The organism is Glutamicibacter sp. NPDC087673, from assembly GCF_044743255.1.
GTDB lineage: Bacteria > Actinomycetota > Actinomycetes > Actinomycetales > Micrococcaceae > Glutamicibacter.
The window spans coordinates 341004-453881 of sequence record NZ_JBIUWB010000001.1; the positions used below are offsets into that span (position 1 = coordinate 341004).

Annotated in this window: 105 protein-coding genes and 1 pseudogene (1 of these 106 cut by a window edge); 61 read left to right on the plus strand and 45 right to left on the minus strand. The window is 61.1% G+C overall.

Annotated elements, in window-relative coordinates:
- A protein-coding gene (locus tag ACIOTL_RS01605) for a hypothetical protein (RefSeq protein WP_400341415.1) crosses the window boundary here: on the plus strand, window positions 1-153 show its end. The gene continues 384 nt to the left of window position 1, outside the view; 153 of the gene's 537 nt are visible here — the last part of the coding sequence; the start codon falls outside the window, past its left edge; its stop codon occupies window positions 151-153.
- The gene (locus tag ACIOTL_RS01610) at window positions 153-608 is read left to right on the plus strand and encodes a DUF421 domain-containing protein (RefSeq protein ID WP_133834812.1); all 456 of its coding nucleotides are present in this window, start codon (window positions 153-155) and stop codon (window positions 606-608) included. The genes ACIOTL_RS01605 and ACIOTL_RS01610 overlap by 1 nt, the downstream gene beginning before the upstream one ends.
- A gap of 74 nt (window positions 609-682) precedes the next feature.
- Here the strand turns inward: ACIOTL_RS01610 and ACIOTL_RS01615 are convergent, their stop codons facing one another.
- On the minus strand, window positions 683-1021 hold the full coding sequence (locus tag ACIOTL_RS01615; protein WP_105656083.1) for a hypothetical protein: 339 nt from the start codon (window positions 1019-1021) through the stop codon (window positions 683-685).
- Window positions 1012-1608, minus strand: a complete 597-nt coding sequence (locus ACIOTL_RS01620) for a cysteine hydrolase family protein (protein WP_400341418.1) — start codon at window positions 1606-1608, stop codon at window positions 1012-1014. The genes ACIOTL_RS01615 and ACIOTL_RS01620 overlap by 10 nt, the downstream gene beginning before the upstream one ends.
- On the opposite strand from ACIOTL_RS01620, the gene ACIOTL_RS01625 reads away from it, so the two are divergent.
- Together ACIOTL_RS01625 and ACIOTL_RS01630 are read left to right on the plus strand one after the other, a co-directional pair.
- Window positions 1596-1967, plus strand: coding sequence for a hypothetical protein (locus ACIOTL_RS01625; protein WP_400341420.1), 372 nt, complete (start codon window positions 1596-1598; stop codon window positions 1965-1967). The genes ACIOTL_RS01620 and ACIOTL_RS01625 overlap by 13 nt on opposite strands.
- A gap of 334 nt (window positions 1968-2301) precedes the next feature.
- Window positions 2302-2718, plus strand: coding sequence for a CBS domain-containing protein (locus ACIOTL_RS01630; protein WP_105656079.1), 417 nt, complete (start codon window positions 2302-2304; stop codon window positions 2716-2718).
- 105 nt (window positions 2719-2823) lie between these two features.
- Here ACIOTL_RS01630 and ACIOTL_RS01635 read toward each other — a convergent pair whose 3' ends face one another.
- From ACIOTL_RS01635 to ACIOTL_RS01645, 3 genes are read right to left on the minus strand one after another with little or no spacing between them, the layout of a single operon-like run.
- On the minus strand, window positions 2824-3072 hold the full coding sequence (locus tag ACIOTL_RS01635) for a hypothetical protein (RefSeq protein ID WP_105656078.1): 249 nt from the start codon (window positions 3070-3072) through the stop codon (window positions 2824-2826).
- A 27-nt stretch (window positions 3073-3099) separates the two neighbouring features.
- Window positions 3100-3255: a hypothetical protein gene (locus ACIOTL_RS01640; protein WP_166650857.1), complete on the minus strand. Its 156-nt coding sequence runs from the start codon at window positions 3253-3255 to the stop codon at window positions 3100-3102.
- Between the two features lie 24 nt (window positions 3256-3279).
- Window positions 3280-3540 (minus strand): Rho termination factor N-terminal domain-containing protein, encoded by a 261-nt coding sequence (locus tag ACIOTL_RS01645; protein ID WP_105656077.1) that lies wholly within the window; start codon window positions 3538-3540, stop codon window positions 3280-3282.
- Between the two features lie 312 nt (window positions 3541-3852).
- Between ACIOTL_RS01645 and ACIOTL_RS01650 the strand changes: the two genes are divergently transcribed.
- Window positions 3853-4773, plus strand: coding sequence for an SDR family oxidoreductase (locus ACIOTL_RS01650; RefSeq protein WP_400341422.1), 921 nt, complete (start codon window positions 3853-3855; stop codon window positions 4771-4773).
- 37 nt (window positions 4774-4810) lie between these two features.
- Here the strand turns inward: ACIOTL_RS01650 and ACIOTL_RS01655 are convergent, their stop codons facing one another.
- Window positions 4811-5905 (minus strand): hypothetical protein, encoded by a 1095-nt coding sequence (locus ACIOTL_RS01655; RefSeq protein WP_400341423.1) that lies wholly within the window; start codon window positions 5903-5905, stop codon window positions 4811-4813.
- Between the two features lie 245 nt (window positions 5906-6150).
- Here ACIOTL_RS01655 and ACIOTL_RS01660 point away from each other — a divergent pair, with 245 nt between their 5' ends.
- Both ACIOTL_RS01660 and ACIOTL_RS01665 read left to right on the plus strand, forming a co-directional pair.
- Window positions 6151-6321 carry a hypothetical protein gene (locus ACIOTL_RS01660; protein ID WP_400341425.1) on the plus strand — a complete coding sequence of 57 codons (171 nt, stop codon included), beginning with the start codon at window positions 6151-6153 and terminating at the stop codon, window positions 6319-6321.
- Window positions 6322-6368: 47 nt separating this feature from the next.
- Entirely contained in the window at window positions 6369-7541 is a 1173-nt protein-coding gene (locus tag ACIOTL_RS01665) for an alcohol dehydrogenase catalytic domain-containing protein (RefSeq protein ID WP_400341426.1), read from the plus strand.
- A 3-nt stretch (window positions 7542-7544) separates the two neighbouring features.
- Here ACIOTL_RS01665 and ACIOTL_RS01670 read toward each other — a convergent pair whose 3' ends face one another.
- On the minus strand, window positions 7545-8531 hold the full coding sequence (locus ACIOTL_RS01670) for a Ku protein (protein ID WP_332499155.1): 987 nt from the start codon (window positions 8529-8531) through the stop codon (window positions 7545-7547).
- Between the two features lie 158 nt (window positions 8532-8689).
- Here ACIOTL_RS01670 and ACIOTL_RS01675 point away from each other — a divergent pair, with 158 nt between their 5' ends.
- The 3 genes from ACIOTL_RS01675 (at window position 8690) to bcp (ending at window position 12341) form a co-directional block, all read left to right on the plus strand.
- The gene (locus ACIOTL_RS01675) at window positions 8690-11206 is read left to right on the plus strand and encodes an ATP-dependent DNA ligase (protein WP_400341427.1); all 2517 of its coding nucleotides are present in this window, start codon (window positions 8690-8692) and stop codon (window positions 11204-11206) included.
- Between the two features lie 14 nt (window positions 11207-11220).
- Window positions 11221-11478 carry a DUF4235 domain-containing protein gene (locus ACIOTL_RS01680; protein WP_105656071.1) on the plus strand — a complete coding sequence of 86 codons (258 nt, stop codon included), beginning with the start codon at window positions 11221-11223 and terminating at the stop codon, window positions 11476-11478.
- 386 nt (window positions 11479-11864) lie between these two features.
- On the plus strand, window positions 11865-12341 hold the full coding sequence (bcp, locus tag ACIOTL_RS01685; protein ID WP_388023603.1) for a thioredoxin-dependent thiol peroxidase: 477 nt from the start codon (window positions 11865-11867) through the stop codon (window positions 12339-12341).
- A gap of 114 nt (window positions 12342-12455) precedes the next feature.
- Here bcp and ACIOTL_RS01690 read toward each other — a convergent pair whose 3' ends face one another.
- From ACIOTL_RS01690 to ACIOTL_RS01705, 4 genes and pseudogenes are all read right to left on the minus strand, one after another.
- Window positions 12456-13535 (minus strand): YbdK family carboxylate-amine ligase, encoded by a 1080-nt coding sequence (locus ACIOTL_RS01690; protein WP_400341429.1) that lies wholly within the window; start codon window positions 13533-13535, stop codon window positions 12456-12458.
- A gap of 328 nt (window positions 13536-13863) precedes the next feature.
- Window positions 13864-14855: pseudogene (locus tag ACIOTL_RS01695) on the minus strand (IS481 family transposase).
- Window positions 14852-16030 (minus strand): Cmx/CmrA family chloramphenicol efflux MFS transporter, encoded by a 1179-nt coding sequence (locus ACIOTL_RS01700; protein ID WP_400341431.1) that lies wholly within the window; start codon window positions 16028-16030, stop codon window positions 14852-14854. The pseudogene ACIOTL_RS01695 and the gene ACIOTL_RS01700 overlap by 4 nt, the downstream one beginning before the upstream one ends.
- A gap of 21 nt (window positions 16031-16051) precedes the next feature.
- Window positions 16052-16105: a chloramphenicol resistance leader peptide gene (locus ACIOTL_RS01705; protein ID WP_124770126.1), complete on the minus strand. Its 54-nt coding sequence runs from the start codon at window positions 16103-16105 to the stop codon at window positions 16052-16054.
- A gap of 676 nt (window positions 16106-16781) precedes the next feature.
- Here ACIOTL_RS01705 and ACIOTL_RS01710 point away from each other — a divergent pair.
- Window positions 16782-17099, plus strand: coding sequence for a hypothetical protein (locus ACIOTL_RS01710; RefSeq protein WP_286134036.1), 318 nt, complete (start codon window positions 16782-16784; stop codon window positions 17097-17099).
- Between the two features lie 142 nt (window positions 17100-17241).
- On the opposite strand, the gene ACIOTL_RS01715 is transcribed toward ACIOTL_RS01710, so the two are convergent.
- On the minus strand, window positions 17242-18618 hold the full coding sequence (locus tag ACIOTL_RS01715; protein ID WP_105656067.1) for an NAD-dependent succinate-semialdehyde dehydrogenase: 1377 nt from the start codon (window positions 18616-18618) through the stop codon (window positions 17242-17244).
- A gap of 431 nt (window positions 18619-19049) precedes the next feature.
- Between ACIOTL_RS01715 and ACIOTL_RS01720 the strand changes: the two genes are divergently transcribed.
- The 6 genes from ACIOTL_RS01720 (at window position 19050) to ACIOTL_RS01745 (ending at window position 23868) form a co-directional block, all read left to right on the plus strand.
- Window positions 19050-19922, plus strand: coding sequence for a hypothetical protein (locus ACIOTL_RS01720; RefSeq protein ID WP_400341433.1), 873 nt, complete (start codon window positions 19050-19052; stop codon window positions 19920-19922).
- A 9-nt stretch (window positions 19923-19931) separates the two neighbouring features.
- Complete coding sequence (locus tag ACIOTL_RS01725; RefSeq protein ID WP_066142299.1) at window positions 19932-20351, plus strand: phage holin family protein; 420 nt, start codon at window positions 19932-19934, stop codon at window positions 20349-20351.
- Window positions 20348-20926 carry a DUF3618 domain-containing protein gene (locus ACIOTL_RS01730; RefSeq protein WP_400341435.1) on the plus strand — a complete coding sequence of 193 codons (579 nt, stop codon included), beginning with the start codon at window positions 20348-20350 and terminating at the stop codon, window positions 20924-20926. The genes ACIOTL_RS01725 and ACIOTL_RS01730 overlap by 4 nt, the downstream gene beginning before the upstream one ends.
- Window positions 20927-21081: 155 nt before the next feature.
- Window positions 21082-22464, plus strand: coding sequence for a cryptochrome/photolyase family protein (locus ACIOTL_RS01735; protein WP_400341437.1), 1383 nt, complete (start codon window positions 21082-21084; stop codon window positions 22462-22464).
- 322 nt (window positions 22465-22786) lie between these two features.
- Window positions 22787-23197, plus strand: a complete 411-nt coding sequence (locus tag ACIOTL_RS01740) for a DUF4383 domain-containing protein (RefSeq protein WP_041650329.1) — start codon at window positions 22787-22789, stop codon at window positions 23195-23197.
- The gene (locus tag ACIOTL_RS01745) at window positions 23194-23868 is read left to right on the plus strand and encodes a hypothetical protein (protein ID WP_400341440.1); all 675 of its coding nucleotides are present in this window, start codon (window positions 23194-23196) and stop codon (window positions 23866-23868) included. Before ACIOTL_RS01740 ends, ACIOTL_RS01745 begins: the two co-directional genes overlap by 4 nt.
- Window positions 23869-23920: 52 nt before the next feature.
- Here ACIOTL_RS01745 and ACIOTL_RS01750 read toward each other — a convergent pair whose 3' ends face one another.
- Window positions 23921-24982 (minus strand): 2,3-butanediol dehydrogenase, encoded by a 1062-nt coding sequence (locus tag ACIOTL_RS01750; RefSeq protein ID WP_400341442.1) that lies wholly within the window; start codon window positions 24980-24982, stop codon window positions 23921-23923.
- 186 nt (window positions 24983-25168) lie between these two features.
- Here ACIOTL_RS01750 and ACIOTL_RS01755 point away from each other — a divergent pair, with 186 nt between their 5' ends.
- The 7 genes from ACIOTL_RS01755 (at window position 25169) to ACIOTL_RS01785 (ending at window position 33037) form a co-directional block, all read left to right on the plus strand.
- Window positions 25169-25699, plus strand: a complete 531-nt coding sequence (locus tag ACIOTL_RS01755; RefSeq protein ID WP_219844105.1) for a very short patch repair endonuclease — start codon at window positions 25169-25171, stop codon at window positions 25697-25699.
- 55 nt (window positions 25700-25754) lie between these two features.
- Entirely contained in the window at window positions 25755-27038 is a 1284-nt protein-coding gene (locus ACIOTL_RS01760) for an MFS transporter (protein WP_400341444.1), read from the plus strand.
- Between the two features lie 216 nt (window positions 27039-27254).
- Window positions 27255-28799 (plus strand): ABC transporter substrate-binding protein, encoded by a 1545-nt coding sequence (locus ACIOTL_RS01765; protein WP_400341446.1) that lies wholly within the window; start codon window positions 27255-27257, stop codon window positions 28797-28799.
- A gap of 1 nt (window position 28800) precedes the next feature.
- Window positions 28801-29754 (plus strand): ABC transporter permease, encoded by a 954-nt coding sequence (locus ACIOTL_RS01770; protein ID WP_400341448.1) that lies wholly within the window; start codon window positions 28801-28803, stop codon window positions 29752-29754.
- A complete protein-coding gene (locus tag ACIOTL_RS01775) occupies window positions 29747-30598 on the plus strand; it encodes an ABC transporter permease (protein ID WP_286134034.1) in 852 nt (283 codons plus the stop codon). The genes ACIOTL_RS01770 and ACIOTL_RS01775 overlap by 8 nt, the downstream gene beginning before the upstream one ends.
- Complete coding sequence (locus ACIOTL_RS01780) at window positions 30591-32129, plus strand: ABC transporter ATP-binding protein (protein ID WP_400341451.1); 1539 nt, start codon at window positions 30591-30593, stop codon at window positions 32127-32129. Before ACIOTL_RS01775 ends, ACIOTL_RS01780 begins: the two co-directional genes overlap by 8 nt.
- A 68-nt stretch (window positions 32130-32197) precedes the next feature.
- Complete coding sequence (locus ACIOTL_RS01785) at window positions 32198-33037, plus strand: transporter substrate-binding domain-containing protein (RefSeq protein WP_400341453.1); 840 nt, start codon at window positions 32198-32200, stop codon at window positions 33035-33037.
- A 103-nt stretch (window positions 33038-33140) separates the two neighbouring features.
- On the opposite strand, the gene ACIOTL_RS01790 is transcribed toward ACIOTL_RS01785, so the two are convergent.
- A complete protein-coding gene (locus ACIOTL_RS01790; RefSeq protein WP_332489284.1) occupies window positions 33141-33914 on the minus strand; it encodes an SDR family NAD(P)-dependent oxidoreductase in 774 nt (257 codons plus the stop codon).
- Window positions 33915-34159: 245 nt separating this feature from the next.
- On the opposite strand from ACIOTL_RS01790, the gene ACIOTL_RS01795 reads away from it, so the two are divergent.
- From ACIOTL_RS01795 to ACIOTL_RS01820, 6 genes are all read left to right on the plus strand, one after another.
- Window positions 34160-35497, plus strand: coding sequence for an MFS transporter (locus ACIOTL_RS01795; protein ID WP_332489285.1), 1338 nt, complete (start codon window positions 34160-34162; stop codon window positions 35495-35497).
- Between the two features lie 52 nt (window positions 35498-35549).
- The gene (locus ACIOTL_RS01800) at window positions 35550-36434 is read left to right on the plus strand and encodes a transketolase (protein WP_400341456.1); all 885 of its coding nucleotides are present in this window, start codon (window positions 35550-35552) and stop codon (window positions 36432-36434) included.
- Window positions 36435-37427, plus strand: coding sequence for a transketolase C-terminal domain-containing protein (locus tag ACIOTL_RS01805; RefSeq protein ID WP_332489287.1), 993 nt, complete (start codon window positions 36435-36437; stop codon window positions 37425-37427).
- A 124-nt stretch (window positions 37428-37551) separates the two neighbouring features.
- A complete protein-coding gene (locus ACIOTL_RS01810) occupies window positions 37552-38214 on the plus strand; it encodes a GntR family transcriptional regulator (RefSeq protein ID WP_400341902.1) in 663 nt (220 codons plus the stop codon).
- 670 nt (window positions 38215-38884) lie between these two features.
- Window positions 38885-39538 (plus strand): helix-turn-helix domain-containing protein, encoded by a 654-nt coding sequence (locus tag ACIOTL_RS01815; protein WP_105656052.1) that lies wholly within the window; start codon window positions 38885-38887, stop codon window positions 39536-39538.
- Window positions 39535-40821 (plus strand): type II toxin-antitoxin system HipA family toxin, encoded by a 1287-nt coding sequence (locus ACIOTL_RS01820; protein ID WP_332489288.1) that lies wholly within the window; start codon window positions 39535-39537, stop codon window positions 40819-40821. Before ACIOTL_RS01815 ends, ACIOTL_RS01820 begins: the two co-directional genes overlap by 4 nt.
- Before the next feature lie 83 nt (window positions 40822-40904).
- Here ACIOTL_RS01820 and ACIOTL_RS01825 read toward each other — a convergent pair whose 3' ends face one another.
- The 4 genes from ACIOTL_RS01825 to ACIOTL_RS01840 form a co-directional block, all read right to left on the minus strand.
- Window positions 40905-41978: an alkene reductase gene (locus ACIOTL_RS01825; RefSeq protein ID WP_400341459.1), complete on the minus strand. Its 1074-nt coding sequence runs from the start codon at window positions 41976-41978 to the stop codon at window positions 40905-40907.
- A gap of 211 nt (window positions 41979-42189) precedes the next feature.
- Complete coding sequence (locus tag ACIOTL_RS01830; protein WP_105662100.1) at window positions 42190-42942, minus strand: SDR family NAD(P)-dependent oxidoreductase; 753 nt, start codon at window positions 42940-42942, stop codon at window positions 42190-42192.
- Window positions 42943-43121: 179 nt separating this feature from the next.
- Window positions 43122-43919, minus strand: coding sequence for an IclR family transcriptional regulator (locus ACIOTL_RS01835; protein ID WP_332489290.1), 798 nt, complete (start codon window positions 43917-43919; stop codon window positions 43122-43124).
- A gap of 93 nt (window positions 43920-44012) precedes the next feature.
- Entirely contained in the window at window positions 44013-45374 is a 1362-nt protein-coding gene (locus ACIOTL_RS01840) for a flavin monoamine oxidase family protein (protein WP_286172303.1), read from the minus strand.
- A gap of 73 nt (window positions 45375-45447) precedes the next feature.
- Between ACIOTL_RS01840 and ACIOTL_RS01845 the strand changes: the two genes are divergently transcribed.
- The gene (locus ACIOTL_RS01845; protein ID WP_400341462.1) at window positions 45448-46851 is read left to right on the plus strand and encodes a PucR family transcriptional regulator; all 1404 of its coding nucleotides are present in this window, start codon (window positions 45448-45450) and stop codon (window positions 46849-46851) included.
- Between the two features lie 81 nt (window positions 46852-46932).
- On the opposite strand, the gene ACIOTL_RS01850 is transcribed toward ACIOTL_RS01845, so the two are convergent.
- From ACIOTL_RS01850 to ACIOTL_RS01905, 12 genes are all read right to left on the minus strand, one after another.
- Window positions 46933-48444 carry an MFS transporter gene (locus ACIOTL_RS01850; protein WP_400341464.1) on the minus strand — a complete coding sequence of 504 codons (1512 nt, stop codon included), beginning with the start codon at window positions 48442-48444 and terminating at the stop codon, window positions 46933-46935.
- A gap of 528 nt (window positions 48445-48972) precedes the next feature.
- Window positions 48973-49158: a hypothetical protein gene (locus ACIOTL_RS01855; RefSeq protein WP_400341466.1), complete on the minus strand. Its 186-nt coding sequence runs from the start codon at window positions 49156-49158 to the stop codon at window positions 48973-48975.
- Window positions 49155-49544, minus strand: coding sequence for a riboflavin kinase (locus ACIOTL_RS01860; protein WP_400341469.1), 390 nt, complete (start codon window positions 49542-49544; stop codon window positions 49155-49157). Before ACIOTL_RS01860 ends, ACIOTL_RS01855 begins: the two co-directional genes overlap by 4 nt.
- A 36-nt stretch (window positions 49545-49580) precedes the next feature.
- A complete protein-coding gene (locus tag ACIOTL_RS01865; protein ID WP_400341471.1) occupies window positions 49581-51059 on the minus strand; it encodes an aldehyde dehydrogenase (NADP(+)) in 1479 nt (492 codons plus the stop codon).
- A gap of 33 nt (window positions 51060-51092) precedes the next feature.
- Window positions 51093-51899 carry a 2-keto-4-pentenoate hydratase gene (locus ACIOTL_RS01870; protein ID WP_400341473.1) on the minus strand — a complete coding sequence of 269 codons (807 nt, stop codon included), beginning with the start codon at window positions 51897-51899 and terminating at the stop codon, window positions 51093-51095.
- A gap of 95 nt (window positions 51900-51994) precedes the next feature.
- The gene (locus ACIOTL_RS01875) at window positions 51995-52420 is read right to left on the minus strand and encodes an ester cyclase (RefSeq protein ID WP_219844153.1); all 426 of its coding nucleotides are present in this window, start codon (window positions 52418-52420) and stop codon (window positions 51995-51997) included.
- A gap of 4 nt (window positions 52421-52424) precedes the next feature.
- Window positions 52425-52958, minus strand: a complete 534-nt coding sequence (locus ACIOTL_RS01880; RefSeq protein WP_208294291.1) for a flavin reductase family protein — start codon at window positions 52956-52958, stop codon at window positions 52425-52427.
- Between the two features lie 9 nt (window positions 52959-52967).
- A complete protein-coding gene (locus ACIOTL_RS01885; protein WP_400341476.1) occupies window positions 52968-54356 on the minus strand; it encodes an LLM class flavin-dependent oxidoreductase in 1389 nt (462 codons plus the stop codon).
- 530 nt (window positions 54357-54886) lie between these two features.
- On the minus strand, window positions 54887-56278 hold the full coding sequence (locus ACIOTL_RS01890) for an ATP-binding cassette domain-containing protein (protein ID WP_400341479.1): 1392 nt from the start codon (window positions 56276-56278) through the stop codon (window positions 54887-54889).
- The gene (locus ACIOTL_RS01895) at window positions 56275-57033 is read right to left on the minus strand and encodes an energy-coupling factor transporter transmembrane component T family protein (protein WP_400341481.1); all 759 of its coding nucleotides are present in this window, start codon (window positions 57031-57033) and stop codon (window positions 56275-56277) included. The genes ACIOTL_RS01890 and ACIOTL_RS01895 overlap by 4 nt, the downstream gene beginning before the upstream one ends.
- 7 nt (window positions 57034-57040) lie before the next feature.
- On the minus strand, window positions 57041-57847 hold the full coding sequence (locus ACIOTL_RS01900) for an ECF transporter S component (protein WP_400341483.1): 807 nt from the start codon (window positions 57845-57847) through the stop codon (window positions 57041-57043).
- 117 nt (window positions 57848-57964) lie between these two features.
- A complete protein-coding gene (locus tag ACIOTL_RS01905; RefSeq protein ID WP_400341485.1) occupies window positions 57965-59023 on the minus strand; it encodes a nucleoside hydrolase in 1059 nt (352 codons plus the stop codon).
- 1824 nt (window positions 59024-60847) lie between these two features.
- On the opposite strand from ACIOTL_RS01905, the gene ACIOTL_RS01910 reads away from it, so the two are divergent.
- Both ACIOTL_RS01910 and ACIOTL_RS01915 read left to right on the plus strand, forming a co-directional pair.
- Window positions 60848-62794: an ATP-dependent nuclease gene (locus ACIOTL_RS01910; protein ID WP_400341486.1), complete on the plus strand. Its 1947-nt coding sequence runs from the start codon at window positions 60848-60850 to the stop codon at window positions 62792-62794.
- A 10-nt stretch (window positions 62795-62804) separates the two neighbouring features.
- Window positions 62805-63860: a DNA cytosine methyltransferase gene (locus ACIOTL_RS01915; protein ID WP_400341488.1), complete on the plus strand. Its 1056-nt coding sequence runs from the start codon at window positions 62805-62807 to the stop codon at window positions 63858-63860.
- Between the two features lie 989 nt (window positions 63861-64849).
- Here ACIOTL_RS01915 and ACIOTL_RS01920 read toward each other — a convergent pair.
- From ACIOTL_RS01920 to ACIOTL_RS01930, 3 genes are all read right to left on the minus strand, one after another.
- Window positions 64850-66121, minus strand: a complete 1272-nt coding sequence (locus ACIOTL_RS01920) for a DNA cytosine methyltransferase (protein WP_400341490.1) — start codon at window positions 66119-66121, stop codon at window positions 64850-64852.
- A gap of 237 nt (window positions 66122-66358) precedes the next feature.
- The gene (locus ACIOTL_RS01925) at window positions 66359-67291 is read right to left on the minus strand and encodes a NaeI family type II restriction endonuclease (RefSeq protein ID WP_400341492.1); all 933 of its coding nucleotides are present in this window, start codon (window positions 67289-67291) and stop codon (window positions 66359-66361) included.
- Between the two features lie 43 nt (window positions 67292-67334).
- Window positions 67335-68060 (minus strand): FadR/GntR family transcriptional regulator, encoded by a 726-nt coding sequence (locus tag ACIOTL_RS01930; protein WP_400341494.1) that lies wholly within the window; start codon window positions 68058-68060, stop codon window positions 67335-67337.
- Between the two features lie 173 nt (window positions 68061-68233).
- Here ACIOTL_RS01930 and eat point away from each other — a divergent pair, with 173 nt between their 5' ends.
- From eat to ACIOTL_RS01980, 10 genes are all read left to right on the plus strand, one after another.
- Window positions 68234-69670, plus strand: a complete 1437-nt coding sequence (gene eat / locus ACIOTL_RS01935; protein ID WP_400341496.1) for an ethanolamine permease — start codon at window positions 68234-68236, stop codon at window positions 69668-69670.
- A 51-nt stretch (window positions 69671-69721) separates the two neighbouring features.
- Entirely contained in the window at window positions 69722-71113 is a 1392-nt protein-coding gene (locus ACIOTL_RS01940) for a glutamine synthetase family protein (protein WP_400341498.1), read from the plus strand.
- Window positions 71114-71132: 19 nt separating this feature from the next.
- Window positions 71133-71903 (plus strand): gamma-glutamyl-gamma-aminobutyrate hydrolase family protein, encoded by a 771-nt coding sequence (locus tag ACIOTL_RS01945; protein ID WP_286134644.1) that lies wholly within the window; start codon window positions 71133-71135, stop codon window positions 71901-71903.
- On the plus strand, window positions 71900-73300 hold the full coding sequence (locus tag ACIOTL_RS01950) for an aldehyde dehydrogenase (RefSeq protein WP_105662119.1): 1401 nt from the start codon (window positions 71900-71902) through the stop codon (window positions 73298-73300). The genes ACIOTL_RS01945 and ACIOTL_RS01950 overlap by 4 nt, the downstream gene beginning before the upstream one ends.
- 55 nt (window positions 73301-73355) lie before the next feature.
- Window positions 73356-74156 (plus strand): 3-oxoacyl-ACP reductase, encoded by an 801-nt coding sequence (locus tag ACIOTL_RS01955; RefSeq protein ID WP_073706995.1) that lies wholly within the window; start codon window positions 73356-73358, stop codon window positions 74154-74156.
- Between the two features lie 647 nt (window positions 74157-74803).
- On the plus strand, window positions 74804-75205 hold the full coding sequence (locus tag ACIOTL_RS01960; RefSeq protein ID WP_400341501.1) for a MerR family transcriptional regulator: 402 nt from the start codon (window positions 74804-74806) through the stop codon (window positions 75203-75205).
- Window positions 75206-75720: 515 nt separating this feature from the next.
- Window positions 75721-77055 carry an NtaA/DmoA family FMN-dependent monooxygenase gene (locus ACIOTL_RS01965; RefSeq protein WP_400341503.1) on the plus strand — a complete coding sequence of 445 codons (1335 nt, stop codon included), beginning with the start codon at window positions 75721-75723 and terminating at the stop codon, window positions 77053-77055.
- Window positions 77052-77561, plus strand: a complete 510-nt coding sequence (locus ACIOTL_RS01970; protein ID WP_400341505.1) for a flavin reductase family protein — start codon at window positions 77052-77054, stop codon at window positions 77559-77561. Before ACIOTL_RS01965 ends, ACIOTL_RS01970 begins: the two co-directional genes overlap by 4 nt.
- Window positions 77562-77657: 96 nt before the next feature.
- Window positions 77658-78401, plus strand: a complete 744-nt coding sequence (locus ACIOTL_RS01975) for an NADPH-dependent F420 reductase (protein ID WP_400341507.1) — start codon at window positions 77658-77660, stop codon at window positions 78399-78401.
- Between the two features lie 46 nt (window positions 78402-78447).
- Window positions 78448-79671, plus strand: coding sequence for an MFS transporter (locus ACIOTL_RS01980; RefSeq protein WP_400341509.1), 1224 nt, complete (start codon window positions 78448-78450; stop codon window positions 79669-79671).
- Between the two features lie 693 nt (window positions 79672-80364).
- Here the strand turns inward: ACIOTL_RS01980 and ACIOTL_RS01985 are convergent.
- Complete coding sequence (locus ACIOTL_RS01985; protein WP_400341511.1) at window positions 80365-81057, minus strand: GntR family transcriptional regulator; 693 nt, start codon at window positions 81055-81057, stop codon at window positions 80365-80367.
- 165 nt (window positions 81058-81222) lie between these two features.
- Between ACIOTL_RS01985 and ACIOTL_RS01990 the strand changes: the two genes are divergently transcribed.
- The 4 genes from ACIOTL_RS01990 to ACIOTL_RS02005 all read left to right on the plus strand — a co-directional run bounded on the left by ACIOTL_RS01990 (window position 81223) and on the right by ACIOTL_RS02005 (window position 86587).
- Complete coding sequence (locus tag ACIOTL_RS01990) at window positions 81223-82410, plus strand: mandelate racemase/muconate lactonizing enzyme family protein (RefSeq protein WP_400341513.1); 1188 nt, start codon at window positions 81223-81225, stop codon at window positions 82408-82410.
- 357 nt (window positions 82411-82767) lie between these two features.
- Window positions 82768-84348, plus strand: a complete 1581-nt coding sequence (locus ACIOTL_RS01995; protein WP_400341515.1) for an SLC13 family permease — start codon at window positions 82768-82770, stop codon at window positions 84346-84348.
- Between the two features lie 176 nt (window positions 84349-84524).
- A complete protein-coding gene (locus ACIOTL_RS02000) occupies window positions 84525-85463 on the plus strand; it encodes a phosphoglycerate dehydrogenase (RefSeq protein ID WP_400341517.1) in 939 nt (312 codons plus the stop codon).
- A 38-nt stretch (window positions 85464-85501) separates the two neighbouring features.
- Window positions 85502-86587: a tartrate dehydrogenase gene (locus ACIOTL_RS02005; protein ID WP_400341904.1), complete on the plus strand. Its 1086-nt coding sequence runs from the start codon at window positions 85502-85504 to the stop codon at window positions 86585-86587.
- Window positions 86588-87117: 530 nt separating this feature from the next.
- Here the strand turns inward: ACIOTL_RS02005 and ACIOTL_RS02010 are convergent.
- Window positions 87118-87837, minus strand: coding sequence for an ankyrin repeat domain-containing protein (locus ACIOTL_RS02010; RefSeq protein ID WP_400341519.1), 720 nt, complete (start codon window positions 87835-87837; stop codon window positions 87118-87120).
- Between the two features lie 210 nt (window positions 87838-88047).
- On the opposite strand from ACIOTL_RS02010, the gene ACIOTL_RS02015 reads away from it, so the two are divergent.
- From ACIOTL_RS02015 to ACIOTL_RS02025, 3 genes are all read left to right on the plus strand, one after another.
- Window positions 88048-89190, plus strand: coding sequence for a sensor histidine kinase (locus tag ACIOTL_RS02015; RefSeq protein WP_400341520.1), 1143 nt, complete (start codon window positions 88048-88050; stop codon window positions 89188-89190).
- Entirely contained in the window at window positions 89187-89813 is a 627-nt protein-coding gene (locus ACIOTL_RS02020; protein WP_400341522.1) for a response regulator, read from the plus strand. Before ACIOTL_RS02015 ends, ACIOTL_RS02020 begins: the two co-directional genes overlap by 4 nt.
- A gap of 152 nt (window positions 89814-89965) precedes the next feature.
- Entirely contained in the window at window positions 89966-90514 is a 549-nt protein-coding gene (locus ACIOTL_RS02025; RefSeq protein WP_400341524.1) for a DUF4822 domain-containing protein, read from the plus strand.
- A gap of 202 nt (window positions 90515-90716) precedes the next feature.
- Here ACIOTL_RS02025 and ACIOTL_RS02030 read toward each other — a convergent pair whose 3' ends face one another.
- From ACIOTL_RS02030 to ACIOTL_RS02040, 3 genes are all read right to left on the minus strand, one after another.
- Complete coding sequence (locus ACIOTL_RS02030; RefSeq protein ID WP_400341526.1) at window positions 90717-91187, minus strand: GNAT family N-acetyltransferase; 471 nt, start codon at window positions 91185-91187, stop codon at window positions 90717-90719.
- Between the two features lie 70 nt (window positions 91188-91257).
- Window positions 91258-92622 (minus strand): MFS transporter, encoded by a 1365-nt coding sequence (locus ACIOTL_RS02035; RefSeq protein ID WP_400341528.1) that lies wholly within the window; start codon window positions 92620-92622, stop codon window positions 91258-91260.
- 185 nt (window positions 92623-92807) lie between these two features.
- A complete protein-coding gene (locus ACIOTL_RS02040; protein WP_400341530.1) occupies window positions 92808-93893 on the minus strand; it encodes a YbdK family carboxylate-amine ligase in 1086 nt (361 codons plus the stop codon).
- Between the two features lie 420 nt (window positions 93894-94313).
- Here ACIOTL_RS02040 and ACIOTL_RS02045 point away from each other — a divergent pair, with 420 nt between their 5' ends.
- On the plus strand, window positions 94314-95108 hold the full coding sequence (locus ACIOTL_RS02045; RefSeq protein WP_400341532.1) for a YsnF/AvaK domain-containing protein: 795 nt from the start codon (window positions 94314-94316) through the stop codon (window positions 95106-95108).
- A 241-nt stretch (window positions 95109-95349) separates the two neighbouring features.
- A complete protein-coding gene (locus ACIOTL_RS02050) occupies window positions 95350-95817 on the plus strand; it encodes a DUF4383 domain-containing protein (protein ID WP_105658756.1) in 468 nt (155 codons plus the stop codon).
- 171 nt (window positions 95818-95988) lie between these two features.
- On the opposite strand, the gene ACIOTL_RS02055 is transcribed toward ACIOTL_RS02050, so the two are convergent.
- From ACIOTL_RS02055 to ACIOTL_RS02075, 5 genes are all read right to left on the minus strand, one after another.
- Window positions 95989-96297 carry a DUF4193 family protein gene (locus ACIOTL_RS02055; protein WP_400341534.1) on the minus strand — a complete coding sequence of 103 codons (309 nt, stop codon included), beginning with the start codon at window positions 96295-96297 and terminating at the stop codon, window positions 95989-95991.
- A gap of 160 nt (window positions 96298-96457) precedes the next feature.
- The gene (locus ACIOTL_RS02060) at window positions 96458-97012 is read right to left on the minus strand and encodes a type 1 glutamine amidotransferase domain-containing protein (protein WP_181149060.1); all 555 of its coding nucleotides are present in this window, start codon (window positions 97010-97012) and stop codon (window positions 96458-96460) included.
- Window positions 97013-97201: 189 nt separating this feature from the next.
- Window positions 97202-98731, minus strand: coding sequence for a tripartite tricarboxylate transporter permease (locus ACIOTL_RS02065; RefSeq protein ID WP_400341537.1), 1530 nt, complete (start codon window positions 98729-98731; stop codon window positions 97202-97204).
- Complete coding sequence (locus ACIOTL_RS02070; protein ID WP_400341539.1) at window positions 98732-99298, minus strand: tripartite tricarboxylate transporter TctB family protein; 567 nt, start codon at window positions 99296-99298, stop codon at window positions 98732-98734.
- Complete coding sequence (locus tag ACIOTL_RS02075) at window positions 99295-100281, minus strand: Bug family tripartite tricarboxylate transporter substrate binding protein (RefSeq protein ID WP_400341541.1); 987 nt, start codon at window positions 100279-100281, stop codon at window positions 99295-99297. Before ACIOTL_RS02075 ends, ACIOTL_RS02070 begins: the two co-directional genes overlap by 4 nt.
- 155 nt (window positions 100282-100436) lie before the next feature.
- Here ACIOTL_RS02075 and ACIOTL_RS02080 point away from each other — a divergent pair, with 155 nt between their 5' ends.
- From ACIOTL_RS02080 to ACIOTL_RS02095, 4 genes are all read left to right on the plus strand, one after another.
- Window positions 100437-102074, plus strand: a complete 1638-nt coding sequence (locus ACIOTL_RS02080; protein WP_400341543.1) for an ATP-binding protein — start codon at window positions 100437-100439, stop codon at window positions 102072-102074.
- Complete coding sequence (locus ACIOTL_RS02085) at window positions 102067-102831, plus strand: response regulator (protein WP_400341545.1); 765 nt, start codon at window positions 102067-102069, stop codon at window positions 102829-102831. Before ACIOTL_RS02080 ends, ACIOTL_RS02085 begins: the two co-directional genes overlap by 8 nt.
- A 95-nt stretch (window positions 102832-102926) precedes the next feature.
- Window positions 102927-104414, plus strand: a complete 1488-nt coding sequence (gene tcuA / locus ACIOTL_RS02090) for an FAD-dependent tricarballylate dehydrogenase TcuA (RefSeq protein WP_400341547.1) — start codon at window positions 102927-102929, stop codon at window positions 104412-104414.
- An 88-nt stretch (window positions 104415-104502) separates the two neighbouring features.
- Window positions 104503-105144: a GntR family transcriptional regulator gene (locus ACIOTL_RS02095; RefSeq protein WP_332499244.1), complete on the plus strand. Its 642-nt coding sequence runs from the start codon at window positions 104503-104505 to the stop codon at window positions 105142-105144.
- Between the two features lie 382 nt (window positions 105145-105526).
- On the opposite strand, the gene ACIOTL_RS02100 is transcribed toward ACIOTL_RS02095, so the two are convergent.
- Window positions 105527-106666 (minus strand): alpha-D-ribose 1-methylphosphonate 5-triphosphate diphosphatase, encoded by a 1140-nt coding sequence (locus ACIOTL_RS02100; RefSeq protein WP_332489319.1) that lies wholly within the window; start codon window positions 106664-106666, stop codon window positions 105527-105529.
- The gene (locus tag ACIOTL_RS02105; RefSeq protein ID WP_332489318.1) at window positions 106660-107376 is read right to left on the minus strand and encodes a GntR family transcriptional regulator; all 717 of its coding nucleotides are present in this window, start codon (window positions 107374-107376) and stop codon (window positions 106660-106662) included. Before ACIOTL_RS02105 ends, ACIOTL_RS02100 begins: the two co-directional genes overlap by 7 nt.
- Before the next feature lie 180 nt (window positions 107377-107556).
- Between ACIOTL_RS02105 and ACIOTL_RS02110 the strand changes: the two genes are divergently transcribed.
- The 5 genes from ACIOTL_RS02110 to ACIOTL_RS02130 are packed head-to-tail and all read left to right on the plus strand — an operon-like array spanning window position 107557 to window position 112759.
- Window positions 107557-108510 (plus strand): phosphate/phosphite/phosphonate ABC transporter substrate-binding protein, encoded by a 954-nt coding sequence (locus ACIOTL_RS02110; RefSeq protein WP_400341550.1) that lies wholly within the window; start codon window positions 107557-107559, stop codon window positions 108508-108510.
- 41 nt (window positions 108511-108551) lie between these two features.
- Window positions 108552-109331: a phosphonate ABC transporter ATP-binding protein gene (gene phnC, locus ACIOTL_RS02115; protein ID WP_400341552.1), complete on the plus strand. Its 780-nt coding sequence runs from the start codon at window positions 108552-108554 to the stop codon at window positions 109329-109331.
- On the plus strand, window positions 109328-110995 hold the full coding sequence (gene phnE, locus ACIOTL_RS02120; protein WP_400341554.1) for a phosphonate ABC transporter, permease protein PhnE: 1668 nt from the start codon (window positions 109328-109330) through the stop codon (window positions 110993-110995). The genes phnC and phnE overlap by 4 nt, the downstream gene beginning before the upstream one ends.
- Window positions 110971-112044: a zinc-binding dehydrogenase gene (locus ACIOTL_RS02125; RefSeq protein WP_400341556.1), complete on the plus strand. Its 1074-nt coding sequence runs from the start codon at window positions 110971-110973 to the stop codon at window positions 112042-112044. The genes phnE and ACIOTL_RS02125 overlap by 25 nt, the downstream gene beginning before the upstream one ends.
- A gap of 28 nt (window positions 112045-112072) precedes the next feature.
- Window positions 112073-112759 carry a phosphonatase-like hydrolase gene (locus ACIOTL_RS02130; protein WP_332489313.1) on the plus strand — a complete coding sequence of 229 codons (687 nt, stop codon included), beginning with the start codon at window positions 112073-112075 and terminating at the stop codon, window positions 112757-112759.
- Window positions 112760-112878: the final 119 nt, after the last annotated feature.

The following is a 112878-nucleotide window of genomic DNA, read 5'->3' on the forward strand; positions in this document are numbered from 1 at the left end:
GAGGTCGCCCCGGCACCGGGGTCGCGGCAGATGGTGGCCACCCTCACGGGCCGGGCTTCGGACGAATGGTCGCCGAGCGCCAAGGGCGTGCTCGGAATTGCGGTCAACGGCGAAAGCACCGACCTGAAGATCAGAACTTGGAGGATCCCCTGATGGAAATAGTCATCCGCGCAGCCACCGCCTTCATCATCCTGTGGCTGGTTACGCGCGCCGCCGGCAGATCGACCCTCGGCGAACTCAGTTCCTTCGAGCTGGTGCTGTTCGTCGTCCTGGGCGACCTGGTGCAGCAAGGCATCACCATGGAGGACCGTTCGCTCACCGGCAGCCTGCTGGCAGTATTCACCATGGTGGTCCTGGCCGCTGCACTGAACTTCGCCAACATGCGCTGGCCCAAGCTGGGCAAGCTGATGCAGGGCCGCCCGATTGTGCTGATCCGCGACGGGGTCCTGGACCGCAAGGCCCTGCACAACGAGCGCATTGGGCTGGACGAATTGAGCATGCTCGCCCGCCAGGCAGGCATCGAGAACTACAGCAGCATCCGGCTTGCGATTCTGGAAGCCAGCGGCAAGATTTCCTTCTTCACCCAGGAAGCCGAATCCCGCCCGTGACCATATAATGCAATTGGAAGAAGGGGCATCCCTGCACGGGATGCCCCTTCTGCGGTTCTCAGCCCGCCGGCGCGCTACTGCTGATCGGGTGTTTCCCGCTGGTCCGGCAGGTTGGCGGTCCGCTCGGCGTCCAGGCCTTGCTCGTCATCCTGGTCGGGGTAGTCCAGCAGCGTATCGTCGACCGGACGCTGCCCGTCAATCGGTTCGGGTAGCAGCGTTTCGGGATTGAGCGCCAAGGGATCGCCGTCGTTTTCCTCCAGCACCCGGTCTGCTCCGCGCAATGGATCCTCGGCGTCCTGGGCCTGGGGTGCATCCGATGACCCAGCCGCCGGCTGGCTATCGCGCCCATCCAACGGCTCGTCCGTGTCCGAGTCCTTGCGCACGTCGTCGAATTCAGAATTATTCAGTGACATTCCAGCTCCTTCTCGTGTTTCCAATCGGTAATGATTTCCAAGGTGGACTTCAGCTTCTGCCGATGCTGCTTGCGCATGAATTCCAAGATAGTCCCTTCGAAATCCGGGTCGGCCGATGCGGTGGCGTCGGTGGCCACCGCCACCGGCAAGTTCGCAGCGAAGGCATCGGCCGCGGTGGCGGAGATGCACGTCTCGGAGGAGACCCCGGCGATCACCAGCGAACTGGCGCGGTGCTGCAGCAGCAGGTCCTTGAGCGCCGTATTCCAGAAAGCGCTGTCCCTGCGCTTGACCACCTCGATGGCCCCGTCCAGTTCCAACTCCGCCAGATACGCGGCCTGCCCCGTTCCTTCGAACAGGTAGCCCTGGTCGTCTTCGAGCATCTTCAGCGTCCATGTGGATTTATCTTCCTTGTGCACGGTGCGCACGCTGATCACCGGGTATCCGGACGCTCTCGCCGCCACGGCCAGCTGGTTGCAGCGGGCTGCCAGATCCTGGCGGGCCAGTGCCAGAACCGGATCCTCGAAGAATCCTTCTTGCAGGTCAATGAGCAGCAGCGCAGGGTGGCTGAAGTCGCTTGTCGCGCTCATGGCTCAGCGTGTTCGGCGCAGTGCTGGCAGCAGTACGCCTTCTGGACGTCGTGGACAGCGTGGCCCAGAATGGCGCAACCGCAGTGCGCGCACCTTTCGGCCATGGCGTGGATGGCGCATTCGAAACTGTCGAAGCGGCCAGAGCGCCCGTTCCGGCTGAGCGTGAACACCGTTTCGCTTACATTGCCGCAGATATCGCAGGTCTGCATGGATTGCCTCCTGAACTCGGATTGGCCATGGAACAGCTAGCGGTCCCCTTCGCCTTCGGAATACTGGTCTTCCGGGGAATCGTCGAGGTCGGGGTCGGCTCCTTGGACAGGAGGCAGGTGATTCCCGGGCTGCTCCAGGTCCTCTTCTGACGGTTCCCCGGAGTCGGCTGGCAGGTGTTCGTCGTCGGGTTGCCCCAGCGGCCAGAGATTCTCAACCAGGTCCTTGTCGGGATCCTTGAATCTGTCGGCAGCATGCGAAATGGCATCTTTGGCTTTGTCGATGAATCCCATGGTCATTCTCCTCACGTTGCGTTTCCCGGTTCTCTACCAACTACCAGCTATTGGCGGCACAAGTACATGATTAATCGGCTGTTGCCAGAGTCGAGGGGGCGCATCTGCAAGCTCGCTGGCAATGGTTGAAGACGTGCTTGCTGTGCTGGAGCGTGGAGGGTGTCCCACAAAAATACGCGAAAGGAGCACGATCATGGTTGCAGCCAAGGAACTAATGACCTCGCCTGCCAAATGCGTCAAGGAGCAGGACTCGATTCAAGTGGCCGCCCAGATGATGAAGGACCTCGGGGTCGGCATGCTGCCGATCTGCGGCAAGGACAACCGCCTGGCCGGCACGATCACCGACCGCGACATTGTCATCAACTGCGTTGCCGACGGCGTCGTGACTTCCAGCACCAAGGTGGCCGATTACGCCCAGGGCAAGCCGGTCACCATCGGAGCAGACGACTCGGTCGAAGAAGCCATCCGCACCATGCAGGAACACCAGGTGCGCAGGCTTCCGGTCATCGACGGGCATTCGCTAGTCGGCATGCTCGCCCAAGCAGACGTCGCCCGCTACTACGACGAGCAGAGCACCGGCAACCTGGTCGAAGGGATTTCCCAGGACTAGGATCTCCCAGCCCAGCCGGACCACAACGCAGAGCTTCCGGGAAAACCATGGTTTTCCCGGAAGCTCTGCCCTTGTTCTCCTGCGATTCTCCTGGCGGGAACGCCGTCACCGTCCGTTGGCGTCTGTGCCTCCCCGCGGATCGTCCAAGGAGCTCGGTCCCCGGATCACGCGGTACAGGCCGTAGATGAAGACCAATGCGCCCCAGCCGGCCACGATCCATAGCGGCCCTGAGGTGCTGTCCGGCGCTGCGAGCAGCGCATAGATGGCGAATCCTACGGCCACGAGCCCGCCGACAATCGCCAGCCACAGGCCAGCGCGATGTTTGCGGGGGCTGTCCGCTGCTTTGCCAGTCACGGCTTCTCCTTTCGCTGGCAGGAAAGTTCAACCTGCGTCATAGCGTTCTTCCCTTTCCTCGGATTCATCTTCGGTGTTCTCGTTGATGCTGCCCCGGCGAACCACGCGCTCGTCGCCTGGCTGGGCATCGTCATCCGGTTGCGTGGTGCGAGCCGGATTCTCGGGCTTCTCGCGTTCACTCATTGCGTCTCCTTCCATGGCGGTCTGCTATGAATTGCGCAGGGCTTCGATGAGTTCGGCCTTGCGCATTTTAGAACGGCCATCAATGCCGATTTCCTTGGCCCGGTCCTGCAGCTCCCGGACCGTCCAGTCCTCGTAGTCCCCGGCCTTGCCTCCGCGCTTGCCCACTGCTGACCGGCCATCGCGGGCGGCGGCGTTGGCGATGCGCGCCGACTTCTGCTTGGAGTTCCCCTCCTCGCGCAGCTCCTCGTAGAGTTCTTCATCCTTGATCCGGCTCTTGCCTGCCATGGGTTTCCTCCCTCTCACGCTTCGCCAGCCGGCCCTTTTGCAGTGCCAGCACTGTGCGTTCCACGCTAGCCACTTCACTGATCAGGGGACAGTGCCCCTGCCGGACTTTGCGCTGAATCCCAGACTTCAGCGGTAGCACAATTCATGCAGCGGGGTGCGAAACTGGATCTTCGCAGAAAAAAGTCTGGCTGTTGCCGCCAAAGGTGGAGGTGATCCGCGCGCAGCGGAGGGTCCGGAGCACACTGGAACTGAACCCGGACGCCGCTGAGCGCACCGCACCGGCGTCCTGCCGCAACAGCAGGAGGAAATCCCATGCCCGAGAAGAATCCCCAGAACCGCACTGAGCCGCTCGGTAACGGCAGCGAAGACCGCGCCGGCAAGGAAAAGATCAGCCCGCCCGAACAGCGCCAGGAGGAACCCGGCCTGGACCGGGACCTGAAGCCCAAGGCGGATCATGGCGAGCGCAGCTACAAGGGCCGGGACCGGCTGGCCGGAAAACGCGCCCTGGTCACCGGCGGCGACTCCGGCATTGGCGCGGCGGTGGCTATCGCCTTTGCCCGCGAGGGAGCCAAGGTCGCCTTGGCCTATCTGCCCGCCGAACAGCCTGATGCCGATGCCATCGCCGGGGTTTTGGAAGATGCGGGAGTCGAAGTCCACCTGCTGCCCGGGGACCTGCGGGACCGCAATTACCGCGATTCATTGATCGATGAGGCGGTGACCGCGCTGGATGGCTTGGACATCCTGGTGAACAACGCGGGCAAGCAGATCAGCGTCGAGTCCCTGGAAGAGCTGAGCGACGAGCAGGTCGAAGCCACCTTCGATGTGAACATTTTCGCGATGTTCGCCTTGAGCCGCGCAGCCCTGCAGGTGCTTCCCGAAGGCGGCTCCATCATCAACACCACCTCCATCCAGGCCTTCGATCCGTCGGACCACCTCATGGACTATGCCGCCACCAAGGGCGCGATCAGCAACTTCACCAAGTCGCTGGCGTCCCAGGCAGCGAAGAAGGGCATCCGGGTTAATGCCGTGGCTCCGGGCCCCATCTGGACTCCATTGCAGCCTTCGGATGGCCAGCCGATCGAGGCGCTGCCTGAGTTCGGCCACGATACCTGGCTTGGCCGGGCCGGCCAGCCGGTGGAAGTGGCCCCGGCCTATGTGTTCCTGGCCAGCGATGAGGCTTCCTACGTGGTCGGTTCCACGGTGCACGTGAACGGCGGCAAGAACCAGCCGTAGGACGGTGAACAGGTCCCCGGGCGATAGGGCCCGGGGATCATTCCACGTCATCCTTGCTGATGGTGAATTCCATATTCCTCCGCTCGTATTCGCGCTGGCTGAAGGTGGCGCGCTGGACTTCCTTGACCTCGTCAAAGCTGGAGCCGATGGCTCCGCCCATGGTTCCCAGCGAGGATGCCAGCCAGGCAAGGTTGATGTATTCGGCCAGCGTGACATCGTGGCGCAGCTGGTAGGCAAGGTATTCCTGGTCAATGACAATCAGAGAGCCTGCCAGCAGGGCGAGGAACAAGAGCAGGTACATGACTGTCGCGGCAAACCCGACCGTCAGCACGGTGGCCGCGTTGTAGACGACCATCCGCTCGCGGCGGCGGTTGCCCTTGGGCCTCTCCCACAACCGGTTGTGCAGCAGCAGCCAGAGCGTGAGGATCAGGATGCTTGAGACCGTGATCAGCGAAAGCCGCCCGGCAGGCAGGTAGTCGGCCATGGACCAGATGCTCGTGTAGAACACGCCGAAAGCACCGGTGGCCACCGCACCTGCCATCGCGGAGGAAAGCCGCGGCACCAGTTTCCACGGCTGGTTGCTGCGCACCATCCCGGCGATCAGCAGCAGCCGCCCGCGCAAACCCTCGATGCTCGAGATGCGGTTCTGCTCGTTCTGCCCGTCCTGCCGGCTGGCGTGCACGCTCATCGCCCTTCCCAGCGGGGTCGGAGGCGGAGCCGGCTGCTTGCCGGTAGCCAATTCCCTGACCAGTTCGGCCAGTTCCCGTGCCACGGTGCGTGGTCGGGCCAACCCGAGGCTCGGCATGGAAAGCACGGCCGAGGCATCCTCGACGGAAATCACCGAACGCACCGGCCGGTTCTGCACATAGTGCGGTGCATCGGTGAGGTAGATGATGAAGTCCCAGCCATGCTTCTCCCGCAGCCTGGGCACCTTGTCGTTCAGCGCGACCCGTCCGCTCTCCCCCAAGGGCAGGGAAAAGGGAGCTACCTGCACGTCCCATTGCTGCTCGTGCTCCTGCAGCTTCTCCATGACCCCTTCCAGCCGGGCAGCGATCCGATTGGCCATCGCGTCGGCTATGCCAGGGTCGGCAATTAATCCCACCGTGCGCTTCTCGGGCTCTTGCACGCTCATCAGCACCTCGCAGCTCTCAGGGCAGCAGCTTGGCCCGCTCCCACAGCACACACTAGGAAGTCGCGCCCGGGCCTGCAGTGCCGTTCAGCAACCTTGCAGGAATCAGCACCGGCAGTGCACGCTTGATCCCCGGAATTCCGGGGATCCCCGACTCACAGGCAATGCCCATCAAACTTGCCTTGTTGCCTGCTGCCCGGTGTGGAATGGTCGGTGCCATCGCCCATCTGATGAAGAAAGGACAGTCCATGGAATCCACCCAGCCAGAAGAAGAGCGGCACCCGGGGATCACTCCAACGCCCGATGAGCCCGCGGAGGAAAAACAGAATTCTATCGGGGACCACGAAGACGCGTTCGAGCAGCCAGCCGAGGAGCAGGACCCGGACCAGGTGGACACCGACCAGTTCAATACCGACTGATCCGCGTTTGTGTCCCGCCGGCAACGATACGACTAGGAGATAACCTCTTGAAAGCATTGACATGGCAAGGCAAGCGAAAGATCGGTTTCAGCGATGTCCCGGATCCGGTGATCCAGGATCCCGGGGACATCATCATCAAGGTCACTTCCACCGCGATTTGCGGATCGGACCTGCATCTCTATGAGCTGCTGGGCCCCTACATGCATGCCGGCGACGTGCTGGGCCACGAAACCATGGGCATCGTCCAGGAAGTCGGCAGCGGCATAACCAAGCTGTCGGTAGGCGACCGGGTAGTCATCCCGTTCAACATCTCCTGCGGCCACTGCTGGATGTGCCAGCACGACCTGCAGTCGCAGTGCGAGACCACCCAGGTGCGCAAGCACGGCAAGGGCGCCCAATTCTTCGGGTACTCCGAACTCTACGGACAGGTGCCCGGCGGCCAAGCCGAATACCTGCGCGTGCCCCATGCCGATTACGGTGCGGTGAAAGTTGGCGACCAGCTGCCCGACCACCGCTACCTTTTCCTCTCCGATATCCTGCCCACCGCGTGGCAGGGCGTGCACTACGCCAATGTCCCCGACGGCGGAACCCTCGCGGTCTACGGGCTCGGGCCGGTGGGCCAGCTCGCCGCGCGCATCGGCCGGCACCTGGGCTATGAGGTGCTGGGCATCGACCCGGTGGCAGAACGCCGCGCCATGGCCGAGCGCCACGGCATCCAGACCCTGGACTTCACCAAGGACACCGTGGGCGAATTGCGCGGGCGCACCGGTCGAGGCCCCGATGCCGTGCTCGATGCGGTGGGCATGGAAGCCCATGGTTCCCCGGTCTCCTCGATGTTCCAGCAAGCCACCGGGTTGCTGCCGGACAGGGCCGCGCAGCTGGCCATGGAGAACGTCTCCGCGGACCGCACCAGCGTGCTGGATTCGGCCATCGATGCCGTGCGCCGCGGCGGCACCCTGTCGATCAGCGGTGTCTATGCCGGGGCCGCCACCCCGATGCCGATGGTGAAGCTGTTCGACAAGCAGGTCCAGATCCGCCAGGGCCAATGCAATGTGCGCTCATGGACCCAGAAGCTGCTGCCGCTGGCCGAGGATGCAGCCGATCCGCTGGGCCTGGACGACTTGGTCACGCACGAGCAGCCGCTCTCGAACGGTCCGCAGATGTACGAGACCTTCCAGAAGAAGCAGGATGCGTGCATCAAGGTGGTGCTCAAGCCCTAGCGGCTAGGCGCTTTTCTTCCCGGAACCGGAGGCCTTCTTCTTGTGTGGCGAGGAGGAGGCCTCCTTTGCCGTTGCCTTCTTCGTGGCTGGTTTCTTCGCGGCCGGCTTCTTGGCTGCGGTTTTCTTCGCAGGTTTCTTCGCCGCTGGTTTCTTCGCCGCCGCGGCCTTCCCATCCTTGGCTGCCTTGGCCGGGGCCTTGGCATTGCGCCCATCAATGCTGCGCTTGAGCGCCTCCATCAGATCGATGACCTCGCCGGACTCGCTGCTCTGGTCCGGGGATCCGAAGGTCGCCTCGGTATCCAGGTCCTCGCCCTGCTCGATTTTCGCTTCGATCAGCGCCTGCAGCTGGACCTGGTAGTCATCCTGGAACTCGTCCGGCGTGAAATCACTGCTGTACTGGTCCACCAGGGAGGCAGACATCTTCAGTTCCTGCTCGCTGATCCGCGGTGATTTCTCCGGTGCCACTGCCTCGGCATCGCGCAGCTCGTCCGCCCACATGACCGCTTGCAGCACCATCACCTTGGATCGGACACGCAAGATGCCCAGCCGGGTCTTCTGGCGCAGGGCGAAGCGCACCACTGCCAGCTTCTCGGTGTCCTGAAGCGTTCGGCGCAATAGCTCGTAGGCCTTGGGCGATTTGGAGTCCGCCTGGAGATAGTAGCTCTTCTCCAGCATCAGGGGATCTACTTGGCTGGCCGGGACGAACTGGACCACCTCGATTTCGCGGCTCTTCTCCGCAGGCAACGCGTCCATGTCCTCATCGGTGAGCACAATGGTCCGTTCTCCGTCCTCATAGGCCTTGTCCAGATCCTTGTAGGCGATTTTCTTCCCGCACACTTCGCATCGGCGCTCGTAGCGGATCCGTCCGCCGTCCTTGTCATGGACCTGGTGCAGGTCGATGTCGTGGTCCTCGGTGGCGCCGTAGGCCTTGACCGGCACGTTCACCAGGCCGAAGGCAATTGATCCAGTCCAGATAGCTCGCATGGGCATAGTGAAGCATCTTTCCAGCCAGTGTGTCACTGCCCTAGTGATTCTGGCAGGCGGCGCTGAGGTTCGGCAGCGCGAAACGCAAAGCTTGCTTGGAACGCTGGATTCCCCGGCGCCGCTCGGGAAGATTGGTCCTCATAAGGCAAAGCAAAGGACAGCGCATGGCACGCAGGGAGCAAACCGTCACCGTCGCGGGGCACACGCTGAAGGTCAGCAATCTGGATAAGGTCCTGTACCCGCAGACCGGGACCACCAAGGGCGAAGTCATGGACTACTTCCAGCAGGTGGCCCCGGTGCTGATTCCGCATGCCGCGTGGCGCCCGGCCACCCGCAAGCGCTGGGTGGACGGCGTGGGGACCCCCGAAGAACCGGGCAAGGTGTTTTTCCGCAAGGATCTCGAGGACTCTGCCCCAGGCTGGATTCCCTCGGCCAAGCTGCAGCACAAGACCCACTCCAATATCTATCCGCTAGTCAACAACGAGGCGGTGCTGGCCTGGATGGCCCAGGTGGCTGCGCTGGAAATCCATGTTCCTCAGTGGCGCTTCGATTCCTCGCTGGAACCTGCCAATCCGGACCGGCTGGTGCTGGACCTGGATCCCGGTCCGGGCGCCGGCTTGGAGCAGTGCGCTGAAGTCGCCTTGATCTGCCGGGAGATTCTCGACGGCATGGACCTGCCCAGCTTTCCAGTGACCTCCGGTTCCAAGGGCATCCACCTCTATGCCGGACTGGATGGCAAATACACCTCGGAGCAAGTCAACGAGGTGGCCAAGGAATTGGCCTCCACCTTGCAGAAGGAGCATCCGCAACTGGTTCTCGCCAGCATGAAGCGCTCGCTGCGCGAGAACAAGGTGTTCGTGGACTGGAGCCAGAACAACGCCTCGAAGACTACCGTGTGCCCGTATTCTCTGCGCGGCCGCGCACGGCCCACTGTCGCGGCCCCGCGGACCTGGGAGGAAATCGAAGCGCCGGGGTTGGAGCAGCTGGACTTCCACGAGGTGCTGGACCGCATTGCTGATGGAATCGATCCGCTGGCGCAGCTGGCCTCGGGACAACAGCAGGATCCCGATCGCCTGGCGGTCTACCGCTCCAAGCGCGATGCGGCGCTGACACCTGAACCGGTGCCGGAGCAATCCGGGAATTCCCAGTCCATGCAGCCGGGCGGAAAGGACGGCACCGGCCTCTCCTTTGTCATCCAGGAACATCATGCCCGCGCGCTGCATTGGGATTTTCGCCTGGAGCACGACGGAGTGCTGGTCTCCTGGGCGGTGCCCAAAGGTCCACCCCTGGAACCAGGAATCCAGCGCTTGGCGGTCATGACCGAAGACCATCCGCTCTCCTACGCAAGCTTCGAAGGCAGCATCCCCAAGGGCCAATACGGTGCCGGGGAAGTATCGATCTGGGATTCGGGAAGTTGCACCATCGAGAAGTGGCGCGAAGGCAAAGAAGTCATCGCAGTGCTCACCGGCTCCCGCGAGGGCGGGCTGGGTGGAGTGGACCGGCGGTTCGTGCTGATCCAGGCCGCAGGGATGGGCGGCAAGGACAATTGGCTGCTGCAGCTGGCCAAGGATCAGCCGGTAGGAGCCGGTGCGGGAACGTCCGCTGATTCCGGTGGCGAAGAACCGGAGGCTGCTCGCGAGCCTAGCGCCAAGCAGGCCGTGGCTGACCTGTCGGGCCAGGCGTTGCGCCCCATGCTGGCCACTGCCGGCACTGCTCGGGAGATCTCCGGCGAGCGGGGTTGGAGTTTTGAGATGAAATGGGACGGCTACCGCGCGTTGGCAGTAGTCGATGGCGCCAAAACCAAGCTGATTAGCCGCAACGGCCATGACCTGACCGGAGACTTCCCGGAACTCGAAATCCTCGGTTCGCTGCTGCCCGACCGCTGTGTGGTGGACGGGGAAATCGTCGCCCTGGATTCTTCGGGCCGCCCTGACTTCTCGCTGCTCCAGCAACGGGTGGCCCACCAGCGGAAGAAACGCACGAAGCAGGCCTCGGCCATCAGGATCCAGTACATGGTCTTCGACGTGCTGCAGCTGCCATATGACAAGGATGCAGGACTGGTGGATCTGACTTCCCTGCCCTACGCGCAACGCCGCCAACGGCTTGCGGGCCTGGATCTCGACCACCGGTACGTGCAGGTGCCACCGGCCCACACCGGGACCTTGGAGCAGGCCATCGAGACCAGCCGTGCGCTGGGCCTGGAAGGCGTGGTGGCCAAGGAACGCGACTCCGTCTACGAGTTGGGCCGGCGCAGCGGCAGCTGGGTGAAGCTCAAGCACCAGCGGCACCAGGAAGCTGTGGTGATTGGCTGGCGGTCTGGACAGGGGTCGCGCAGCGGCAGCCTGGCCTCGCTGCTGCTGGCCATTCCTGGAAATGGCGGCTTGGAATACGCCGGCCGGGTGGGCACCGGATTCAGCGACGCGCAACTGGCCGAAATCCGCGAGCGGCTTGAAAAGATCGAACGCAAGACTCCCCCGGCCAAGAACATCCCGGCAGCGCATCAAAGCGATGCCCACTGGGTGAGTCCGAAATACGTGGCAGAAGTCCGATACAGCGAACTGACCTCGGACCGCCTTCTGCGCCATCCGGTGTGGCGCGGCTGGCGCGAAGAGAAGCAACCGGATGAGGTCCGCTGGGAACCGGCAGATCCGGCCGGGAACCAAACTCCAACTAACCACTAACAGAGGAGCAGAACATGAAATTGCTGGTAAAGATCTTCGGAACCCTGATTTCGCTCGGCGCAGGCTGGCTCGGAGCCAAGCTCGTCTCCGGGGTCTGGCATAAAGCCATGGGTGAAGAACCGCCATCCCTGGCCAACCCCGAAAAGCAGCAGCAGGCCGCCGTAGGCAAGGTGCTGGCGTTCGCCGTGATCTCGGGGGCAAGCGCTTCTGCCATCCAGGCCATGGCCAAACGGTGGACGCGTTCCCTCGAAGCCAAGGCCGCCAACCGCTAGCAGGCCGCATTCTGGCCGGTAACCGGATGCACCGGGTCGCGCAGCTGCTGCCCAGTTGCACGGCTCGGTGTTTTCGTTGGTGCCGGGCAGCTTTCTGCCCGGTGTGCACTGCCCTGGTGCATCGCGGATGGCTGACGGCCTGCGGGAATCGCATGGTGACCAATTGGCCGGTCGACAGCTTCTCCAGCAGGCAGAACTGCCAACGGGATTGCAGGCTTTTGCAGCATTCAAGCCTTCCTTGATGCCTTGGAAGTGTGCGACACGGTCCATGGCGAGGTTATTGCCTTCCAGAAGTCCGTCGGAAATATATCCCAGAAGTCTCTGGCATTGAGTGCATCCACTGAATTAGAATGAAAACAAAATATCACTATATGAAAGTTGAATCGATGACTGCCCATTCTTCTCCGCTCACCGCCGGCCAGCCAGCGCCAGCCTTCTCCCTGCAAGATGCCAAGGGAGAGACCATCTCGCTTTCGGATTATTCAGGGCAGAAAGTGATCGTGTATTTCTACCCCAAGGCCGCGACTCCCGGCTGCACCACCGAGGCCTGCGATTTCCGCGACAACCTCAATTCGCTGCAGGCCGCAGGATTCTCCGTTCTGGGCATTTCTCCGGACGCTCCGGAAGAGCTGGCTGCCTTCGCTAGCGATGAATCGCTGAATTTCCCGCTGCTTTCCGACCCGGGCAACGAAGTTGCCAAAGCCTACGGCTCCTACGGTGAAAAGAACATCGGTGGAAAGACCGTCGTGGGCACGCTGCGCTCCACCGCAGTCATCGATGAAGACGGCAGCATCCGCCAAATTGAATATTCTGTGGACGCCCAAGGGCATGTGGCGCGACTTCGCGATTCCCTCGGAGTCTAGAGGATTCCGCACCCGGATCTTTCCGGTGCCAGCCCGGACGCTTCGAGCCGGGGCCAACTTTAACCGGCCCCGGCCACATCCTGCAGACTGCGTTGAGGATCTCTGGACGGCAAGCTACATCTGCATCTCGGAATGGGCATTGGCCAACAGATGCGTGAAAGCACCGCGCTCGAATGCAGCCCGCTGGCGGACCGCTCCATTGCCTGTCTCCAGCATGTTCCTGAGTGAAATCACAGCATAGTCGTAATCTCCATGTTCCTTCAGTGCGCCCTCAATGAGTCGGAGCATTCTGCGGGCCAGTTCCTCCACAGCGACCTGCTCTCCGGTTCGCGTGTCCACGTGCACTCCGGTGATTCCGTTCTTGGCCGCTTGCCACAATGAGAGGTCCAGGACTTCGGGCAGATACTCGATCGCATCGAATTCGCCGGCCACCGCAGTCTCGACCAGCCCTCGCATGAGCACGGCCAGCAATACCGAATCCTGCGCTCTCAACTGCGAGTCCGCGACCCGAATTTCGAGTGTCGGGTACTTTTCCGACAACCGGGCGGACCATCCGATGTGGCCTGGGTCGGGAACTGCATCGGTTCCATTGATTCGCGCAAGCCGAGTCCCATAGTCTTTCGAATCCTTGAAGTACGGCGGAATTCCCTGGACGGACCACTTTCGATAGTGAATGGTTCTCCACGATGAAAAGTTGCTGTCGCCCCCTTTCCAATACGGAGAATTGGCGCCCAGGGCGCAAAGAAATGGCAGCCATCCGCGCAAGAAGTTCAGCGCACGAATTCCCGCTTCGGAATCAGGGATGGACACATGGACGTGCAAACCGCACATGTAATGCTCTGACGCTATTCCGGAAACGAAGTTGCCGATTTCCCGATACCTTGCATTATCGGTCAGCTCCGGAGCCTGCTGGGCAATCATCGGCGCCGCGCCCAAACCCGCGACCAGCAGGCCGCGGGAGGCCGCTTCGCTTGCCAGAGCACTGCGGAAACTTCCCAGCTCATGCAGGGCCTGATCCCGGTCTTCGCAGATGGCGCTGGCATGTTCTATTTGGCAAGCAAGCAGTTCGTTCTGCACTTCGCCATTGCGTTGCGAATCCAGCGCTTGCCGTAACGCTTCTTTATCCGTGCTGGCCGGCAACCCTGTTTCTGCGTCGAACATGAAGAATTCTTCTTCAATGCCAAAGGTGCTCATTTCGTGCCTCCCGGAACATGGCTGCTAGGGCGTCGGACCAGCAACCGGCCTGTGTTGACTTACTGCTGGCTAACCTGGTCTGCCTGATGCGAACTAGCGGGGAACTGCTCATCTTTCTTCTTGCGCGGAACGGATTGCCGCATGATCAATCCCCTTTCAGCTAGGCTGCGAATATCCGGATGGCCGCAGCTTCATCCGCCTCGGCGGCTTGCGTTCTGCGTAAGCGGATTCTGAAACAGTAGATCCCGTAGCCTGGCTGCATCTGCTTGCCCGATGGATTCTCATGGTTTTCCCATCAACCCAGAATGAATCGGACATGAAATCTGAACTAGCTGTGAGGTCCAGGGACATTGTTTAGTCGGGCGAAGGGTGCGCAGCCAATCGCTGAGTGGTGTCGGTGGTGGTTGTAGAAGTGGAGCCAGCCGGGCAGAGCCAGGCATCGCTCGGCGTTTGAACCGTAAAACTTGGCATAAGCCCACCCGCCCCCGAGTGTGCGGTGGAACCGCTCGATCGTCCCGTTCGTCTGCGGCTGGTAGGGAGGTGCTCGCTTGTGTCTGATGCCAAGCCGAGCGCAGAAGTCCCTCCAAAGGTGGGATCTGTAGGCCGACCCGTTGCCGGATAGGACTCGCTCGACGGTCACGCCCCGTTCAGCGAACCAGGCCACAGCGCGTTCGAGAACTCCCACCGCTGTGCTTGCCCGCTCGTCCATGCAGATCTCTGCATAAGCGGCTCGGGGGTGGTCGTCGATCACTGTGTGAACGAACGCCGTTCCGGTCCGCGGCTTGTGGTCTTTGCCTCTGGGCAGTCCCGGAGTGGCGGTTCTGTTCCGTGCGCCTTGCTGCCGACCAACGTAACGATGTCCACCACCGACGGGGATATTCCCGAACTTCGTGACATCGACATGGATCAACGATCCCGGATAAGGGTGCCCATGTCGCCGCAAGGGCTCACCAGTGACACGATCGATACGGGAGAGGCGGTTCACGCGGCAACGGGCGAGGACCGCGTGAACCCTGGACGCCGGGAGACCAAGTCACGCAGCGATCTGGGCTGGACCAGCCGAAGTCGCAAGCGCAGATTGATGATCTGCTTCTTCTTGGCATGCTCGGGCGTCCTGCCTGGATTGCAATGCGGCCTGCTGGAGCGATGCTGCATCCCATGCCCACCCTCTTCCCGTCAACGACCGGCCCCCTTCCGGGCAGTGATCGGAGAGAGCATATACATCTTCGCTGCCATCGTGGCCGGATAGCCGTCTTCAACGATCAGACGGGCTATCCGGAGACGGGTACGAGGCGTGAGCAGCGCATTTGGATCAGTCATCGATTGGCCTCCGCAGTGGTTTCCAAAAGCGTGCGCCGGCTCAGCACCATGGTCAAGAGCGCGGCCGCCGCCAATGCCGCGGCCACCCAGACCGGCGCGAGCACCCCCAACCCTGCCGCGAGCCCGAACGCGCCAAGCACAGGACCCGCCGCGGCACCGAGGTTCAATGCCGCGGTTGCGTACGAACCGCCCATCGTTGGAGCAGCCGACGCTGCATACAGCACACGCGTGATCAAGGTGCTGCCAATGCCGAACGACAGGAAGCCCTGAACGAAGACGAGGACGATAAGCGCAACGGGATGCGACGCGACCAATGCCAATCCGATCCATCCTGTCAGCAGCAGCGGGCCGCCGACTGCAAGCACGACGCCGGGGCGTTGATCTGACAGTCGCCCAGCGATCGTGACGCCAAGGAATGATCCGACGCCGAACATCACCAGTGCGAAGGACACCCACCCATCAGCCATCCCCGCAGTCTCGGTCACTACGGGGGCGAGGAAGGTGAACGCCGCAAAGGTCCCTCCGTTGATCAGCGCTCCAAGTGCCATGGCCAGGATGAGCCGCGGCGTCGCCAACTGGCTGAGCTCGGCACGAAGCCTTGGCGAGGACCCGGCAGTTGCGGTCTGACCGGCATTGTTCGTGATCCCTCGAACGACTCCGAAGACCGCCGGAATACAGAGGATGGCGACTGCCCAGAACGTCGTTCGCCAGCCCAACGCTGTGCCGAGCAGAGACCCAGCGGGGACACCCGCGACGGTTGCGATCGTCGTGCCGGAGAGCAGGATCGACAGTGCACGCCCCTTCTGGTTCGCTGGCACGAGAGTAGCGGCCGTGCTCAGTGCTACCGCGAGGAATCCTGCGTTTGCAAGAGCGCTGAGCACCCGGGTGATGAGGAGGAGAGCGAACACGGGTGTCATCGCTCCGATGACGTGGCTTCCCGCGAACACGAGAAGGCAGACGATCAACGTGAGCCGCGGTGGCCAACGGCGAGCGAATGCCGCCATCACTGGCGCGCCGATGACCATACCGATCGCGAAGGCCGAAGTCAGCAGGCCCGCCGTGCCGACCGAGACGTCAAGCTCGGTCGCGATCGCGGGGAGCAATCCCGCGAGCATGAATTCTGAAGTGCCCATGACGAAAACCGCCAAGGCAAGCATGTAGAGAGCAAAAGGCATCGAGTACTCCGAGGTGAGAAATCAAGAAATGGTTCTTCTTGTCACCACGGCCAGCACCCCGGGTACGCCAGACATACGCCAACACAGATCGTGGGCGTCGTAACTACTGGTTGAAGGGGCTGGCGGTGTGACCGACAACCCCGGACTTGTCTGACTCGGGACTCGACATATCCCGAACTCTACAGCGCTCGACTGCGCGTGGCGTGGATAGAAACGTCCCTAATCGGCACGACGTCGTTGCGCGCGGGGGCAGAACACTGTCCCTGGACATCACAACTGGCTCTGGAAGCGGCAACGATCTGCCCGCAGCTGCGGCGAACAGCAAGCACGGCTGTGGACGTTGGAAATGCGGTCCGTTCCGGCGTACATACGAAGCCTAGCGACGGGCAGTCCGCGGCAGACCAAACAAACTACTGACTAGGCCGGAAGCTAAGTTCAAAAAGCTCTCCTCTGAGCCTGAAAATTAGCTGAGAACCCAGGGCCACCCCTCCCGGTCGCAGATCAAGTGGCCTAGGTTTGAAACACACTCCGCTTCTCAACGACGGCGAGCCTTGCCTGCCGGCAGGCTAATCCGCAATCTGCGAAGTGGCGTGACTTATGGGTGCACTCGAGAGTTACGAACAAAGTGGAGGTAGTACTAATGCCAGGACGTATAGTCAGGTCCAAGACTGCTGAACGTGTCGCCGAACTCCTGGGGTCGCGCGAAGGACGCTCCCATCTGAGCGAGTACGGGTGGATCCAAGGAATGCCCGTGATCATTGCACAACTCAACGAGCCGGTAGACGACGTCATGGGCCTCGCTTCCGTTCACAATTGCGCTGTTCTCGTGGCGATACTGGACGCCCAGGGCGAGCAGCTTCGTTTCATCCATGTCTCGCCTCCCAACGGTGCTCTCCGGATCGTCGATGAGACTCCTGCGAATACCCGGATCTGCACGCTCTTCGAGCAAGCGGAGGAAAGCGGCATGCTGGCCTTCCGAGTTCGGTATTGGACCCACACGGCAATTGCCAACGCCCTGCCAGTCTTCACCCCGGAAGAACAGTGGCCGCTGGCGATGACGCGCAGCTAGCTGCCGGGGCACTGGAGGCCCCGCCCAGGTGCCGCTGATTCAACGGCTCGCTGCTAACCGCATATAGGCCATTTTCGACTGACGGTCCTGGCTTACCCGGAATTCTCCGGGGAAGCCAGGACCGCTGCCGCAATCCCCTGTCTTAGCGCCCAGCGATCTTCACCAGCTTGTGGTTGATGAATTCGTCCATGCCGTACTTGCCCAGCTCGCGGCCGATGCCCGAGCGCTTCACGCCGCCAAATGGCAGCTCAGGGTAGGAAGCCGAAGGCTCGTTGACGGCCACCATGCCGCTTTGCAGCTGCACGGAAACGCGCTCTGCGCGTTCCATGTCCTGGGTGTGGATGGAAGCTCCCAGCCCGTAGTCGGTGTTGTTGGCCAGGGCCACGGCTTCTTCTTCGCCATCTACCTTGTAGAGCACGGCGACCGGGCCGAAGAGCTCCTCGGAGAAGGCACGCATCTCGGGGGTCACCCCGGCAAGGATGGTCGGCTCGTAGAATGCGCCCTCGCCCTGGATCGGCTTGCCTCCGGCCAGGACCTGGGCACCCTTGTCGATGGCGTCCTGCACCTGTGCGGCCAAGCCGTCGCGGGCCGCGGCCGAGGACAGCGGGCCGAGGAAGTTCTCCGGCTGGGCCGGGTCGCCCACCTTGATTCCGGCCACCTGCTCCACTAGCGCCTGGGAGAAGTCCTCGTAGACCGAGGAATCGATGATGAAGCGCTTGGCCGCGTTGCAGGCTTGGCCGGTGTTCCCGAAGCGGGCGCGCATGCCCAGCTTGGCAGTGCGCGCCACGTCCGCGTCGTCGAAGACCACGAATGGATCCGAGCCGCCCAGTTCCAGCACCACCTTCTTCAGGTTGCGCCCGGCAATCTCTGCCACGGCCGCTCCGGCGCGCTCGGAACCGGTCAGGGATACTCCCTGCACCCGGCGGTCGGCGATGATGTCCGCGACCTGGTCATTGGTGGCGAAGATGTTCACATACGCGCCCTGCGGGGCTCCTGCTTCCTTGAAGATCTCTTCCATGGCCAGCGCCGACTCCGGGCACTGCGGCGCGTGCTTGAGCAGGATGGTGTTGCCGTTCATCAGGTTCGGCCCGGCGAAGCGTGCCACTTGGTAGTACGGGAAATTCCACGGCATGATGCCCAGCAGCGCGCCGACCGCTTCCTTGCGCACCAGCGCCTTGCCGCCCGAAGCGATCTCCAGCTCCTCGTCGGCCAGGTACCCCGGACCGTTCTTGGCGTAGTAGCGGTAGATCGCCGCCACGATGCCGATTTCCCCCAGCGACTGCTTGATGGGCTTGCCCATCTCGCGGGTGATGATCGCGGCCAGCTGATCGGCGCGTGCCTCGTAGATGTCTGCCACCCGCTCCAGCAGGGCGACGCGTTCCTCCAGTGCGGAGACCGACCACTGGGTGTAGGCGTTGTGCGCCTCGGCGATGGCATCCTGGATCTGCGCATCGGTGGCAGTCGGGTAGGTTGCTTCGACTACGCCGGTGGCGGGATTGGTAACGGCATAAGTGGACATGGTGCTCCTTCGAAGATTCGCTTGTTGGACACTTAGCGCCCAGTCTTCCAGTTCCCGTCGCCAATGCCCCGGACTGTTCGGGTATTGGCGTGTTCGCCACGGAAACTGCCGCTGTTCCTCCAAAGCCGCGGACTGGGCCGCAGCAGGGATTGCAGGGGCTGCTGGACTCCTCGCAGCTGCGCCGGGTGGTGCGCTGGACGCTCGGGATCCGGCTCGATCCTACTCGCTTGCCTCCTGCTTTCCTGGAAGCTCCGAGCTGTCGCCATCGAACCTGAATGCTTCCTGCGCATTGGCCGCGATCCGTGACCTGCGGCGCGCTCTTGCCTAGCGTCGTAGGCAACCAGCAGCGCTCCGCACGGACTGCGGAGCCGGATGCGCGGCCACCTGCCGCGCCACCCGCAGCTGACGACAGCAGCAGAGGAAGGGAAGACATGAGCACCAACGATGACACCAGTTCGAATCCATTCCCCGATGACCCGCGCAGCACCCCGCAACCCGGAACCGTCCGCCACGGCTTGAACGATCCGGATCCGTTGACCGAGCCGCAAACCGACCTGTTCCCTTCGGGCACTGTCGAACCGGTACCGGCCGACGCGCATGATTCCGATGACCTGCAGTCCGCAGGAAGCGGCAATACCTCGGGTAAAGCGCAGGCAGCCCAGGATCTGGCGCGCGAGGGCCAGGAATCCGCCACCCACGTGCTTGACAGCGCCAAGCAGGAAGCCTCGATGCTCGCTGAGCAGGCCAAGGACCAGGCCACCCACCTATGGGATGAACTCGGCTCCGACCTGAAGGAGCAGACCTCCGCGCAGCAGCGCAAGGTCGCGGCCAACCTGCGCGACATCAGCGATGAGTTCCGCGCCATGCTCGACCAGTCCAGCGCGAGCGGGACCGCCTCCATGCTGGTCGACCAGGCTTCGCATCACAGCGGACAGGCCGCCGATTGGCTCGAACAGCGCGAGCCGCACGACTTGCTGGACGAGGTCAAGGGATTTGCACGCAAACGCCCTGCCGCCTTCTTGGGGCTGGCGCTGGGCGCTGGGCTGCTGGCAGGACGTATGACACGGAATGCCAGCGAGCCGAAAAACACCACAGGGCACCGCGACCAGGAACCACGCCCCGGCACCACCAGCGCACCGAACGCCTCGGGCGTTGACGGGCCAGGTCCGGTGCGGGTTGACCCGTCCTTCCACGGAACCACCCGCGTGGATTCGGCAGGCAACCCGCTGCATGACGATTCGGTGGATGTTGACCCGCTGCGCTCCTACCCTCCTGGGGATCCGCGCAGCACCGACTACCGCTAGGAGCATTCGATGACTCACACGACGCCAGATCCCGATTCCGCAGAACATGAACGCAGTTCCCTCGGCGCCCTGTTCAATGACCTGACCCAGAACGTATCGCTGCTGGTTCGCCAAGAGATCGAGCTGGCAAAGACGGAGTTGAAGGAGTCGGCCAGCTCCGCCGGCAAGGGTGCAGGCATGTATGCCGGTGCCGGTGTTGCCGGCCATTTCGTCTTGCTATTTCTTTCCGTTGCGGCTTTCTTCGGATTGTCGCTCTGGATTGGCTACGGCTTCTCGGCCTTGGTGGTCGCCGCCCTCTGGGCGGTGATCGGTCTGGTCTTGGCAAGCGCAGCCAAGAAGAAGATGCAAGAGATCAAGGGACTGCCTAATACGGCCGAGACAGTCAAGAGGATTCCATCAGCTTTTACTCCGAAGGATGATGCACCATGAGCAAGAATTCAGAAGAACTCCGCGCGGAAATCGCCCAGACACGAGGCGACATGCAACAGGATGTGGATGCGATTGCCGACAGGGTCAGTCCCAGCCACATTGCCCACCGACAATCCGAAAAGGTCAAGGACTCATTCAGGAAGGTGAAGGACTCCGTCATGGGAACCGGTGAATCAACAAGTGACCAGCTGCACCACTACAGTGAAGACGCCGCGGAAGCCGTCAGGGACGCACCGCACAGGGTGGTGGAGCAGACCAAGGGCAATCCGCTGGCCGCCGGAATCATCGCCTTCGGGGCGGGACTGCTGGCTTCGTCGCTGCTTCCGGGGACCCAGAAAGAAGCCGAGCTGGTCCAGCGGGTCAAGGACAAGGCAGAACCGCTGGCCGAAGAGGCCAAGGATGCGGCGAAGCGGATTGCCGAAGACCTGCGGGAGCCTGCGCGGCAGGCCGCCGAGGACCTGCGGGATTCCGCGCAGGAATCCGTGCAGGCCGTGAAATCCGAAGCCAACTCCGAAGCCGAGCATCTGCACGGCGAAGCGAAGGACACGGCCAAGGAGATGGGTAACGGCTCCTGATCCCTAGGCGCGGCAAGAGGCTGGTGCGTGCAATCACTGATTGGAACCACCAGCCTCTTGCTCTGCCCGGTAGGCGCTGAGCCAGTCGGGGAATCCACCGTGATTTAGCTAGCTAAGCTAAATAACCACTAGGATGAGTCCATGGAGAATCCCAAATGACTCAGTCTGCTTTGCCTACGCAACTGGTATGGTTCCGCGATGATCTGCGCACCAGCGATCACCCAGCGTTGGATGCCGCGCTTTCTTCCGGTCCGGTGATCGCGGTATATGTCCTGGACCAGGAATCTGCCGGCATCCGCCCGCTGGGCGGCGCGGCCAAATGGTGGCTGCATCAGGCGCTGGAAGACCTTCGCCGATCACTGGGACAACTGGAAATCCCGCTCATCCTGCGCCAAGGCCCGGCCGCCGGGATCATCAGCGAACTCGTGCACGAAGGCAACGTGCAGGCGGTGCACTGGAACCGCCGCTACGGACACGCCGAACGCGCCGTCGACATGCAGGTCAAGCAGGACCTCCACGTGCGAGGCATCCACGCCCGCAGCTACAGCGGGACGCTCTTGCATGAGCCTTGGGAGCTGCTGACCAAGAACAAGACCGGCTACAGGGTCTTCACGCACTTCTACAACGCGTTGCGCGACGGCGAGATCCGTCCTCCGTTGCCCGCGCCACAGGCACAAGAACCCCTCCCGGACACTAATCTTCCCGCCAGCGTCGAGTTGGAGAGCTTGGGATTGTTGCCGGCTTTGGACTGGATTGACGGACTCGCCGCGCAATGGGAACCCGGAGAAGCGCCTGCGCGCCAGCGCCTGGAGCAGGTGCTGGAATCAATCGCCGAAGACTACCCGGAGCACCATGACCGCCCCGATCTGGACGGAACGTCTGCCCTCTCCCCCGCCTTGCGCTGGGGGCATGTCAGCGCAAGCCAGATGTGGGAGGAGCTGGGCCGGCTGGCCGCCGTAAATCCCGAGGCTTCCGACGGTGCCACCGCGATGCGCCGCCAGCTCGCCTGGCGGGATTTCTGCTGGCACCTGTACTACCATCACCCGCAGCTTCCGGAGCGGAATCTGCGTGCAGAATTCGACCATTTCGACTGGGCCTGGCCTGAGGCAGACCCGCAGGCCGCGGAATACATGAGCTGTTGGCAACAAGGACGCACCGGCTTCGGTCTAGTGGACGCCGGCATGCACCAACTATGGAAAACCGGGTGGATGCACAACCGGGTGCGAATGGTCGCAGCCAGCCTGCTGGTAAAGAACCTGCAAGTGCATTGGAAAGCCGGCGAGCGCTGGTTCTGGGACACCCTGGTTGATGCGGATCTCGCCAGCAATACTGCCAATTGGCAATGGGTCGCCGGCAGCGGAGCCGACGTTTCCCCATATTTCCGGGTCTTCAACCCGGAATTGCAGGCCAAGAAATTCGACCCTCAGGGAAGCTACGTCGCAAAGTATGCCCCGCTGGCTACCGACCCCATTGTTGATCTGAAGCAATCGAGGCGGGCTGCATTGGATGCCTATGAGCAGATGAAGCTCAGCTCATAGTCGCGAAGCATCGGCCAGCGGGAAAATGAAGCCGCGGATCCACGAAGATCTTCACATGCTCTTCGCTGTTTCAGCCCGATGCCTCTTCGGCTCCCTGTCTCAGTGCATCAGCTTCCTTGCCGGAGGGTCCAGAGCATTCTCCACCGAGTGCCGGAGCTTATACGCCTACCCGCATCCTTGGGTGCGCCCGATAACCGCAAATAAGTCCAATCAAGACCAATCCGCCTTCCGCCCTTCTCCGAAGAACCTCTACAGGGTTCCTTCCGGAACCCGCAAAACTCGACACGGACCAGAATCCGTGTCCCAGGAAGGACTGATTGCCATGCGCACATCGCCTAACCGCTTGCTCGCAACGATTTTCGGGGCCGTGTACCTCCTCGTCGGCCTGCTCGGGTTCCTTGTCACTGCCGGCGTGGACTTCTTCGCAACAGAGGGCGGGAAGCTGATCATTTTCGAGGTCAATCCACTTCACAACGTCATCCACCTGGCCATCGGCGCAGCACTGCTCATCGCTGGGCTCGGATCCGTGCGTGCTTCCAAGCTCGCCAACACCACGGTGGGCGCCGTCTACCTCCTGGTTGGCATCCTCGGCCTCTTCTTGGCCTCTACAGCACTGAACATCATTGCCCTGAACGGTGCGGATAACGTCCTGCATCTAGCCAGCGCGATTGTCCTGCTGTCGGTAGGCCTGTCCCAGGACCGGACGCCAGCAGCCCATACTGCACGGTCATGATTTCCCATGAGGCCACGGAGCCTGCCACCGAACCTGCCATCCAAGGGCGAGATGCAGTTGCGAGCTCCGTTGCCTTCGGCGGCCTCTATGCCGGGATCGCCGGACTGGGAGTCGCGGCGCTGGCCGCGGCCTCCTCCGCCAGCCTGGCATCGGCATTCGGGGTCGGGTCCGCCCCGGCACCGTGGTGGGCGTGGCTCGGCGCGATAGCATCCGCGGCCTGGGCCGGGGTGGCGCTGGTGTACGCCGTTGCCAGCCTGCTGAAGGCAGCGGCCCCTGCCGTGAAGCTTGCGGTCCCCTGCCTGGCGCTCGTCTCCTCCGTGCATTTAGCCAGCATTGTTGCCGGCCTTTGGGGGTTCCCGGAGGGAGCGAAGAATCTGGATCTCACGATTGCTTCCTTGCTGCTGCTTGAGCTGTCGGTGCTGGCGGTCTTCGTGTGGCAGCGCAAGCGGCGGAAGAACTATCCGCACCGGGCAGTGCGTTCCAGCAGCCTAGTTGTCCTCGGGAGCATGTTTGCCGGTTCGGTTGCGGTTGCGGCGGTTGCCAGTTTGGGGTTGGCAGCTTCGTCCGCTGGAGAACTCGCGGTACCGCATTCCGAGCACGGCGCTCATCGTTCGGGAGACATCGACCCGGGAATCATTGGGAAAATGAAACAGGCAGAACACCACCACTAGCCGCAGCCAGGGGGCCAGTGCCAGTGATCCAACTGGCCCCGATAGCTGCAGGCTAGGCCCGCGGATCAACAATGATCTTCACGTGTTCCTCATTGTTGTTGATCAGCTGGTCGAACCCTTCGGAAACCAGCTCGTCGAGCCCGATGCGCCCGGTGATGAACGGGGCCAGGTCCAGTTTGCCGCTTTGCACCAGGGCAATGGTGTCCGGATGGTCATTGGCGTAGCCGATGGTGCCGCGCAGGTCGATTTCCTTCAAGACCAGCTTGGGCATGTCCACTTGCGGCTTATGCCCCCAAATCGAAACGTTGACGATCACCCCGCCGAGATCCACCGCGTCCAGGAGCATATCCAGCACCACCGGGACCGAGGAGCACTCGAATCCGGCATCGGCCCCGCGTCCTCCGGTCACCTCGCGCACCTTGTCCGCCACGTCCCCGTCCCTCGGATCAAAGACCTCGTCGGCAACCCCGGTTTCCCGCGCCTTGGCCTTGCGGGCCTCGGAGAGTTCCGAGATGTAGACCGTCAGCCCTTTGGCCTTAAGCACCGCTGCGGTCAGGAGGCCGATCGGGCCGGCACCGCCCACGATGGCTATCTGCCCTGCCTGGACGCCGGAGCGGACGAAGGCGTGGTGGGCCACCGACAGCGGCTCGATCAGCGCGGCCTCATCCAGGGGAATCTTGCCGATCGGATGCACCCAGCGGCGTTCCACGACAATTTTCTCCGATAGCCCTCCGCCGCGACCGCCCAGGCCGATGAAGTTCATGTCCTCGGAGAGCTGGTACTGCTGGCCCTTGCCGGTGTCCACATCTTCATGGATGATGTACGGTTCCACCACGACGTGCTCGCCGACTTCAAGTCCGGTGACGCCCTCGCCCAGGGCGGTAATGGTTCCGGAGAACTCATGGCCCATGGTCACCGGCGCGCTCTCTCCCGAGATCGGGTGCGGATGCCCGGCCGGCGGGATGAAGATCGGGCCCTCCAGGTATTCGTGCAGATCGGTGCCGCAGATGCCGCACCAGGCCACGTCGATGGCCACCGTTCCGGGCTTCAGCACCGGCTCATCGATGTCCTCGATCCGGATGTCCTTCTGGCCGTAGTACCGTGCTGCGCGCATGGCTCCCCCTCGATTCTTCTGCCTGTTGCCGACCGGCCCGATCCCGGCCGGCCATTCCAGCTCCAAGCTACTGCGGCAGCCAAGGTTTGGGAACCGTTGCAAGAGGTTTCATCCGATGGCACCGGCAAGCCATCCAGCCAAAGCCCAGCCAGCAGTGCGCGGCCTGTTCGCGGCGCACAATGGACTATGGACATCATGTCGGCGGCGCAGCGTTCGGCGCTCATGTCGCGCATCTCCAGCAAGAACACCGGACCGGAACTGGTCCTGCGCCGGTTGCTGCATGCCGCCGGGTACCGCTACAGCGTGCACGGCGTCCTGCCCGCACGGCAAGTTGCCCAGCTGCGTGCTGCGCATCCCGGCATCCCGCTGCGGGGCGGAAAGCTTCCCGGATCCCCGGATCTGGTCTTCAGCGCCCGGCGCAAGGCCATCTTCGTCAACGGCTGCTTCTGGCACGGCCACGACTGCCCGGTGGGCCAGCGGCGCCCCGCATCCAATACCGGGTACTGGAACCCCAAGCTGGATGCCAACATCGCCCGGGACCAGCGCAATCGCGATAGCCTGGCGGCACTTGGCTGGGAATCGCTGACGCTCTGGGAATGCGAGCTGAAGGCGATGGATGGCGTCTTGGACAGGGCAGCAAGTTTCCTCGGACCGGTACGGATCCTGCCGGGCAGCCCCGGCGGGCAGGACCCGTCCCAGGGCACCGGAGTTGGCTAAGATCAAAGAGTCCGCCCGATCTGCCCGCAGCGCACCTGCCCGTTCCCCGAGGTCCATGAAAACCAGCACGTCCCGCTTCGAAGTCCCGGTACTGCTGGGAACCCAGACGCTGTTCAATATCGGCTTCTACGCCGTGGTTCCCTTTCTTGCCGTAGTGCTGGCCAACGACTTCCTGTTGGCAGGCGCCGCGGTGGGCCTGATCCTGGGCATCCGGACCTTCGCCCAGCAGGGCCTCTTCCTGGCCGGAGGCAGCCTGGCCGATCGCTTCGGCGCCCGGCGCATGATCCTCATTGGCTGCGCAGTGCGCGCCGCCGGGTTCTTCACGCTGGCCGCCTCCCTATCCTTGGGTGACCCGAAGCTCTGGTTGTTCATCCTTGGCACATTGCTCACCGGATTCGGCGGGGCACTTTTCTCTCCGGGCCTGAGCATTCTGGTGGGTGCGGCCCAGACCGCGCGCGACAGGGGCCAGCCCACGGGAGCCAAGCGGGCCACGCTCTTTGCGTGGCTGAGCGTCACCGGAGAAATCGGCGCGGTGGCTGGACCGCTGGTGGGAGCGGCCTTGTGGGATTGGGGGTTCGCGGCCGTTGCAGGTTTCGGGGCAATCTTCTTCATCGCCATCGGACTGTTCCTGGCTGCGACATTGCGCCGCTACGCTCCGGAAGTCACTTCGCTGGATCATGCTGGATCCCGGGCCAAGCGGCCGGCCCAGCCTGGCAGCCTGCGCCGTTGCCTGGCGGACCGGAAATTCGTGGCCTTCTGCGCCTTGCATGCCTCGGACCTGCTGGCATACAACCAGCTCTATTTGGCCATTCCCCTGGAATTGGAACGCACCGGCCTGCCCACCCAGTGGCTGGGACTGGTTTTCGCGTGGATCTCCGTGCTAACTCTGGGCTTGCAATTGCCCATCGCATGGCTCGCCGCACGGATCGGCTCGGCGGCGACCCTGCGTTGCGGATATTTCTCCAGCGCCCTGGGGTTCGGCGTACTCGCATTTCTCCCCGCCACGGCTTTTGGCGAGAATACCGCGGCGGTACGCATCTTGTGCGCGGTCACCCTGCTGGCCTTGGGGCATATGAGCGTGCACCCTGCAGCTCTTTCGCTCGTTCCCGGATTCGCCGGACACCGGGGTACCGGATCCTACTTCGGCTTGCTGTCCAGTTGCGGCGGCCTGGCGGTGCTACTGGGGAATTTGCTGGTGGGCTGGCTCTTGTCCCAGGCCGGCCAGGGCCACATCCCCGGATTCCTGCCGTGGCTGGTTCTCATCATTCCGCTGGTCGTTGCTTCCTGGCTTGGCGCATCGCTCGTGAGGCGTTCAGGCCTGCAGACCCAGGGTGCGTGAAATGCGACACATGACGCGCTGCCCTCGCAGAATTTCCACGGGGCACCCCAACTTTGCACTACTCAGCTTCCACTCTTCCCAGGCTCCCTGCGGGGGCTTTTCCTCCGCTTTCCTTGCCGGGCCATAATCAGCAAAACGAGTCAACTAATTAGGGTACGCTTACCGAGGCTCTATTGCATTAGATGCCAATCCATCACGTAATGCCGAAGGATTTCCATGAAACTTGGACGATTGAGCGTTGCCGCAGGTTTTGCGGCCATTGCCCTGGCGCTGACCGCCTGCAGCTCCACCCCTGCGAGCTCCGCCCCGGAACAAGCCGCGGACTCGGAAGCCCGCGTGGTCGTGGCCAATTTCCGCGCCCCGGTATCCAATTGGGCGCTGGAAAGCGACGACGCCTATGTGCTCTCCATCGCCGGTTGCCTGGAAACCCTGGCCAAATACAACCAGAGCACCAAAACCGTTGAGCCGATGCTCGCTGCTTCCTGGAAGCAGTCCTCGGATACCGAATGGGATTTCGAGCTGCGCAAGAACGTGCTGTTCCAGGATGGCACCGCCATGGATGCCAAGGCCGTTGCCGGCTCGCTGAACCATGTGCTCAAGGCCACCGCCCCAGCGCGTGCGGTGAACCCCAAGACCATCAAGAAGGTCCAGGCCCTGGACGCGGATACCGTGCGCGTCACCACCCCCGCCGCGGATCCGCTGCTGCCCTACCGCATGGCCAGCGTGAACGCCGGCGTGCTTTCCCCTGCCGCGTACACCGGCAAGGGCATCGACCCGATGGAGCACTGCACCGGACCATTTGCCCCGGTCTCCGAAAAAGCCGGGCAGTCCCTGACCTTGGACCGCAACGCGAATTACTGGGACGGAGAGGTGAAGCTGGCCGGCGGCGAAATCCGCTACATCACCGAAGGCGCCACCCGCGCCACCCAGGTCCAGACCGGAGAAGCGGACATTTCCATGTCCATCCCGGCCACCAGCCTGGCGGCTCTGGAAGCCGATAGCAAGATCAGCGTGCTCAAGGCCGACTCGCCTCGCACCTCGACCCTGTACCTGAACAACTCGCGCGCTCCATTCGAGAGCCGGGAGCGGCGCAAGGCCGCCACCATGGCCCTGGATCTGCCGGCCATGGCCGCCAGCATCTACGAAGGCGCAGCGCAGCCTGCCACCGGCCCCTTCGCCCCGAGCGAGCCCTGGGCCAACCCGGATCTGGCCGTGCCGCAGGTGAATATCGAAGAAGCCAAGAAGCTGGTGGAAGCTTCCGGATACCAGCAGGACAAGCCCCTGGAAATCATTGCGATCACCGAACGCGCGGAGTTCGCCGGCGTGGGCGCCATCATCCAGGAGCAGTTCAAGCAGATCGGCTTGCAGGCCAATGTGGTGACCAAGTCCTACGGCGCCGCGGAACCGGATGTGCTGGCCGGCAACTACGACATGATCCTCAGTCAGCGCAACCGGATGATCGACATTGCCGATCCGATCGGCTTCCTGCAGTCCGACTACACCTGCGAGGGCGGCTACAACCTGAGCCACTACTGCAACAAGGACTACGACCAGCTGATCGGCCAGGCACTGGCAGAGAAGGACGAGGCCCAGCGCCACGACCTGTACCGCCAGGCAGGGGATCTGCTCGCCGACGACGCCGCGAACGCCTGGCTGGTCAACGAGCAGGCTATCGACGGCGTGGGAGCCAAGGTCCAGGGCTACGTCCAGGACCCGCTGACCCGCTACGTGCTGACCAAGGATCTGGCGAAGACCAGCTAGCGTGTCTCCTCTAGCCATCATGCTGCGCCGGGCCATTGGACTCGGCGCAGCAGTTCTGCTTTCATCCTTCGCGGTATTCCTGGTCCCCTTCGTTTCCCCCGGGGACCCCGTGCGGTCCTTGCTGCGCGCCCGCATGGATATCGGGGCCGCCGACGAGGCAACGGTGCAGGCCTACGCACAGCAATTCGGCCTGCACGACCCGATGCTGGTGCAGTTCGGACGGTGGCTGGGCCGGTTCGCCACTGGAGACATGGGCATCTCGCATATCAGCGGCACCCCGGTAGCCGACCAGGTGCTGCCGGCCATTGGCGTCACCCTGTCCTTGGCCGGCAGCGCGCTGGTGGTGGCCATCGCCGTGTCCATTGTCTTGGGAGTGCTGTCGGCCACCCGTGCCGGGAGGTGGCCCGATAGGCTGATCATCTCGGCGACCCATGCGTTGATTGCCATCCCCGAATATGCGCTGGCTCCGCTGCTGGTCCTGCTCTTCGCGGTGCGCTTCTCGCTGCTTCCCTCGGCCGGTTTCGAATCCCCGGCCTCGATGGTGCTGCCGGTCTTCATTCTGGCCTTGCGCCCCATCAGCTTCTTCACCGTCGCGGTGCGCTCTGGGGTGCGCCAGGCATTGGACTCCGAGCACGTGCTGGCCGCCCGCGCCCGCGGGCTGAGCAGCACCCAGGGGCTGGTCCGCCATGTGGTTCCCCACGGTTTGCTGCCGCTGTGGACCATGGTGGGTGTCTGGTTTGCCGGACTGCTGGGCGGGTCGGTCATCGTGGAAGTCATCTTCGCCATTCCCGGAATGGGCCGGCTGATCTTCGACTCCATCGTCGATGCCGATATCCCGGTCGCCCAGGGTGGCGTGGTGGTGGTCGTCACCTGTGCTGTAGTGGTGACCGGAATCGTTGACCTGGTGCACAGGATCAGCGATCCCAATGTGAGGATTGGTGTACGACATGGCTAGGAATCATTCCAGGGAAATCCTGCTTTTCCCTCCCGCGTTCATCTTGCTGGCGGTGGTCGTCCTGACCATCGCCGCTCCGTGGATTTCCCCCTACAACCCCGACGCCCAGAACCTGGCGGACCGGTTGCAAGGTCCCAGCCTGTCTCATCTGCTGGGCACCGATGCCCTGGGCCGCGACACCTTGAGCAGGGTGCTGCACGGTGGCCGGTTCTCGCTATCGGTAGCACTGATCACCACGCTGTTCGCACTGCTGGTTGGCACCGCACTGGGCCTGCTCAGCGCGGTGCGCGGCGGGTGGCTGGATGAGCTCTTCCTGCGCGTGAACGACTTGCTGCTCGCGCTGCCCGAAATCGTGATTGCGCTGCTGATCATCGCGGTCATGGGTCCCGGATTCTTCACCATGGTGCTTTCCGTGGGCGTCGTGGCATGGACCCCCACCGCACGGTTGGTGCGTTCCATGGCGGCCCAGGCCTTATCCACCCACCACGTCGAAGCCTCCAGGCATGTCGGCGCTTCGCGCTGGTTCATCCTGCGCCACCACGTCCTGCCCTTCGTGGCTGGACCGGTGCTGGCCCAGGCGGCATTGCGCTTCGGTCTGCTGCTGGTATTGCTCGGCTCCTTGTCCTATCTGGGCATCGGCGTCCAGCCGCCGCAGTCCGACTGGGGTTCAATGCTCGCCGAAGCCCAGCCCCATGCCATCCGCTCCCCTTGGGGCCTGATTGCGCCGGGCGCAGCCATCTTCCTGGTCAGCTTCTGCGTCACCCTGCTGGGCAATCGAATCACCCACGTGCTGGGCGGGCAGGACGTGCTTGCCACCGAGGCCAAGGCGGAAGCCCATGACTAGAGAACTTGAATTCATTGACCTTTCGGTCAGCTCCGGCGATCAGCGATTGCTTTCCGAGGCACGCGGCGCCCTGCGAGCGGGCGAATTGGTGGCGGTTGTCGGGCGTTCCGGTTCCGGCAAGACGCTGCTCACCAAGGCGATCATCGGCCTGCTGCCCCAGCAGTTGCGTGCCGAGGGGCAGATCCTGCTTGACGGCCAGCGCCTTGACCAGCTGGACGAGAAGGCCATGGACTCGGTGCGCGGACGGCGCATCAGCATGCTGTTCCAGCAGCCCAAGCGCGTGATGAACCCGCGGCTGACCATCCGCGCGCATCTGCTCGAAGCCCTGGGAGCCCACGGCTGGGGCAAAGCCCGCCAGCACGAGCAGCAGGTGCTGTCCTTGCTCGAAGAAGTAGGCCTGTCCCCTGCCCAGCAGATTGCCGGCCAGCGCCCGGACCAGCTTTCCGGCGGGATGGCCCAACGCGCCATGCTGGCCATCGCCTTGGCCGCTGACCCGGAGTTCATTTTGGCTGATGAACCAACGTCATCCTTGGATTCGATTCTCAAGGCCGAAGTGCTGCAATTGTTGCGCCGCAAGCAGCAGGAACGTGGCGTGGGCGTCCTGTTCATCACCCACGACATTGCCAGCATCCGGCACATTGCCGACCGCGTCGTGGTTGTCAGCGACGGGCAAATTGTGGACCAGTGCCCCACCGCGCACATCTTCTCCAAGGACCGCCATTCCAAGACACGCGAGCTGATGGAAGCCAGCTTGCCTCCCCTGCGCACGCCACGAATGAAGGATTCCGCATGCTTGCTGGAAGCAGTGGATGCGGGCAAGAACTACACGCGCCGCGCAAAGGGTCCGGCAGCATTGAAGCCCACAAGCTTGCGCCTGCACGGCGGCCAGGTCCTGGGAGTGGTGGGCCGCTCCGGTTCGGGCAAGAGCACCTTCGCCCGGCTGCTGGCCGGGTTGGAAGAGCCAACGACCGGACGGATCATCGATACGCGCCGCAATGGCGAAGCAACGCGAGTGCAGGTCATTGCCCAGGAACCGTACTCGTCCTTCGATCCCCGGCTTTCGATCCGCACGTCGATGAGCGCGGCGGTGCACCGGCTGCCGGCAATCCAGGCCGGAGAACGCATGGCGCAAGCCATGGCCCAGGTGGGATTGGCCGAGCAATTACTGGATCGCCGGCCCGGCCAGTGCTCCGGCGGCCAGCTCCAGCGCCTGGCCATCGCGCGGGCGCTGCTGACCGACCCCCAGGTATTGATTTGCGATGAGTCCACCTCGGCACTGGATTCGGTAGCCCAGCGCCACATCCTGGACCTGCTGCTTGATTTGCGCGAGCGAATGGGGCTGAGCCTGGTGGTCATCTCCCACGACATGGACGTGATCCGCTATGTGAGTGACGACGTAGCCGTGTTCTACGAGGGCGAGCTGGTGGAGCATCGTCCGCTCAACGATTTCCTGGGCAATGCGGAACATCAGCACAGCAAGGATCTCGTGGCCGCGCTGGACCTGACCGCAGCGGTTCCTGCTGCCGGCTGATTTCTGCTCGCGTAAGAAAATCCGGAACTCTTGTGCCCTGACTTGGACCGCTTATAGATTGATGGGCTATGACCGACAGTTCGCAGAAGAATCCGTCCATCACCCGCCGGTTGCCATTGCTGGCCCTATGCGCAGCCTTGTTCCTTGCAGGCTGTTCGGCTCCAGCCCCGGATTCCGGCGACGCCCAGGAGCCAGCTTCCGAGAGGACCCGACTGGCCAGCGTAGCTGAAGCCGGAACGCTGAAGGTCTGCACCACCGGGGACTACCGGCCGTTCACCTATCTTGACCCGGACACCGGGCAATGGTCGGGAATCGACATCACGATGGCCAAGAATCTTGCCGAGTCGATGGGCGCAGAACCCGAGTTCATCCAGACCTCCTGGAAGGACTTGATGCCGGACTTCCTCTCCGAATGCGATATCGCCGTGGGCGGGGTATCCATTTCCATGGAACGCGCCCAGCAGGCCTACTACAGCGAAGCCACCCTGGACGAGGGCAAGACGCCCATCACCTTGTGCGAGAACGTGGAGAAGTACGACACGGTCAAGGAAATCAACCAGCCCGGGGTCCGTTCCATCACCCCGATTGGCGGGACCAACGAGAAGTTCGCTGATGCGAACTACCCGAAGGGCGAGATCATCCGTTTCGAGGACAACAACAAGATCTTCGATGAGATCATTGCCGGGCGTGCCGACGTGATGACCACCGATGCTTCGGAAACCCGCTGGGTGGCCAACGAGCACCCTGAGCTGTGCGCGGTGCACCCGGATCAGCCATTCAATTTCTCCCAGAAAGCCTACTTGCTGCCGCTGGGCGATGACGAGTTCCAGGAATACGTGAACCAGTGGCTGAACATGGCCAAGAATGACGGGACGTTGGCGGCTGCCGAGAAGCCCTGGTTCGGATAGCCGCCGCCAGAACATGACAATAGGCCAGCGGCCACACCCCGAACTATTCGGGGCGTGGCCACTGGCTTCTTCTAGTCCTTGGACTGGCCCAAACCTGGAACTGCTAATGCATGTGGCTGCCGCCATTGATGTCAATGGTGGTGCCGGTCAGGTAGGAAGCGCCTTCGGAGGCCAGGAAACCAATGACCGATGCGACTTCTCCGGTGGTTGCGGTGCGCCCAATGGGGATGCCCGCGGCAATGGCCGCCTCCTGCTCGTCGGTGCTGCCAACACGGATGTTGGTATCCACAGCGCCCGGCGCAATCGCATTGACGGTGACGCCGCTGGCCGAGATCTCGCGGGCCAGCGCCTTGGTGAACCCAAGGATTGCCGCTTTCGCTGAGGAATACGGGACCTTGCCGAATACTCCGCCGCCCCGCTGAGCAGAGACAGAGGACATGTTGATCACTCGTCCCCATCCGCTCTCGATCATTTCCGGCAGGAATGCCTTGGTCACCAGGTAAGTGCCCGTGGCGTTGACGTTCATGATCTTGTTCCAGATCTCCAAAGTCGTATCCAGGAAATCCACCGGGGAGGTAATCCCCGCGATGTTCACGACGGCGCCGGTAGGAGGCAGTTCCCCCGCGGCGACGCGGGCTGCCACCGCCGCCTGGGCCGCGGCGACCGAGGATTCGTCGGCAACGTCGATCTGGTGGCCGAATGCCGGCACGCCAAATTCCTCTGCAATCTCCGTGGCTACGCGCTCGGATGCGGAGTGGTCCAGATCCAGAATCGCTATGCCCCAGCCTTCCCGGGCCAGGTGCCGGGCGGTTTCGATGCCGATCCCCTGTGTCGAGGTGGCACCGGTCAGTACTGCAGTGCGCTGGGTTTGATTCATCGGATTCCTGCTTTCAATACGGCCCGCCCGAACAACGATGAGGCGAACTTGGTGGTTGCGGTGCTCTGCTCTGGACAAACGCACCAGAAGTTTGTGGTGCACACCACGATAGTTTTGTTTACTGTTGACAGTCAACTGTTAAATTTTCTCTTGACAGAACTTGTGCCGTCGCTCACACTTCTATTAGTGTTGACTGTCAACAATGAAAATTGCCCGCATCCCACAACTCACGAAGGGAGCCACTCATGAGCAGCGAAGCTCTAGAAATGCGTGGCCCGATCCACGGCACCAAGGACGCCAAGCGCGTCGCGATAGGCTCCAGCGTCGGAGCCACCATTGAAACCTACGATTTCATCGGCTTCGGCACCGCGGCCGCCCTGTATTTCGGACACGCATTCTTCCCCGGCGCTGACCCGCTCACGGGAACGCTTGCATCCTTCGCCACTTTGGGCGTAGGTTTCGCTGCCCGGCCCTTGGGCGGGATCATCGGCGGCCATCTCGGTGACAAGATCGGGCGCAAGCCGGTGCTTGTCACTTCGCTGATCGTCATGGGTCTTGCCACATTCTTCATCGGCGTGCTGCCCACCTACGAGCAGGTCGGCGTGCTGGCTCCAGCGCTTCTGGTCTTCGTGCGCATCGTCCAGGGCCTGGCCTTCGGCGCCGAATGGGGCGGGGCAATCCTGATGACCTACGAACACGCGCCATGGAAGCAAAAGGGCAGGTTCACCGGGATTGTCCAGTCCGGATTCCCGGTAGGGCTGCTGCTGGCCAATCTGGTGTTCCTGGTCAGCGTGCAGTTGCCTGGCGACTGGGGATGGCGTGTTCCGTTCCTGGCCAGCCTGCTGCTGGTGATCGTGGGACTGGTCATCCGTTCGAAGGTCCCGGAGTCCCCGGTCTTCGATGACGTGAAGAAATCAGGGCAGATCGTCAAGTCGCCGATCAAGGATGTCATTCGCACCGACTGGCGCAATATCCTGCGCGGCATCGGGCTTCGCATTGCCGAGACCGCGGGCTACGCGGTCTCCATCACCTACATGATCTCCTACCTGCACACCACTGGCTTGGCCGCGAACTGGCAGACGCTGACCGCCTTGAGCATCGCCTCGGCCATCGGCATCTACGCGACCTACCGCTGGGGCCGGCTCACCGATCGCGTTGGACGTCGCACCGTCTACCTCTTCGCTTGCGCCTTTGCCGCGCTCTTCGGCATTCCGATGTTCCTCATGGTCAACACCGGCTCGTTCCTGATGATCATTGCCACGATCGTGATCTCCTATGCCATCTGCCAGAACTCCATGGCAGGTGCCCAGGGGGCCTGGTTCCCGGAGCTCTTCCAGGCCAAGACCCGCTCCTCCGGCGCCTCACTGGCTTACCAGATTTCGGCCATGGTTTCCGGTTTCACCCCGTTCATCACCACTTTGCTTTTCATGCAGTTCGGCTGGATGGGCCCGGCCGCGCTCTTCATCGGCTACGCGCTAATCGGCCTGTGGGCGGCTCTGGTCACCAAGGAAACCTGGGGCCCTCGCGAACGCCACCTTGCTGACCAAGCCATCGCCGAGAATCCGCAGGCAAGTTGCGTCTGACTCGGTTAGCCAACCCGAACCCCGACCCGTTGAATTCCTGAAAGGACTTCCCATGGCAATTGCAGCCACCGACAACCAGACGCTGACTTTGGGCCAGCGCACCGAAAGGGTCCGCGACGCCGCCTACCGCATCCGCCACCACTCGCTGAACATGGGCGAGGTGCAGGGCCAAGGATATGTAGGTCAAGCATTGGGTGCTGCGGACATGTTCGCGGCCGTCTACGCGGACCAGCTGGACTTCCGTCCGGCAGAACCTGACTGGGAAGACCGCGATCGCTTCCTGCTTTCCACCGGCCACTACGCCATCGGCTTCTATGCCACATTGGCCGAAGCGGGCATCATCCCGGTGGAAGAGCTGGAAACCTACGGGTCGGACGATTCGAGGCTTCCGATGTCCGGAATGTCCACCTACACCCCGGGCATGGAAATCTCCGGCGGCTCGCTGGGCCACGGCCTGTCCATCGCTGTGGGCATGACCCTGGGGCTGCGCCACCAGAACAGGACCCAACGGGTGATCAATTTCCTCTCCGACGGCGAACTCGATGAAGGCTCCACTTGGGAAGCGGCCATGGGTGCCGCACACCACCAGCTGGGCCATCTGACGGCCATGGTGGACATCAATGCCCTGCAAGCCGATGGCGCGACCGCCGGCGTGCTGCGCACCGAACCGGTCACCGAAAAGTGGGAGGCCTTCGGCTGGTACGCCCAGCGGATCAACGGCAATGACCCGCGAGCGCTGCTGCAGGCCTTCGACAACATCACGGCCCAGGCCGCCCTGGCCTCGCGCCCTTCGGTCATCCTGTGCGACACCAAGGTAGGCCGCGGCGTTCCGCTGCTGGAAAACCGCGAGAAGGCCCACTTCATGCGCATTGAAGACAACGAATGGCAGATCTGCCGCGACCAACTCACCGAAGGCTTCGAAGGGAGCAACTCCTAAATGTCTGCCACCGCCAAACCACGCTTGAAAACCTCGGCCATGATTGCCTCCTTCGCGGAGCCCGGCCAGAAGACCGCGCCAGCGCCTTTCGGCCATGCCCTGGCCAAGGCGGCCGAGCAGGATCCGCGCATCGTGGGCCTGACTGCCGATCTGGGCAAGTACACGGATATGCACATCTTCGCCCAGCAGCATCCCGAGCGCTTCTTCCAGATGGGCATGGCCGAGCAGCTGCTGTTCGGGGCCGCCGCGGGATTTGCCGAAACGGGCATGATTCCCTTTGCTTCCACCTATTCGGTGTTCGCGGCCCGGCGGGCCTATGACTTCCTGTGCCTGGATATCGCCGAGCCGAACCTCAATGTGAATATCGTGGGCGGCCTGCCCGGGCTGACCACCGGCTATGGCCCGAGCCACCAGGCCACCGAGGACATTGCCATCTTCCGCGGGATGCCGAACCTGACCATCGTGGATCCCTGCGATTCGGTGGACATCGAGCAATCGGTGCCGCAGCTAGCGGCTTCTGAAGGGCCAACCTACCTGCGCCTGCTGCGCGGCAAGGTGCCTACCGTCCTGGATGAATACGACTACAGCTTCGAATTGGGCAAGGCAAAAGTACTACGCGGTGGACGTGACGTCGTCTTCGTCTCCAGCGGCCTGATGACCATGCGCGCACTGGATGCCGCGAAGGAACTGGCCAAGCACAACGTGGACGTTTCCGTGGTCCACTCCCCCACCATCAAGCCCTTCGACTCGGAAACAGTTCTGAAGGAGGTGGCCGGGGACCGTCTGGTAGTCACGCTGGAAAACCACTCGGTCATCGGCGGGTTGTTCGAAACTCTGGCTTCCACCATGATCCGCGGCGGTGTTTCCTCTAAGGTCGTTCCCATCGGCCTGCCCGATGAGTTCTTGGATGCGGGCGCATTGCCAACACTCCATGACCGCTATGGGTTGTCGATCAGCGCGATTGTGTCCAAGGTCCTCTCCGAACTCGGCTAGCTCGCCGGGTAATCCACCAGAACGATCGCCTTTGGCGGGTGCGTTGCTCTCGACGCACCCGCCAAAGGCGCTAAAATCAACAGTTAACAATCAACAGTTGATCTCCAAGATTGAGGGGCGCTTTATGGCTATGGCCGATTCTTCCTTGGTGGGGCTTCGGAAAAAGAGCCTGCGCGAGCAGGCTCTGATCGCCCTGCGCCGCGCCATCACGACCGGTGAACTGGAGCAAGGCACCCATCTGGTGGAAACAGAGCTGTCTGCCTCCATGCAGATCAGCCGCGGCACCTTGCGCGAAGCCTTGCGCCAGCTGGAGCAGGAAGGCCTGGTCTCCGCAGGCGAACGCGGCCGGTTGTCAGTTCGCCACCTGGACAACAAGGAAATCCAGGACATCTTCGCGGTGCGTGCCTCGCTGGAAACCCTGGCGGCAACGACGTTGCTGCAGCGCGAAGACCTTTCAGACGCTCTCGCGCAACTGCGCTCCGCGGTCAGCACCATGGAGCAACTCGAGGGCCATGAAATCGAGGAGCGGATCGAAGCGGATCTCGAGTTCCACCGCACTCTGTGCCGGCTGTCCGAGAATGACACCTTGCTGCATGCCTGGGATCAGCTTGAGGGCTCCATCCGCATGTCCATCATGTTCGGCGGCTACGAACGCGGGGTGCGCAATATGGATGTCGCACGGCATTTCAAGCTGGTGGACACCATCGAAGCTGGCGACAGGGCCGCGGTCAGCGCGGAAATCTCCGAGCATATGCGCATTGCCGCCGAAACCCTGATGGGCTCATAGGAATCTTCTGCGGTCTGCCCATCTCGCTCCTCGAGGTGTTTGTGCTACGCCTCGATGCGGCGGGGCCCAACCGGACTTGTACCGGTTACGGTAATACGGTCTGGAAAGCCGGACGTTCATCGAACAAAGCGTTCAGTTGCCCCTGACAATGGTGCCGGACGGGATCGTTGATCCGCTCCTTTTTCCACGTGCTGCTCCTCGACTGGTTACGTCGCCACCACCCACCAAGCGGATAGTGATAGCAACACGGATCCTTACTATCATTTTCTAAGAAAGTGATAGTAAGGGGAATTCATACCATCGCTTTGGAGGGACCCATAGCCGGCTCCCTTTACGCCTGGCCTGCGTTCAGCTCCCCTATTTTGAGGTACCAAGAGCACTTCTGACTGCCGAAAATCCTCATACTCTTTTCCGGTGCTGAAGTTCGGCGATCGAGATGACCTGGACTTTGCGCAAATGAAAAAGCTCATCAAGAGCGATTTGACGCAAAAGCTTTCGCTATTGAAACCTCCCTGTTGCCCAGTGACCTAAGCCTACGCGCACGTTCATTCACATTAATCAATATGAACAAACGTATACTTTCGTAAAAGTGTACGTATATTCACCTTCTTGATTGTGCACGTACGTTCACTTATAATAATGTGTATATACGTGCACAACAGGAGGTTTCATGAATCGCGACGTTTCGACCCAAAAGGAACTCGGAGCATTCGTGCATGATGCCCGGATGAAACTCGGCCTCACTCAAGAAGCCCTAGCCGACCGCGCAGGCGTTTCGCGCAAATGGCTTATAGGCCTGGAGCAGGGTGTACGCACGAGAGCTGAACTCGGCAAGGTGTTAGATACCTTTGAAGCACTCGGGATATCAATAAATCTTTCTTTCAATGCTGAACCCGAAATCGAGTCATCAGATGAAGACCGCTACCATTCGATAGCTCGTATCTCTCCGGCCGCGTCGGAAGCAATTAGAAAAGCCTCGAGTTTGGATCAGTCCTCTTTCCCAAGATTGGCACCCTCGAACATAGGTCAATCGGCCTTCCGAAAACTAGCCGCATCGGGGCTCGGCGAATCCTCATTCCAAAAGTTCGCCAAAGAACTGCGCAACCAAACAGGCATCCGAAACCTAGCCGCCTCCGATCTCGGTCAATCGGCGTTGCAACAGTCCCTTAGAAAAGGGTTGCCTAGTTCAGATGCTTCGACTTTCGATCGCAACTCAAGCACCGCGAACGACGTAGAAAGCGAGCAGGATCAAGCACTTCTTGATAATGACGAATGCAATGAACCGGACAATAAAGATGAGAACAACGAACAGGGCCCGCGATGAAAGAACTCGTGACCTTTTTATACGGGCAGCCTGTCGGAATCCTTCAACAAGATCATTCCGGTAACAGAAAATTTCAATTCGTCCCACAAGATTCTAGACAAGCCAGATTATCCCTGGCAATGCCCTATCGAGAGACCCCTTACCAGCGCTCTATTACTGATCCGTTCATCGAGGGGCTAATTCCGGAAGGCGAAGCTGTCCGCCAGTCGTTCGCTGATGACTTTGGCATTTCGGCAAAGAATCCCTTCGCCTTACTTGAGCATATTGGGTTTGAATGTGCAGGAGCAGTGCAGTTCGTACGGCCGGATGAAATTGACGAGTTAACGCGTTCCGCAGGTGAACTCGTGGCTTGCAACGACAATGAAATCGGTCAACGCATCAGGGTTTTATCTTCGTCTCCGAAAGGATCGTGGACTGTCGGTCGTGAAAGGTGGTCACTAGCTGGAGCTCAAAGCAAATTCGCTTTGAGATGGCAGGACGGATGGCATGAAGCCACTGGCAGCGAACCGACAACCCACATTTTCAAGCCCGGCATCCAAGATTTTCGAGATCAAGCACTCAATGAGCACCTATGCCTGAAGACTTTGGGACGCATGGGATTACAAGTTGCCGAAACCAACTTCACGCAGTTTGACGGGCAATCGACAATCGTGGTGAAACGGTACGATCGGCTTATTGAGGGAAACAACGTCTATCGGGTCCATCAAGAAGACTTCTGCCAGGCCACTTCGACCTTACCTACAAACAAGTACGAGTCGAACCGAGGACCCAGCGCACTCAAGATCATTAAGACCCTTCGAGAAGCTCGTGCTCCTGAAACTGAAGTTCAAAAATTCATTGAAGGCCTAATAGGAAATTACCTTTTGGGAGCTCCCGACGCACACGGCAAGAACTACTCGATACTCCATCTCCCTGATGGCCGTGTGCAGCTTGCGCCATTTTATGACATCGCATCTGGCTTGCCCTACGAACACGTTAGTAACGACGGTTTTCCGAAGAAAAACGATGGATTGCGGAAGGCCGCCATGTCCATCGGGGGCGAGCGACAGTTCGGGAGAGTCTCATCAAAGCATTGGTCAAGATTTGCTCGTGAAGCAAAAATAGATGAAGAGTGGTTGCGGATGACAGTGAGTGCGATGACGTACGCTCTGCCTATCGCCATGGCAGAAGTTTTCGAAAACGAATCCGAGGCCATAGGCAACAGCGAACTACCGAGCAAGCTTTATCCAAAGGTCGAACATCTCTGTGCGACAACTCAAACTCTTCTAGAGCATGACGTGTAGCTCGCTGGATCTGGAGAAGCCACCGCTTCCGTTTACGAACGGAAGCGGTGGCTTCATCTAAACTAAGTCAGAAGTTTTAGAGGCTAGTTCTCCCAGAAGGGGTAGTCGATGTAGCCCTTGGGACCTTCAGTGTAGAAGGTCGCGAAATCTGGTTCGTTCAGCGGCAGCTGTTCCTTCCAGCGGCGCACCAGATCCGGGTTGGCAATCGCAGGGCGGCCCACAACAACCGCTTCGCCCCAACCTTCGGCAGCCACGCGAGCGGCTTCCTCATAAGTGGTGATCTCCGCGAAGCCGGTGTTCAGCAGCACCGGTCCGCCAAAGGCCTTGCGCAGCGACTGGACCAGCTCGCCGGCTGGGTCATGGTGCAGGATGCTCAGGTTGGCCAGCCCCAGTGGCGCGATGCCCTGGACCAGCGCGGTGTAGGTAGCCAGCACATCCGCACGATCATTTTCTACCGCGCCCTGGACATTGTGTTCCGGCGAAATGCGCAGGCCGGTCTTGCCAGCGCCAATTGCTTCAGCGACAGCGGTAACTACCTCGATGACAAAGCGGGCCCGGTTCTCCGGGGAGCCACCGTAGTTGTCGGTGCGGGTGTTGGCCGAAGGCGCCAGGAACTCGTGCAGCAGGTAGCCGTTGGCCCCGTGAAGCTCCACGCCGTCGAATCCGGCGGCGATGGCGTTGCGCGAAGCGGCAACAAATTCCTCGATGATCCTTGGGAGTTCTTCGGTGTCCAGGGCATGCGGAACCGGGTACGCATGCTTTCCGGTATAGGTGCGTGACTCGCCTTCAACCGCGATGGCGCTTGGTGCCTCGACGTAGTCTGCACCGGTGGTTTCCGGGTGGGTGACCCGTCCGGCGTGCATGACCTGGGCAACGATGAGGCCACCTTCGGCGTGCACCGCGTCGGTAACCTTCTTCCAGCCGGCAATCTGCTCCTCGGTGACCAGGCCCGGCTGGCGGACAAAGCCCTGGCCAGCAAAGCTCGGGTAGGTGCCCTCGCTGACGATCAGGCCCAGGGACGCGCGCTGGCGGTAGTACTCGACGACATCTGCGTTGGGCACGCCGTCCTTGCCAGAGCGAGAGCGGGTGAGCGGTGCCATGACCAGGCGGTTGGACAGCTTGAGGTCGCCGAGGGCGAGAGGGGAAAACAGATCCATGGGGCGGGACTCCTGAATTGGAAATTGTAGTTGCACAGCGTAACTACCTCCGCAAGCAACTTATTCCGTTTCGGCTAAAAACATGAGCTGGCTAACGGCTCCAAGGCATTGGAATCGCCTGAGGCTCATTGCTTGGATTCGCGGGCTCGCCAGGAGCAATAAACCAGCGGATGCGGCACAGCTCCGCACCGTATCCGCTTGATCCGACGGGCTATACGGCGGTGTAGCCGCCGTCGACCAGGTGGTAGCTGCCGGTCACGAAGGACGCGGCATCGCTGGCCAGGAAGGCCACTAGCGCCGCCACTTCTTCCGGCTTGCCCAAGCGGGCAATCGGGTGCTTGTCGACCAGCGCGTCATAGGCTTTCTTGGGCATCTGCTGCAGCAGCGGGGTGTCGATGAAGCCCGGGGCCACGCTGTTCACGCGTACCCCTGAGGTGGCATACTCCACGGCGGCCGTCTTGCTCAGGCCCACCACGGCATGCTTCGTGGAAACGTAGGCGGAGCTGCCGGCGAAGCCCACCGAGCCGAGGATCGAGGCCATGTTCACGATGGACCCTCCCCCGTTCTCGCTCATGGCGTTGGCCTGGGCGCGGGTTCCGCGGAAGACGGCGTTGAGGTTCACGGAGATGACCTTGTCCCAGTCCTCGTCGGTCAGCTCGCCCACCTTGGCGGCGCGGCCGCCGATGCCTGCGTTGTTGACGCCGATCTTCAATGGAGCCATGGCGTTGGCGGCCTTGATGGTTTCGTCGATGACAGCCGAAGAGCTGGCATCTCCTGCAACAGCTACAGCTTCTCCGCCTGCGGCCTTGATGGTTTCCACGGTAGCGCCCGCGGCCTCGGCATTGAGGTCCTGGACCACCACTTTGGTTCCGTTGGCGGCTAAGAGGATGGCGATAGCCTGGCCGATGCCCGAACCGGCGCCGGTGACTACTGCCGAACGATCTGCTACATCATACTGAGCCATGATGGACCCACTTTCCGTTTCAAGATGGTCACGGGATTTCCGTTGGCCTCATACCTTGGACGCTACTCCGATCCATCTCGAAAGTCGATGACGTGTCAATCAAAGGTCTATGAGCTCAGTCACTGCTCCGCAGAGCCAACCAGGCGACGCAGGTTGCTGCACGCCAGCATTTCCCGGACCTATTCCCCGGTCATCGAAACGATGCGTCGGCGGACCATCTTGGCGCCTTCAAGCAGGCCCTCGATCTTCTGCACTTCCAGCTTTTCGGTGTCCACGCGGTGGCGCGGCGCCATGTAGGCGAGCATTCCGATGAGATCGTTGCCAGCGCCGCGGATCGGGACGGCCACGGAAATGATTCCCACTTCCAATTCATCAATGGTGCTTGCCCAGCCGCGTTCGCGAATCTGATCCAGCTCGGCATCCAAGGCTTTCCATGTGGTGATCGTCTGGCCCGTCAGCTTTTCCAGTTTGCTGCCGGTAGCAATGCGGATCGATTCCTTATCCAATTCGGAGAGGAGCAGCTTTCCAGTAGCCGAGGCGTGCAATGGCCAGCGCTGGCCCTGCAGCTCGGTCATCGACATGCCAATGGCGCGGGGAGACGCTTGCTGCACGAGATCCAGGTCGTACTTCCCGTGGCGCACGCTCAGCGTTACCGTTTCGTTGAGCATCTCGGCGATCTCCACCACCACGTCGCTGACTCGGGATAGCAGTCCAGGGGTGGGATCAACGTCCTGGGCAATGCGGGCCAGATCCCACCCAAGGGTGTAGTGCGTGTCCTGGCGGTCGACGAACCCTTCTTCTTCCAGGGTCAGCAAGAGGCGGAAGACCGTGGCCCGGGCCAAGCCGATCTGCTTGGCGATCTCCGTGACCGTCAAGGGTTCCCCCCTGGCGGCAAGGGCGCGCAGCACCGCGATTGCCCGTGAAACCGACCGGTTTGCCGCCATGCCGCCAGAGGATTTTCCACTTGTTTCTCCCATGGAGGGGAACCAGCCTTTCGAATAGTCTTCTATTCAGCCTAGCCGGTTGACCGCAGGGTGAACACTCTGCCCATAAATCGAGCCAAGGCCCGATTACCCTTCGAGTGCGGCGCGCACCTCACGGGATACCCGCAACCCGCTCTCGATAGCACCGTCGAAGAAGCCGGCCCAAAGGTTGGCCAGGTCGCTGCCGGCCAGGTGCACTGCCCCTTCGGCACGCTGCAGCTCGGCTTGGCCCGTGGTGTAGGCCTGCGGCCGGTGGATGAGCCAGGTTTCCTTGGCGTAGGGATCCGCGTTCCAGTCGTGGGCCGCGATTTCCAGGACTTCCAGGTCATCGCGCCAGGCACGCAGCGCTTCCTGCACGTCCTCGATACTGGTGATGTCCAAGCGTGAGGCGTCGGCGCCGAAGGAGACCAGTACTGCATCCTCTTCGCCCACGAATTCCGTGCGTACCACCGAGAGCGGGTGCTCCTGCGTGGAGTACGCGAAGAATGGCTTGATCGGACCCTTCACCCGGATCCAGAGCTTGAGCCCCTGTGATGCGGTACCTGCCTGGCTCACCTCGCGCTTGACCGGCGACAGCGCAGGCTGGATATCCAGCTCGTGCAGGATGTTCAGCGGAACGGTGACAATGACCCGGCGAGCGCGCAAGCTCTCGCCGCTTGCCAGTACCACGGTGGCGCCCTGCTCATCGTGGGCAATCGAGGCCACTGGCGCATTCAGGCGGATCTCTCCGGGAACGTCGGATGCAATGGCCTTGACCAGCTGGTCATTGCCATCTTCCAGCCGGTAAACGGCGCTGGCCTCATGCATGACGCGCCATGCTCCGGAGGTGGCCGCGGTCCAGCGGATCGCTGCGCTGAAGCCGACCTGGTCCAGCGGCCCATTGCAATGCCCCACCCAGGCCGCTTCATTGGCCTGCCGCTCGTCATCGCTCAGATCCAGGCGGTCAAGGGCCTGCTGCAAGGTCAGCTGATCGGCCTGCGCGAACTGATCGTCATTGGAGACCAAGTCGGGGCGCGGCAGGAGCTTTCCGCTTTCGCCTACCAGGGCGTGCATGCCGTGGTCGATCAGGTCCATGAAGCCGGCCAGGTCCCCGCGCTGCACCTTGCCATCGGCATACCAGAAGGTCTCCTCGGACTTCGGGCCGCGGCCCGCGCGCAGTCCGTAGCGGGTGACCTCGGCCCACACGTGCGGCTGGGTCCAGTGCAGCCAGTTTCCGCCCAGCTCCAGGTGCTTGCCCAGGCGGTCCTCGGTGTAGAGGCGGCCGCCCATGCGGTCGCGCGCTTCGAGCACGGTGACCGAGTAGTCGGCTGCGCCCAGTTCGCGGGCGGCGGTCAGTCCGGCCAGGCCGGCGCCGATGATGATGACATCTGAGTCGTAAGTGTTGTCCATGGTTTTCCGGTCCTTTTCATGTGCCAGTCGTGTACTGGTAGCCACTGTATGGTGCGGCATCCCGGAGATCACTTATGCGGATGTATGATATTCATACTATTTTCATCACTGCGCACAAAATCCTGGAGAAAAGATGGCGGAACTGCTCACGATCGCCAAACTCATTTCCGATCCGGCCTTGGATACCAAGGTGATCGCCGGCCAGTCAGGCCTTGGACGCATCGTGCGCTGGGCGCAGACCAGCGAATCCGCTGAGCCGTGGCGCTGGCTGGGTAACGAGGAACTATTGATGTCCCTGGGCCTGAATATCCCCGCGGAAGCCCAAGAGCAGGCCGATTTCGTCCGCAAGGCGGATGCTGCGGGGATTGCAGGGCTGATCATTGGCCAGGATGGGCTCGCACCCGAGCTCACACGCGAGATGCTGCAGGCGGCCGATGAACTGACCTTCCCGGTGCTGTCCACCGGACCGCAAACCCCCTTCGTGGTGATCGCCCGGACAGTGGCCGCCGTGACCACCAACCAGCTGAACCGCTCGGTCCTGCTACTTTCCCGGATGTACCAGGAAGCCGGATCGCAGAACCGGAAGGGCAAGCGCAGCGGCGACTGGGTGGAAAAGCTGTGCTCGGTGGACATTGCTGTCCAGGACACGATGACCGGATGCCCAGTGATCGGCACACTGCCCACGAATGCGCATCGCCGCCACTCCCTGTCCACCATCCGCCCCACCCAATTGCTCGTCCCGGCCGACGCGCAACTGGATGCCCTGCTGCTGGTGCACCTCAAGCAGATCCTCGCGGTCGATGCCAATTCGCTGCTCCAGGATGCCGGCAATGCCGTCGCCGCGGCCGAAACTTCCCTGCGACTGGGCCTGGCCGGCAAGCTGGGCGAACACGATATCGATGGCGGTGCATGGATCGCTGGGGAGCCCGGATTCCGGGTCGCCTGCGCCCCGGGAAAGCTGCTCGATGCCGTGGCGATGTCCCTGTCCTTGCACGGGTTGATGCCGCTAGCCACGTCGTGGAAGAACAACTCCATCGCCGTAGTGCGCGAGAAGGATCTTCCGGTGCTACGGACGATCGCCAGCGAATTGCAGGCCACTTTCGGACTAAGCTCACCGCAGCAGCGCTTCGCGGACCTCGAAGGCGCGGCGCAAGAAGCGCAGGGGGCGATTCCTTCTGAACCCCGGCCCGGAGAACTCGTTGAATTCTCCGGACTGCAGGTGTCACTGCTGGCCCGATCCGCCTCGGAAGCCGAGCGAATCGTCAGCATGGTGCTCGGCCCGCTGGCAGGCTCCAGCAACCAGGTAGCCGTGTACCGGGATTCCCTTTTCGCCTTGCTGGACCGCGACCTGCAATGGCAGCACACCGCGAATTTCTTGGGCATCCACCGGCAGACCTTGGCCTACCGGATCAAGCAGGCCGAATTGCTGACCGGGCGCAGCGTACGCAAAGTAGTGGATATCTCGGACTTCTACCTCGCGCGCAAGGCCTGGCCCATCACACAGACCGGATCAGCACGCACCAACTACAGCGGATAGGCCCCCGCAACGCGAACCGCCCGATACGCGTTCCCTCCGTCGGGAACGCCCACCGGGCGGTTGCTGCAAGGCTTTTCGATTCTAGCTGCTCGTTTCTGGAGCTCGGGCTGGCACCGGGGCGAGAAGCATGGTGGAGGTATCCAGCAGCTCATTTTCATCCTGCCCATTGGCCAAGGCGAGCGCTTCTTCGCGCGTGCGCACCACGGGCGCCGAACCGAGCAGCGGACGGGATGCCGTCTCGCGCAGCTTGAAGGTGGCAAAAAGCGCGATGACCGAGAAGAACATGATGTAGTAGGCCGGTGCGAAGTGGTTGCCGGTGGTGTTCACCAGGATCTGGCTGACCAGCGGCGTGGTTCCGCCGAAAATGGAGATCGACAGGTTGTGTGTGACTCCCATTCCGCCGTACCGCGAAGCGGTGGGGAACAGCTCGGACATGACCGAGCCGGTCAGGGCCAAGAAGAAGGCGCTGGGCAGGGCCACCATGAACAGCGAGAGGTACAGCGACCACATGGTTCCCACGTGCATCAGCGCAAAGGCGGGCACCAGCAGGACCAGGTTGCCGATGGTAGCCATCATGTAGATCGGGCGCCGCCCGATCTTGTCGGACCAGATCGCCACCAGCGGGATCAGCGCCGCCTGCAGGACCAGCACAACTACCGCAGCCACTGCGGTGTGCACTGACGGCGACCCGATTTCCGCTTCGAGGTAGGTGGGCATGTAGCTGGTGAGCATATATCCGGAGGTGCCATCCGCGGCGATCAGCGCGCAGCCGATGAGGATCTGCGGCCAGTAGTGGCGGAAGATGTTCGGCAGATTGTGGCGGACGAACATCGGATGGACCTTGCCGACCTCGGCAGCCTCGCGGGCCGCTTCGAAGGTCGGGGATTCCGGGATCTTGCTGCGCAGTGAAATCGCCACGATGCCCAGCGGCAAGGCAACCAGGAACGGGATGCGCCAGCCGCCGGCGAGCATTGCATTCTCGCCCCACACCGATGTGGTGAGCATGGAAGTCGCAGCGACAACTGCCGCACCGGCAGCGAAGCCGAGCATCGATCCCGAGTTCAGCAGGGAGGTCATGAATCCGCGGCGGTCATCCGGGGAGAACTCGGCAACGTAGGTTGCGGCGCCGGAGTATTCGCCGCCGGTGGAGAAGCCCTGCAGCATCTTGAGCAGGTACAGCGGGACGATCACCCACAGGCCGACCTGCCCAGCGGTGGGAAGCAAGCCAATCAGCGTGGTGGCTCCGGCCATCAGGGCGATGGTGAAGAACATGACCTTGCGCCGGCCGATCTTGTCCCCGAGCGGGCCCAGGATCATTCCGCCCAGCGGGCGGACGATGAAGGACACGGCGAAACCGAACAGCGTTACCAGCAGGCCCATGCTCTGGTCCATGCCTTCGGTGAAGACCGCGGTCATGGTCACTGCCAGGTAGCCGTAGACCCCGATGTCATACCATTCGATGAAATTGCCAATGCCCGCGCCGATCTGTGCGCGGCGCAATTCCTTCTTGTCGACGACAATGCAGTCATCGGCGCGGAGCCTGCGCGATACCTTGGGCAACGCGGGGCGCTGCATTCTCGATGATTCGCTCATCGTATTCTCTTTCCTGCCGGGAATTGGTTTCGAGATCTGATGCTCTCGCTGCGCATGAACTGCTGTGGAATTTTCACTTGCAATAGCGAAACAAGAACTTCATAACGTTCACCAGATGATCATGCTAGTTATCTAGTGAACACGACACTTCGGTGATGCACAACACATTCTGCAAAACATTTCATCCTCGGACCCAGCTTCGGGGCCCGGAAATTCAAGGAGTGCAGCTGCACGAACGGAGCTGACATGGCGACTGAGATGTTTTTGGCGCCCTGGGCGTTGAGCAGAAATGTCCCGGATTAAACCCGCGACGGCGCAGGAGCATTGCCCATATGGCCGGGCCCATGGCGGCACGAGGGCGCCAAGGCAGCGCCAGAAAGCCGCGCGAGGAAGCGGGATGATCCCGCGGGGATTCGCGCGGCTTGGGTGGAGAGGCACCAGGATTTTTGCCGGTGGCGCCTCAGGCCCGCGGCGTCCAGCGCCCGGGAGCCAGGGGCCTTGTCCAGCAGGCCTGGTCCCTGCGGGAGGCTATTTTCCGCTGTCCATGTAGTGGATGCAGCGGCGGGCCAGGCTCTTGCTCACCCCGGCTTTTTGTGCGATGCGCTTGGCATCGCGGATCGGCACCGGGATGCCCTGGCGTTCAATGACGGTCGTCACCCGCTGCACCGCCCAGGACGGCGGCGCAGCCGGGGGCGCCATTGCGATCCCGCTCATGCAAGGACGCTTTCCCGCAGCTGTGCCGCGCGTCGCGTCTCGGCCACATCCCGATGCAGCTGTTCCACCAGGGTTCCAGCATCCGCATATTCAATTTGCGGGCGCTGGAATTCCAGCAGGCGCACCACCAGGTGCTGACCGTAGAGATCCCCGGAGAAGTCGAGCAGATGCGCTTCGAGCAGCACCTGCCCGCCGGTGCGGTAGAAGGTGGCGCGCCGGCCGATGGACACGCAGGCAGGCACCTGGCGCCCATCGGGCAGCTGCACTTCGGCACCCCACACGCCTTCGAGCTGGTCATCTTGCAGCATGGGGATATTCGCGGTGCGGAAGCCGAGTTCTCGCCCGCGGGCGTCTCCGTGCTCGACGATTCCTTCAATGGCATGCATGGGCTCTTCCCTCCTGGTGGTACTTCGCGGTTCCGGTCAGCGACCGCGCGGCTGGCCGTTGACCAGCTGCGGAACGCTGTCCGGGTTGGCATCCTGCAGCTGTGCCGGGAGCAGATGCTGCGGGAAGTTCTGGTAGGCCACCGGGCGCACGAACCGCTCGATGGCGGCGGCACCGACCGAGGTGGTCCCCACCGCGGTGGTGGCCGGGTAGGGGCCGCCATGTTGCTGGGCGTAGGTCACCGAAACCCCGGTGGGCCACTGGTTCCACAGCACGCGTCCGGCCTTGTTCGCCAGCACCGCGACCAGCTCTTGGACGCGGTCGCCTTCTTCGCCGTGGATGGTTGCGGTCAGCTGGCCCTCGAAGGTCTGCGCCGCAGCCACCAGCTGCTGCTCGGAGTCGTATTCCACGACCAGTGCAGTCGGCCCGAAGCACTCGGCCTGCAAGGCCTGCGGATCTGCCAGCAGCTCGTCGATGCCGGTGATCAGCAAGGTGGGCGAAGGCTGCTCGCCCAGCGGTTCGCCGCCCTGCGCGAGCACCTCGACACCGGGGTGCGCGGACAGCTGGTCCAGCACCTGCCCGTAGCCTTCGCGGATGCGCTGGTTCAGCAGCCCGGCCCCAGCCGGGAGCGCGGCCTCGGACAGCAACGGGCGCAAGCCCGAGCCGCGCGGGATGAACAGCGTTCCGGGCTTGGTGCACAGCTGCCCGGCGCTGGTGGTGAAGGAGCCGATGAAATCGGCGACGATCTGCTCGCCGCGCACGCTGGCAGCCTGCTCGGTGACGAACACCGGGTTGTTGCTGCCCAGCTCCCCGTAGAAGGGAATTGGTTCATCGCGGGAAACAGCCAGGTCCATCAGGGCCCGGCCCCCGGGGATGGAACCGGTGAATCCTGCGGCCTTGATCCGCGGATCCAGCAGGACGGTGCGCCCGGCTTCGGTTCCGAAGACGACCTGGAATAGCCCGTCTGGCGCGCCAGCCCCAGCCAAGGCATCGTTGACCACCTGGGCGGTGAGCCGCGAGAGTTCCAGATGCCCATGGTGCGCCTTGACGATGACCGGGTTGCCCGCCGCCAGCGCCGAGGCGCTGTCGCCGCCGGCCACCGAGAAGGCGAAGGGGAAGTTGCTGGCCGCGAAGACCACGACCGGACCGAGCGGAATGCGGGTGCGCCGCAGATCCGGGCGGGCGGCTCCCATGGGCCACTGCGCATCGGCATGGTCGATGCGCGCGTCGAGGTATCCGCCATCGCGCAGCAATTCCCCGAAGAAGCGCAGCTGGAAGGTGGTGCGCTTCAGTTCCCCGCGAAGGCGCGGTTCGGGCAGGTTGGTCTCGGCCATGGCTATCGGAACCAGCTGGTCCGCGGCGGCATCCAGCGCATCGCCCACGGCGTCCAGGATTCCGGCTCGCCGGGCCGGGCTGGTTGCGGCCCAGGTGCCGAAGCTGGCTTGCGCGGCGGCAAGATAGGCTTCCAGCTGCTCGGTGGTGGTGTTTTCGGTAGTTGTCGCAATGCTCAGGGCCATTTTCAAGCTCTTTTCTGCTCTGTGTGTAGCGGTTCAGGAATGCGTGGCGGAACTAGGTTCCGGCGTGTAGTCGAAGGAGATTTCCCCCCAGCCTTCGAAGCGGCCGGTGATCGCCGTGCCCGGGACCATCTTCTCGGCAGCCAGGCAACTGCCTGGCAGAATGAATTGGCCGGCCTTCAGGGTGATTCCGTATTCTGCGATGCGCCGGCAGAGCCAGGCGATGGCCGACACAGGATTGCCGTGGATGGCATTGGTGTTCCCGCGGGCCACTTGTTGGCCGTCGAATTCAATGCAACCGGGCTGGTTGGCGAGATTGACCTCGGACAGCTTGCGCGGCTGCCCGCCGAGAATCACCCCGCCCACCGAACCGTTATCGGCCAGGGTGTCGAACAGGCCGATCTTCCAGTCCTTGATCCGCGAGTCGATGATTTCCAGTGCGGGCACCACGAAGTCGGTGGCGGCCATGACATCCGCTGCGGTGACATGCTTGCCGCCCAGGTCCTTCTTCAGCACGAAGCCCGGTTCCAGCTCGGTGAACGGCTCGATGAAGTCGGCCGCGCTGATCGGCAGGTTCTCCGGGTAGAACTGGCTGGCCAGCAGGTAGCCGTAGTCCGGTTCGTCCACCCCGAACTTGCTCTGCATGGCCTTGGCGATGTTGCCCAGCTTGAAGCCGGCGACGCTGTCCCCCGCTTCGACATTCAGCCGGATGATCTCCTGCTGCACGCGGAAGGCATCGGCCACCGTGGGGCCTGCGGAATGATCGATCAGGCTCTCCAGTGGCTGGCGTGATTCCTTGGCGGAAATCAGGCGTTGGGCAGTCTGGGCAATGTTGATTGGCAAAGGGATCTCCATCCTCACCTCGGGCGGCGCTGGCCGCCGGAATGTCTTGGGACGACGGGGCAGCGGCTTGCCTGCCGCCCCGTCGCTGCTGCTTGCTACTTTTTGATCCGCTGGTCGCCCAGGTGCCAGATACTCATGGCCGAAAGCATTTCTCGCGGATCCCAGACCACCGATTCCTCGGTGACCTTGCCATCGCAATGGCTGATGAAGGTCGCGCCGGTAACAGTCACCGTGCGTCCGGTCGGCGGGACGCCCATGAATTCCCCGGTGTGCACCCCGGTGCTGCGCCAGTGGATTGCTGCCAGGTTGTCATCCTCGATAGCCCGCAGGATTTCCATGTTGAAGTCGCTGAAGGCCTGGTGGGATTCGGTGATCTGGCGGAACAGGTCATCGATGCGCTCTTCGCCGGTCTTGGAGTAGCGCACGTAGTCTTCGGATACCAGATCCGCGAAAGCCGCGGTGTTGCCCTTGCTCCACGCCTCGGTCCAGGCGGAGGTGATGCGTTCCAGGATTGATGCCATGATGCTAGGCCTTTGCAGTTGGGGCCGGTGCCGGCCAAAGGTTGAAATCTCCGAATTTTCCGCCGCGGAAGAGCAGCGCTTCGCGCTCTGTGGCTTCCATGGTTTCCACTCCGCCGACAATCATGTAGTGGTCACCGGCAACGACTTCCGAAAGCACTTCGCAGTCGATCCAGGCCGAAGCGCCGGCGATGCGCGGGGTGCCGTTGGCGCCGATCTCGTAGTCGATGCCCTCGAACTTGTCCACACCCTTGCGGGAAAGCGCCCGGCTGACCGGAAGCTGCTCGGTGGATAGGATGTTCGCGGTGAAGCGGCCCAGGGAGCGCAGGGTCGGCCAGGTGCTCGAACCCTTGTCGACGCAGAAGGTGACCAGCGGCGGTTCCAGCGACAGGGACATGAAGGTTCCCACGACGAAGCCCATGGGCTTGCCGGCGGCGGTCATGCCGGTGATGGCGGTGACGCCGGTGGGCAGGGCGCCGAAGACCTTGCGGTATTCGGCCGGATCAATCCCCGTGTTCTGCGGGGTCACAATGATGGACATGGGAAACTCCTAGCTGGCTTGCGCGGTGGTCTGCTGGTTCAGTGCTGCGCCTGGGTGGTCCAGGGGCAGCCGGGCGTTGCCTTCTCCGAAGAGCGTCTCGCGCAGGGTGGACCCGGCGAAGGAGGTGCGCATGGCGCCTCGGCGCTGCAGCTCGGGAACGACGAATTCGGCGAAGTTCTTGATGTCCTGGAACTTGATGGCATTGGCCAGGTTGAAGCCGCTGGCTCCGGTCTGGTCCATCCAGGAAATCAGCTCATCCGCGCAGGTTTCCGGTCCGCCCACGATGACTGGCGAGGTGCCGCCGATGCCGATGTACTCGGCGATGTCGCGGGTGGTCCAGTCCTTGGACGGGTCCATCTTCAGGAAGAAGTTCAGCATGGTCTGCCCGGCGTTCGTATCGATCTCCTTCAGCGGGACATCCGGGTCGAAGGCCGACAAGTCCACCCCCGCCCAGCTGCTGTAGCGGGCCATGGCCCCGTCGTAGGAGACCAGTTTGAGGTACTCCTCGTATTTGGCTTGCGCTTCTTCATCGGTGGCAGCGCTGATGACGGTGATCATCTGCAAGGTGGCGATGTTCTCCGGATTGCGCCCGAATTCCAGCGCCTTGGCCTTCAGCCCGTCGACCTGCTTCTTCAGCGCTTCCTTGGTCATCGCGTTCAGGAAGACAGCCTCGGCTGTCTTGGCGGCCAGCGCCACGCCGCGCGGGGATCCGCCGGCCTGGAAGATGACCGGGGTGCGCTGCGGCGAGGGTTCGCACAGGTGGATGCCCGGAACGCTGAAGTGCTCGCCCTGGTGCTCGATGTTGTGCACGCGGCTGGGGTCCACGTAGGTGGAGGTCGAGGCGTCGCGCAGCACTGCGTCCTCGTCCCACGAAGTCTCCCAGAGCTTCATGGCCACGGTGATGAATTCCTCGGCGCGGGCGTAGCGGTCGTCGTGGGCTTCGGCGGCTTCGAGCCCGGCGATGTTCCGCGCTGCGCTGTTGGTGTAAGAGGTGACTACGTTCCATCCCACCCGGCCATCGGTCAGGTGATCCAGCGTGGAGAACTTGCGGGCCAGCTTGTACGGGGCGTCGTAGGCGGTGGAGGAGGTGACGCCGAAGCTCAGGTTCTTGGTTACCGCGGCCATGGCTGGAATCAGGTATGAAGGATCATTGGCCGGGATCTGAGCGGCGTCCTTCAGGGAATCGTTCACCGAGCCCTTGTAGGTCTCGTGGTAGCCGTCGTTGTCGGCAAAGAAAATCCCGTCAAAGCAGGCAGCTTCGAGCAGTTTCGCGCATTCGACCCAGTAGCCAAGCGACTTGTATTCACCACCCCGGTCCTTCGGGTGGCGCCAGGTGCCAGCGGAAAGATGCGCCGGGCCGTTGAAGTCGAACGCGAAAACGCGCATCTCTTTTGTCATGTTGAATCCCTTCAATGTGTTCACTAGATGAACTATGTGTTTATTCAGTGATCACAGACTAGGGTGTCGAAGGCCACACCGTCAAGCGGTAAAGGAGTTCTATTTCACATGGATCGGCAATTGTGACAAGCAAGCTCGCAGGCGGGCTTTGCAGCAAAAGCCAGCCGCTTCCGATTCCTCCACGTCACTTCGCGTACGCGTGGGTTGAAGGCATGAAATCTGGTGACGCCAAGAGAATGTTGGTGCGAGGAGGAACCAGCGGAGCAGCCGGCGCAGTTCTCTCGATGAGCTGACCTACGACTGCGTTTTTACCTTGGTTTGGGGACCAATTCCTTGCACGGCCGGAATGATGACTCAGCTCGCGAGGTGCAATAATGGCTGACCGAATAGACGAGTACCCACAATCCACCGGGGCAGAAGGGTGTGAATTCACCGTACGGCGTGCATGGCGCAGAGACTTGATTACCTTGGAGCGCACCGGGAATAGGCTTGGCCCAGACGCGGGCGCCTATCCCGCAGCAGAAAAATTGCTACGACAGCTGGTGCACCCTGTGCGCGGTGGACGACATGAACCGCTCATCGTGGGAGGAGAACAGCACCGCTCCCCCGCGTTCGAGTACCGAATCGATTGCCTCGCACAGGCATTGAAGCCCGGCCGAATCCAGCGCCTCGGTTGGTTCATCAAGAAGGAGCAGCTGCGGTTCGCGCACCAGCACGGTGGCCAAGGCAACGAGTCGGCGGGCCGAAGCCGGCAGTTCATAAGGGTGGGTCTGCGCGTAGGATTCCAGGCCCAGCTGTGCAAGCACCAACGGCACGCGGACACGTTGGATGCTCTTCTTGGGAAGGCCGAAAGCGACCTCCCGGGCTACCGTACGTTCGAAGAGCTGGTCCGAAGGATTCTGTAGGAGCATCCCGGCATCAGCTGCCACCTGCACTTTTCCGGCAGCTGGCTTGATCAGCCCTGCGGCGGCTTTGAGCAGTGTCGTCTTGCCCGTTCCGTTGGCGCCGGCCAGCCCCACGCATTCACCGGCACGGACTTCAAGCTCAAGGCTGGAGAGGACCGGGGCGCTGGCGCCTTGGTATCCGAGTTGCACGCCGGAAAAGCCCAGCAAAGGCTTTGCAGATGCAGCGGGGACAGATGGTCTTTTTGACTTGGAAGGCAACGCAGTGGTTGCAGCGCCTGCAGTTGCCCGCTGCAAAGTTCCCTCCGCCAAGTTCCACAGTGAATCCGCTTCTGCGTCCCATGCTTCTGCCGTCCGGCTCAGCACCACAAGTGCAGTGCCCTCGGCACGTAACCTGGTGATCATCGAGGTCACGGCCTGAGTTGCCTTGGAATCCAACCCGGCCAACGGTTCATCGAGCACAATGATGGACGGTTTGGCTGCGGACAACGCGGCCAGTGCGACCAGACGTTCTTGGCCTCCTGAAAGCTTGGCGGGATCGCGTTCCAGCAGATGTTCCAGGGACAGCCGCGTGGATAGCTCGTCGATGAGCTCTGCCATCTCTTCACGGGGCATTCCTTCGTTCTCCCGCGCGAAGACCAGCTCTTCTGCAACCGTCTGGCGGATCCCCGAGAGGTAGAGCCCGGCATCCTGGGGCAGCAGTCCTACGTGCCTGGCCCAGCCTGCGACGTCGATGCGTGGCCAATGCTCCGGAGAATAATCGATCCGTTGCCCCGCCAGGATCACCGTTCCCTCGCATTGGTCCGCTCCTGGCCGCGGAAGCATGCCAGCGAGTACTCCGCCCAGCGTGGACTTTCCGGATCCAGAGTCGCCGGCAATGACAGTCAGGGAACCCGGGGAGAATTCCAACTCGATCTCGCGCAAGGCCTCGGCGTGCGCCTCGGAGTAGCGGAAGCTTCCCAGCCTGAGGTGCAGCGCCGCGGTGGTTCCGGCAGGTGCACGGTGTTCCATAACCATCATGAGGCTCCCCCGAGTGGCACCAGAATCGCTACCGGCACCAGCACCGAACAGAGCAGGGCAACCCAGCGGACGCCCCTTTGGATCTGCGAGTCCGCGACGTGGCGCAATCTGCTGTGCTCACCGCGGGCGGGGAAACCGCGCGCGGCCAGATGCACCGAACGGTCATGGGCATCTTGCACCGAGGAGAGCACCAGCGGTACTGCTCGCAGCCTCAGGCGCTGCAGCCAGCCGGCCAGGCCCCGGCCGGTTCCTGCTTTCCGCAAGGCCTGGGCTTGGCCAATGGCATGCTGCTTTTCCATCATCTGCGGAAGAAGGAACAGCGTGGATGCCAACAGGTATCCCGCCTGCGGCGGAGCCGGAGACAAGTCGATAGCTGCCACCAGCTGGTGCTTGTCGATCAGCAGACCGCAAAGCAAACCCGCCACCACCAGCACGGCCGTGCGCAAGGCCAGGGCCATGGCGATCTCCACTCCCCCAAGCGTCAGGCTGATTGGCCCCCAGGCCGCGATCACCGCCGAAGAATCCTGTGAAGCCAGTCCATGGATCATCAGCAAGGACAGGAGAGTCGGGAGCATGATGGCACCGCTGAGCGCCGCGAGTTTGCGGGCCTTGCCCGCAACTGCGCCAATGGCCAGGCAAAGCACTATTACCGCGCAGCTCAGCCACCAGCGGCTGGCAGCCGTGGCCACCGAAACGGTGAGCACGGCTAGGCAAAGCACGGTAAAAGGATGCAACTCAGCGATGCGGCGCTTCATAGGTGGCCTACTTGTTTCCGCTCTTGCCCAGCACCTTGTAGCGGCGGATGAATTCAAAAGAACCGCTCAAGCGCTTCGGCAAGGCGAAGACCAGCAACGCCGCGATGAGGAAGACAATTGCCTTGTCTCCCGGGTCAGAGATCAGGGCCTGCTTGGTGACGGCGGAGAGCAGCGAATCCCCCATGGAGCGGAAGGCCGCAACTACTGCGCCGGTACCGACACCCGAGGTGCCGCCATAGACGAAGGCCGCCACCGGGGATGAGACTACGCCAACCAGTACACCGGAAACCAGGCCCGCGATTGGGGCAAGGTATGGCCGGCGCAGGGCGCCGTAGCGAGCGGCGGTTCCCGCAAGGAAACCAACCAGCGCGGCTCCTGCAGCGAACGGCAAGACGGTGGGGGCAAACAGCGACCAGATCAGCGTGCTGAGCACACCAGTAGCGGCACCGGCACGGCGGCCTGCCAAAAAGCCCACGAGAACAGTACCGATGGAATCCAGGTAGAGCGGGACCATGACGGACCCGACGAATTGGCCCAGGATGATGTTCAATGCCAGCGCGACCGGGATCAGTGTCAGGGCGGAGACCGGCAGATCCGGCAGCACGGCGAACAGCAGCAGGACGGCAGCGATCAGGTAAGCAGCGAAAGTTGCCAAGGCAACTCCCTGACCCAGACCCTCGACGATTCCCGCGGGTTGGGTGATTACCAGGAACAGGTAGGTTCCAACGAGCAACAGGGTTCCAGCTGCGCCGAGCACCCTGCGGCGCAGGAGCTGGGTCGCTGATGCTTCGGGCAAAAGAAGGTTCGGTGACATGATGAGGCAATCCTGGGGATACGAGTTTGGCTGCGCGCAGGATTGCTCCCGCAACGCGCGAATGGCGGGTCTATGTCACCTCGACCCGGTAGACGATTCTAGCCCACCTGCCTGCGCTCAGGAATTCTCGTTGAGTTTCCTTGCTAGCGCACCGAGGCGCTGGACCAGCTCGGCAAACCCTGCTTCGGGGTCATTTGACACGACCACCTGGGCATTCGCCGGCTTGCCCCACAGCCCACGGAAATCGGCCACGGTTGTGCCAAAGAGCAATTGTGATTCTGTCTCAACGTCCACCGTTGCGGGGCGGGTTTCATAATCGAGGGTTCCCGCGGCAACGCCAGCGGCAAAGTAGTCGTGCACGTGGGCGATATAGCCCTGGTCGTAGTGCCTGTGGAATTCGAAGTAGAACCGCAGGGCGTCGGAGAGGTAACGCACCAGCGGATTGGAGGACTTGCTCAGGGTCCCTTCCGGGTCGCTAGCCTGGACGATCTCTGGTTCAGCGCATCCAGCTTCTTCGGAGAGCTTCGTCAGGAAGTCCGGCTGCATTTCGAAGCGTTCCGTGGTGTCCAGCGAACAGACGATCGGCAACTTCGAAGAGTCCAATCCTTGTTCAGCGGCAGCCGTGTAAGCAGCAAAGACCTCCTTTGCCGCATGCGGGTCCACGTGAGTGTTCCACTCAGCGGTAGGCGTGGTGTTGCCTTGGTAGTAGAAGGCGCCGCCCATGATCACTACCTTGCGCAGCATCCAGGGGAGGCGTGGTTCGCGGCGAAGTGCCAGAGCGAAGTTGGTCAGTGGCGCGGTCAGAAGTACAGTCAGTTCGCCCGAGTTGCTCCGTGCAGCGTCGATCCAATAATCGATGGCATCGGCACCCTCCAACACAGAGGATTCCGGGTCTGGGAGCGTTGCATAGCCAACACCTTGTGGCCCGTGGGTTTCCGGCGTCGTCACTAGGGGGACCTCTAGGGGCTCGCGTACGCCCATGAGCACAGGAATGTCCGACTTTCCGCAGAGCGTAAGTAGTGCGCGATTGTTCGCAGCGACCTGCTCGACTTCGACGTTGCCCGGGGTACTTGTAACAGCCTCTATCCAGACATGCTCGAGCGAGCAGAGATGGGCCAGCGCCAAGGCATCATCTATGCCGGTGTCGCAGTCAACTAGAAGACGGACGAGATCCACGAATTACCTCCCAACACACCTCAATATTTCATTGAGCCTCAGAAAAGACGACATTTAGTATTTGACTATGCAACAGGTCCGCGCGCAAGTAAGGACTACGCTGTGTATGTATCCGGCGAGATCTGAACGGTTGGGACTATCGCAATTAGATGATCAGGCTAGCCAAAGATTGGAAGCTTTGAGAGTTCTTCAAAATTAGTGGTGCAATACCTGTCTAACCCGCCAGGCTTCAACAGGGATCTCACTATGAAATTCGCGAGGATTCTGAATCCCAAAGCCGAACCGCCAAGATTCTCCAACCGCCCAATGATCACCTCGTTCGGCTCGATCGACGAACCCACATGACCAAAATACGCCAAAATATCCAAAGCCCGCTTCGTCAACGTTGTCACCAATGCCGTCAACTCGATTGAATCCTGAGGCAAGACCGCTGCCAGCTATGGGTCAATTCCCACAACCGTTCTTTCCCCACCTGTAGCGGGGAGCCTGGCAATCGGCCACCAAGCGCTGCTGCACCTGCCACGTCGCTTCAACTACTTAATGGCTTAGTACAGCAAACCACGCCTCCAGCTAGCATTCCCCGTCGTTGAGCAGTTCGTCACCGATCTGCAGCGTCTTTGGTACCCGAGACAACGGTTCCTTGCTCCGGTCCCGCCGGGTCAGGGTCTCAAATTTGAATCGATGCCAGGCTTTCTCCAACGCAGTCCCTACCAGCTTCACCATGTGGAACGGATCCAGCCCTTCCACCACTAGTAGCAGCTATTCCACCGCCGCGGTCTTGAACCCGGCGGTCCCGTCCGTCGCAACAATCTGCACCCCGGCACGCCAGGCATGCTCCCGGTGTTGCAGACAGGAATTAAAAACCTGCTTCGACCGTCCATGGACCATGCTGTACAGCAGACGTATTTGGAAGCACCTGTGCGCCCATCGGATAGCACTGATGTAACGATCGGGTAGCGCATCAATGCAACCCGAGCAGAGCTGGCCCGAAGCACGAAAAGTCCATTGGATACGATGCGCGGGCAAAGTCCTCCGAACCGGGCTCATGGCTACCACCATGGGCAAGCTGCGGCATTGTCTCGGCTTCTGGTCGGCAATGCGAAGCATTGAGACGAAAGCCGAAGATGAGCAAGTCTCAGCCGGTCAAGCCCAACGCGGTTGGGTCGACAGGCGAAGCTTCCCGCAGACGCTTCCATGCCGTGATACCCGGAATGACTCTGGAGCGGGCTGGGCCGCCCCAAGGACGCGTCTTCTACGCTGGTCGGTTATCGGTTGTATCGGATCTTCGGCGCCCCGTGCAGCTATTGGGCCCGCGAGGTGAAGATTTCCGGGTGCTATCCGAATCGCGCACGCATGCTTCACTTTCGATACACATGCGCTACCAACTGCGTCTGCTGAACACCATGCCCAGCATTCATGCTGGTCCTATCCACTGATGCACCGGGGTTAGGGCAATGATGACGGTGGCGTAACTCTAGTCCTGGAAAACTTTGCATTCTATGACCGCGCGGGTTTCGGTGACGTGCTGTCGTGTGGAGATCAGATCTGGGGATAGTAGGTGGCATTGTTCATCAAGGGGAGCAAACTACAGTGTTCACGCAGGAATTTTCATTCTCGTGATGCCCTCGGCTTTATCCGGACCGTGGCGCACCACCTGCTTTCCGGAATACGTTTAAGCTAATACGGTCTAAAATTTCGAAGGGCAGGTAATATCTCATTGAATCTCCAGACGATACTTGCAAATCATCTATATTGAGCATTAGCTTGTTACAGAAGACAAACAAAGCAAAGTCATCCAGCCTTGAATTTTAGGATTACAGTACATTGAATATTCACGATAAAATTAAAAACGAATTAAAAAAGGGGAACTATGAGCCGTACCTCAGGCATATCAGGTTCCCTCTTTATAAGAATATAACCCCTAACACAAAGATTGAATTCACCCATCCCATTACAGCCATAGTAGGACCCAATGGTGCAAGTAAAACATCAATCCTTCGAGCCATTGAAGCCTGCCCCGATCAGGTTAGTCTTGGAAATTATTGGTTCACAACATCCCTGGACCCAATCTCACCTTCACAACGCTACCGTTACATCCATGGCTATAATGCAGGCAGTAACAGACTAGTCGAATCCGTCAAATCTAGAATATCAAGAACTGGCAATCCTGATATCTGGGAACCCTCCCGCCCATTAACAGGCCCTGATGACCAAATGGAGCGAATGCCGGATATTGGTGATACCGAAGAAGCCGATTTAGATTTTCGCGTGAAAACCAGATGGAAAGCCATCGACAAAAACGTGAAATATATTGACTTCAGAAAAGATATACCTGCCTTTGATTTATTTTACCACTTTAATTACAACGGAAAATATGAGACAACCCTTAAACGTAAGGATTTCCTGCGAACTCGCGCTGAGAAAGTATCCAAAATTTTCGATGAAAACTTAAGCAATTTCATATACTATAAGTTAGAGAGAGTTGTGGAACGGCCCGTCACTTTTTCCGCGGAAGAGGTGGCTGCTATTGAGAAAATACTTCAGAAAAAATATTCTCAAATCGATTCACTTAAGCATTCACTCTATGGGATGGAAGGTCACACCATCCGCCTTCATTCCCCCAATCAGGACTACACGGAAGCTTTTGCTGGTAGTGGAGAGTATGCGGTAGTAATGCTTGTACGGGAGATTATTTCTGCACCCAAAAATTCCTTAATAATCTTAGACGAACCGGAGGTCTCACTCCACCCAGGTGCTCAGCATAAACTTATGGAATTTATCTCGCAACAATGTGTTAAGAATAAGATTCAGTTTGTATTGGCAACGCATTCTAACGAAATAATACGAGATCTCCCGAGTGACGCAATCAAGGTTCTGAGCAATAATCCTGCGACCAACCTTACTGAACTGTTGTCACAGTCCTGCGTGCCCGATGAAGCCTTTAGAGTCTTGGGTTTGGATGTACCAAGTAAGGTAATTTATGTTGAGGATAAACTCGCGCAAGCCATCGTTGAGTTTGCAATTAAATGTATCGGCCCTGGTTACGGTAAAGCAGAGGTCCGACCGCTCGGCGGTGCTGATTCCATTATGGGAAAATTCGTGCCTCTGCTTGCGCGTTCCAATAATAAGAGCCTCGTCATACTTGATGGTGACCAGGAAAAATTTATACTCAATAGTTCAACGGAAGAATACTATGTAGGTCTCGATACAAGCGAAGATTTCGTGCAGCCCGAACACGTTAGCACGAACACTCATGCTTGCACTTCGGACTGCGATATAATGAAGAGCATTGAGTGGGTCAGTACTTGGCCTCGGGAACCGCATGAAATACCAGCTAATCTCAAACGCCTCCCGAGGAAGCTAGATGAGCTAAGCGATAGCAAGGTTGAACTAGAGTTAAGTCGGCTTTCTATTACAAACAGCCTCCTGACATTCAGTGGCGGCGCGCAAGGAAAGCGAGAGTCACTAACAAATGGAAAAGAGATAATACAATGGATACGCTCAAATGTTAAATACCTCCCTTTCCAAACCCCTGAAATTTTTTTGGCTGAGGCCGCATTCAATATTAAGTCATTAAACAGAGAAAATTTTGCGAATAAGTCAAATAAGGATATTTGGGTAAAACGTGCATTAGATATCTTTATTGACCGAACTGCTGAAGATTTGTCTAGTGAAGATATTTTGTCAGCGCAAAGAATGCATATTAGAGATGTTAAGGACACCAAGGAGTTCTTTGACCTCATGGAGACTATAAAAGAATTTCTGTCCTGAAAGTTTATACATGAAAAACCTTGGAAGCATCGACAAATATAAGGTTGTTGACTTTTTCTCCGGATGTGGCGGGACTAGCTCCGGGTTCGAAGCAGCTGGTTTCGAAATTCTTGCTGGAATCGACAATGATCCATCGGCAGCAACAACCTTTCGGCAGAATTTCCCTGATGCTTTATTTTTAGAAAAAGATATAAATGATTTGATGGTTGACGAGGTGAAAGCGATTGTTGGTGTTCCAGAACGGACTCTTTTCGCTGGCTGCGCGCCATGCCAACCTTTCTCCAAACAACAGCAGTATTCGGATTCCTCGGATCCTCGTCGCGGCTTGCTTTTGCATTTTTTGAAGTTCATACAAGGCATCAAACCTGCTTTTGTTTTCGTAGAAAACGTTCCAGGAATACAAAAAGCTGATTTAGACAATGGTCCTTTTGCGTTATTCGTAAGAGGCCTATTGGACAATGGATACAATATTGAATATCGAGTAGTAAAATCCAGTGATTTTGGTGTTCCTCAAACGCGAAAACGGCTCATGTTGATGGCTTCTCTTTATACCGAGATCTCAATCCCTCAACCAACTCACGGCGACTTACTACAGCCTTTAGTTACCGTTCGAGATGCGATTGGTTCTCTGCCTCCAATTGCAGCGGGAGAGCAATGCGAAGATGATCCAGATCATCAATCCGCGAATCTCTCGCAAAAAAACCTCGAAAGAATAAAGGCAACTGCCGAAGGAAAAGGGCGGGAATCGTGGCCTGAGGAATTAATGCTTGAATGCCATCGAACTCACCTGGGACATAGTGATGTGTACGGTCGGCTCGCGTGGGACCGTCTTGCATCCGGGCTGACCACAAAATGCATCAGTTATTCGAATGGTCGTTTTGGCCATCCCGAACAAGACAGGGCTCTCAGCGTCCGTGAAGCAGCTCTATTGCAAACGTTTCCCCCAACCTTTCGATTCTTTGGAGGTATCTCGCACAAAGCAAAACAAGTTGGGAATGCAGTACCACCTTTACTAGCCCAGCGTGTTGGAGAGGCCTTCCTTAAATCTGCTGCGTCGAAAACCTAATTTCAATCCATCGTTTGTTAATTCTGCAGAACCACGGAGGAGTCGAATTCTCACTATTCGCAGGTTCATTCTGTACCAGGTGGTCCAGCATTGGAGGACAGAAATATATGTATCTAAAAAAATTTGAATTTCAAGTAATGGATATGACGATCGACTTTTCTATTCTTTTGCCAAATAGGGGTTGAAGGTACTTCAGTTCCAGCGTGTTGGTACCGTTATTCCACCCTCATGGAACTGTAAGAATGCCATTGACGCACTGCGCTTCCTGCGACAACAAGTAAGCATCGAATGCAGCGCGGCCTATAGAACACCACCCCGGCCACTGCTGCACTACACAAGACATGGAATGTCCATACTGCCTCGTTGAGTCTCCTCAGCGAACTCGATTTGCCTCGCTGACGACATCGCAAGTCGTTTCGCCGAGGTAACCCAGGCGCAATGGTCGCACACCGGATGTCCCCGCGCCCTGTGAAGGCAGGCCCGAAGCGTGTTCCCACGAGCTGCCTTTGCGAGGGGCTGGGCTCAGCCCACGCACCGCAGCAGAGGTAGATTGAGTCTTCACGCCTGGGTATCTGGAAGCACGCCTGCTGAACGACCCGGAAAGCGGCGTGAAGTTGTTGGCCTGATCGGTAGTGGCGTTCATCAGACCGCCGGCAGTACCAGCAACCCGTTATCGGAGTACCCGATCGGAGGAATGGAGCGGTACCCAGTAGCCGGAACAGCCGTACCAACTCGCACTATTCGGCACTTTTGAGCTGATGTTCATTTTTCCAATTTCGCGAATAGGTAATCCGATGAATTTTCTGATCAATCAATGTCATGACTTAGAGTTGACGTAAAGGCAGTACTTTGGCGTGAGAAAAGCGTCTGAGCAGGCTAGGTCAAACACTTCGTCCTCCGATCCGAGCCGTGAACACTCGGCGGTCATGTCAATCAACTGAATATTATCAGCTACGCGCTATTTTCAGTTATTCGATAGCTTATCTACTCTAACTCACCCTGTTGATTGAATTTTCGAAAAATTCGTGCCTAGAATGTTCTTCTTGTCCAATAAAAGCTTTAAATTCTCCAATTTTATATGCCCACTGGTTATCAATCATCACACGCTCTATTTCAAAGTCCTTTTCTAAAATTGTCAACTTTTTCTCGAGATCAGCTATTGGCAATTTAAAATTGGTTTGTTCAATTATTTGATCAGCGGTCATGAACGATAAACTATTTTTCAGCACTTTGTAGACAGGATCCGCGATAAGAGAATTTGCGTTGTTTTTTCTCGCTCCTGTAGTTCTGTTCAAGGCATTTGCTATAGATTCGCCTAAAGCGCGTGCTACGGGTGGCGGGAATGCATTTCCGATCTGTCTATATGTACTCGTCTTCTTACCTGCGAATTTCCACTTATACTCGCGGCTACCCCAGCCTTGGAGTCTAGCCACCATGCTTAAAGTTAGTTTCGGACCGACTTCGAATTCATCGCCAGGTTGCGGAGCCGAATCAGCGATACCCTTACCATTGACTCCAAGTTCTGCCCATGCCTGTTTCGCACGGGTAGGCCCGAGGTCCGCACCGCCATGTTTCTTTGACCCCCCCACAATTGTCGGGCCAATTCCATCAGCGTGCTTGGCCCATCGAGAAGCACCTTCCCAGCCGTTGGCCGACATTAAGTTCTCTAGTGCCTCGCCCACGGTCACACGTCTATCCTTGGGCTCGGGCCAATGAAAGAACTGAAGATCTTCCAGCTCCATTGCGATAAGAACGAATCGTGGCCTAAGCTGAGCAATCCCGTAATCCGAAGAATTGATAAGTCGCCATTCAGCTCGATACCCCAGTTCCTCAAACCTGTCAAGAACGTGCTGCCTGTACCCTGCGAATCGAGGCATACTCAGTCCACGGACATTTTCCAACATTACAGCCCGCGGTCGAATAATCCCCACCTGCTCGACTGCCCAGGCGAACAAGTCGCGTTCATCGCTTGAACCTAGTTGCTTCCCGGCAATGCTGAATGGCGGACAAGGCACGCCGCCTGCGAACAGGTCGATCCGATATGGAAGATTGCTTGACGAATAGTCAGCTGGGTTCCAAACGGACTTATCCGCGACGTCTCCGACCGCTACATTCCAGTTTGGACGGTTGAGTTTGAGCGTCGCTGCTGCTGTTTCATCAAGCTCAATAGCGAGCTCATGGTGAAACCCTGCGCGCTCCAACCCCAAGGACTGGCCACCAGCTCCTGCACATATTTCAATTACGCGCAGTATGCTTTGCATTAGAATTCTCCTCTATCCTGCACTACAACGATAGTTTCGTTGAACAGATAACGTCCGCTCCATGCTACCGGTTGTAGGCTCCACTCGTGGTTGTATTATCATCCACGACTACGACAATATGGCACTCTGTCTAGCGGCGTCGGTCCGTTGTAGCAAAATGTGGAAATCCATGTACGTGTTGAATCACTCACCTTGCCGGTGCAATCTTCCTTGCACTCACTCGTCGGCGATTTAGGATTATTGGTTCCGAATAGTGGGCGCGATTCCAGTTCTTCCGCGTTCGTTCGCACTCATTTTCCAGTGCTCACCTTCGAGTACTACGCTATTGGGAAGTGCAACATCTGCTTTAGCGACTCTAAGGCTTACCATTTCCCCCTCCTGCGGAATCACGCACCCCAGATCCCTGGCGATATTGACCTGTCGCGTGTAATCACCGGACAAGATTATGATTCCTTCGGCTTGCAAGGTGCTTCGTGCTCCACCGTTAGCTCGTACCCGTTTCATGTAGTCACTTTGCTGAGCTACTGTTGCAACGACATTACGTGAAATTCTCTGGTTCATAGCAATCCGGAAGAGTTGATTGACGCGGGCTTGGCCGCTGCGTGGAGCGAAAATTTCCGCCACGTCTTCCTCAGGAATTTGAAGCAAAATATTGGGCGGCATTGGTGCATCCTTTTGGATCCAACGTGTACGTGCCTTGCCCAACGAGTTGAGTGTGCCCTTTTTATCACGGTTCATGCCCACGTTACGATTCTCCACCGACGCCCGAACCAAGCCCACGCTCCACGTAGATTTCTCGTCGCTCGCAACAGATCCCAGAATCAATTGCCCAATACTCTCTGGCGGAAGCATCCAACTCGCAGTGGCCGAATATTTGCAATCGACTTCGTGTCCAGCGATCTGATAATCCATCAAGTTGCCATCAGAGAAATCGAATTCACGTTGAAGGTTAATTTCAATGAGCGTACCGAAGTGTGTTTTTTCAGTCTTATATAGCTGATCCCACCGATAGCGGCCAGTACGCAGGCCATCATACAATTGGTCAAATGTTTCCCGGAAGACTTTTGCCATACGCCTTCCTGTGGGGTCCTTAGCAATTATCCATTCAATGACTTCTTCGAGAGGTGAATCGCCTAGTGAGACATCGTATTCACGTGAAAGTTTTGACATAGTTCTATCGTAACGGGGCAAGTCAAAATAATTCGAGTTATCCCTAATCAAGGAATCCGCGCAACAATGTCGCGGTGCCATCTAGATGTTCTCGCATCAGCTTCTTCGCATTGGCCCCATCTCCGCAAAGGATTGCGTTCAAGATTTCCTCATGCTGGCGACTTGAATGCGCGATATTCGGCTTCAAGAACGGAATCCGATCAAGCAACTCACTGGTTGCGTCTCGTGCTTCGGCAACGGCTTTCGCCAACATACTCGACGTAGACAAATCGGCGATCATGACATGGAGTCGAGCGTCCAGGGGCCGGTAGCTCGTCTCGTCGGCAGAATTGACAGCTTCGTGCGCGAGCATCAAATTATTTCTCTGCGTTGCCGTGAGCGACGCTCTTGCGGCCAATTCAGCCGCAGCAGGTTCAACTACCGATCTGAACGCAAGAACATCTTCAATGCGTGCACGATCGGAATCATCCAACGGATTCTCATGCGAATTCGGATGAGCCGCAACAACTGTTCCACCGTAGCGACCTCGCTGGACCTGCAAGTAGCCTGCACTCTGCAATTCCGCCAACGAGTCGCGCAATGTTGCTCGTGAAACACCCAGGGCCTCGGCAAGTTCCCTCTCCGCAGGCAATTTTTCGCCGGGCGGGAAGACGCCGAGTCTCATGGCTCGCAACAGTTGCCCGAGAGTCTCCTCGAAGACGTTTCCCCGGCGCACTTGCCCAAGGAACCTCATCCCATCCCGGGAATCCAATGGTTTAGTTTCGGCCATGATCTAAGAATGGCACACAATTTGGTCCAAGAAAACACCTTTCATTTTCTCCTCCAGCTCAATTTTCAAACTAACCTATTGACTTTCCTTCGTGACCCCTGCCACAGTTGAGCGCATGCAAAGGACTGATTTCAGTCCATTAGATTCAGGACTCATGGACCGAGGAAGCTCACATGACCAAGAATTCACACATCGACTACGCATCGGTCGACAAAGACTATCTACGACATAGGCAGCTCAAGAAAGGCGCCGCAGGTTGGATCCTGCTTGCCGGCTTGGGAATTGCCTACGTCATTTCCGGTGATTTTTCAGGCTGGAATCTCGGCTTGGCCGCTGGCGGCTGGGGCGGATTGCTCATTGCCTTCGTGCTGATGGGCATCATGTACACCTGCATGGTATTCGGCCTGGCAGAAATGTCATCGACACTGCCCACGGCCGGCGCGGGCTACGGATTCGCCCGCAGGGCCATGGGACCACTGGGCGGTTTCGCCACCGGCATGGCAGTGCTCATCGAGTACGCCGTGGCCCCTGCCGCTATCGCCACCTTCATCGGCGGCTACATCGAGGCCCTCGGCCTGTTCGGAATGACCAATTCGTGGCCCGTCTACCTGGTCACCTACATTGTTTTCATCGGCATCCACATGTGGGGCGTTGGCGAAGCGCTCAAGCTAATGTTCGGCATCACCGCTATCGCCATTGTGGCGCTGGTAGTCACCGTCTTTGGCCTGATACCGCACTTTGAGCCAAGCAACCTCTTCGACATCGTGCCAGACGGTTCGGCCGGTTCCTCAGCCTTCATGCCGTTCGGCATTTCCGGAACCCTTGCCGCGCTGGTCTTCGGCATCTGGTTCTTCCTCGCAGTAGAGGGTGTCCCACTGGCAGCCGAGGAATCGCAAGACCCAAAACGCGATATGCCCAAGGGCATCATTACTGCAGTCATCTTCCTGGTCTTTTCCGGTGCTGCCATGCTCATCCTGGTGCCAGGCGTCGCGGGCGCCGAAGCCATGAGCGTCTCCGGCTCCCCTCTTCCCGAAGCGCTGCGCGAAGCCTACGGGCAGAATTCGGCGCTGGCGAACTTCGTGAATTACGCGGGCCTGGCAGGATTGGTGGCCAGCTTCTTCTCTATCGTCTATGCCTACTCCCGGCAGCTGTTCGCCTTGTCCCGTGCCGGCTACTTGCCCCGGGTCCTCTCCCTGACCGGCTCCCGCCATACACCATGGGTGGCCCTGCTGGTTCCAGGCACCATCGGATTCATCCTGGCAGCAGTCATCCGCAATGGCGACCAGCTGATCAATATCGCGGTCTTCGGAGCCACCGTCTCCTACGTGCTGCTGAATCTGAGCCACATTGTCCTGCGGATCAAGGAACCCGACCTGCCCCGTGGGTATCGCACCCCGGGCGGCATCGTCACCACGTCCATTGCGCTGGTGCTTGCTGTCATTGCCCTCATCGCAACATTCGTCGTGGACATCCTCGCCGCAGGAATCACCGCAGGAGTCTTCGTCCTGGCACTCGCGTACTTCTGGTTCTATAGCCGTCACCGCCTGGTTGCCAGCGCGCCCGAAGAAGAATTCGCCATCCTGGAGTCCGAAGAAAATGCCCTGAAGTAAACCGGACCCAGGCCACAGAACCACACCCCGACAATCGAAGGAACATTCTCCATGCAAGACATCCAAGAACTCGTCAAGGCCGCCAAGAACGAACGCATGCTGAGCGTTGAACAGCTGACCGAGGGCATCCGCACCGGAGTCTATGATTCGGTCATCCTCGCCTTCACCGACATGCAAGGCCGGCTCCAGGGAAAAATCGTCCACGCCCAGTTCTTCCTGGACACCGTGCTCAACCACGGCACCGAAGCCTGCAACTACCTGCTGGCAGTGGATACCGAAATGAACACCGTGGAAGGCTACTCGCTGACCAGCTGGGACACCGGCTACGGCGACATGGAGTTCGTGCTGGATTACGACACCATCCGCCCAGTTCCGTACTTGGAACGCACGGCACTGATCCAGACCGACTTGGCCACCACGGACGGACGTCCGGTTCCAGTGGCCCCGCGGTCCCTGCTCAAGGCACAGCAGGAGAAAGCCGCTGCGCTGGGCTTGCGCGCCATAGCAGGCACGGAACTGGAATTCTTGATCTTCAACGACTCCTACGAAGATGCACAGCAGCGCGGCTACCGAAACCTCACCCCTGCCAACCAGCACAACGTGGACTACTCGATCCTGGGCTCAATGCGCGTCGAGCCGCTGCTGCGCGATATCCGCAACGCCATGTACGAATCGGGCATGATCGTCGAATCGGCCAAGGGCGAGTGCAACTTCGGGCAGCACGAGATCGCTTTCAAATACGACGACGTGGTCACCACTGGCGATAACCACACCTTCTACAAGCTCTCGGCCAAGCACATGGCCTCGCAGCGCGGGCAATCCATCACCTTCATGGCCAAGCCCAACCAGCGCGAAGGTTCCAGCTGCCATATCCATATGTCGCTGCGAAAGCTCGACGGATCCTTGGCCTTCTGGGACGAAGCCCGCGGAGAACGCACGGAGATGTACAACCACTTCATCGCCGGAGTCTTGGCCACCATGCGGGAGTTCACCCTGTTCTACGCCCCGAATATCAACTCCTACAAGCGTTTCGCCAAGGGGTCCTTCGCGCCTACCGCCGTTGCTTGGGGCCTGGACAACCGCAGCTGCGCGGTCCGGCTGGTGGGCAAGGGATACGGCGCACGCATGGAGAACCGCTTGCCCGGAGCGGACGCCAACCCGTACCTGGCCATGGCCGCCATGCTGGCGGCCGGTCTCTACGGCATGGAGAAGAAGCTGGAACTGCCCGAGATGGTGACCGGAAGCGCCTACGACTCCGGATCCCAGCATGTGCCCCAAACCATGGCCGAGGCCCGAGAGCTCTTCGCGAACTCGGAAATCGCTTTGGAAATCTTCGGCAAGGAAGTAGTGGAGCACTACACCCGCTACGCGGACGTGGAAATCGAGCAGTTCAACGCGGCGGTCACCGACTGGGAAGTCTCCCGCGGTTTCGAACGCCACTGATCACGAAGGACAACTACAAGTGAACTATCCATCGGACCCGGCAGCGCAGCGCAGGCCGCGCATCGGGCTGACCACCTACTGGCAGGAAGCCAAATGGGGTGTCTGGGAAAGTACCGCGGCCATTGTCCCGGGCAAGTACATCAAGTCAGTAGTTGCAGCCGGTGGTACGCCAATGCTTCTTCCACCGGTTGCCACTGACATCTCTGTCTTGGACGTCCTGGATGGGCTGATAGTCATCGGCGGCGTGGATGTGGATCCTGCCAACTACGGCCAGCAACCGCACCCGCGCACGGCGGCACAGCCGGAGCGGGACCTGCACGACATGGCTTTGGCCGCCGCCGCGCTGGAGCGGGCCGTTCCGCTGTTCGCCATCTGCCGTGGCGCCCAGGTGCTCAACGTGCAGCAGGGCGGAACCCTGAACCAGCACCTGCCCGATGTCCTTCCGGATGCTGCCGAAAAGTACCAGCCAGCTCCCGGGGTCTTCGGCACAGTGGATTTCACCACCGCGCAGGGTTCTCTGGCGGAGCAGATCCTGGGCAACCAGGCCAGTGCTCCGTGCTACCACCACCAGTCCCTGCAGGAGGTAGCCAAAGGCCTTGAGGTCACCGCCCGCGCCAGCGACGGGACGGTGGAAATCGTTGAAATGCCGCAGGCCCGAGGCTGGGTTCTGGGCACGCAATTCCACCCGGAAGAGAACTTGGAAGATATCCGGCTCATGCAGGCTTTCGTCCAGGCTGCGCATGACTACGCCACCAGCAAATCTATTTCGACACCACAGGAAGCGCTATGAGCACTGATACCGCAGTGAAAGACACTTTTACCGTGATCAACCCGGCGACTGGGCAAGCAGTCCAGGACGTCGCGCTGGCTGATACCGCGCAGGCGGATGCCGCAATTGCCCGGGCCTCCGAGGCTTTTCCCGCCTGGAGCCAGGTCGCTCCTGCTGAGCGCGCCGCGCTGCTGCGCAGATTCGCGGCCGCAGTAGACCGCGATCTGGAGAATCTGGCCCAGCTGGAAGTGCTTAATGCCGGGCACACCATCGGCAACGCACGCTGGGAGGCCGGAAACGTCAGGGATGTGCTGAACTACTACGCAGCCGCCCCGGAACGGAACTTCGGCAAGCAGATTCCCGTAGCAGGCGGAGTGAACGTGACCTTCCACGAACCGTTGGGTGTCGTCGGGATCATCGTGCCATGGAATTTCCCCATGCCGATTGCGGGGTGGGGGTTCGCCCCGGCACTGGCCGCGGGCAATACTGTCGTGCTCAAGCCAGCGGAGCTGACCCCTCTGACCGCCATCCGCCTGGGCGAGTTGGCGCGCGAGGCCGGCATCCCCGAGGGTGTCTTCACCGTCATCCCGGGCAAGGGCTCGGTAGTCGGCGAGCGCTTTGTCACCCATCCCGACGTCCGCAAGGTGGTTTTCACCGGTTCCACCCAAGTGGGCCAGGGCATCATGCGCGGATGCGCGGACCAGCTGAAGCGTGTCACCCTGGAGCTGGGCGGCAAGAGCGCCAATATCATCTTCGCCGATGCCGACCTCGACAAGGCAGCCGCCCAGGCACCGGGCGGTGTCTTCGACAATGCCGGACAGGACTGCTGCGCGAGGTCCCGGATCCTGGTGCAGCGCAGCGTTCTGGATTCGTTCATGGAGCGATTCACCCAGGCTGTCGCGGCGGTTACCGTCGGGGATCCGAGCGACGAAGCTACGGTGATGGGCCCTTTGGTCTCCGCCAAGCAATTGCAGACGGTGTCTTCCTTCCTGCTCGATGAGCAAGGCAATCCCCGCAATGATATCGCCTACCAGGGAAAGATCCCCCAGGGCGAGGGCTTCTGGTTCCCGCCTACGGTCGTGGTTCCCGAAGATCCGCAGGACCGGATCCTGCGCGAAGAGATCTTCGGCCCGATCGTCGCGGTGATCCCATTCGAGGATGAGGCCGATGCCATCCGCATTGCCAATGACTCGGAGTACGGGCTCTCCGGATCCATCTGGACCCGGGATGTGGGCCGTGCCCTGCGCGTGGCCCGCGCGGTCGAGGCCGGGAACCTGTCGGTGAACTCCCATTCCTCGGTGCGCTATTCCACTCCTTTCGGCGGCTACAAGAAATCCGGACTCGGCCGCGAGCTGGGACCAGATGCTCTCGAAGCCTTCAGCGAGGTCAAGAACGTCTTCATTGACACCGAAAGCTGATTTACCGCAAAGCCTCAAACAACTAAAACAAATCACTAGCAAGGAGAACCATCAAATGAGCGAAACTGCCCCATACAACGGCTTGGTCACCAATCGGCTTGCCGGACGAGTCGCCACTATTACCGGCGGAGCCTCCGGCATCGGCCTGGCCACGGCCAAGCGCTTGGCCCATGAAGGCGCCAAGGTGGTCATTGGCGATATCTGCGCCGAGGAAATCGGCCAGAAAGCCGCCGAAGAAGTCGGCGGGCTTTTCGTCCGCACCGATGTCACCAATGAGGAAGACGTCAAGAACCTGTTCGCCACAGCCAAGTCGACCTACGGTTCGGTGGATATCGCATTCAACAACGCGGGGATTTCCCCGGCAGACGACGCTTCCATCCTGGATACCGGCATCGACGCCTGGCGCAAGGTCCAGGAGGTCAACCTGACCAGCGTGTACTACTGCTGCAAGCACGTGCTGCCTTATATGCAGGAACAGGGCCGGGGCTCCATCATCAACACCGCGTCCTTCGTCGCTGTCATGGGTGCGGCAACCAGCCAGATCAGCTACTCGGCTTCCAAGGGCGGGGTGCTGTCCATGAGCCGCGAACTCGGTGTCGAGTTCGCCCGGCAGGGCATCCGGGTCAATGCGCTTTGCCCCGGCCCGGTGAACACCCCGTTGCTCAAAGAGCTCTTCGCCAAGGACCCGGAGCGCGCCGCGCGCCGCTTGGTGCATGTGCCGCTTGGTCGGTTCGCGGAACCGGATGAGCTGGCGGCCTCGGTAGCCTTCCTTGCCTCCGACGATTCTTCCTTCATCACCGCGAGCCAGTTCCTGGTGGACGGCGGCATCGCTGGAGCCTACGTCACCCCGCTGTAAATAGCGAAACGCTCCCCAGAAACTGGCAACTGATAGTCCAGATCTGGGGAGCACTCGTGCCTACTATTTCTTTGCCAACGCCCTTCTGCCAGCTCGATTTGCTCCAGCATCCCCAATTAATCGGCGGGCAACGGCCCGAGGGCTGCCGGATGAAACGTCCCAGTCAGTGAGGCTCATCCCGGTCTTCTCCTAGGCCGAGAACTTGGCCCCCGAATTCGGATTGGGCTTCAGCGTAGCGTCCGCCAAAGAGCTGGTTCGCAGTTCAAAATGACCGGAACCCGGAGCTGCCAGCCAAGGTCCGTTGCCGGCAGGCTTCGCCCGCAGGAATGCACGCTCGGGTTTGTTTCCAGCCAGCGACATGGCAATCGCAAGCTCCAACCAAGCGGCTTCAACTCTCGCAACACATAGCAGCAGGACTCCCCTCCGGTTGCAGGCAACACACGGTAACTGCACACGACTGCTGGATCGCATAGCGGCCTCCAGTCTGCACAATGCACCTAGCCGGGGAAGCCAGCTCGAGACAAACCGGCCCGCGCCGATCTTGATGAAATTTCTTTCCTTCCAGCCGATAGCCAACACCAAACTCAACCTTTACACTGGTGTGATACTTAGATCAGGCTTCCGCCGCCACTAACAAAGGATGCTTCTTGCGCATTGGAGAACTGGAACAGAAATCCGGGGTGCCAGCCCGAATGCTGCGCTACTACGAGGAGCAAGGCTTGGTGACACCACGCCGCCTGAGCAACGGCTACCGGGAATATGACGAATACCTGGTGGACCGGGTTGGGAAGATCCGCGGACTCCTCGACGCTGGCATCCCGACGCGGATCATCAGCCTCATCCTGCCTTGCCTGAACCAGCCGCAAACGGTCGTCGTCGACGATCCGGATCCGGGACTTCTGGTGGTCCTGCAGCGCGAACGGGACCGGATGACCGAAAAGATCGATGTCCTGTCCCAGAACCGGGAGGCGATCACCCGCTATATCCAGGCGCTGGAGGCCGCATCCAGCGCCCAGGAAGGCGCCACCTCGGACCGAAAAGCGTCGTAGCAGGGCTCCCGATTTGACCTTGACATTGGTGAGAGGGTTGCACAATGGGTAGGTGATTTCCTCCTACCCACCTTCGACCGCCGGCGGTAGCCGTTTTCGAGCAGCCTCTGCACGGGCTTCCGTCGCGCCCGCGCAGTCATGGGGCGCGCTTCCGCACCCGAACGAGTCGACTCTCCGGTCCCATATAACTGATGACGCCGGTAGCGACGGCGTCCGCCGCGTTGCGCCCGGACCCCGCGTTGAACGCAGCGCCCTTTGGCCGGGCGGAAGCCCGCGCCATGGCTATTGCTTGTACTGCCTTGCGCTGCGCAAGAAGCCCCACGGCTCATCCGCGCGATCCTCGATGCGACGAGCATTCTCGCCCCGACTTTCCCCAGGAGAACCCTCTTTGTGGGCAAGACCACGACTCACTACTGCATCCGGCCGCAGAACCTGTCGTTCGCGGTCGCAGCAACCCCGGTATTTACACCCATTAACTGCCCAAGGCCCGCATGAGGGCCAGAAATGGAACACCCATGTCAACTTCCCAAATGATTCTCGGTATGCAGCTGGGCAACGGGTTCGGAACCCATGGCGCGGCCTGGCGCGGCACCGGCGTGGACCCGGCCAACTACGCCGATTTCGACGCACACGTGCGCTACGCCCAGGCGGCCGAACGCGGCAAGTTCGCGTTCCTGTTCCTGCCCGACTTCCTGGCCTATAAGGCAGATGGGATGCAGGAGGCGCCAATGCTGACCCTTGAACCGGTGCTGACCCTGGCCGCCATCGCCCGCGCGACCGAGCGCATCGGCCTGGTGGCCACCGGATCCACGACCTTCAACGAGCCCTACAACCTCGCCCGCCAGTTCAAGGCCCTGGACGTGATGAGCCACGGCCGCGCCGGATGGAACGCCGTGACCACCAGCGACCCTGCCTCTGCCGCGAACTTCGGGCAGGAAATAGCACCCCGGCCGCAACGCTACCAGCGGGCGCACGAGAGCATCCAGATCACCCAGGCGCTCTGGGGCAGCTGGCAGCAGGATGCCTGGATCAAGGACAAAGCGAACGCCCAGTTCATCGATCCAGCGAAGATCAATGCCGTCAACCTGCAAGGTGAATATGTCGCCTCCCGCGGGCCGCTGCCCATCCCGCCCTCGGAGCAGGGGCAATCGGTGATCTTCTCGGCCGGCGGAGGTGCAAACGGCCTGGAGATTGCCGGCCGGTACGCCAGCGCCGTCATCGGCGCCGTGTTCACCATCGAGGAAGCGTGCGCCCAGCGTGAAGCCGTCCGGGAGGCGGCGCGCAAGGCCGGACGCAACCCCGACGAGGTGAAGTTCATCGCCGGAGTCATGCCGGCCATCGGCGCCACCAAACGAGCCGCCGTGGATCGCCGAGTTGCCTTGGGCGATCGAGCCGCCGTGGCTCTGGTTCCTTATCTGGGCTCCATGCTGGGGCTGGCTCTCGATGAGAGCCAGCTCGACGAGCCGCTGCGGAGCGCCCAATTGGAGCGTGCCCAGCCCAGCCCCTTCGACCCACGTGCCCCACGTGCTCTCGAGGTGGCACGTGAAGGGTGGACACTGCGTGAGGTTTTGGCCCACGGAGTTATCGATTACCACCCCACTCCTGTTGGTCCAGCGTCGGTCACTGCGGATCACATGCAGCAGTGGTTCGAGGCGGGCGCCTGCGACGGCTTCTGGGTATCCATAGATGTCTACGAGGACGGAATCGATACCTTCGTCGACGAGGTTATCCCGCTGCTCCAGCAGCGCGGCCTGTACCACGAGGACTACGAAGGCAGTACGCTGCGCGAGCACCTCGGCGCCCCGGCCCAGTACGGCCTGGATACCCGACTGGCGAACCCTGCGCAATGAGTGCCACCGAGGGCAACCACATCCACGAAATTGACCAGGATATATTCCGCAGTACCGTCGGCAGCTTTGCCTCTGGCATCACGGTCATCACCGGCCACGATAGCCACGGGCCCGTCGGGTTCACCTGCCAATCGTTCTACAGCGTCTCCATCGATCCGCCGCTGGTGTCCTTCAGCGTGATGAAAACCTCCGCCAGCTATCCGCGGATCCGCGACACCGGAAGCTTCGCGGTCAACGTGCTCTCGAGCGGGCAGGGGGCAGTCGCCAATCAGTTCGCTCGAAAAGGCGGAGACAAATGGGATGGCATCCAATGGAGCACCGCGGTACGGGGAAGCCCGATCCTCGATGGCACCCTGGCGTGGCTGGACTGCACCATCTTCGCCGAGCACGATGCCGGGGACCACTGCATTGTGCTCGGGCGTGTGACAGAGGTGGGAACCTCACCTAGCGGCCACACTGAACCGTTGCTGTACTTCCAAGGCAAATTCCGCGAACTTCGCTGGTAGCACCACGTTTTGGTCACATTCGCAGACTCGGGACTTGACCTTCACATCAATGGCAAGGTTGAGAATTGAGAAGCACAGATCCCGCAAAGGAGAATTATGGAAATCGGAATCATCGGCGCCGGCTCGATCGGCTCGACCATCGCCCGGCGGCTCAGCCGCCACGGACACAGCGTCACCATCGCGAATTCCCGCGGCCCGCAGACCATCCCCGCCGCGGCCTTGAGCGCCGGTGCGCGAGCGGTCAACGCCGACGAAGTTGCCAACGGCGTTGATGTCCTGATCCTTTCGGTTCCGATGAACCGCAACAAGGACATCGCCGCCTACGTCCGGCGCGCCCCCGGATCCGCGGTGGTCATCGACACCTCCAACTACTACCCGTTCCGTGACGGCATAATCCCCGCCTTTGAAGCCGGGCAACCTGAGAGCGTCTGGTCATCCCAGTTGTTCGGCCGCCCCGTTGCCAAAGCCTGGAATGCCATCACCTCCCAGTCCTTCAATACGAAAGCCACCGAGGCGGGCCATACGGACCGGGCGGCCATTCCGGTGGCGGCCGACCGTGAGGACCACCGGAGCCTCGCGATGTCCCTGGTCGAAGAAACCGGCTTCGATGCCGTCGATGCCGGGGTCCTCGCCGAGTCCTGGCGCCAGCAACCCGGCGCACCGGTCTACTGCACGGATCGTACGCGCGAGGCGATGCCCGCCTTCCTGGCAGCCGCGGACAAGGAGCGCGTGCCGCAGCGCCGGGATCTGGCCATGGAGGCCATCGGCGGCTACATCGCCGCCGGAGGCACCCCGGATGGCAAGTTCCTCGTCGCGATCAACCGCGCCTGCTACAGCTGACGCGGCAGACGCCACACTTCACCCTACAAACCAGGAAGAATAACGAGTGACTCCTCACGAATCGACAGCAATACAGGAAGTCGGCGGCCGATCATCCTCCGGCAATCCAGCCCCGGCGCAGAGCGCATCATGGGCGGCGGTAGCCTCGCTGGGCGTGGGCGTCTTCGCCCTCGTGATGGCCGAATTCCTGCCGACAAGCCTGCTCTCCCGGGTTGCCGCGGATCTGTCGGTGACAGAGGGCCTGGCCGGCCAGTCCGTCGCCATCACCGCCATCGTCGCAGCGGTTTCCGGCCTGCTCATTCCCGTCCTGATCCCGCAAATGGACCGTCGGCGCCTGATGATCATCCTCTCGGCCCTTGCAGTGGTTTCCAACCTGCTGGTGGCGTTCGCCCCGGCTTACCCGGTCCTGCTCGCGGCCCGCGTCCTGCTGGGCATCGCGATTGGCGGCTTCTGGTCGCTGGCGATCTCGATCACCGCGAGGCTGGTTCCGCCCGCGAAGCTCGGACTGGGCTTGACGGTCGTGAACCTCGGCGTCTCGCTGGCCACCGTTGCCGCCGTCCCGCTGGGCACGCTGCTCGGCGAGGTGTGGGGCTGGCGCGCGGTATTCGTGCTGGCCGCCGGCGTGAGCATCCTCGCGGTCATCATCCAGGCAGTCACCCTACCATCGGTCCTGGCCGGCCCTTCGGGAGGCTTCCGAGCACTGGGGCAGACCCTGCGTTCCCGGCTGATTGCCATCTGCCTGTTCACCCTGGCCCTGATGGGTGCCGGGCACTTCGCTGGCTTCACCTACATCCGCCCTGCAGCCACCGGGTTGGGCGGACTGGATCCGGAGCAACTCGCGGCCCTGCTGCTGGTGTACGGTCTGGGAATCGTGGGCGGCAACGTGGTCGCCGGGCCGCTGGCTGACCGCATGCTGCGCGGCGCTTCGCTGATCTTCCCGCTGCTGCTCGGTCTAGCAATGATCGGCTTCGCCCAGCTCGGCAGCAGCACCGGTCTGCTCTTCGTCGCCGCCGCACTCTGGGGAGCCGGTTTCGGCGCTCTGCCTACCATCTTCTCGGCCTGGCTAGCACGAGCCGAACCGGACCGCCTCGAGAGCATCGGTGGGCTCCAAACAGGGGTGTTCCAGGTGGCGGTCGCCCTCGGTGCATTCCTGGGCGGGCTCCTGGTTGATGGTGCGGGCGTGCAAACCGCTCTGGTTTTTGGCGGTCTCACCGCCATGCTCGGCGCCGTGATCCTGGTGCTGGTCAAACCCCGGCCACTGGCAGGTTGATCCCAGAATCATAAACGCGGAATGCGGTAGGAGTGCTGGGTTACCCTCCTGCCGCATTCTGCGCAGCCCTCCGATATTCCGGCCCATCGGCGCACAATCCTGCCAGTTCAAGAAGTTATTGTCCAGCGCGGGGTCGTCGGTGGGCCTGCCTAGGCCGGCCACTAATTCGCACCGTTCACCTCGGGCGTTCAATCAGGTGCATCACCAACGGATGGCTCTTAGTGGAGCATCCCCCGCGCCAAATAACGCAAACAGCTCCACTGCGGCGGGTAGCGGAGGCCCAAAGGCCGTGCGCTCGAGAATTGCAGCCAGTCGGTCGCACGACTTGCATCCGCGGCGCCCGGTGGGATTCTCGACAGCACTTAAACCAGATCCATTCACGAGTAGCCGAATCCACTTCGCGGTTGGCCCGAGGGCACGCGATACCGCAAGCCATGCCTGCTGCCTTCACTACAGTGGAGAATTCCAACACCTTGAAGCACCAGCTGGCATCGGATGCCTGCCGCAAGCAATGATGCGGCAAACTACGCCTACGTCAGCGTTTTTCTATCTCACTTTATTGGGCATTGCCATCCGCGGTCAGCCGACGCAGCTGCCGCGCAGGCACAAGCGCAAGCACTCATTACCCCTCCGACGATTATTGCCAGCGCAGATCACGACTTACGCGACTCACAGGTGAGCCAGCAATTTCGATCAGATATTTCCAACATTTGACGGACCCCACAGTGACTGCGGGACCTCGCCGGAAATGCGGTATTCGCGATCTTCCAATGCGCCGGTCACGGCAGCGGTCAGGCTATTGACGATGTGGGCATGAGACAGTTCAGCAGCACTCATAGCGTCGCCGGCAATCACCAGATCGAGAATCTCGTAGTGCTGGTTTAGATCGAGTGTTCTTGGCTCATTTCCGGCCGGCAGCTCCAGTCCCACGCGGCGATACCTGTCAGTCTTATCCCATAGGTCATCGAGCAGCCGGATCATGACGTCATTATGCGACGCGACATAAATTGCACGATGAAACTCCCGGTGCGCAGCGACCGCTTCCTCACCCCAGGTACGCGTTACGGGCAGGAGCTCGGCTGCAGTTCTCTTCATTTCCTCAATATCACGGTCAGTACGACGCAGCGCCGCGAGTTGTGTCGCTACCGGCTCCATTGAAAGGCGAACTTCAAGCAGCTGACGAGCCTCAGAACCACTCATAGGCGACACGCGAACATCGCGGTGCGTATCCATCTCCACCCAGTCCTCACTGGCCAGCTGCCTGATCGCTTCGCGCAATGGGGTGATACTCATGCCCATCTCTTCAGCGAGGTCGTACTGCGATAGACGCGAGCTTGGCTTCAATTCGCCTGAGACAATCCGGCGGCGCAATTCGCTGTATGCCATAGCACCCTTGCTGCTGAAGGTACTCGTTGCACTCATTTTTCCCTACTTGTTCTTATATGGACTCAGGGGTTGTGCCCCGCATCACTTTCAGTATAGTGTACCTAAATATCTTATAAGACTCTTATAAGAGCCTTATAAGCGGAACTCCCGAGAGAAGGAAACATCGTGAAAATTGTCTCTGCACACACCGGAACTATCCCTATCAGCTCGTCCATGCGCAACGCATACATCGACTTCAGCAAAATGGACTGCACGATTCTTGCACTCGTCAGCGACGTCATCGTTGACGGAAAACCGCTGGTTGGTTATGGATTCAATTCCAATGGACGCTATAACGCCACGGCGATCCTCGAAGAACGCATGATTCCACGACTGCTCAATGCCGCACCTGAGGATCTACTGGACGATGCAGATGAGCTGTCCCCCGAGAAGGCTTGGGACATCATGATGGGCAATGAAAAGCCCGGCGGCCACGGCGAGCGCTCGGTTGCGGTGGGCGTAGCGGATATGGCACTGCATGACTTGGCCGCGAAGATCGCCGGAGTGCCTCTATACCGGTGGATCTCCGATCATTACGGCGATGGCAACCCGGATGAAGACGTCTTTGTCTACGCCGCCGGCGGCTACTATGCCCCGGGCAAGACACTGGAAGACCTGCAGAACGAGATGCGCGGATTCCTGGACGCAGGCTACGACATCGTCAAGATGAAAATCGGTGGCACTGACCTCGCCGATGACATCAAGCGCATCGAAGCTGTCTTGGAAGTCCTCGATGGTGACGGAACCCGCCTGATGGTGGATGTCAACGGAAAATTCGATCTCGAAACCGCGCTGGAATACGGCAAGGCCATCGATAAGTACAATCTGTTCTGGTACGAAGAAGTCGGCGATCCGTTGGACTACTCGCTGAACGCCACGCTGTCCGAGAACTACAAGAACCCCATCGCCACCGGGGAGAATCTCTTCTCCCTCCAAGACGCCCGCAACTTGATCCGCCACGGCGGAATGCGCCCGGATCGCGACTACATCCAGGTGGACCCAGCGCTGAGCTACGGACTAACCGAATACCGACGGATCCAGGACATGCTGGCCCAGCACGGCTGGTCCTCACGCCGCTGCATTCCGCACGGCGGGCACCAGTTCTCCCTGCACATCGCCGCAGCCCTCAAGCTCGGCGGCAACGAATCCTACCCGGGCGAGTTCCAGCCCACCGGCGGCTTCACCGACAACGCAGTCATCGTCAACAGCCGAGTGGCACCCGGCGAACTGCCAGGTATCGGGCTCGAAGGCAAGGCAGAGTTCTACGAGCTCCTGCGTGCTTTGCACACTAAGCAGCCGGTTCTAGCTCACTAATCAACGGCGATTCCCGTTGCCATCCGGGTCTACGGGAATCGCCGCCCCCAGTTCTTCTCGAATTAAGTTTTTCCTGCACGCTTTAGTGCCCCTCTGAACGCAGCCTGGCCACTCCCGTTCTCGGTACGCGGCTCCGTTTCGTTTTCAGCTGCCCCATCAGCTCTCCCGCATTCCGGGAACCTTTACGCAAAGTTCGGCCTATTCGTCATACCCTTCTAACAACCAATCTTAGAAAGTGCCGCCATGGAAAATCCTGCTCTGCATTCCCTCTGGGGAAGCCTATGGAACTCGCACCGACAGACCAAAAGCCTGCTATCCCTTCCCAAATTCCGGCACCGCGCTGAATCCCAACTTGTCATGAGTAATCAGGCCGCGCAGCTCCTGCAGGGCGACGACGCCCCAGCAAAGAATACCGACCTGCTTCCTGGTGCCAACGCCAACCCCGAAGGCCCCGGCCCCGGTTATACGCCTTCACGCATTGTCGGCCTGATTCTCGGACCCCTGTTGTTCATCGTGGCAATGTTCTTCTTCTCCCCCGAAGGCCTTTCGCCGCAAGGCCAAGCGGTACTTGCCGTGACGCTTTGGGTCGCCACCTGGTGGATCACTGAGGCCATACCCATTCCAGTTACCTCCCTCTTGCCAGTGGTGCTCCTTCCCCTGACGGGTGGCCTGGACGGGGATCTGGTTGTCTCCGCATACGGCAATGACATTATCTTCTTGTTCATTGGCGGGTTCTCCTTGGCGATCGCAATGGAGAAGTGGAATTTGCACCAGCGCATCGCCCTGGCGATTGTCTCAGCAATCGGCACCAGCCCTAAACGCATTGTTCTCGGTTTCATGGTGGCAACAGCATTCTTGTCGATGTGGGTTTCCAATACAGCGGCAACAATGATGATGATCCCCGTGGGCTTGGCGGTCGCCTATCAGGCCGCGCGTTCCCTTCGTGGCGGTGAGCATGCTGCAGATTTGTCGAAATTCGAGAAATCCATAGTTTTCGGTATTGCCTACGCGGCTACTATCGGTGGCCTCGGCACCCTCATTGGCACACCACCACTGGCCATTTTCGCCGCAACTTCAGGCGAGCTTTTTGACCAATCAGTTTCCTTCGGCGGTTGGATGCTCTTCGGAATCCCTATCGTTATCCTGCTTCTGGCTTTCACCTGGTTCTACTTGACCCATGTGGCCTTCAAAGTGAAATTCAAGCATCTTCCAGGCGGTGCGGAACTCATTAAAAGCGAACGCAATGCACTGGGTGGCATGTCACGCGAAGAAAAGGCCGTCATGTCGATCTTCCTCGGCGCTGCCTTCTTGTGGGTCACCCGTTCATTCATTTGGGAAGACTTATTGCCGGGAATCAGCGACGGCATTATCGCCATCATGGCGACAGTGGTGCTATTCATGCTTCCCACACGGCAGGCCGAGCAACCGAAGATCTTGAACTGGGATGATTCGAGGAAGATCCCGTGGGGAATCCTCCTGCTGTTCGGCGGTGGCCTAGCCATTGCCGCAGGCTTTGTCGAAAGTGGCCTGTCGAGTTGGATCGGTGACCAGCTGCGCGTGCTCGACGGTGCCAATGTAGTGGTCATCATCATCTTGGCAACCGCTCTTGTCCTCTTCCTGACCGAAATCACCTCGAACGCCGCCACTGCAACGATGATCCTCCCCGTTATGGCAGCTTTCGCGCTGGCACTCGGAATTCACCCATATGCGTTGATGGTCCCTTGCGCTATGGCTGCCAACTGCGCGTTCATGCTTCCCGTTGGCACTCCACCAAATGCGATCTTGTACGCCACCGGAAAAGTGAAGATCACCGAAATGGTCAGAGTTGGAATGTGGCTCAACTTCATCGCGTTGGCCCTGATTGTCATCGCCGCTCTTTACCTACTTCCTGTGTTGTGGGGTATCGATCTGATGTCCGTTCCAGCTGACTTCCAGTAAGCCCATGGCGGTCCACGAGTATCAGATGATTCTCAGACCGCCACTGGGGCAGGGCTGCTGCCGTGAAACTATTGATTCCCAGCAGCCGCCCTGCCGGGGTCCCGAAGTTGTATTCCCAACGTTCAGACTTGCAATGAATATCAATTTTTACTTTCAAAGATGGAGAACCACTAATCATGGGCCGCGTGCTAATCACCACGGACTACCTTCGCCCCAACGACGACATCGACAATTTGCTCAAGCAGCACGGTCACGAAACAACTTTCGCCCCGTTTGAATCGAAGCGCGATACTACTCAGCAGATGTCCTTGCTCACCGGTTTTGACGCCGCAATTATTGCCAGTGAACCAATTACCCGAGACATGCTGGCTTCAGCACCCAGCCTCAAGGTATTGGCCCGCAGCGGCGTCGGCTACGACTCCATTGATGTCCAAGCCGCAAGCCACTATGGGGTACGAGTCTGCAACGCTCCAGGCAGCAATCATTATTCCGTCGCTGAAATGGCCATCGGCCTTCTCATCATGTCAGCACGACATTTGGCGAATGTCACCAGCGCAGTTCGGCTAGGGCAGTGGCCACGCAAAGCGGGCCACGAATTGCATGGAGCAACCTTGGGCATTATCGGGTACGGGCCGAGCGGGCAGGCCACAGCAAAGCTGGGACTCGCACTGGGCATGAAAGTCTTGGTAAGTACAGCACATCCGAGCAGCTCAGATAGGGAAATTAGCTTCACCGACCTCGATACAGTGTTCAAGTCCGCCGATTATCTATCCCTGCATTCTCGTGCAAGCGGTACTGGCCCGCTCGTCGATGGGGCGAAGTTTGAGCTGATGAAGGATTCGGCGATCATCATCAATACTGCACGTGGATCGCTGATCAATGAGTCCGCTCTGGCTGCCGCACTTAGCAATGGCACGATTGCAGGTGCCGCGCTCGACGTTCTCGACCACGAACCATTGACGGATTCCAGCCCCCTTCGGGGACTGGAAAATCTGATAATCACATCCCATCTGGCAGGGCAGACCGTGGAAGCTCGATTACGCGCCGGGATGATCGCCGCCCAGGCAGTCATCGACGTCTTGGCCGACCGCCAACCGGATCATCCTGTCAACTAGCAGTGTTCTGCCCCATGCAACAAGCAGATTGGAAAATCATGTCAAAAATTCATCGCGTCGCTGTCATTCCTGGCGACGGAATCGGAACCGAAGTGGTACCGGAGGGCCTGCGTGTCCTGGATGCCGCTGCAGAAATATTCGACTTCAATCTCGAATACGAGCACTACGATTTCGCATCAGCAAACTACTACAGCCAGCATGGCAAAATGCTGCCGGAAAACTGGTTCGAACAGCTCAATAGATTCGACACCATCTTCTTCGGAGCAGTTGGCTGGCCGGACGTCGTTCCCGACCATGTTTCGCTTTGGGGAAGCCTCCTGCAGTTCAGGCGACATTTCGACCAGTACGTGAGCCTGCGGCCAGTCAAGCTTCTGGAGGGTGTGCCTAGTCCGTTGGCTACTCCTAAGCCCGGGGACGTAGATTTCTATGTCGTGCGGGAGAACACCGAGGGCGAATACTCCAGTATCGGCGGAAAGCTCTTCGACGGAACCGACCGTGAAATCGTCATGCAGGAAACCGTCATGAGCCGCACGGGAGTAGACCGAATTCTCAAGTATGCATTCGAGCTGGCCCAAAGCCGTCCGAAGAAGCATCTGACCTCGGCGACGAAGAGCAACGGAATTTCTATCACCATGCCGTACTGGGACGAACGTGTTCAGGAGATGTCTTACGCATATCCCGACGTAAACGTCGATAAATTCCACATTGATATTCTGGCTGCCAATTTCGTTATGCATCCCGAGTGGTTCGACGTCGTTGTCGCCAGTAATCTCTTTGGCGATATTCTCTCCGATTTGGGACCTGCCTGCACCGGAACCATCGGCATCGCACCCAGCGGGAACATCAATCCGGAACGCAAATATCCGAGCTTGTTTGAGCCCGTGCACGGCTCAGCACCCGATATTGCCGGCAAGGGGATTGCCAACCCTGTCGGACAAATCTGGTGCGCTGCCATGATGTTGGATCACCTAGGTGAAACCAAAGCCGCCACTGCTATTACCGATGCCATGGAGTCCGTGCTGTCCCAAGGGCAAGCAGTGCTTACACCGGATATGGGCGGCAAAGCGTCAACCGCAGAATTAGGGGCAGCCGTAGTCTCAGCTTTAGTCAGCTCCAAGCATTGAACCGCGGAACCCGGCTCACTCGTTGAATGATGACCGGGTCATGCTGATTTCTTCAATCCCCATGGCCCCGCTCAGTGCACTTCACTGTGGCTCTCGACGCGAACCACCTACGCTTGGAAGCAAGCAGCGCACTATCGCAGTCGTGGATGCTTCGACCAGTTGGCCGTACGTTACTTCTGCCAAGGAATCCAAGCCGGCGCCGGCATCCAGATCGATGCGTGCGGTACCTTTTCCATTCTTGATCGCAATGCAGCGGCAATAGGCAGCCGCCACCGTAGCTGCGGCTTGGCAACCCGTGAGGGCCAGGACTGCGAGGCCGAGCAGGTTCATGGGAATCAGTGCGGGGTGGCGCAGGAGGCGGACCCTTTAGAACGGTGCGAGTGTCCTCGATTTCGAGATCACCAATACTCAAACACCGGAAAGTGACAACGAATTACCAGACTGCCGTACTCGTGAGGAAACTCAGGATGAACGACTAGTAGCCACCCCGCCAGGCAGCACGGCGATCGGCTCAATCCTGCGCCGGGGAACTACTGATGCGCGGCGATGGCTTCGGCCAGCTCGTCGAATCCGAGCCGGCGCGCATTCTCCAGGGCGGTGCGCCCCTGCGGGTCGGTGATCCCCGGATCCGCCCCGGCGGCCAGCAGCAGCCTGACGGCCTCTTGCTGGTTTGGCCCTCCATCGCCAAGCAAGACGGCTTCTTGCAGCGCGGTCCATCCCGGATTGTTCACATGGTCAAGCGGAACACCTGCCTCGATGAGCATCTTCACGGTCTCCACATGGCCGTGCTCGCTGGCCGGAATGAGCGCGGTCCCTCCATAGCGGTTGAGGCTTTCAACGTCCGCCCCGTTCTCCAGCGCTAGTTCCAGAACCTCGTTGAAACCCTCGGCCCCGGCATAGAGAAAGGTCGAATCCTCAAGATCATCCTTGGCATTGACGTCCCCACCGGCGGCAATCAGGTCCCGCACCAATTCCACGTCATTGCCCTTGGCCGCGCGGATCAGCCGCTGATCCAATTCATCCTGCTCCACGGCGGTGAGGCTCGCTTCCGGTGCCGTGGTTTCTGGAGATGCGGATTCGGTACTGGACGGTGCCGGAGGACCCACGAGTTTAGCTTCAGGCGCTGCCATGGAACACCCCGCGAGAACAGCCAAACCCGCAAGAGACAGCGCCCCGATGCCCAAGGCCCTTCTTCCATGGCCAGTAGCTTTGATCTCCGTGGCAGTTGATGGGTTCTGGTTCTTGCTCATGAGCGCTCCTTGCTGGGGATCTCCCGTAGTCCGGAAAACGGGCTTCCTCCCATCATCCAGCACCACGGCTGCTGCGGGCATCGTCCGATAGGCGATGAAAACCATCCAGAAGGCGGAGCACAAAACCTGTCCCAGGTCCTACCATGGGGAAAGCATCTACATCACGACAAAGGTCTTGCCATTCCTACCGCTACTGCTCCCCCTAAATTCATGCTTGCGCCACGAGCCAACATCGACACCCTGGTGCATGTCGGCTTTGCCGTGCTCATGTTCACCGCACTCATCCGCTACGTCCTGCGCCATGATCCGGTGGAAAATCTCTGGATTATGGTGCTCGCCGGCGTGGTCTGCGCGCTCTATCTGGTCACTGCATTCCTGGTGAACCGAGGAACGGGCCAGGGCCGGTGGGTCATCGTGCTGGTAGCGACTTCCTCCGTTCTGGTGCTCCTCGCACCGAGTTTCGCCTGGTGCTCCTTCGGACTCTTCTTCCTGTGCCGCAGGACGCTGCGCGGATTGGCCGGGTACCTGGCCGGCGGGCTGGCCATCCTGGCCGCGGCAGTGAGCTGGTTCAGGTTCAGCGACGACAAGGACATCGTGATGCTGCTCGGGCCCATCGCCATCGGGGCAATGCTGACCCTGATCTTCGACAGGATGGAACAGGATGCGGCGGAGCAGCGCCGGCTGAACCAGGAGATCTCCAGTGCGCAGCTGCAGCTCGCGGCCAGCGAGCGCCGCGCCGGGATCATCACCGAACGGGCACGGGTCTCCCGGGAAATCCATGACACGGTGACCCAGGGCTTGGCCAGCAGCCTGCTGCTGCTCGAAGCGGCCAACCGGATTTGGCCTACCGCGGCCTCGCAGGATGAAGTCCGCCAGGCCAGCGAATTGCTCCGGCAGAACCTCATGGAAACCCGGCGACTGGTCCACGACTTGGCTTCGCCTGCCACTGATGCCGGTCCGCTGCCCGAGGTGCTCCGCGAAGCCGCGTCCGCCTACGTCCCGAATCTGCAGCTGCATCTCGTTGGCACGGAGCGCCCGGTATCCGCCGAGGTCCGCCATGCCCTGCTGCGCGTGGTGCAAAGCGCCGCTGCCAACGTGAAGCTGCATTCCGGGGCGGATCAGGCCACCGTCACCATCGGCTTCCTCCAGGACACCGTCACCTTGGACATCCATGACAACGGCCGGGGCTTCACCCCGGAGAAGCTCCAGGCCCCCTCCCAGTCCGGCGGCTACGGGTTGCGCGCCATGAGGCAGCGCGTGGAACAACTAGGCGGGGAATTCTCGGTGGAAAGCACCCCGGGTTCCGGGACCGTCATCGCCGCGCATATCCCCAGCGAGGAGAACTTCTCATGACAACAATTTCGGTGCTCCTGGTCGATGACCATCTCGTGGTCCGCAGCGGGCTCAAGGCGCTGCTCGATACCCAGCCGGATATCGAGGTGATCGCTGAAGCCGACTCCGGCGAGGCCGCCCTCAAGCAGCTTGAAACCCTCGCCCCGGATGTCATTGTCATGGATTTGGCCATGGGCGCGGGCATGGACGGCATCGACGCGATCAAGGAAATCCGCCAGCGCAACGCCAAGCAGGCGGTGCTGGTGTTCACCACCTATGATTCAGATGCCGATATCGTGCGGGCCGTGGATGCCGGCGCCATGGGCTACCTGCTCAAGGATGCCGCTCCGGAGGAGATCTTCAGCGCCGTGCGCGGTGCCTCCAATGGAAAGAGCGTGATGAGCGCCCCGGTGGCCTCCAAGCTCTTCCGCAGGCTGCGCAACCCCGACGAGGCACTGACTCCCCGCGAGGCGGAATTGCTCAGCCTGCTGGTCGAGGGGCTTGGCAACAAGGAGCTGAGCCAGCGGCTGTTCATCTCGGAAGCTACGGTCAAGACCCACCTGGCCCATATCTATGCCAAGCTGGGCGTGGAAACACGCGTCGAGGCGATCACCACCGCCCTCCGCCGGGAGGGCATGCGCTAGGTACCGCAAGGCGCTGGAAGACTCATCCACCAGGCCGCCAGTCCCAGCTTGATGGCCGATGTCTTTGCTGGGTTGAAACGACAAGATTGATTTATCACCAAGCCCCACCGGGCCTTAGTGGACATCATCTTTTGTGAATCGAGGCAGAACCCATGAAGAAGCACATCAATACCTCCAAGCTGCTCATGTCGCTGGGCGGCGTATCCTTGGCCATCGGGCTGCTGGCCGGGTGCACCTCCGGTGCCGAGGCCGGGCAGGCCAACGCAGGCAGCACCGCCGAAGCCACGCAGGGCGCATCAGCAGCCACCGGCACCATGCCCCCGTCCGAGATCCTGTCCTCCACCGCCTGGGAAACCACCGGTGCCACGGATGCCCAGGGCGAAGCAGTGGAGCTCTCCGACAAGGATGTCAGCAACTTCGTGGGCAACGCCTACTTCCGCGCCGATGGCACCTTCTACATGTACAACCTGGATGACTCTCCCAAGATGCAGGGCGATTGGACCGTCAGCGACGATGGCAAGACCCGCAGCATCGTCGCCAAGGATGACGCTGGCAAGGTACTGTTCACCCGCGATTCGCAGATCGTCACGCTCACCGGCGAAGAATTCACCTACCGCGTCTTCCCAGATCCTGAAAAGACCGATGTCTACTTCGATATCATCCACACCCCGACCAGCCACCCCGAGCCAGCTGTCTCCTGACGATCATATTAAGCAATCCATCAGCCCACCACTGCTAGGAACCCTCCGGAAGTGGCGGGCTGATGGACAGTCGGCAAGCAAGTTAGATTCAGCCAGTCCTCATCGGCGCGCCAGCCTTGCCTGGAATCGACCGAATTTGGTGTCTTTCATGGGCCTATCCCCCAACGGGCACAAGAAGTCGTGGCAGTGCCCTGCCGAAAAGTTAGCTCAGATTAAGGATCCGGGTCATGTAGATGCTGTTAGGGTCCTCCAGATAGGAACCGAAGGGCTGGCACTGCTTGAAGCCGTGCTTTCGGTACAGCGAGCGTGCAGGTGCGAAGAACTCCATCGCTCCCGTTTCAAGGGATATGCGCGATAGCTTGCGCTGCGCGGCATCCTCCAGAGCATGGAACAGCAACCGGGAAGCGACGCCTTGCCCGCGGAAGTCCGGGTCCGTCCGCATGCTCTTGAGCTCCTCGTGGCCCGGCTCCAATACCGCCAACGCGCAAGTGCCCACGATGCGCTGGTCCTTCTGCGCTGTCCAGAGCCGGACGGTTGGCTGGCGTAGCGCAGCCAAGTCCAAGGCATGCTGGGACTCCAGCGGCGACTGCGGCGCCATGTCAGCAAGGTGGGCTTCGAGGAAGGCTCTCAGGGAGGGATCCTCGAAGTCTGCGGGTTCAATGGACAACGTCATGAGCGACAAGATATCAGCAGTTTGTATCGCAGATGTTACGGGCAGCTAGTTGCCCTATCGCCATCAGACCTCATAAATGCTCGGGCCCGGCTTCTTCTGTGTGGCCTCCGGATTCTCCGGCGATGCCCTCCTGCGGATACAAGTCCGCTCCGGTGCGATCCTTCAAGGTCAGGGTTGCGATCAGCGAAGCGCCCACCCAGATGAACAGGTAAGTCGAGACCGCCACAGTGGTATTGAACTGGCCCACCAGCGCCGCGGCAATGGTCGGGGCGAACGCGCCACCGATCACCGAGCCCAGGGCGTAGCTGATCGAGGAACCGCTCAGGCGGATGCGGGCCGGGAACAACTCGGCATACAGCGCCGGCAACGGACCGTAGGAGAAGCCCATGAAAGCGCCGAAGACCACCAGGGACACGGTGACCCAGGCCAGGTTCCGGGTTTCGATGAGCAGGAACAGCGGGAAGAGCCAGGCCAGCAACAGCACCCAGCCGATGATGAACATCTTCTTGCGGCCAATGCGGTCCGAGACCACTCCGCCGATCCAGGTGGAGATCAGCCAGGCCAGCGAGCCGATGGTGATGATGTTCAGGATGTCGCCAGCCTGCAGTTCCAGCTTGTTCGTTGCATAGCCCAGGATGAAGCCGCCGGTGAGCATGTACCCGGCAGTGTTGTTGCCCATGAATACCAGCGTCGCCTGGATGACCTTCTTGGGGTGCTTGCTGAACAGCGTGGACAGCGGGGCCGACTCGGTCTGCTTGGTCCGGGCCATCTCCTCGAAGACCGGTGATTCCTCCACGCGCTGGCGGATGTAGTAGCCGATGAGGATCAGCACGAAGCTGAGCAGGAACGGGATGCGCCAGCCCCAGGCCATGAACTGCTCCGGGGAGAGAGCGGCGGCGATAATGGCGCTGACCGCGGAGGCCAGCAGCATGCCGGCCGGGACGCCGAGCTGCGGGAAGGCGCCGAATTTGCCGCGGGCATGATCCGGCGCGTGCTCCACTGCCATCAATGCCGCACCGCCCCACTCGCCGCCGGCGGAGAAGCCCTGGACGATGCGCAGGAAGATCAGGAGAATCGGAGCCCAGATGCCGATGCTCGCATAGGTGGGCAGCAAGCCCACCAATGTGGTGCCTACGCCCATCAGCACCAGGGTGATGATCAGCACCGCTCGGCGGCCGTACTTGTCGCCCACCCGGCCCATCACGATGGCGCCCAACGGGCGGAAGAGGAAGCTGATGCCGACGGTGGCGAAAGCGATGATGGAGCCCAGCGACGCTTCGGCGGGAGTGAAGAATTGCGGGGCCAGGACCAGGGCCGCCGCATTGGCGTATATGAAGTAGTCGTACCACTCCACGGTGGTGCCCACCATGGTCGCTCCCGCGACGCGTTTCTGCTCCTTGGTCATGCGCCCGGGTACTGCAGCTGGAGTGCTCATGATTCCCCCTCGATGTTGCGAGTATGCAGGAATCACTTTCCTCCGCCCGAGCACCCCCCGTGCTGGCCGTTCATGCAGGATCGACTCCTTGCCTTGATAGTAGGCCTCTGCCGAACCCGCTACAAGCGGTATTTCTCCTAGCGCGCCGCTCCCCTGGTTGTTCGCGTTGCTCCTGCGAAAACCTGTCAGGCTTGTGCGAACAGCTTGGCGGCATCAGCCACGACCTGCTTCGCCCCGCCCAGGTTCCAGCTCTCGAGTTGGCGCGTGGCACCATTGCCGAAATTCGCGAGCGAGTCCAGGTAATCAGCCACGAACTGTTCATCGCCATTGCGCTGCAATTGACGGCCCGCGTAATCGAGCACCCGCTGGATCCTGGCCTTGGCAGGCACGGGAGTCCTGGCTTCGCTATCGAAATAGGTGCCTTCCACTCCCGACTTCGCCGCTTGCCACAGGCCCAGGTCAAGAACCTCGGACGCTGCCGTGGTGGCAGGGCTGTGTGTTGCCGAGGCGGTATCCACAATGGCCCGGATGAGCAGAGCCAGGGCCACCGATTCGCCGGCTGCCATCTGCGTGTCCGCCGCGCGGACTTCAATGGTCGGATGGTTCACCGACAAGCGGGCGAACCAGCCGATATGCCCCGGATCAAGCAACGCCCCGGAGGTGATCATGTCCTCAATGCGCTGCTGGTATTCCTGCGCTGTCGCAAAAGCCGGCGGGATGCCTGCCGCAGACCATCTGCGGTAGTGCACCGTCCGCCACGAGGCGAAGCCGGTCGGCTCCCCGTTCCAGATCGGAGAGTTCGCGCCCATTCCCGCAATCAGCGGCAGCCAGCCGCGCAAGGCATTCAGCGCCCGGACTCCGGCGGCGGCATCCGGGATATGCACATGGATGTGCAGTCCGTTGATGAAATGCTCGCGGGCGATCCCCGGGACGAACTCGTGGATGGTTGTGTAGCGCTGGCCCTTGGTGAACTCCGTAGTGCTCGGAAGCCCCAGCGCCGTTCCCGACGCAAAGGGAAGCACCTGGTGTTCGCGGCAGATCCGCTCAATGGCGGTGCGCCGCAGCACCAGCGCTTCCACGGCTTCTTGCGCGGAGGTGCAGATTCCGGTGACGATTTCCAGCTGGCTGGCCAGAAGTTCGCGGTGGACCGTGGTGCCCGGCAGATCGAGGCCAAGCAGCTGGGCACTGAGCTCATCGGCCATCGGCACCGGGGCGGCAGTTTCCGGATCCACGAGGAAGAATTCCTCTTCGATCCCAAAGGTCCTGGTCATGGATGCTGGTTCGCCTTCCCTGGGCAGCAATACGAACTGAACATTAGACGGCACCTGGCCCCGACGGCCGTTCCCGGCAGGAAACCCAGCGATTTTCCAGCTTCGCCGCAGCTGCGGACGCGGCTGTTCGCAGCCACCCGTTCATCTTCCTCGCCCTACGCCCGCTAGCTGCCCCGGGCACCTGCTGATCGCTTTTCACAGCTGCTACTGAGCTTGCGGCCATGCAAGCACAAGCCCCGGCGCAAGGGCTTGCAAAGTGTGCCACGCTCTAATCACCGCGGCTCGGCAAAGCACCGCAAGAAGCCAAGCTTCGGGCCGTCACGCCCACGTGGAGGCGCAGCTTCAGCCGGCCGGCCACTGGCCAGCCGGATTGGAATTACTGGATTGATCCGAAGTCGAACGCAGCAGGAGGACAGACCCATGATCAGCACAGAACAACTTCAGGAACTCAGCGCAATTGGCGGCACCGTCATTGGACCCGACGGCCAGAAGATCGGCAAATTCGGCCAGATTTTCCTTGACGACCGCAGCGGGCAGCCGGAATGGGCGACCGTCCGCACGGGCCTCTTCGGCCTCTCCGAGAGCTTCGTTCCGCTCAGCCAGGCAACGGTCGCCGGCGATACGCTCTCGGTGCCCTATGGCAAGCAGACCGTCAAGGACGCCCCGAACATCGATCCGGAGGGCCAGCTCACCCCAGAGCAGGAGCAGGAGCTCTACCACTACTACAGCCTGTCCTACCAGGAAGCGGACCAGGCCGCCGTGCAGCCCGGCATCCCGGAGACCGATGCCCGCGCCGAGTATTCGCGGGAAGACGTGCGTGATCCGGTGGACGGCACCTCCCCGGCATCTGCCATCCGTTCCGAGGAGCGGCTGCATGTGGGAACCGAAAGCGTGGAAACCGGCAAGGTGCGTCTGCGCAAGCACGTGGTCACCGAGGATGTGGCCACCACGGTGCCGGTGAGCCATGAGGAAGTGCGGCTTGAGCGCGAGCCCATCACGGATGCCGAAGCCGCTGGCACCAGCGGAGAACTGGTTGAAGACGAGCAGGAGGTGACCTTGCACGAGGAGCGTCCTGTCGTAGAGAAGACTGTTGAGCCAGTTGAGCGGGTCAGCCTGGAAAAGGAAACAGTCATCGAGGAAGAACGCCTCGAAGCGCAATTGCGCAAGGAACAGGTGCAAGCCGAAGGCTGGGAAGGCGGCCGGCAAACCCGCTAGCGCCGGCGCGCTGGCTTAGCGCAGGAGCTGAACCTGCACGCAGCGGTGATCGGGGCGGAATCAGGCGGATGCCGGATTCCGCCCCGATCCACGCACCGCCGTTGCTGGACGTTCCCTAGGTACTGGAAGATTCCCGTGCCATCCAGTCGGCAATCCCCTAGCGTGGCTAGCATGACGGCGGCCGGCATGACGGGCCAACGTTTCCTTCCGATCGCAACAGCCAGAATGAAGGAGCAAGATCATGGAACATCCAAAAGATCCTGTCATAGCAACACGTCCGCTGGTGCAAAAGGCCGCCCTGGCGGTCGGCATCGTGTTCTTCCTGGTCGGCGTCCTCGGATTCATTCCGGGAATCACCACCAACTACGAATCGCTCTCTGGTGCCGGCCACCACTCTGAAGCCAAACTGCTGGGCATCTTCCAGGTCTCGTACCTGCACAATGCCGTGCATCTGCTCTTCGGTGTTGCCGGCTACCTGATGGCGCGAACCGTGCCTGCTGCCCGCAGCTACCTCATTGGCGGCGGAATCATCTACCTGGCCCTGTGGGTCTACGGGCTGGTCATTGATTTCGACAGCGCCGCCAACTTCATCCCGCTGAACGATGCCGATAACTGGCTGCATCTGGGGCTCGGTGCGCTCATGATCATCTTGGGATTGCTCCTCTCCCGCAAGGCGACTGGACAGCATCGGGACCCGCACGCGGCTTGACCAGATGCTGAATTGCTGAGGCGGGCACCCCGGCATGACGGGGTGCCCACTTTGTCCATGCAGTCCATGCAGTCCATGCAGTCCATGGCAAAGTCCTCAGCGTCATCGCTGTGCCCAACACCTTGGAACGCCAAGGTCGCCGGACGCCGGGATTCTGGGAATCCCAGGAATCTAGGCGAGTTCGCTGGCGCAGTCGCGGCAGATGACGCCTAGGCCAGTCTTCTGCACGGCTTGGCTGCGATGGCGGATAGTGAAGCAACTGGCGCAAAGGAACTCATCCGCTGCTTGCGGGAGGACTTCAACGCTCAGCTCTTCCTCGACGATAGCACCAGGGAGCTCCACGCCATCGGAAAGGTCGGTTTCTTCAAGCTCGGCCGCATCGCTCTTCGCGTCGGGGGCATCGGCTTGTTGCACGTCCTTGAGCGTCTTCTCGGACGCCGCGGCGAAATCCGGACGAACCTCGTCATAATCTGCAGCCATGTTCCTGCCTCCACAGGTGGGAAAATACGCGACAACCACAGCGTGGTGGCGTGCGCTTCGATCGCCAAAGCCCTGGATGGCGTGCTTTGATCCCAGCGCAGCGAAGCCGCCGTCCAGAAGGCTGGCTTCGACGGCGGCTTTGCCGGCTGGCCGCCAATTGCTAGGAGCCGAGCTCCGCGGCAATGGCGCTGTTGAACGCATCGAGGTCGCCTGGATTGCGCGAGGTAATCAGCACGAAGCCGTTTGCCGGGCAGCGGAAAACCTGTTCGTCCTTCCAGGTGCCGCCGGCATTGACGACATCGGTCCTGATCGAGGTGTATGAGGTCAAGGTCTTGCCCTTGGCCAATCCGGTTTCCACCAGCAGCCATGGCCCATGGCAGATGGAAGCGATCGGCCGGCCCGAACCTGCAAAGGACTTGGCAATGCGCTGGGCATCGGCATCCAAGCGGAGATTGTCGGCATTCAGTGTCCCGCCGGGGATCAGCAGCAGGTCGAAATCCTGTTCGTTCACTGCCGCCAGCGTTTCGCTGGCTTCGAAAACCTCCCCCAAATCCCAATCGCCGACCAGCGACTTGACCTGGCCGGCCTCCGGGGCCGCGATCACCACCTCCGCACCGGCTTGGCGCAAATGCTCCACTGGCTTCTTCAGCTCATCCTGCTCGACTCCGCGGTTGGAAACTGCCGCAAGAACTTTCTTGCCTGCTAGGTCTGGCATATTCATGCTCCTTTCATCGTCCACAGCCCACTGTGCTCTGGGCAGCTACCGCAGGCAAGCAGCAGTCAGGAAGCATCCAGCTGCCGGCTTCGGATCGGGCCTTCGCAGTGCTGCCATGCGCCTTGAACGCGCACAGCAGGCCTTGCCGCGGTAGAAGCGGCAAGGCCTGCTGTGCTGGGAAGAAGATGATCAGGCGTTGATCAGCTGGGCATCTTCCTTGGCCTTCTTGCTAGCACGCACGTGCTTGTAGGCGGTGAAAGCCAGCGTCAATGCGAGGATCGAGTACAGGGTGATCGTGATTCCGCTGGAAACCAGGATGCTCGCATCGCCTTCCGAGACGGTCAGTGCACGGCGCAGCTCGGTTTCGGCCAGCGGGCCGAGGATCACTGCAATCAGAACCGGAGCCAAGGGGATCTCGTAGCGTCGCATCACGAACCCAACCAGTCCCACACCCAGCAGGATCCACAGATCCAGCAGCGCGGCGCTGATGGCGTAGACGCCGAGGACCGAGAGCACGGTAATGCCTGCGTACAGGTAGTGGCGCGGGACCAGCAGCAGCTTGGCCCACAGCACCGCGAACTGCATGTTCATGACCAGCAGGATCACCAGTCCGATGAACAGCGAGGCCAGCAGGGTCCACACCATGGGGCCGCTGCGTTCGAACAGCAGCGGGCCTGGTTGCATGCCGTACTGCTGGAAGGCGGCGATCATGATGGCCGCGGTAGCGCTGGTGGGCAGGCCCAGGGCCAGCAAGGCGCCCATGGCCGTGCCGGCGGTGGCGTTGCCAGCGGCCTCCGGAGCAGCCACGCCTCGGATGGAACCGATCTGGCCGAATTCGATATCGCCGCGGCGCTTGGCCAGGCGCTTTTCGGTGCCGTAGGCCAGGAAGGTTGGAACCTCGGAACCGCCAGCAGGGATGATGCCGAAAGGCAGGCCGAAAGCGGTACCGCGCAGCCATGCCGGCAGAGCCTTCTTGATGTCGTGGCGGTGCAGGCGCGGACGGCCGCTTGGCTTGATTTTCACGGCTTCAGGATCGCGGTGGATGCGCGAAGCAATGTGCAGCACTTCGCCCAGGGCCAGCAGGCCCACGGTGATCACCACAATGGAGATGCCGTCAAAGAGCTGCGGCAGGCCCAGGGTGTAGCGGATGGTTCCCGAAGGCCCATCCACCCCGACCATGGCCAAGACCAATCCAATGCCCAGGGCCACCAGGCCCTTGACGATCGAGTCGGAAACCACCGAGGAGATTGCAAGGAAGGCGAAGACTGCCAGCGCGAAGTATTCAGCCGGACCGAAAGCGGTGGCCAGCTTGACCAGGGTCGGGGCGAAGAACACCACGACGGTGGTGGCCAGCAGGCCGCCTATGAAGGCGCCCATGGCCGCAGTTGCCAGGGCCTTGGCGGCCCGGCCGCTGCGGGCCATCCGGTGGCCTTCGAAGGTCGAGGCGATCGCCGAGGAATTGCCTGGCGTATTGAGCAGGATGCCGGAGGTCGAGTCGCCGAACAGCCCGCCGTAGTAGACGCCGGCGAACATGATGAACGCGGCGGTGGGATCCAGCGAGAAGGTAATAGGCAGCAGCAGCGCCACGGCCATCGCCGAGCCCAGGCCGGGCAGCACGCCTACGGCGGTGCCCAGCAGGGCACCAAGCAGCACCCACAGCAAGTTCATTGGGGTCAGTGCGTTTGAGAATCCCTCAAGCAGCAGATTGAGCTGTTCCATCTAGAGCAGTCCTTCCAGGAATCCCGCAGGCAGGTTCAATCCCAGTCCGGCGTTGAAAGCCAACTGGATCACGCAGGAGAAGAGCAGTGCAATGCTCACGTCGAATAGCGCCTTCTTGCTGCCCAGTGCGCGGGCAACGACCCAGAACAGGGCTGCCGCGCTGAGGATCCAGCCGGCGTAGGGCAGGATCAGGATGAAGCCGATGACGCCGGCAACCACCATGCCCATGGTTTTCCAGTCCGACTGGGTCTTGTACTGCTTTTCTTCCGCGGCCGGCGCGGCTGCGCCGCCACGCGGGGAGCGGAAAATCTGGATGGTGTGGGCGATGACCACACCGTAGAGCAGCACGCACACAATGGTCGGGAAGAACTGCGGGCCGGGGACCGACTTGCCCAGTACCTCCATGGTGGCGGTCTGCCAAGTCAGGAAGACGGCCAGGGCCAGTACCAGAGCCGGGACGATCAGTTCGCTGCGCCCGCTGAAGAAGCTCTGGGCAGGGGCGGCGTTACGGCGGGTGCCGGTGCCGTTGCCGGTGCCTTCTGTTGCTTGGGGTGCTTGAATGCTCATAGTCCCAGTCCCTTGACGATTTGTTCCGTGACTTCGATTTCGCTGTCCACGTAGTCTTCGAATTCCTTGCCGATCATGAAGCTGTCGGTCCAGTTATTGCGCTCCAGCGCATCTTTCCACTGCTCGGATTCATGGATTTCGTGGACCATGTCCACGAAGACCTGCTTGTCCTCTTCGGTGATGCCCGGGGCACCGACGAAGCCGCGCCAGTTGGCCATGACCGCGTCAACTCCCTGTTCCTTGAAGGTCGGGACGTCGACCCCCGGCAGCCGTTCTTCGGAGGAGATGGCCAGCGCCCGCAGGTTTCCGGCTTCGATCTGGTCAGCTACTTCGTTATAGCCGGACATGCCGCCAACGGTGGTGCCTGCCAGCATCGAGGTCAGTGCCTCGCCGCCGCCGGAGTAGGCGATGTAGTTGGCCTTGGACGGGTCGATGCCCACTTCCTGGGCCACCGCACCGGTGAGCAGGTGGTCAATCGAACCCAGCGAACCGCCGGCAATCGAGGTTTTCCCCGGGTCCTTCTTCCAGGCCGCGATGAACTCGTCCAGGGTCTTGATCTCGGACTTGGCCGGCACTACCAGCACCGCGTAGTCATCAGACATGCGCGCGATCAGCTCCACGTCCTTCATGGTGGCCTCGGAATCGGCCAGCTCGATTGCGCCGATCATCACCCCGCCGGTGGCCATGAGCATGTCGTGGCGCCCGGTCATCTGCACGAATTGGCTCAAGCCGATGGTGCCGCCAGCTCCCGGGATGTTCGTGACCTGCACGTTGTTCACTGCGCCGATGGACTTCAGTGCCTGCTGGGCTTCACGGGCGAAGCCGTCCCAGCCGCCGCCGGGCGAGGCAGGGGCCATGATGACCAACTTGTTCCGCGCCGAGGACTCTCCGCCCGACGCTGCCGCGTTGGTGAATGCGAGTCCCGCTACCGCCACGACGACAACGCCGTACAGGGACCGGCTCAAGATGCGTTTGCTCACCATTTTCCGTAACCTCATTGTTAGTGATTCACCTCACCGATTCCCGGTGCGGCCTTTCCCAGTGTGCAGTCAAAGTGAGCCGAAACACACCGGGAATGCGGTTCTGGTCATAACGGGCAATTAAGAAAATAAAAACAACGGGAGCAAGCGGGTCCACCATGCAATGGATAAAGAACAGCCAGCGCTTCCGGATTCGCATCCTGTTCCTGCAACTAGCCATCGTGCTGATCACGCTGCTGGCAGTTTCGGTGATCGTGATGCGCTTCGAGATCAACCGGGTGGAGGACAGCGCTTTCAGCCGCGTCGCCCTGGTCGCCGAGGAAACAGCCCAGCTAGCCCCGATTGGCCACGCGCTGGCAAAAGATCCCGAAAACGCAGCCGAAGTCGTCGCCCCGCTGGCCCACCTGGCCGAATCGGCATCCGGAGTGGACTATGTGACCATTGCCGATTTGAACGGCATCCGCGTGGCCCACCCCGATCCCGGGTCCATCGGCCAGCCGGTTTCCTCGGATCATGAATCCATCCGCAACGGCGAAACCTTCAGGGGCGTGGAGGAAGGCCCCCTGGGCGTCACCCTGCGGGTGAAGCAACCGGTCTTCGAGGAGGGGAAGATTGTTGGCACCATCTCCGTGGGCATCCTGCAAAGCAAGGTGCGCGCCAGCCTGGTTGATATCGTCTGGGCATTCGCGCCGTGGATTATCCTGGCCGTGGCCATCGGCAGCCTCGCGGCCGCGCTGGTGGAACGGGCCATCCGCAGGATCTACCGGGTTGACCCCGAAGAGGTGGATTCGCTGAAGCAGGCGCAGCAGGCGGTGCTCTACGGAGTCAGCGATGGCGTGCTGGGAGTGGATGGCAATGGCCGGCTCACCTTGGTCAACGGAGAAGCGCGCCGGCTGCTGGACCTTCCCGAAGACACTGTGGGCCAGCAAGCCGAAGAGGTCCTGGACCAGAGCCTGGTGGACCTGCTGCGCAGCGACTCCCCCGAGGCCGAATCGGTGCAGAACGTGCTTTCCGGAGAACGGGTGCTGATTGCCACCCGCCGTGAGGCGATGCTGGGTCCCAAGCACTATGGACGCACCCTGACCTTGACCGACCATACCGAGCTGGAAGAGACCTTGCGCGAGTTGCGCGGCCAGAGGTCCTTGGCCGATACGCTGCGCGCCCAGGCCCACGAATTCACCAACCGCTTGCACCTGCTCTCGGGGCTGATGTCCATCGGCGAATACGAAGAAGCCAAGGAGCATATCCAGCGTTTTTCCGGCGCTCGCGGCGAGCATCCGGAAACGCATCTGGGCGACCCCACCCTGTCAGCGCTGTTCGTTGCCAAGCAGGCCGTGGCCAGCGAAGCCGGGGTCCGGCTGGAGCTTAATCCTTTCTCCGCGGTGGTGCCCGGAACCGCGATTGACGACGATGCCATCACCGTCGCCTCGAACCTGCTGGCCAACGCCATCGAGGCCGCCGGCGATGGCGGCGTGGTGTCATTGCACTTGAACGCCGGGCCCACCGGCATGCGCATCGCGGTCAGCGATTCCGGCCCGGGCATCAAGGAAGGCGACGCGGCCCGCCTGGTGCAGCTTGGCTACAGCAGCAAAACCGGGGCGCCGGGAGCCGTCCACGGACGAGGCATCGGCTTGGCCCTGGTGGACCGCATCCGGACCCGGCGCGGTGGCGTGCTGAAGTTCGGGTCCAGTGATCTGGGTGGAGCCGAGGTCATCGTCGCCTGGCCTCCGTCGAAGCGCCCTATGGTTAAGCAGAGCATTCCCGTTCCCGCGCAAGGAGATTACTTCAATGATTAAGACACTCGTGGTCGATGACGACTTCGCAGTGGCCGGGCTGCATCGCCGCTACCTGCAGGGCATGGAGCATTTTGAAGTGGTCGGCGTGCTGGAGCGCGGTTCCGGCGTGGTTCCCTTTGTGCAATCCGGGCAGGTGGATCTGGTCTTGCTCGATGTGCACCTGCCGGATCTGACCGGGCTGGAAGTATTGGCCCAGCTGCGCGCAGCTGGGTCCGACGCGCACGTCATCATGATTACCGCCAACAATGAACGCGATGCGGTGCGCCAAGCAGTGGGCCACGGCGTCGAGGATTACCTGGTCAAGCCCTTCACCGTGGACGAGTTCAAGCAGCGTCTGGCGCTCTATGCCCAGCGCGTTTCGGAGCAGCCCGGAGCGGTGGCGCAGCCAGAGGAGCAGATCGACGAGCTGGGCCAGGCCGAGATCGACCAGCTGCTCCAGGCCGCCAGGGGACGAGGGGATGCCAGGATCCCCGAAGTCCTCGAACTGGCACCCGGGGCCGTCACCGGCGCCCAGACCGAGCGGTTGCCCAAGGGCTTCACCGCGCCCACCATGGCACTGGTCGGAGAAGCCTTGCGCCGCGCACCTGGCCAGCCGGATGGCACCTTGTCTTCCTTGGAGGTTGCCGAAATTTGCGGGATCTCCCGGGTCAGTGCCCGGCGCTACCTGGACTTCCTGGTCACGGCGGGCAAGGCTCAGCTGCGTCCGCGCTACGGTTCGGCAGGCCGTCCCGAGCACCGGTATTCGTGGGTCGGCTAAATTTCCTGCACTCCACTGGCTTTTAATGCACATTAGTGTATACACTAATTTCGGATCCACGTTTTCCCACGTCTTCATTTCCGAAAGGTCATCCCATGACAACCCATGCTCAGGAAACCGCTGCCAACGTCGCAGACGTCATCGTGGTCGGCGGCGGCAACGCTGCCTTCACCGCAGCGCACGCAGCAGTGACCCGCGGCCGCAAGGTACTGCTCCTGGAGAAGGCACCCCGCGACCAGTTCGGCGGCAACAGCTACTACACCGCAGGCGCAACCCGCATCGCGCACAACGGCCTGGAAGACCTGCAGGACCTGGTCGAATTCGATGAGCGCCACCCGCTCTCCGAAGTTCCGCCCTACTCCGAGGCCGACTACGCCGGCGACATCGCCAAGGTAACCGAAGGCCGCAACGACAAGGAAATGACCGAGGTCCTGGTCAAGGAAGCAGCTCCCGGCCTGCGCTGGCTCAAATCCCTGGGCCTGAAGTACCGGCTGATGTACGAACGCCAGACCTACAAGACCCCCGAGGGCGGCTACCTGTTCTGGGGCGGCCTGCACGTGGGCAACGTCGACGGCGGCGAAGGCCTGATGAAGGACCACCTGGAAGTAGCCCAGAAGCTGGGCACCGAAGTCCGTTTCGAGCAGGACGTCTACGGCCTGATCGTGGAAGACGGCAAGGTTGTGGGCGTCAAGGTCCGCGCCAACGGCGAAGAGCAGGAACTGCGCGCCGAGTCGGTCATCCTCGGCGCTGGCGGCTTCGAATCCAGCCCGCAATGGCGCCAGGAGCACCTGGGCGAAGGCTGGCAGAACGCCAAGGTCCGCGGCACCCCATTCAACAATGGCGAGATGCTGGCCGCCGGCCTGGAAATCGGCGCCGCCAAGGGCGGGGACTGGAGCACCTGCCACTCGGTCCAATGGGACGCGCTGACCCCGAAGAACGAATCCAACCGCGAGCTGACCAACCGCCTGACCCGCCAGTCCTACCCGTTGGGGATCATCGTGAACAACCGCGGCGAGCGCTTCCTGGATGAGGGCGCGGACTTCCGCAACCTGACCTACGCCAAGTACGGCAAGGTGATCCTGCAGCAGCCGGACTCCATCGCCTACCAGGTCTTCGACGCTTCGCTGCGTCCGATGCTGCGCGCCGAAGAGTACGAGATGCCGGAGATCTCCGAGGTCATCGCCGACACCGTTGAGGAATTGGCGCAGAAGATCGGCGTGGATCCAGCGGCGCTATCCAAGACCGTCTCGGAATTCAATGCTTCCATCGACACCTCCATCGCCTACGACCCGAACGTGCTCGATGGGCGCGCCGCGAAGGTAACTCCGCCTAAGAGCAACTGGGCCAACCCGCTTGAGACCGGCCCGTTCTACGCCTACCCGGTCACCTGCGGCATCACCTTCACCTTCGGCGGCCTGAAGGGCAACACCGACGGCCAGGTGCTGGACGAGAACGGCGAGATCATCCAAGGCCTGCACGTCTGCGGCGAAATGCTCGGCGGCCTGTTCTCGGCCAACTACCCGGGCGGTTCCGGCCTGGCTGCCGGTGTGGTCTTCGGCCGGCGTGCCGGTAACCTTGCCTAAGTACTAAATCCCCTTGTTCCGCCAGTACGCCTGTACTGGCGGAACAATGGTTTTACCCGCCATCCAGCCTTAGACGAGAATGGGGATCATGGCCAAGCTCGATTCGGATTCAATCCATGCCCAGCTCAAGGACGACTTGCTGCAAGGCGCATTCCAGCCCGGGGATGCCCTGCGCGAGGTCGCCCTGGCAGAACGCTTTGGAGTTTCCCGCACCCCGGTGCGCGAAGCCCTGACCCGCCTGCTGCATGAAGGGCTGCTGGAGCGCCGCGCCCGCGGTCTTTTCGTCAAGGAAATCGACCCCGAACAGATCATGCAGGTCTACGACCTGCGCATCCTGCTCGAAGGCCAGGCCGCCCAGGAAGCCGCCTCGGTGCGCACCGAAGTGGACCTGATGCGGCTGCAGGCCCTGGTTGACCGGGACCGCGCACTGTCCGAACCAGATGACGCCACCCGCTTGGCCACCAACATCGAGTTCCACCGCGCGCTCTGGCGCGCCGCGCACAACCCGGTGCTGGAGGATCTGCTGGAGCGCCTGGCCACCCACCAGATCCATGCCCCTACATCCACGCTCTCGGTCGGCTCGCGGTGGACCGAAGCGCTGGAGGAGCACCAGCGCATCGTGGAGAACATCCGCGAGCGCGACAGCGCCAAAGCCAGCGGACTCATCCAGGCGCACATGGCCACCGCCAAGGCGCTGCGCTTGAAGATGTTCGCCAGCCTGATGCATTAGCGTCGGGCCCACGGCAGCCGGTTCCTAGACCCCGGCTCGCCCATTGGCAAGGACAAGCAATGAAATTCAGCGCGCTCCAGAGCATGCACGTCGCATCAGGGATTTGCGCACTTGTCGCTCCCCGCATGACCCGCAATCCCGGGGAGAATGGCGGATTCGTCGAGTTGCTGCAATATCAGCCGTCTCAAGCGGACTGGCAGGCTGTCCAGGAGACCGGGCACCTTTGTCCCTCCGGGACCATCCAACTCGACAAGCACCGGATACCAACGGCATTGAAGGCTGACCGAGCCGAGAACGCAGCGGGCTCCGAACCAACCGACTGGCCCTGACTTTCCCCGGCTTCCAACGTCCGGGGTACTGCGGTGCGTCCTGGCTGCCCTGATTATTGTGCGCTCAGGGTACGCATCACTCGGGGACGCTCGTTCACCTCCGCACAGAGCACCAGATCGGCGCGGTACCCCGCAGCCACCACACCCCGGTCATCGAGTCCAGCGGCTCGGGCCGGATTCTCAGAGATCAGGCGCATGGCATCGAAAGGTGCCAGCAGCCCCGTCTGCGCCAAGGCATAGGTGGCCATCAGCATGCTCGATGGCAAGTAATCCGAAGCCAAGATGCCCAACGCCCCGGCCTGGGCCAAGTCGATGGCTGCCACGTTTCCCGAGTGGGATTTGCCGAGCAGAATATTCGGCGCCCCGGCCACGGTCGCAATCCCCTGCTGGGTGGCATGGACAGCAGCTTCGAGCGTTGTCGGGAATTCGGCGATCACCGCATTGCGCGCAACCAGCGCATCAATTTCCGCCGGCGTCACCGGGTCATGGCCCATCAGGCGGATCTCACCGTCTCCGGCGGCCTCGCCCAGCCACGCCAAGGTTTCCTCCTTGAACGGAAGCTGCTGGTCACGCTCGGCCACCAACTGGTCAACGTGCGCTGCTGCCCGCTGCGGATCCATGTGCTGCGCCTCGCGCAACCAGCGTTCCATCACCGTGCGATCGCGGTATTGGCCTTGTCCTGGGGTGTGGTCTTCATAGGAAACCAGCGGAACCTGATCAGGCTCCAGCACCCGGCGCAGCATCCCCACGCCCTCGCGGCAGCGCACATCCAGCCGATGCAGCACCCGATGGTCCATCCGCGGGTTCGCGTAGCCGCTGATGGCCTCATGGATTTCCGGGGCGTTGGGCGAGCCAATGGGCAAGCCGACCGGAGACTTCGCTTGGAAGGACACCGCATGGAATGCGGTGGTCACGCCGGCAGCCAGCAGATTCCCCTCGGCGGCCTGCATGGCGATGTCCACCGGAAGCCGGGCGCCGGGGCGGGGGCGGTATTCGCGCGACAAGGCGTCGCTATGCAGATCAACGATTCCGGGCAGGCACAGCTGTCCGCGTCCGTCGATATCCGCACCCAATCCCGAGCGGTGATCGCGGATTTCCTCGATCCTGCCATTGACCACGCTGATCAGCTGATCTTCCAGCACTCCGTGCTCGGAGAGCAGGCGCACATGGCCCAGGGTGTAGCTTTCTACCATTTGCCCACCTCCGTCACCACGTCGAAGACGTCCGGCTTCAGGTAGCTTTCCACATACTCCAACCGTGCACCGCTGCCTGCGCAGCTCACGAGGCCCTTGAGCAGGATCTGCGGAGGGCGTCCGCGCAGCTTCAGCACGGCACAGATTTCTTCGGGTGGGGACGACAGCCGGCTCTGGCTCCATTGGCGCACCGGCTGGTAGTTGTAATGCCTGCGCAGGACCGTGTCCAGGGATTCATCGGCCTCCAGCACCGAGGCAAGCTTGGGCACGCGCGCGGCCGGCAGCACCGAGGTGGCCGTGCTGACGGCGGCCCCGTCAATGAAGCGCACCCGGTTGAGCACCGCCACCTGCGCGTTGGCCGGCAGGGCCAGGATTTCGCGTTCCGTGGCGTTCGCCGGGCGGGTGAAGGGCTTGGCGTTCTCGGTGCGCGGCTCTCCCCCTGCCGCGCGCACGGTCTTGGTGAAGGACGGGGCGATCTCCGGCCCGATGCGGTATTCATAGCGGCGGGTGCGGAAGGAGCCACTGCCCTTGATCCGGCGGATCAGCCAACGGCGTTCCAGCTCGTCCAATGCTGCCCTAATGGTCTGCCGATTCACCCCAAAACGGCTGCCCAGATCGTGTTCGGAGGGCAACGGAAGATGCGGTGGCAGGTCCTGGTACTGTTCCATGATCTGTTGGGACAGCTTAAGATAGGTGGCTTCTGTCGACATGACATAAGGGTAGCGCAGAATTCTCGAAATTCCTTATGAATCCGGGGAATAAACCTTAGGTGAACATTGCCCAAACTAGGCCGATCTGTCTAGACAAATATCTTCTGGAGCCAGCATGCTGGAAAAGAAAGATCAGCCATGCTTCGCCCTAACCACTCTTCCCGGAACAGGTACATACCCATGAAACGCAAACTCGCACTTGCCGCCACCGCCCTTCTGGCCGCCACCACCTTGGCCGCCTGCGCCCCGGCAGAATCTGCCACTACCGAATCGGGATTCCCTGCCGAAATCGTCATAGGGGCCATCCCAAATGAGAACTCCGCCGATCTCACCGGAACCTACGAGCCGCTGATCCAGATGCTTGAAGCCGAAACAGGCGCCGAAGTGAAACTGCAGCAAGCCAGCGACTATGCGGGCATAGTCGAGGGGTTGATTGCAGACCGTGTGGATATCGCCTTCCTCGGCCCCTTCTCATATGTCATTGCCACCACCAACGAGGCTGATATCAAGCCATTGGGTGCATTGGCGGGCAAGAAGGGCGAAGCCTCGGGCTATTACTCGCTGGGCATCACCCAAGGCGGCAACGACGAGGTCACCTCCCTTGCGGACTTCTCCGGCAAGGACACTTGCTTCGTGGATCCCGGTTCCACCTCCGGTTTCCTGTACCCATCGGCCGGCCTGATTGAAGAAGGTGTGATCGCCAGCGGCAAGGAATCGGATGTCAGCGCCGCGCTTAAACCGATCTACGCTGGCGGCCACGATGCCTCGGCGCTGGCCGTGAAGAACGGCGACTGCGAAGTCGGCTTCTCCATGCAGTCAATGATTGAAGTAACCCTGCCCGGCTCCGGAGAACTGGCCGAGGGAGACTTGAAATCAGTTTGGACCTCGGAAATGATCCCTGGCTCGGTCTTCGCCGTGCGCAACTCGCTGGGCGAGGAAACCACCGCCAAGCTCACCGAGCTGTTCACCGAGAAGGCCAACGCCGACTACTTCGAATCCCAGGGCTACTGCACCGATGAGGATTGCCTGATCACCGGCGAGCATGCCTGGGGCGTTGTTCCGGCCACCGATAAGGACTATGACGGCATCCGCAGCGTCTGCACCTCGACCAAGTCCGAGAAGTGCCAGTCATGAGCCTCGTCCAATCCCCTGCGCAAACTTTAGGAACGGGCACCATGGCAGCTGAGAACACCGCAATCCGCACTACTGCCCTAGCCAAGAGCTTCGGCGACGCCCCTGCGTTGAAGGGCGTTGACCTGAGCATCGCCAAGGGCGAATTGACTGTGTTGCTTGGCCTGTCCGGCTCAGGCAAGTCCACCTTGCTGCGCTGCCTGAACGGATTGCACTCGATTACCTCCGGTGAAGCCACTGTGCTGGGCACCGAGCTGCATAAGGCCCCATCCCGCAAGCTGCGCGCCCTGCGTGCCAAGGTCGGGTTCATCTTCCAGCACTTCAACCTGGTGGGCCGCCTGACCTGCCTGGAAAATGTGCTGATCGGTGCCGCCGGGCGCATCCGCGGGCCGCGCTACGGGCTTCTGAGCTATTCCAAGTCCCAGCGCCGCGAAGCACTGGGCTACCTGGAGCGCGTCGGTTTGGGCGAACTGGCTTTCCAACGCGCTGATTCCCTTTCCGGCGGCCAGCAGCAGCGCGTTGCCATTGCCCGCGCCCTGATGCAGAAGCCAGCGGTCATCCTGGCCGATGAACCGGTGGCCTCGCTTGATCCGCAGAACTCGGCCAACGTCATGGATCTGCTTTTCCAAGTCTGCCTGGAAAACAAGATCACCGTGGTGTGCACCTTGCACCAGGTAGATCTCGCACTGCAGTGGGCAGACCGCATTATCGGACTGCGCAACGGCGAAAAGGTGCTGGATGCCCGGGCTTCGGAACTGGATAAGGACCGTGTGCTTGAGATCTACCAGCAGCTGGAACCTACCGGGCAGGCCGCGGCACAATGACCTTGAAGACCTCACCGCATCCTCCGGCATCAACCACGCGGGCCGAGCGCCCGGAAGGCGAAGTGCGACTGCCGCGCGCCGGCCGCGAGAAGATCACCTTCTGGATACTGCTAGCAGCGCTCATCCCGCTGACTTTGGCCAGCACCCGGATGATCGAGTTCGACGTGGCGGCCTTGGGCGGCGGCTTCGGCGATGTGCTGAACCTGTTGGGCCGCATGCTCCCACCGGAGCTCAGCGACCCTCCTCGCATCAGCGAACTGCTGCTGGAAACCCTGATGATGGCGTTGCTGGGCACCGTACTGGCCACCGCCATCTCCATTCCGCTGGCCTTCCTGGCTGCCTCGAATACTTCCCCGCACCCAGCGGTGCAGCGTGCCGCACGAGGGGTCATCACCCTGTGCCGAGCCATCCCGGACCTGGTCTTCGCGGTGCTGTTCGTCCGCGCTTTGGGCATCGGCGTGCTGCCGGGCATCTTGGCCTTGGGCCTGCACTCGGTAGGCATGATGGCCAAGCTCTTCGCCGATGCCATCGAGGCCACGGACGCCGGGCCGCGCGAAGCGGTACGCGCCACCGGGGCCTCCCGCCTGGGCGAACTGCTCATGGGCGTGCTTCCGCAGGTTATCCCGGCCTGGCTGGGCACTTTCATCTATCGCGTGGACATCAACCTGCGCACCTCGGTAGTGCTCGGCTTCGTGGGCGCCGGCGGCATCGGCTTCGCCTTGCAGGATGCCTTGCGCGGGCTGATGTATGAAAGCGCCATGGGCATCGTGTTGATCATCCTGCTGGTAATCGCCGGCATGGAAATCCTCTCCGTGCTGCTGCGCCGGACCTTGCTGAACCCGACGAACACCGCTCCGGCGCCGAAGCTGCCAGCCGCCGATTCCGTCCTGCTGGGCCCGATGACCGGCGAGCGCTCGACCCGCCTGCTGGCCGGGCTGCTGGTTCTGTCCGCCACCTGCTATTCCTTAATCCACCTGCGGATCAACCCGCTGGCCCCGTTCTTGCAGTTCAATGAACTGCTGGCAGTGTTCGGCAAGCTGCTGCCGCCCTCCATCGAAGGGATGGAGGAGCTGCTGTTCACCGCGGTGCTCGAAACGCTGTCCATTGGAGTGGTTTCCACGGTGGCTGGCGCGCTGCTGGCCATTCCAGTTGGCATCCTGGCCGCTTCCAATGTCGCACCGTCGCGCGCGCTCTATGCGCTCAGCCGCGGGCTGATCCTGGTCGTGCGCGCGATCCCGGAATTGATCCTCGCGGTAGTCTTCGTGGCCGCCATCGGCCTCGGCCCGATGGCCGGAGCCATGGCGCTGGCAGTGGGAACCATCGGCTTCCTGGGCAAGCTGGTGGCGGATTCCATCGAGGAGATCTCCGCCGGCCCGCTGGAAGCAGTCCGGGCCGTGGGCGGCGGTTGGTGGGACCAGCTGCTGGGCGCGGTGATCCCGCAGGCCCTGCCGCAATTGGTGGGCCACTGGATGTACATGCTGGATGTCAACATCCGCACTTCAACGGTGCTGGGCATCGTGGGGGCCGGCGGCATCGGCTTCCTGCTCATGGAATCGGTCCGCACCCTGAACTTCAACGTGGCCGGCACGATCATCCTGATCATCTTCGTGCTGGTCTTCCTCATCGAAAGGCTCTCCGCATGGATGCGCAAGCTACTCGCCTGAAAGCCACGGCCCAGATATGGGTGGGCGGGCAGGAATTCGAATCCCGCGAATTCGACCTTCCAGAACTAACTGGGTCGCAGGCCATCGCCCAGATCGATCTGGCGACCGTGTGCGGCTCGGATGCCCATACGGTCACCGGCCGGCGAACAGGGGCGTGCCCCTCGATCCTGGGCCACGAGGCAGTGGGCACCTTGGTGGCGATCGGCCCGAACGGAGCCCGGGACGCCTTGGGCCGGGACCTGTCCATCGGTGACCGGGTCATCTGGAGCGTCACCGTGTCCTGCGGCGCCTGCGACCGGTGCCTGGCCGGGCGCAGCGCCAAATGCCGCACCCTGCTCAAGACCGGGCACGAAGCCCTGGATGGACCGTGGGGAATATCCGGCGGCTACGCCTCGCATATCCACCTGCCCGAAGGAATCACGCTGGTAGCGGTGCCCGATGAGCTGTCGAATGCAGCGGCGGCCCCCGCAGCTTGCGCCACTGCCACGGTCATGGCGGTGCTGGAAGCAGCCGGGGATGTGAGCGGGCAACGGGTCCTGGTCAGCGGAGCCGGAATGCTCGGATTGGTAGCGTGCGCGGCGGCCCGCCAGCGCGGTGCGGCCAGCGTCGTGGCCAGCGACATCAATCCCGAACGTCTGGAACTGGCCCGGGCCTTCGGGGCCACGGACACCCTGCAAGCCCCCGGCAAGCCGCAGCCCAGCAGCTTCGACGTGGCGGTGGACCTGTCCGGAGCGCAGCCTGCGCTGGCCGCGGCACTGGATGCCCTGGACGTCGGCGGGCGCTTGGTCGTAGCCGGTTCGGTCTCCCCCGGCCCCTCCTTGTGCGTGGATCCCGAACGCGTGGTCCGCTTCCTGCTGGGCATCACCGGCGTGCACAACTACGAGCCACGTCACCTGCAGCAGGCCATTGCCTTCCTGATGGCAACGCGGGATCTCTACGACTGGGATTCCCTGGTCGCCGCGCCGCGCCCGGCCCGCGAGCTGGCGCACCTTATGGCCCCGCCGCAGGGCAGGATCCTGCGCAACTCCATCACTTTCAACAGCAATTAATGAACCAGAATCCGAGAGCAGGAGCATCATGATCAAACTAGTCGTCCTCGATATGGCAGGGACTACCGTGAATGAGCACGGGGACGTGTACCGCGCATTGGAAAGTTCGGTCACCGCCGCCGGCGCCACCGTGCATGCCCAGGACCTGCAAGCCTGGATGGGCGTGGACAAGACCGAGGCCATCGCCGCGTTGCTGGAGCTGGGCGGGATCAGCCCGGATCCGTCCCTGGTGGCCCGCCAATTCGACCTCTTCCGGCAGCTGTTGGCGCAGGCCTACGCCGAGAATCCTCCAGAGGCCCTGCCGGGAGTGGACGCCGCGCTGGCCGAACTCAGATCCCGGGGCGTCAAGATCGCTTTGAGCACCGGCTTCTCCAGCGATGTGGCCGCTCCGATCCTGGATACCCTGGGTTGGGGAATCGGCGAGGGAGAACTGCTCGATGCCGTGGTGACCAGCGATATGGTGGCCGCTGGACGCCCGGCGCCTTACATGATCCATCGGGCCATGGAAGCCACCGGCATCCATGATGTCCGGACCGTGCTCGCCGGGGGCGACACGGTGGTGGATGTCCTGGCCGCGCGCCATGCCGGAGTACGCGTCCTTGGAGTGCTCACCGGAGCCTTGGAACGCGGAGATTTCGCGGAACACTACCACGATTGGATCCTGGACAGTGTTGCGCAACTGCCCGCGGTGCTGGAAGACGAGGCCCTGGTTTAGCAGTCCGCAGCACCCGGCTGGTGCCGCAGTTCCCCAGGTAGCTGCGGCACCAGCTTTGGCTCGGCAACCGCATCGACGGACCCTCGCAGATCAGCTGCCAGCCTGATGCATTAGCGTCG

What these genes read in the sequence shown, in the direction of transcription:
- ACIOTL_RS01610 (WP_133834812.1), top strand. Translation starts at nt 153, where the DNA reads ATGGAAATAGTCATCCGCGCAGCCACCGCCTTCATCATCCTGTGGCTG.
- ACIOTL_RS01615 (WP_105656083.1), bottom strand. Translation starts at nt 1,021, where the DNA reads ATGTCACTGAATAATTCTGAATTCGACGACGTGCGCAAGGACTCGGAC.
- ACIOTL_RS01620 (WP_400341418.1), bottom strand. Translation starts at nt 1,608, where the DNA reads ATGAGCGCGACAAGCGACTTCAGCCACCCTGCGCTGCTGCTCATTGAC.
- ACIOTL_RS01630 (WP_105656079.1), top strand. Translation starts at nt 2,302, where the DNA reads ATGGTTGCAGCCAAGGAACTAATGACCTCGCCTGCCAAATGCGTCAAG.
- ACIOTL_RS01640 (WP_166650857.1), bottom strand. Translation starts at nt 3,255, where the DNA reads ATGAGTGAACGCGAGAAGCCCGAGAATCCGGCTCGCACCACGCAACCG.
- ACIOTL_RS01645 (WP_105656077.1), bottom strand. Translation starts at nt 3,540, where the DNA reads ATGGCAGGCAAGAGCCGGATCAAGGATGAAGAACTCTACGAGGAGCTG.
- ACIOTL_RS01650 (WP_400341422.1), top strand. Translation starts at nt 3,853, where the DNA reads ATGCCCGAGAAGAATCCCCAGAACCGCACTGAGCCGCTCGGTAACGGC.
- ACIOTL_RS01655 (WP_400341423.1), bottom strand. Translation starts at nt 5,905, where the DNA reads ATGAGCGTGCAAGAGCCCGAGAAGCGCACGGTGGGATTAATTGCCGAC.
- ACIOTL_RS01660 (WP_400341425.1), top strand. Translation starts at nt 6,151, where the DNA reads ATGGAATCCACCCAGCCAGAAGAAGAGCGGCACCCGGGGATCACTCCA.
- ACIOTL_RS01670 (WP_332499155.1), bottom strand. Translation starts at nt 8,531, where the DNA reads ATGCCCATGCGAGCTATCTGGACTGGATCAATTGCCTTCGGCCTGGTG.
- ACIOTL_RS01675 (WP_400341427.1), top strand. Translation starts at nt 8,690, where the DNA reads ATGGCACGCAGGGAGCAAACCGTCACCGTCGCGGGGCACACGCTGAAG.
- ACIOTL_RS01680 (WP_105656071.1), top strand. Translation starts at nt 11,221, where the DNA reads ATGAAATTGCTGGTAAAGATCTTCGGAACCCTGATTTCGCTCGGCGCA.
- bcp (WP_388023603.1), top strand. Translation starts at nt 11,865, where the DNA reads ATGACTGCCCATTCTTCTCCGCTCACCGCCGGCCAGCCAGCGCCAGCC.
- ACIOTL_RS01690 (WP_400341429.1), bottom strand. Translation starts at nt 13,535, where the DNA reads ATGAGCACCTTTGGCATTGAAGAAGAATTCTTCATGTTCGACGCAGAA.
- ACIOTL_RS01700 (WP_400341431.1), bottom strand. Translation starts at nt 16,030, where the DNA reads ATGCCTTTTGCTCTCTACATGCTTGCCTTGGCGGTTTTCGTCATGGGC.
- ACIOTL_RS01715 (WP_105656067.1), bottom strand. Translation starts at nt 18,618, where the DNA reads ATGTCCACTTATGCCGTTACCAATCCCGCCACCGGCGTAGTCGAAGCA.
- ACIOTL_RS01720 (WP_400341433.1), top strand. Translation starts at nt 19,050, where the DNA reads ATGAGCACCAACGATGACACCAGTTCGAATCCATTCCCCGATGACCCG.
- ACIOTL_RS01725 (WP_066142299.1), top strand. Translation starts at nt 19,932, where the DNA reads ATGACTCACACGACGCCAGATCCCGATTCCGCAGAACATGAACGCAGT.
- ACIOTL_RS01730 (WP_400341435.1), top strand. Translation starts at nt 20,348, where the DNA reads ATGAGCAAGAATTCAGAAGAACTCCGCGCGGAAATCGCCCAGACACGA.
- ACIOTL_RS01735 (WP_400341437.1), top strand. Translation starts at nt 21,082, where the DNA reads ATGACTCAGTCTGCTTTGCCTACGCAACTGGTATGGTTCCGCGATGAT.
- ACIOTL_RS01740 (WP_041650329.1), top strand. Translation starts at nt 22,787, where the DNA reads ATGCGCACATCGCCTAACCGCTTGCTCGCAACGATTTTCGGGGCCGTG.
- ACIOTL_RS01745 (WP_400341440.1), top strand. Translation starts at nt 23,194, where the DNA reads ATGATTTCCCATGAGGCCACGGAGCCTGCCACCGAACCTGCCATCCAA.
- ACIOTL_RS01750 (WP_400341442.1), bottom strand. Translation starts at nt 24,982, where the DNA reads ATGCGCGCAGCACGGTACTACGGCCAGAAGGACATCCGGATCGAGGAC.
- ACIOTL_RS01755 (WP_219844105.1), top strand. Translation starts at nt 25,169, where the DNA reads ATGGACATCATGTCGGCGGCGCAGCGTTCGGCGCTCATGTCGCGCATC.
- ACIOTL_RS01760 (WP_400341444.1), top strand. Translation starts at nt 25,755, where the DNA reads ATGAAAACCAGCACGTCCCGCTTCGAAGTCCCGGTACTGCTGGGAACC.
- ACIOTL_RS01765 (WP_400341446.1), top strand. Translation starts at nt 27,255, where the DNA reads ATGAAACTTGGACGATTGAGCGTTGCCGCAGGTTTTGCGGCCATTGCC.
- ACIOTL_RS01775 (WP_286134034.1), top strand. Translation starts at nt 29,747, where the DNA reads ATGGCTAGGAATCATTCCAGGGAAATCCTGCTTTTCCCTCCCGCGTTC.
- ACIOTL_RS01780 (WP_400341451.1), top strand. Translation starts at nt 30,591, where the DNA reads ATGACTAGAGAACTTGAATTCATTGACCTTTCGGTCAGCTCCGGCGAT.
- ACIOTL_RS01785 (WP_400341453.1), top strand. Translation starts at nt 32,198, where the DNA reads ATGACCGACAGTTCGCAGAAGAATCCGTCCATCACCCGCCGGTTGCCA.
- ACIOTL_RS01790 (WP_332489284.1), bottom strand. Translation starts at nt 33,914, where the DNA reads ATGAATCAAACCCAGCGCACTGCAGTACTGACCGGTGCCACCTCGACA.
- ACIOTL_RS01795 (WP_332489285.1), top strand. Translation starts at nt 34,160, where the DNA reads ATGAGCAGCGAAGCTCTAGAAATGCGTGGCCCGATCCACGGCACCAAG.
- ACIOTL_RS01800 (WP_400341456.1), top strand. Translation starts at nt 35,550, where the DNA reads ATGGCAATTGCAGCCACCGACAACCAGACGCTGACTTTGGGCCAGCGC.
- ACIOTL_RS01805 (WP_332489287.1), top strand. Translation starts at nt 36,435, where the DNA reads ATGTCTGCCACCGCCAAACCACGCTTGAAAACCTCGGCCATGATTGCC.
- ACIOTL_RS01810 (WP_400341902.1), top strand. Translation starts at nt 37,552, where the DNA reads ATGGCTATGGCCGATTCTTCCTTGGTGGGGCTTCGGAAAAAGAGCCTG.
- ACIOTL_RS01815 (WP_105656052.1), top strand. Translation starts at nt 38,885, where the DNA reads ATGAATCGCGACGTTTCGACCCAAAAGGAACTCGGAGCATTCGTGCAT.
- ACIOTL_RS01820 (WP_332489288.1), top strand. Translation starts at nt 39,535, where the DNA reads ATGAAAGAACTCGTGACCTTTTTATACGGGCAGCCTGTCGGAATCCTT.
- ACIOTL_RS01825 (WP_400341459.1), bottom strand. Translation starts at nt 41,978, where the DNA reads ATGGATCTGTTTTCCCCTCTCGCCCTCGGCGACCTCAAGCTGTCCAAC.
- ACIOTL_RS01830 (WP_105662100.1), bottom strand. Translation starts at nt 42,942, where the DNA reads ATGGCTCAGTATGATGTAGCAGATCGTTCGGCAGTAGTCACCGGCGCC.
- ACIOTL_RS01835 (WP_332489290.1), bottom strand. Translation starts at nt 43,919, where the DNA reads ATGGGAGAAACAAGTGGAAAATCCTCTGGCGGCATGGCGGCAAACCGG.
- ACIOTL_RS01840 (WP_286172303.1), bottom strand. Translation starts at nt 45,374, where the DNA reads ATGCCGCACCATACAGTGGCTACCAGTACACGACTGGCACATGAAAAG.
- ACIOTL_RS01845 (WP_400341462.1), top strand. Translation starts at nt 45,448, where the DNA reads ATGGCGGAACTGCTCACGATCGCCAAACTCATTTCCGATCCGGCCTTG.
- ACIOTL_RS01850 (WP_400341464.1), bottom strand. Translation starts at nt 48,444, where the DNA reads ATGAGCGAATCATCGAGAATGCAGCGCCCCGCGTTGCCCAAGGTATCG.
- ACIOTL_RS01855 (WP_400341466.1), bottom strand. Translation starts at nt 49,158, where the DNA reads ATGAGCGGGATCGCAATGGCGCCCCCGGCTGCGCCGCCGTCCTGGGCG.
- ACIOTL_RS01860 (WP_400341469.1), bottom strand. Translation starts at nt 49,544, where the DNA reads ATGCATGCCATTGAAGGAATCGTCGAGCACGGAGACGCCCGCGGGCGA.
- ACIOTL_RS01865 (WP_400341471.1), bottom strand. Translation starts at nt 51,059, where the DNA reads ATGGCCCTGAGCATTGCGACAACTACCGAAAACACCACCACCGAGCAG.
- ACIOTL_RS01875 (WP_219844153.1), bottom strand. Translation starts at nt 52,420, where the DNA reads ATGGCATCAATCCTGGAACGCATCACCTCCGCCTGGACCGAGGCGTGG.
- ACIOTL_RS01880 (WP_208294291.1), bottom strand. Translation starts at nt 52,958, where the DNA reads ATGTCCATCATTGTGACCCCGCAGAACACGGGGATTGATCCGGCCGAA.
- ACIOTL_RS01885 (WP_400341476.1), bottom strand. Translation starts at nt 54,356, where the DNA reads ATGACAAAAGAGATGCGCGTTTTCGCGTTCGACTTCAACGGCCCGGCG.
- ACIOTL_RS01890 (WP_400341479.1), bottom strand. Translation starts at nt 56,278, where the DNA reads ATGATGGTTATGGAACACCGTGCACCTGCCGGAACCACCGCGGCGCTG.
- ACIOTL_RS01895 (WP_400341481.1), bottom strand. Translation starts at nt 57,033, where the DNA reads ATGAAGCGCCGCATCGCTGAGTTGCATCCTTTTACCGTGCTTTGCCTA.
- ACIOTL_RS01900 (WP_400341483.1), bottom strand. Translation starts at nt 57,847, where the DNA reads ATGTCACCGAACCTTCTTTTGCCCGAAGCATCAGCGACCCAGCTCCTG.
- ACIOTL_RS01915 (WP_400341488.1), top strand. Translation starts at nt 62,805, where the DNA reads ATGAAAAACCTTGGAAGCATCGACAAATATAAGGTTGTTGACTTTTTC.
- ACIOTL_RS01920 (WP_400341490.1), bottom strand. Translation starts at nt 66,121, where the DNA reads ATGCAAAGCATACTGCGCGTAATTGAAATATGTGCAGGAGCTGGTGGC.
- ACIOTL_RS01925 (WP_400341492.1), bottom strand. Translation starts at nt 67,291, where the DNA reads ATGTCAAAACTTTCACGTGAATACGATGTCTCACTAGGCGATTCACCT.
- ACIOTL_RS01930 (WP_400341494.1), bottom strand. Translation starts at nt 68,060, where the DNA reads ATGGCCGAAACTAAACCATTGGATTCCCGGGATGGGATGAGGTTCCTT.
- eat (WP_400341496.1), top strand. Translation starts at nt 68,234, where the DNA reads ATGACCAAGAATTCACACATCGACTACGCATCGGTCGACAAAGACTAT.
- ACIOTL_RS01940 (WP_400341498.1), top strand. Translation starts at nt 69,722, where the DNA reads ATGCAAGACATCCAAGAACTCGTCAAGGCCGCCAAGAACGAACGCATG.
- ACIOTL_RS01950 (WP_105662119.1), top strand. Translation starts at nt 71,900, where the DNA reads ATGAGCACTGATACCGCAGTGAAAGACACTTTTACCGTGATCAACCCG.
- ACIOTL_RS01955 (WP_073706995.1), top strand. Translation starts at nt 73,356, where the DNA reads ATGAGCGAAACTGCCCCATACAACGGCTTGGTCACCAATCGGCTTGCC.
- ACIOTL_RS01965 (WP_400341503.1), top strand. Translation starts at nt 75,721, where the DNA reads ATGTCAACTTCCCAAATGATTCTCGGTATGCAGCTGGGCAACGGGTTC.
- ACIOTL_RS01970 (WP_400341505.1), top strand. Translation starts at nt 77,052, where the DNA reads ATGAGTGCCACCGAGGGCAACCACATCCACGAAATTGACCAGGATATA.
- ACIOTL_RS01975 (WP_400341507.1), top strand. Translation starts at nt 77,658, where the DNA reads ATGGAAATCGGAATCATCGGCGCCGGCTCGATCGGCTCGACCATCGCC.
- ACIOTL_RS01985 (WP_400341511.1), bottom strand. Translation starts at nt 81,057, where the DNA reads ATGGCATACAGCGAATTGCGCCGCCGGATTGTCTCAGGCGAATTGAAG.
- ACIOTL_RS01995 (WP_400341515.1), top strand. Translation starts at nt 82,768, where the DNA reads ATGAGTAATCAGGCCGCGCAGCTCCTGCAGGGCGACGACGCCCCAGCA.
- ACIOTL_RS02000 (WP_400341517.1), top strand. Translation starts at nt 84,525, where the DNA reads ATGGGCCGCGTGCTAATCACCACGGACTACCTTCGCCCCAACGACGAC.
- ACIOTL_RS02005 (WP_400341904.1), top strand. Translation starts at nt 85,502, where the DNA reads ATGTCAAAAATTCATCGCGTCGCTGTCATTCCTGGCGACGGAATCGGA.
- ACIOTL_RS02010 (WP_400341519.1), bottom strand. Translation starts at nt 87,837, where the DNA reads ATGAGCAAGAACCAGAACCCATCAACTGCCACGGAGATCAAAGCTACT.
- ACIOTL_RS02015 (WP_400341520.1), top strand. Translation starts at nt 88,048, where the DNA reads ATGCTTGCGCCACGAGCCAACATCGACACCCTGGTGCATGTCGGCTTT.
- ACIOTL_RS02020 (WP_400341522.1), top strand. Translation starts at nt 89,187, where the DNA reads ATGACAACAATTTCGGTGCTCCTGGTCGATGACCATCTCGTGGTCCGC.
- ACIOTL_RS02025 (WP_400341524.1), top strand. Translation starts at nt 89,966, where the DNA reads ATGAAGAAGCACATCAATACCTCCAAGCTGCTCATGTCGCTGGGCGGC.
- ACIOTL_RS02030 (WP_400341526.1), bottom strand. Translation starts at nt 91,187, where the DNA reads ATGACGTTGTCCATTGAACCCGCAGACTTCGAGGATCCCTCCCTGAGA.
- ACIOTL_RS02035 (WP_400341528.1), bottom strand. Translation starts at nt 92,622, where the DNA reads ATGAGCACTCCAGCTGCAGTACCCGGGCGCATGACCAAGGAGCAGAAA.
- ACIOTL_RS02040 (WP_400341530.1), bottom strand. Translation starts at nt 93,893, where the DNA reads ATGACCAGGACCTTTGGGATCGAAGAGGAATTCTTCCTCGTGGATCCG.
- ACIOTL_RS02045 (WP_400341532.1), top strand. Translation starts at nt 94,314, where the DNA reads ATGATCAGCACAGAACAACTTCAGGAACTCAGCGCAATTGGCGGCACC.
- ACIOTL_RS02050 (WP_105658756.1), top strand. Translation starts at nt 95,350, where the DNA reads ATGGAACATCCAAAAGATCCTGTCATAGCAACACGTCCGCTGGTGCAA.
- ACIOTL_RS02055 (WP_400341534.1), bottom strand. Translation starts at nt 96,297, where the DNA reads ATGGCTGCAGATTATGACGAGGTTCGTCCGGATTTCGCCGCGGCGTCC.
- ACIOTL_RS02060 (WP_181149060.1), bottom strand. Translation starts at nt 97,012, where the DNA reads ATGCCAGACCTAGCAGGCAAGAAAGTTCTTGCGGCAGTTTCCAACCGC.
- ACIOTL_RS02065 (WP_400341537.1), bottom strand. Translation starts at nt 98,731, where the DNA reads ATGGAACAGCTCAATCTGCTGCTTGAGGGATTCTCAAACGCACTGACC.
- ACIOTL_RS02070 (WP_400341539.1), bottom strand. Translation starts at nt 99,298, where the DNA reads ATGAGCATTCAAGCACCCCAAGCAACAGAAGGCACCGGCAACGGCACC.
- ACIOTL_RS02075 (WP_400341541.1), bottom strand. Translation starts at nt 100,281, where the DNA reads ATGGTGAGCAAACGCATCTTGAGCCGGTCCCTGTACGGCGTTGTCGTC.
- ACIOTL_RS02080 (WP_400341543.1), top strand. Translation starts at nt 100,437, where the DNA reads ATGCAATGGATAAAGAACAGCCAGCGCTTCCGGATTCGCATCCTGTTC.
- ACIOTL_RS02085 (WP_400341545.1), top strand. Translation starts at nt 102,067, where the DNA reads ATGATTAAGACACTCGTGGTCGATGACGACTTCGCAGTGGCCGGGCTG.
- tcuA (WP_400341547.1), top strand. Translation starts at nt 102,927, where the DNA reads ATGACAACCCATGCTCAGGAAACCGCTGCCAACGTCGCAGACGTCATC.
- ACIOTL_RS02095 (WP_332499244.1), top strand. Translation starts at nt 104,503, where the DNA reads ATGGCCAAGCTCGATTCGGATTCAATCCATGCCCAGCTCAAGGACGAC.
- ACIOTL_RS02100 (WP_332489319.1), bottom strand. Translation starts at nt 106,666, where the DNA reads ATGGTAGAAAGCTACACCCTGGGCCATGTGCGCCTGCTCTCCGAGCAC.
- ACIOTL_RS02105 (WP_332489318.1), bottom strand. Translation starts at nt 107,376, where the DNA reads ATGTCGACAGAAGCCACCTATCTTAAGCTGTCCCAACAGATCATGGAA.
- ACIOTL_RS02110 (WP_400341550.1), top strand. Translation starts at nt 107,557, where the DNA reads ATGAAACGCAAACTCGCACTTGCCGCCACCGCCCTTCTGGCCGCCACC.
- phnC (WP_400341552.1), top strand. Translation starts at nt 108,552, where the DNA reads ATGGCAGCTGAGAACACCGCAATCCGCACTACTGCCCTAGCCAAGAGC.
- phnE (WP_400341554.1), top strand. Translation starts at nt 109,328, where the DNA reads ATGACCTTGAAGACCTCACCGCATCCTCCGGCATCAACCACGCGGGCC.
- ACIOTL_RS02125 (WP_400341556.1), top strand. Translation starts at nt 110,971, where the DNA reads ATGGATGCGCAAGCTACTCGCCTGAAAGCCACGGCCCAGATATGGGTG.
- ACIOTL_RS02130 (WP_332489313.1), top strand. Translation starts at nt 112,073, where the DNA reads ATGATCAAACTAGTCGTCCTCGATATGGCAGGGACTACCGTGAATGAG.